Below are 112193 nucleotides of genomic sequence, written 5' to 3' on the forward strand. Positions count from 1 at the left end.
AGGTCCGGTGGATCGCCTCGACCTGATCGGGCGTCGCGAGTTCCAGCGGCGCGTAGGGGTTCTGGACGGCGCGCCAGGGCAGCTGCGAGATCGCCCCTCCGCCGCGGTTCGTCCTGGATCTGCGTCCGCCGCCGCGCCGTTCTTCGCTCATGGTTGCCATTCCTTCAGTAGCCCCGTTCGGGGTCGACGATGTTGTGAAGCGCCGCGCCGCGCCGGTAGCGGTCGAGGTTCTCGGCGAACATCGCGACGGATTTCTCGGCCCAGCCGTCGTAGACCGAGGAACAATGCGGCGTCAGGATCACGTTTTCCATCGCCCAGAGCGGATGGTCGGCGGGCAGTGGCTCGGTCTCGAAGACGTCGAGCGCCGCACCCTTGAGCGGGCCGTCCTGCAGGGCGGCGATCAGGGCCGGCTCGTCGCAGACCCCGCCGCGCGAGACGTCGATCAGGACCGCGCCGGGCTTCATGGCAGCGAAGGCATCGGCTCCGACCAGCCCCCGGGTCGAGGGCAGGAGCGGCACCGAGACCAGCACGAAATCGGCGCGGGGCCAAAGCGCCGGCAGCGCCTCCATCCCGTGTACCTCGTCCACATGGTTCGTGGGCTGCGGCCGTGCGCGCACCCCGAGTACCGTCATTCCCATCGCCCTGGCGCGCCGCGCAGCGGCCTGTCCGGTCTGGCCGAGGCCGAGGATCAGGAGCGTGCGCCCCTCGATCGGCGTCACCCGCCCCGCGGTCCAGCGCCGCTCGGCCTGGGCCCTCGCGAAGCCGCGCAGGTCGAGCGAGAAGGCAAGCATCGCGCCGAGCGCGTATTCCGCCATCATGTCGGCCGCGGCACCGGCGGCATTCGTGACGGTCACCCGTTCCGGATCCCAGGGCGCGAGGTGGTCGGTGCCCGAACCGCCGACCGAGATCCAGCGCAGGGTGCCGCTGTCGAGGAGTGCTGCGCGCGGGAAGCCGGGTGTGCCGACGAAGCGGACCGAGTAGACTACCTCTGCGCCGGTTTCGGTGAGCATCGCGGGCAGGTCCGCGTAGCTGTCGCAGGTATCGACCGTCAGGTCCGGATGCGCGCCGGCGACGATCGCCCGTGCGGCCTCGGGCGCGTCGGTGTGCAAAAGGACAATGGGTGATCGGATGGTCACGGGTGGCCTCCTCCATGCCGGATCGTGCGCAATACCGCAGCGCTCGCCGCGATGTCGAAGAAGACTTCCGCCGCGCCGCCACGCCGGATAACCACCGCATCGACTTGGGCGAAGCGGGTCTGCGCGATCGCTTCCGGGACGAAGCGCCCGGGCCGAAGATCGACGGCGCAGAGCCGGGCGAGCGCATCCTCGAGCGCCCGCCCGTCGAGATGCAGCCAGGCCCAGGCCTCCTCGCGCCAGCTCGAATAGCCCTTCGGACCCGGGGCGGCCTCCCAGCGGGCGCAGAGCGCCGCAAGTGCCTCCGGCGCGGCGGGATCGCCGAGCAGGGTGATGTCATTGGGCCCAAGCCGCAGGATTGTGAAACCGGACGACAAGCTAAGGCGGTTCGCTGCGGGAAGCGCCACGCCTGCGTCGGCCAGCCAGTCGGCGCTGCCCGACCCCTTCAGGCCGAACCGCGGCCAATGGCTGCGGTCGCTCACGGAAAGGTCGTCACGTTGGCCCAGAAGGGGCGCGACATCCTCGGCCGCGCCGCCTGGGGAAAAGGGACAAGTCTGGGTCGCCTGCATCGTCAGATCTCCTGCCGGCGGTTCTCGGGATCGACGAAGGCATGCCCGGCGACCCGGCCCGTCACGAGCTTGCCGCTGCGCGCGCGGATCGTGACCTCGGTTCCCGGCGCAGCATCCTCGACATGAGTATAGGCGAGAGCGATCACCCGGCCGAGCGTTGGCGAATGGGCGACCGAGGTTACATGGCCCACCGGTTCGCCGCCGCGCAGGACAAGGCAGCTTTCGCCGGGCGCCTCGGTGCCGGGCTCGAAGGTCAGGCCGACAAGGCGGCGGCTTTCGCCAAGGCGGCGGCGCATCTCCAGCGCGCGCTTGCCGACGAAGAACGCCTTCGTCTTCGATACCGCCCAGCCGAAACCGAGCTCGTCGGGCGAGGTCAGCGCGTCGGTATCCTGGCCGATCAGGATGTGGCTCTTCTCGAGCCGCAGGATCCGGCTCGCCTCGAGCCCGTAAGGCCGAAGCCCGAGAGGTGCGCCGGCCGCCATCACCGCGTCCCAGAGCGCGGGCGCATGGCTCGACGGGCAGTGCAGTTCGTAGCTTAGCTCGCCCGTGAAACCGATCCGCATGGCGCGCACCGGGATCCCGGCGACCACACCGATGCGGCCCTCGAGATAGGGAAAACCCGCAGGCGAGAAGTCGATTTCGGAGCTGAGCGCCTGGAGCACGTCACGCGCCTTCGGGCCGGTGACGTTGACGCCGGAAAAGGCCGCGGTCAGGTTCGCGACATCGACGCGCATCCGCCACTGGGCGTTCCAAAGCGCCATGTCGGCGTAGACCCGCGCCACCGCCCCAGTCGTTGCGGTCACGTAGAAGACGTCGTCTGCCATGCGGAAGGCGACGCCGTCGTCGATCACGGCCGCCATCTCGTTCAGCATCAGGCAGTAGCGGACCTTGCCGACGGGCTGATTTGCATGCGCCATCGTGTAGAGCCGGTCGAGGAAGGCGCCGGCATCGGGGCCGCGCACCTCAAGCTTGCCGAGCGTCGAGACGTCGAGCAGTCCCGCGCCTTCGCGCACCGCGCGCACCTCTTCGGTGATCCGCGCCACCCGGTCGCCCCGGCCGTAGAGATAGGGCCGCCACCAGGCGCCGACGGGGCGCATCTCGGCCCCGGCCTCAAGGTGGCGGGCATGGAGCGCGGTGCGGCGCTCCTCGACATGCCCGTGCCCGGCGAGCGCGCCGAGCGTCTCGGGTCCGACCGGCGGCCGCGCCGTGGTGACACCGGTCTCGGCGACGCTTCGCCCGGTCGCGGCGGCGACGATCCGTGCCGTGGCGAGAGCCGAGTGGCGACCCTGGCTCGGCCCCATGCCGACGGTCGAGAACCGCTTCACCAACTCAAGCTCGCGGTACCCTTCCCTGACCGCGCTCACGATGTCCTTGACCTGCAGGTCCTCGTCGAAATCGACGAAGTCGCGGCCCTTGGGGTGGGGGATGAGCGGCAGTGCGCAATGGGCAAAGGCAAGCTCTACATCCTGGCAGGGCGAGACGTCCTCGGCGTCGATATCCAGCGCGTGGAGCGCCGCTACTGCGGCGCGTCGGCCATCGGCGGTCACCGCGGCGGTGCCGGCATGGCCTGCGACCGAGCCGGCAAGGTGCAGGCCGTCGCGCGCGAGGTCGAGCGAAAAGCGGCAGGTCGCGTCATCGTAACCGAGCCGGGCACCGGCCTGGCAGGGAAGTTGCCAGGAAGGCGCATGCCCGACCGAGACCGCGACGAGGTCGCAGTCGATCCAGCGCCCGCCCACTTGCACTGCCTCCACGTGGGTGCCGCCGCGTGCCGCCTCGATCCGTCCGGTCAGGATCTCGGCCCCGGCCGAACGCAGGCGCCCGATCCGCTCGGCATGGCCGGGCAGGTCGCGCGGCAGGACCAACGCAGCAATCCGGGTGCCGGCATCAAGCAGGTCCTCGGCGGCGCCAAGGCCGTCGGGCGTTCCGGCGAGGATCACCGAGCGGGTGCCGGGGCGCACCCCATAGTGGCGGATCAGGCGGCGCACAGCGCCGCCGGTCAGGATGCCGGGCAGGTCGTTGCCGCGAAACACCGCCGGCTGTTCGATTCCGCCGGTCGCGAGGATCACCTCGCGCGCCCGGCACCGATGCAGCGCCTTGCCGCGGATGAGCGGCAGCCAGTTGTCCTCGAACCAGCCGTTGCAGACGGTACCGGTCATGATCCGGAGCGCGGGCAGCGCCTCTGCCCGCGCGACGAGGGCCGTGAGATCGACCTCCGCCTCGGGCGCGTAAGTCAGGCGCCCGCCAAGGTCCGGGCTCTCATCGCAGAGGATCACGTCGGCACCGGCCTCGGCCGCCTCGATCGCGGCGGCAAGCCCGGCGGGGCCGGCGCCGACGACGAGGATGTCGCAGTGCAGGTGGGACTTGTCGAAGCCATCGGGCCGGGCGGCGAGGTCGACCACGCCGAGCCCGGCCTTGGCGCGGATCAGCGGCTCCCACCATTTCAGCCAAGCCTTGCGTGTCGGCCCCATGAAGGTGCGGTAGTAGAAACCCACCGGCATGAAGCGGCCGAGCCGGTCCATCACCGCATCACGGTCGCGCGCGAGGCTGCCGTTGACGTTCTGGGCGCTTACCACCATGCCCTCGGCAAGCGGCGTCAGATCGGCGGCGAGGTTCGGCTCGGACCCGACCTGGACCAGCGTGTTGGCTTCCGCACCCGCCATCGAGAAGGCGCCGCGCGGGCGGTGATACTTGAACGAGCGCGACAGCATCCACTGGCCGGAGGCGGCCAGCGCGCTGGCGATGGTGTCGCCTTCGTAGCCGGTGAAGCGCTGACCCTCGAAGCTGAAGGAGATGGGCCGGGACCGGTCGATCCGGCTGCCGAAGGGGGCGTCGAGCCGGGTCATGCGCCGGGCTCCAGTTCCGAAGGATCGAAGGTGCGGATCACGGCGTTGGTGACGGTATGGCGCTCGGCGAGGAAGACGTAGTTCGACGGCCGGTGGCGCCACCATTCGAGCATCGCGCCGGGCCGGTTCTCGGCCCGGAAGAGGTGCCGCGCCCAGTCGGCATCGGAAAGCGCATCCGGATCGGGGCGCTCGCGCAGCGGGCCGAGATACTGGAACTCTTCGATGTTGCGGGGTCCGTTCAGGGGACAGGAAAGCAGTTTCATCTCAGTGACTCGCCGCGGTGGCGCCCATTTCGTTCAAGAGCGCGAACCGCTCGAATCGCTCAAGCGCGAAGGGTTGAAGGATCTCCGGCACGCGGCCGGTGGCTATGCATTCGGCCATGCGCTTGCCCGCGACCGGCGTCGCCTTGAAGCCCCAGGTGCCCCAGCCGCAATCGAGCCAGAGCCCGTCCACCGGACTTTCGCCCATGATCGGGCTGTAATCCGGCGTCATGTCGGTGATCCCGGCCCATTGCCGGAGGAGCCGCAGGTTCTTCAGGAACGGGAAGAGATGCACCGCGCCCTCGGCCAGATGCTCCTTCATGTCGAGCGTCGAGCGGGTGGAATAGAGCTGGTACGGATCCGAGCCGCCGCCGATCACCATCTCACCGCGCGAGGATTGCACGAGATAGGTGTGCAGGCTAACCGAGGAGACGAGCGTGTGGAGCCAGGGCTTGACCGGCTGGGTCACCATCGCCTGCAGCGGATAGCAGCGGATCGGCAGTTCGACACCGGCCTTGAGCGCCATGTCGTAGTTCATGCCGCCGCAGGCGATCATCACCTGCCCTGCGGCGATGCGGCCGCGGTTGGTCACCACCGCCTGCACTCGGCCGCCCGCGACCTCGATCGCGGTCACCTCGGTGCGTTGGTGTATCTCCACCCCGCGCCGCGCAGCCTGCGCCGCGTAACCCCAGGCCACCGCGTCATGGCGTGCCGTGCCGCCGTCGGGATGCCAGAGCCCGCCAAGCACCTCTAGCGCGCCGCCGTAATCCATGTTGAGATGCGGGCAGAGCGCCTCTACGCCCTTCTGGTCGACGACCTCGATGCCGATCCCCATGTGACGGCCGGTCTCGGCGCGCAGGTGGAAGGATCGCAGCGTAGCCTCGCTATGGGCGAGTGTGAGCTGGCCGCGCTGCGAGAACATGACGTTGAAGTCGAGTTCCTCCGACATCGCCTCGTAAAGCGTCACGCCCTCCTTGTAGAAGGCGATGCCCTGGGGCGTGATGTAGTTCGAGCGGATCGTCGTGGTGTTGCGCGCGGTATTGCCGCCGGCAAGCCAGCCCTTGTCGAGCACCGCGACGTCGTGGATGCCGTGGTATTTCGACAGGTAATGGGCGCAGGCCAGACCGTGGCCGCCGGCGCCGATGATCACCACGTCATAGGCGGGCTTCAGGGCGGGCGTGACGGGAATGTCGCCGGTCACCGGATAGTCACTGCGGAGCCAGTATTTGAGAAGGCGGAGAACCATGACGGATCAGAGCGGATCGTAGAGATGGCGGGCGACCGCGTCGAAGCGGCTGCCGGCTTCGGTCAGCGCCAGCACGGCATCGCAGAGACCCTGCGCCCGCGCCTCGCCGAGCGCCGGCACGGCGAAGCTCTTGTACTTCGCGACCACCTCGTCGCGGCCGAAGGGACGTTCCGGCCCGCCGCGGGCATGGGTGTCGCCCGAGGCGAGCACGCGGCCATCGGCGAGCGTGATCTCGACATCGGCCCAGCGTCCGGCCGGGAACCGCGCCTGGTGGCGCTCGGAGGCTTCCATGACGGTGCGGCCGACCAGCGCGGCCACCTTCGGGTCCGCAAGGCCCTCACCCGAGATGTGGTCGAGCCCGATATGGCCTTGAACCAGCATGGTCGCCACGGCGAACGGCAGTGAATACTGTGCCTTCGATGTGGTGTCCGGCATGGTTGGGAAGAGCTGGACCGCGTAGTCGAAGCTGCGGATGCGGATCTTTTCGATGTGGTCGGCCGCGAAGGCATGGCCCAGTGCAAGCTCGCGCGCAGCGTCGATCGCTGCGTGGGCCCAGCGGCAGACCGGATAGGGCTTCACGTACTGATGCTCGATCTGCCAGAACCGGCCGAGATCGGCCCAGTGCGGCGCGACATTGGCGGCTTCGACGGTGATCGCCGGAGAGCCAGTGAATCCGTTCTCGGCGAGGATCGCCGCCGACATGCCGACGAGCGCGCCCCAGCCCGAGCCGTCATGCAGCATCGTTGGCGTTGCGATCTCACGCATCATCTGGCTGCGGGGGCCGTGATATTCGGCGATGCCGAGCGCCTCGCGCAACATCGCGGGCGTCTGGCGTCGGAGCCGCGCCGCCATCGCGGCGACGCCGAGCGCGTTCCAGGCGCCGGAGGTATGGTAGTCGCTGACTGTCGCGTGCAGCGCGATGCCGGCGCGCCCGGCAACCTCGTAGCCGACGATAAGCGCGGCGAGCACCTCTGGGCCGGAGAGGTCCGGCAGTTGCTCGGCCAGAACCGCCAACGCCGGCACCGCGACGACGCCGATGTGACCCTTGGTCGGGTTGTAGCCGTCGTGGCCGTCGAGATTGTCGGTCTGGGTCGCCGCCGCATAGGCCGCACCAGCCAAGCTGACGCTGCGGCCGTCGAACAGCATCCGCGCCGAATGGCCGGGATCGGACGAGGCATGAAGCAATAGCGCCGCCCGCCGACCGAGCACACCCGCCTCCATCGGTGCTGCCGCCGCACAGATCCCAAGCGTATCGAGCAGCATCAGCGCCGCCCGCTCGCGCGCGGATGCGGGAATCGCTTCGGGCGAGAGTTCGAGAGTGAAATCCGCGAGGGTTGCGAACGTATCGGCATTGGCATCATGTGCGACAGCTTTGCTGCTCATTTTTCAAGCCCATCGTTGCATTCGACCACGGACAATAGTGGTCTCGTCCCGGCGAACACGCGAAATATTCGGCGTCTATACATCCGTTTTTTTTATTCCTATTGGTGACGGACGGCAGGTATTGGCAAGCAATGATGACAGGTTCGGACGCATGGATAGACCGCCACCTCCGCTGAACTACATTCGCTCGTTCGAATGCGCCGCGCGCCATCTGAGCTTCACCAAGGCCGCAGAGGAACTGGGGTATACTCAGGCTGCGATCAGCACCCACATCCGGGCGCTGGAAAAATACGTCGGCCGTGACCTCTTCGTGCGCGGAACACGCAGCATTGCATTGACGGAGATTGGCGAGGCGTTCCTGCCGACGCTGCGCCAGGCCCTGCACCAGATCGACACTGCGACCGATGCGATCGCGACGACGTCCCGGGATCGCTCGGTGATCGTTGCCTGTCCGATGAGCCTGGCCGAGAACTGGCTTCCGGCGTGCCTTGCCGGATTTCGATCGCGCAATCCCGAGGTGGAGATCGTGGTCAATGCAACAATCTGGGATCACCCGGATGATGTCATTGCCGACATTTCGATCTCGGTGAACCGCAACGACGAGGTTCCTCCAGGCGCGAGCCTGCTATGGGATGAAACCCTGTCTCTGGTTTGCAGCCCTTATGCCGGCGAAGACATCGCCGATGGAATGAGTGTCGAGTCGCAAGCTAAGATCGTGGTCGCGGGACGGCAGGAATACTGGGGTCTGTTCGGTTATACTCTCGGCAACCCGGACATGGATCTCGACGGCGCGATCCGAACGAATGCAACGAACGTGGCCCTCGAGCTGTCGGCCAACGGGCTGGGCGCCACAATCGCGCTGACATCGCTGTGCGGGACGTATATCGAGCGTGGCCTGCTAATGGAGCCGTTGCAGGTCCGTCCGAAAAGCCCTTGGTCTTACTACATCAAGATGCCTCAGGGGCGGCGCAGCAATGTCGCAAAGAGACTGTTCGACTACATCTCGGAATACGCCGGAGAGGAAGGCTTGTAGGCGTTCAGTCCCGGAATCTGGTGGCGCATTTGACACCGGCAAATGCCATAACGCCTTCGCCGCCCGCGGCGCAGCCGCGATCATCCCGCCCCGCAGGAACGCCAGACCTCGGAAGGCGGACACCGCTGGCGCGATTGCGCGCAACGAGGCATTGCGGGCATCGAACCGCTTCGGCCGGACGATTTGGCGACGATCGAGCGGCAACCACCGCCGAAGCCGTGCAGAGACCAAGATGCACCGTGTGAAACGGCTGGGCCAGCGCCTCTCAGCCCGGGACTTCGACGGTCAGGTCGCGGAGTTCCAGGTCCGTGTCGCGGTCCTGAACGGCTTCACCGCGCTCGGCACACCTGTCACAGAGGTTGCGGGATAAGTCTGTCCTGGGAAAGGGGAAGCCTGACCGTCACTCGATTTGTACAACAGTGCCCGTGAACGGCAGTAATGCGAAAGCTGCACTGAGGCGTCGAAGATCTTGCCGGACGGCAGCTCCGGGCCTTCCTTCCTGTTTCGATCGCGAGGGAAAGCCAAGGATTGAAGGTCTCTAGCGGCAGTTACAGCGGACCGTCAACCATCAGCGGCGCCAGCGCCTTCTGCAGGGCGGCATCCTGTGCGGCCGTCAGCCTCTGGAGGGGGCGGCGCACATTCCCGGTGCCAAAGCCTCGCAGTTCTGCCGCCCGTAATACGGCGGGCACATAGGGGTTGCGCCAGATGAACAAGAGCGAGGGGAGCATCTTCTGCCAAAGGACCAGTGCTGCTTCGAGGTCGCGGGCGGTGATCAGGCCATAAAGCTTGGCCGCTTCATGCGGCATGTAGTTTGCGGCACCCCAGATGACGCCCTTGGTACCCGCCATCAGCGCCGCGAAGGTTGTGGTGTCGCAACCGTTCAAAACGTCTATGCCGGTCTGGAGATATTCCTGATGGGTGGTGAAATCGCCTGCGCTGTCCTTGATCCAGCGATAGTTCCGCAGCTCCTTCAGCCTTAGGAGCAACGGAATCGAGACCGCAATCCCGGTCGACTGGGGAATGTTGTAGCCGACAATGTCAATTCCCACCGCCGCGTCGACCTCGCGGTAGAAGGCGAAGAGCCCGTCCTCGTCGTCTGGCCCTTCCAGATAGGGCGGCAGGATCATCAGCGCATTCGCTCCCGAGTTCTCGGCATGCCGTGATCGCCGGATCACATCGTCCATATTCAAGGCAGAGGTCTGGCAGATCACGTTGACCCGCCCGGCAATCTGCTTGATTCCGGCTTCGTACAGCCGGTTGCACTCGTCTTCCGTAAGGTAGGGATGCTGACCAGTGCCGGCGCCAAGGACCAGCCCTTGCACGCCCGCCGCGATATAGTCCTCGATCAAACGCTCGAAGACCGCAAAGTCGATCGCACCGTCCGCGTTGAACGGCGTCTGCATTGCAAGATTGATACCTTCTAAATTGGACATGGTCTTTCCTCGGTTTCATCTGCGACCGACACGAGATCGGCCGGTTCATGCCAGATTGGGCGAAATCTCTTGCTCCCTTCGGGCGACGAACGCATCCAGTTCCTCGCGCTTCGATGGGTCAAGTGCGGGCGGGGCGTAGCGGGCCAGCAAGTCTTCTGCCTTTTCGCGCGCGCGGCTTGGCATGTCCTTGCCGCCGGCGGCCTTCCATTGCTCAAAGGCCTCGTAGTTGAGGATCTCGGGCGCGATGAAGGCACTCCTGAAGTGCTTCAGTGTAAAGGGATCGCCGAGGTAGTGGCCGCCGGGGCCAACGCGACGCACAGCGTCCAGCGCCTCGTCCAGAAGATCAAAGCTCACGCCTTGGGCGTATTTGGCCATCAGCAGGTTCTGTTCGCCGTCCACCACCAGTTTGTTCAGGCAATGCACCATGCCGGCTTCGTCCCAGCCGCCGGCATGCAGCAGGAAATTGGCCCTGGCATTGACCGCAGCCATGTAGGCGGTGGCGGATTCATAGCCCGACTGCGCATCGAACAGCTTCGACGATGCCTGCGAGGCCGTGGTTCGCCACGGAATATTATAGCGGCGGGCTAGCTGGCCAACGATCCCGTTCAACAGGCTGATCTCGGGCATGCCCGAGATCGGCGCGCCCGACTTCATCGACACCGAAACCGAATACTGGCCGTAGATCGTCTTTGTGCCGGGCTTCACGAGCTGGGCATAGGCAACGCCGGCCAGCGCCTCGGCATTCAATTGCGCGACCGTGGCCACCACGTCGGCGGGCGTATTGGCCGCGCCAAGCACGAAGGGCGCAATCAATACGACCTGGTTGGCAAGGGCGAAGACCCGCAGCCCTTCCAGCATCGTCGCATCCCAGACAAGCGGCGAGTTGCCTGAGATCATGCCCCAAAGCACCGCGTTTTCGTCCATGAATGCCCTGCCATAGACGATCCGCGCCATCGCGATACAGTCTTCGGCGCGCGCAGTTCCCGTCGTCAGGCCGTTCGTGGCCAGGTCAAGATCGACAAGGTTCGTGTGCATGATGTGAAGGTGCCGCCAAGGCACGGCGATATCGGTGGGCTCACAGGCAAATCCGGTTCCGATCTGGAAGCCGGGGCTCATCTGGATCAGCCTGTTGATCTTGCGCAGATCGGCAATCGTAGAGGCGCGGCGCGTTCCGTCCAGATCCCGGATGTTGGGCGCGCCCTGCATCGCGCAAAACGTCAGCGTGTCGACGCCGATCTCAACATCCGTGTCCGCGCCACGGCCGGTCATCGCGAACCGCTCGGGGGCCATCGCGACAAGCGACTCGACAAGGTCACCGTCAAGATGCACCCGTTGGCCGCGGACATCAGCTCCCGCCGCCTTCCACTGCGCCAAAGCCACCTCATCGCGAAAGTCGATGCCGACTTCCTGCAGGATCTTCAGGGAGGCGCAGTGGATGCGGTCAAGCTCGTCGGCACTCACGACCTCCACCGGCTTCACGCGGTAGCGGACCGTGGAAAGGCGCGGCGTGACTTCCGCCTCGCGCGCGGCGCGCCGAGTGGCGCGGCCAAGACGCTTCGTTTCCGAGGCGCTTTCGACCATGTGCGGGCTCCTGAGACTTGTCATACTTCCTTGCCAGCCTGCCTGAACCGCCAACCGGTCACTAGGCGCACCCCGGTTGAGGTGATGAGGTCGGGATAGGCCCGCGAAGGCGGGACGCGGCGCTTCAGGATGTCTATGACAGGCGAGGACCGGCCCAGGGCCAGTTCCGCGACGGCCTTGCCAAAGGCGGCTCCGCGCGAGACGCCGGTGCCGTTGCAGAAGGCGGCACCATAGACGTTGGCGGCAAGTTCGCCGAACACCATTCCGCCGTTTTGTGCCAGCGTCAGCAGACCGCCCCAGCTGATCTCAAAACCCATCGGGGCAAGATCTGGCCAACGGCGCTCGAACGCGATCTTCTGCTGTTCGCGCGCGCGTTCGACGTCGCGCAACGTGGTTTTGAACTTTGGGGCGTAGGAATAGACATTCCGCAGGATGAGGCGGTTGTCGGCGGTGCGTCGGACAGTCGTGCCGAAGCTGTTAGCCGGGATGAGACCGTAGGCCGCCTGATTGCCCGCCTTCGCAAGTTCGTTCTCGGTCAGCGGCCGGGTCATGCTGGCAAAGGTATAAAGCGGGATCGCGGTCTGGCCATGAAATCCAAAGCGCGTCAGATAGCCCGCGGCGCAGATGATCACCCGTTTCGCGCGGATCACTCCCGATTGGGTTTCGAACACGTGCCCTTGGGCCCCGAAGCGTGCGGTGCTGATCACGGTGTTTTCGTGAACCGTCACGTTCTTCGTCAAGACGCGAGTCAGGTTCTTCAGGTACTTGGCCGGCTGGATCAGAATGGTTCCGGGATGATGCAGCGCCTTGATATAGTGCTTGCTGCCGGTCATCGCCTGCATCTCATCGCGCCCGACCCAGCGGTATGTCTGGCCCATCGCGTCCAGCGCCTTCGAAAAGCTGACCAGATCCGCCACGCCATGGTCGGTGGCCGCACTGTGATACTTGCCCTGCGGATCCCAGTCGCAGTCGACGCCAAGCTCCTCGACCGCCGATCGCAGATAGGCGTTGCCGTCAAGGTTGGTAAGGAGCTCATCTTTGTTTCCCTGGATGTCCTCGACAAAGTCATGCTTGCGCGGATTGTGGGCCAGATCGATGGCGAAGCCCATGCAGCGGCCCGATGCGTTGTTCCCGATCCGACCGGCGTCGACCAGCACCACCGATTGGTCGGGTGCAAGTTCGGAATAGCGCCGCGCGGCGTGCAGACCCATCCAGCCCGCGCCGATCACCAGACAATCGCAACGCGTTTCTCCGCGCTGCGTCGCGAGCGGCAAATCGGGACCTGAAGTCACATACCACCCCGAGTCAGTCGGCTCCTGCACCGGCGGATCGACCATGATACGGCCTTGGGGAGCAGGGTTCCGCTTTCTTGCCATCGTAGTTGTTCCACCCCTCGGCTGCGGCCGGGCCTGTTGCGAGCCAATCACGCGACCCAGACAACCACAGTTCGGGCCATCTCTGTAGACGGGAAAGAAATCGTCTGATATAAATTCAGTTTATGTCTGAGTTACGATCCCTGATCCCGTCCCCGCATTCGCTCTTCGTCTTCGAGGCGGCGGCGCGGCATCTGAATTTCAAGAATGCGGCGGCGGAACTGAACGTGACACAGCCCAGCGTGTCGCAATCAATAAGGGCGCTGGAGCGCCACTGCGGCACGCAACTCTTCATTCGTGAAAATCGCGGCGTACAACTGACCGAGGCTGGACGGCTGCTTTACGACAGCGTGCGTTTTGGGTTTCACCGCATCGAGGACAGCCTCAGGACGTTGTCCTCGACAGAAACCCGATACCTGACCTTCGCCGCCTCGACCTCGGTTGCCGCGCATTGGCTGATGCCGCAGCTCTATAAATTGCAGCAGGATTATCCGAACCTGCGGATCAAGGTTGTCACGACCGATCGCGACATCGAACCCGACTCTGAAATCGACCTGACAATCTGGATCCGCGACCGTGACTTCCGGCGCCCGAACAGCTGGTATCTGTGCGACGAAGTCGTCTTTCCGATCTGCGCGCCGAAGTATCTGGCCGACCATCCCCGCATTGGCACAGTGTCCGATCTGACGAACCATCGACGGTTGCACGCCTTCGACCGGTTCCGCAAACGCATGGGCTGGGCAGAATGGCTTGCCCGCGTCGGCGTGGAAACGGATGAAACCCAGCCCGACATGGTGTTCAACGACTACCAGCTGACGCTTCAGGCCGCCTTGGCCGGAGAAGGGCTTGCCCTCGGCTGGAGCCTGACTTCTGCGCTGCTGCTCCACAATACCCAGCTGGTGCGCCCATTGCCGACTGAGATCAACACTGGAAACGCCTTCTTCCTGATCGCCGCACCGGGAGCGAAGTTGACCGGTGAACTGGACGCCCTGATCGCCTGGATCAGGGCGCAAACGGCGGACCTGAGCAAAGGTCAAGGCCGGTAGCCGTTGAGTAATTGTTCGCGAAGCCGCAGTTGTAGCGCAATGCCCAAAAGGCAGGAGTGTGAACGCTGCGCCGCTGCCCCAGCGGCGTTGTTTCAGAACTCGGCGCCGGAAGGATTCACGTCGCGAATCCGGTAGTTTAAGACGCTCGGCATGAACAAGCCCGAACCTGCCCGCTACCGCACGACGAACTGGAAGTCCTGCAATGAAGCGCTGAAAGGGGGCATCACGCCCAGACCGCGACTTTTGCAAAAACGCCCGCCGGATATTTCTCGTGGTATTACTCTCACTGAAGCATTCTCCGTGGCCGCTTGCCTGGAATGCCTCTTTAATAAAAAGGGGGTGTCCGCAAGTCTTGTTGGTCCGCCGCGCCAACATTTCTGGCATTCAGCGCCGACCTTGCCGATCCCGCGCTCCACAGGTTGTAGGCCTTTCACGGAACTCGGATTTGGTGATCGCATAGATCAGACATTTGGTCTTGCGGTCTCTGTCTCCCAACTCGGCAACATGGTTCAGCTTCATGTTCAAGCGCCTCATGACCGATATTGACCGCAGATTCGGCGCGTCACTTATCGAGATGACGCGCTCGATACCGAGTGTTAAGAAGGCGTGATGAAGCCACGCAAGTGCTGCTTCGGTTGCATAGCCAAAGCCCCAATGCTGACGCTGAAAACGCCAGCCGATTTCAAGATCGTCTGGATACCAATCCTCAAACGATAGTCCGCACATGCCCAAAAATACACCGTCCGAAAGGCGCTCGACTGCAACCTTTCCATTTGAAAAATTGGCGAGCGTCGCGTTGTTATACTCCATCTCGGCAATCGACTGTGCATTATCGCTTGGTCCGCCAAGCCAGCGCATGATTTCGCTATCACTATTCATTTTCACATATTCGCGCTGATCTCCAAGTGTGTAGGCGCGAACCCGCAATCGTTCGGTAAGGATCTCCATTCTCAGCCCGGCATCCGGGTAATCGCCTGCACAACCCGGTCCGGAGAAAAGTCGGCGCGGATCTGCTGTGCGACGAGCCGCTGCAGGGACCAAAGGTAGGAATCGTGGATGCCGAGCGCTGCAAGCTGTGAGATCGTGTTGTGCAGGTATTCTGCCGTACTGCCCAAGAATCCGACCGCTCTCGCCAGCATCTGCGCCTGGTCTTCAATCGGCAGGTTGGCGTAGTCCGGATCATCCCTCGGCATCAGCCAGAAGGTTAGCGCCCTGACCACCCTACCGTACTCCGTTCGCACATTCAGAAAGCGAATGGACCGAAAGTCGCCGTCATAGGCCGCTTCGCGATAGAGCAGGCGGAGCATCTGCGCATAAGGATCTTCGCCGGTTAGTCGGTAAACAACACCATTGCACGAGCCGCCCCGGTCCAGCGCCAACATGAAGCCGGGCTGCTCCTGAGAGCCGCGCCACCGATAGTCACGCAGGCAAAAGCTGCGACGCCAGCCATGGATGCGACCACGGACCGACTCGACATGTTCGAAGTCCGGCCGCCAGATAAGCGAACCATATGCGAATAGCCAGATCGGGCCATCGCCGATTTCGGCGAGGAGTTGGGCAGCGAAACTGTCGAACTCCTCGTCCGTGAGGTCCCGAAATCGTCCGTCTGGCCCGGGGTCAGGCACATCACGATGGACCAGTGCCACGAGGTCCGCCGTCAACTCGAGCTGACGCATCTGTCACCTTTTCAACAGCAACACGGGCGAGTCGCCGCCTTTCAATCGAAGATATCATTGGATGACAGCGCAATGATCGGAAATCGCCGGTGACGTGTAAGGCTTCCGGACGAACGTCGAGTATGGCTCGCGAAGCGGACGGACTTAGCCAGCAGCCGTCCGCCCGGGTGACGGTGTCATGATGCCCGAATGACGTGCGCGGGCTGAAGTCCGGCCAACCGCACTTCCAACCAGCGGATTTAGCCATCGAGGTTCTTCGTGGCAGGGCCGCAGAATGGCTTGATGAACTTGTCGTAGCGGGCGTGCAACGAGTTCGCATTCTGGATGTGATAGCAGCCGGCGGCGACCCGCGTGCCGGGCTTGCTGCCGACGACGAAATGCTCGACCCCAGTGTTCGCCGCCAGCGTAGCATAACCGTTGGCGCCGTCCTGTCGCTGCCCTCGATGATGCAGCAACGCTATGCGCCGACGCTTGCCGCAGGTGTCGTGGCCGCCTCGGGCACGCTCGGCATCCTGATCCCGCCTTCGATCATGCTTGTCATCATGGCCGACCAGATGGCGCTGTCGGTTGGCGACCTCTTCATGGGCGCGGTCTTCCCCGGCGTCATCATCGGCGCGCTCTACCTGATCTACATCTTCGTCCTCGCGCTCGTGAAGCGCGAAGCGGCCCCGGTGCCGGACGGCGCGACGGCGCCCTACTGGCGGGCGGTCAAGGGCGTGTTGATCGCCGTCCTGCCGACGCTCGGCCTGATCCTCGCGGTGCTTGGTTCGATCTTCATGGGCATCACGACGCCGACCGAGGCATCCGGCGTCGGCGCACTCGGGGCCACGCTTCTCGCGCTCGGCTACCGCAAGCTGACCTTCGCCAAGCTCAAGGCCGTGCTCGTCTCGACCTTCAACACGACGGCCTGTATCTTCGCGATCTTCCTCGGCGCGACGGTCTTTTCCTACGTGCTGAGGGAACTCGGCGGCGACGAACTGATCGAAAGCGTCGTGGCAGGAACCGGCTTCGGCCCGAACGGAACCGTGATATTCATCCTGTTCATCGTGTTCCTTCTGGGCTTCGTCCTCGGCTGGATCGAGATCACGCTGATCGTGCTGCCGCTGATGCGGCCGATCGTGAACAGCCTCGGCATCGACATCCCGGGCTACGGCGTGATCGACGAACCCTCGCTCGTCTGGTTCGTGATCCTCGTCGCGGTGACGCTCCAGACCTCGTTCCTGACGCCGCCCGTGGGCTTCGCGCTCTTCTACCTCAAGGGCGTCTGCCCGCCGGAGATCGGCCTGATGCACATCTATCGCGGCATCGTGCCCTTCGTCCTGCTGCAGCTCGCCGGCCTCGCGCTCGTCTTCTTCTGGCCCGCGCTGGCGACCTGGTTGCCCTCGGTCGCCTATTGAGGACGGGAAGATGGAAGACGCAACCCTCATCAATGCCCTTCGCGGGATCGTCGGGCGCAGGCATGTCCTGACGGGCCGGCGCGAGACGGAGCGGTTCCGGCGCGGCTTCCGCTCCGGCTCGGGCGAGGCGCTGGCAGTGGTGCGCCCCGGCTCGCTCGTTCAACAGTGGCGGGTGCTGGAAGCCTGCGTGGCGGCGGACAAGATCGTCATCATGCAGGCGGCCAATACCGGGCTGACCGAAGGCTCGACGCCGAGCGGCAGCTACGACCGAGGCGTGGTGTTGATCAACACCCGCCGACTGGACAAGATCCACACGATCGACGGCGGAAAGCAGGTTGTCGCCCAGCCCGGCGCTACACTGTTCGCATTGGAGAAGCTTCTGGCGCCGCTGAAACGCGAACCGCATTCGGTGATCGGATCGTCCTGCATAGGCGCGTCGGTGATCGGCGGCGTTTGCGACAATTCGGGCGGTTCGCTGGTGGAGCGCGGTCCGTCCTACACGGAACTCGCGCTTTTTGCCCGGCTCGGTGCCGATGGCCGCCTGTCGCTAGTGAACAATCTTGGGATTGAACTCGGCGACACCTCGGAGGAGATGCTCGGACGGCTGGACGCCGGCGACTTCGACCGGACGCCGCCAAAGACCAATCGCAAGGCCTCCGCCACCGACTACGCCGCCCAGGTGCGCGACGTCGACGCGGAAACCTCGGCGCGGTTCAATGCCGACAAGCGGCGCCTATTCGAGGCGTCGGGCTGCGCTGGAAAGCTCGGCGTCTTCGCCGTGCGGCTCGACACCTATCCCAAACCGGAGGCCGAGAAGACCTTCTATATCGGCACCAACTCCGTCGACGATCTGACCGAACTGCGCCGTCATATCCTGAGCAGGTTTGAAACGCTGCCCGTCTCGGCCGAATACATGGAGCGGGAAGTGTTCGACATCACCGCGAAATACGGCAAGGACACCGTGATGATGATCGACTGGTTCGGCACCGACCGGCTGCCAGCCTTCTTCGCGCTGAAGGGCGGAGTCGATGCGCGGCTAAGAAACGTGCCGGGCCTCGCGAACCTCACTGACCGCTTCATGCAGTTGGTCTCGCGTGTCGCGCCGCGCGTGCTGCCGCGCCGGATGACCGCGTTCCGCGACCGCTACCGTCATCACCTGATCCTGAAGATGCGCGATGGCGGCATCGACGAGGCGGCCGGCCACCTAGAGGATTTCTTCGCCGGTCGCGAGGGCGACTATTTCGAATGCAGCGACCGCGAGGCCAGGATCGCCGGCCTCCACCGCTTCGCCGCAGCCGGTGCCGCCGTGCGCTACATGGCGATCCATTCTGGAGAGGTGGCCGACATCATACCCCTCGACATCGCACTCCGCCGCAACGACAGGGAGTGGTACGAGACCCTGCCGCCAGATATCGACGGCGCGATGGTCCACAAGCTCTATTACGGCCACTTCCTGTGCCACGTGCTGCATCAGGATTACATCGTGAAGAAAGGCGTCGACCCCAAGGCGCTCAAGGAACGGATGCTCACGCTCCTCGACAGGCGCGGCGCCGAATACCCCGCCGAGCACAATGTCGGCCACCTTTACGAAGCCAAGCCCGATCTTGCGGCCTTCTATGAAGCCTGCGACCCGACAAACAGTTTCAACCCGGGCATCGGAAAGATGTCCAGGGCGCGCAATTACGCCGAGTAACAGGCCGCTTTGCGGAAGATGCGTAATCTTTCATGGCTCGACAGAGCCACACCTGGTCCAGGTGTTCAGACACGGATGATCGCGCGGGCCGACCTCGTCACGGTCTCCGACGAGGATCTGGCGTGGATACACCCGGTTCCGGCGCCGCTGGGCGCCAAGGCCGCGCGCCTCCGAGAGACCGGGCCGGCGCTCGTCTTCGTGACGCACGTCGGCAAAGCGCGAAGATGCTCTCCTCGCCGTGCAGACCCGCCAGGACGATCCGGATCTTCGCTTCCGCGGACTAGTGGTTGCGGGTATTCCGCTTGATCCCACGGACAAGCCTGTCGGCCGTGTCCTTCGATGTTCCGGACGTCTTGTCCATTTTCGTTCCCTGATGGCTTCGATGAACCGGAACTCCGCGTTTCTCGGCCCGTCAAATCCGTCCGGAGAGTGCTCACGCCGGACAAACATGACCTAGCCGAGACTGCGCAGCAACGCCAATGAAGGCTCGCCCGTTGCGCTGAGGCCGCGGCTTGACTGGTAATCACTTATGGCGCGGCGTGTGTTGGGACCGATCACACCATCGGTGCCGCCAGTATCGAAGCCCATCGCGGTCAGGCGCTCCTGCAAAGCCTTGCGATCCGCCTTGGTCATGCCGTTTGCATCAGGCGGAAAACTTGTGCGCAGCGGACCGGCCCCGCCGATACGGTCGGCGAGGTGGCCAACCCCAATCGCATAGGCATCCGAGTTGTTGTATCGCTTGATCGCACGGTAATTGCCCGTGACCGCAAAGCGCGGTCCGCCAGGCTGGGGTTGGATGATGCTGCCGGCATTCGCACCGTCACCGACCTCGCTGCCCCAGCGCACGCCGCGGGTCCAGCCGCTGCGCTGAAGATAGGCGGCGGTGGACGCCAGCGCGTCGCTCGGGTCTTCGGACCAGATGTCTCGGCGCCCGTCACCTGTGAAATCGACTGCGAAAGCCAGGTAGGAGGTTGGAATGAACTGCGTGTGCCCCATGGCGCCGGCCCAGCTGCCGGTCATGCGAGCCACACCGATATCGCCGTTTTGCAGGATCTTGAGAGCGGCAATGAGCTGCTTCTCAAAGAAGGCGCCGCGCCGCCCGTCATAGGCGAGCGTCGATGTGGCAGATATGACCGGCACATCGCCCCGGCGCTCGCCGTAAAAGCTCTCCAGCCCCCAGATTGCCGCGATGATTTTCCCGTCAACGCCGAATCTGTCTTCCAGCGCCTGGAGAGTGTTCCGGTGGCGGGCGAACGCGGCGCGGCCTTTGCTCACGCGTTCGTCAGAGGCGGCAATGGAAAGGTAATCCTCCAGACTGCGCGTGAATTCGGTCTGATTGCGGTCACGCGTGACGACACCGGGAAGATAGCCGGCATCCCGAAACCCCGACGCAAGGGTCGTCTCTGACAGGCCGTAGCCGGGAGCGCGGCTGCGGAACGCGGACACCCATGTGTCGTAGCCCGGATTTGGAACGGGCCGAACATCCGAGGCCAATCCTGCATCTCCGCCGCCGGCAACGGCCAGCGGTGCAGTCCCACTACACGCGGCAAGGCCACAGGCAGCGATACCCAACCCGAAGTGACGTCTTGTGATGCTCATGTCTTTGCCTGCAATGGGCTCGTTTGAACGGCCATCGTAACGGATCGGGGCCGGCGCGCAATGCGGAGCCACCTCTGGCAATGTAAGACATTGGCAATGCCGGCATGCAGAAGACCGGCCGCTGGTTGTGCAATCGGTCGGAGAATTCAGACCTGCCATTCCGACGACGAGAGCAAGCCATGAAACGCTTGCAGCGAATGCGAACCTTGCAGATGGCCGGCGCCGTCCACGCCTCGGTCTTCGATCATTCAAACTTGAAGCGCGGTCTCACCCCCCGAGCCAGTTTCTTCCGGAACCGCGCGCTGTTCTCGCCGAGGGGCACCAGCCGGGCGCGGCACAAGGTCTTGCCCCCATTGCAAGCGCGCTCTGCTCCGATACCTCGGCCTTCTTGCGCAGAGAAACTCGCGGATCCAGTAAGTCAGAAGCCTCCACCAGTCCGGAAGCCGCCGCCCGAGGACCGGCGTCCGCCGCCGAACCCTCCCGAACGACGAGACGGACTCCCGCCGCCAAACACGATTGGACCTCGCGGTCGCATGTCAGGACCGGGAGCGGGTCGACGTCTGCTGTGCTGACGATTGAGCTCTCCCCAGAACGTATCCCTTGCGAGCGAGCCTTCCAGGAGATCGCGCAGCATCATCGAGATCAGGACGCCATCCCGAAACCGGGAATCAGACTGCGCATACCTGCGTCTCTTGAATTCGCTCGCTACGGAGCCAAGCTCGTTCAGGCGTTGAATTCGCCGATCCAGGGCCTCTTTAAGTTGCACTCGGCTTGCGTCGATCTGCTGCTGTTCTCGCCGCCGGGCAACAAGGTTACTGACGATCCGGTCATCCTCGGTACGAAGTGTTTCTTGCGCGTCCCTCAACAATTTGGCGAGGTCTGCCTGCCGAAACTCTTCGGCCAGGAGGTCGATCGCCGCCTTGCTGTTTTGATCCTCGCCAGCGGCAAAACTGGCGCGTTCCTCGAGCAGTGCATTCTGCCTCGCCGTTGCCGCGTCGATGGCGGCATCTATTTCTTCAAGCTCGCCTTCGGCGGCCTCCTTCTTGGCATCCAGCGCGCCGATCCCGTCCGCCTGACGAGCCTTCTGCCACAAGTCCATGAGCCTCTGGTCTTCGGCATCCGCCTCCGAATCGAGCCTGTCGGCATGTTCGCGCAACCGTTTAGGGATTTCCCTTAGTCTGGAGAAATTGGCGCGGGCGTCATCGTATCCGATGAGGCGTGCCACACGCCCGTCAAGCCAGCGAAAGAGCGGAAATGCCGAATACTCGGCTGTGCGATACTTGCGGTTCCAGAGGTACATGAAAAGCGCGTTGCTCTCGTAGGCCGCCCCCTTTGCGGACAGCTCGCCTTCACTCTGGCTTGCCTTTTCTTCGGCATTGGCCGCCTGGATATCGAGTTTGCGCGCCGCCTCCGCCTGGGCCGAGTACTCGCGGTCCTGCTCAAGACGAGTGCGCGTCGCGTCTTCGGCCCGGCCGATTTCCGCTTCCAGGCCGTCAATGGAATCGGATTTCGCATCACGCTGCGCCTTCAGGGAAGTCAGTTCCCGTTCGATGCCCGCAAGCTCCTCATCGACTTTCGCCTTGGCCTGATCGCGCTCCGCAAGAAGCGTGACTGCCTGGCGTTCGACCCGCTCGATTTCGCCGAAGACCCGGCCTTCCAGCAGTTCGTCAAGCCGCAGTTTCGCCAGCCTGCGGAAATCTTCCAGATCCTCCTTTCGTAGACCCTCTTCGTCGCCGAGAAGGCCCCGAAGTCGGGCTTCCATCTGGTCAATTTCTGCCCGTTCGCTGGCAAGCGAACTCTCGATTGATCCCAGGGCCTGTCTTCCGGTGATCATGTTTTCTCACCTACCATGCGGTAATGGCGCCGCCGGACGTCGGAATCGTGTATTCCGGTTCAAGCGCTCCCCGTGGCTTTTCGCCGACGATGTTGTTCTGGATGATGCCGTCATCCAGCTTGTCGTCGGCAACTGACTCGAAAGTGTTCTGATCGACGCGCAATCCCCAGGTCGAGACCGTCTGCGTATTACCGGTCTCCTCGTTCCGGACAGGGATTGCGACCACGCGGCCTGAACGGTCGACGGCCTCGACGATGAGGTAATAGTTGCGTGAGTTCGTGTTTACGTCCGGCACCCGCCATACACCGCTGAGCTCGTCGGGACGGTTCACGATTTGCAGTGAGTATTGCACATTCAGAAGTGCGCGCAGTGCTTCGAGAGAGTTAAGCGCCTCTCGAGCAGCGTCCGCATCTCCGCGCGAGAGCGCATCGCGTCCGTCCTGCATGATCGCTCCCGCCCCGGAAAGCGCTTCCTCCGAGGTCGTTATTTCCTGGATGTCCTCGTAGACCGCCGTGAGATCGCTGCCTATCCGGCTATTGGGCTGCGTAACCGTGAAGTAATTCACCGCGACGAAGACAGCGGCAATGGCGAGGCCGGCGAGAAGCCATTTTCCCCACCTGCCACGCGAAACGTACAGGTTCGCCATCCTCACGGAGAGGCTGTCCTGCGGCGGATCAAAAACGAAACGATCCTCAGCGAGCGCCGCGACACCTTCCTCAAGAATCCGGTCCGGAACCTCGATGCCCTGTGCTTCGTAGATCTCTCTCAGACGGTCCTTCAATTGCGCCCGGCGGTTGGCGTCACTCAATTCCGTCTCTACCAGCCTTTCACGCCGCCTGAGCGTGTCGACGACATCCATTGCCATCATGACTTCGTCGAGGGGCTGGCGGGAGTTCGCGGCCCCCACATCCCCTTCGGTCATAGCGCCTCGAGCCCCTTGCCCTGGTCGGCGAGCCGGGCAAGTCGCTGCTTGCCGTCCTCGACGGCTTCGCGGATTTCAGCCGCGTTCGCAGTGCTCTGCCGTCGCATTTCCTCGATGATTTCGTGTGACCGCTCCTGCCAACTGACGACGGAGTCGACGAGCTTTGTCACCGCGTCCGCGCGAACCGTCGGGCCGTATCCGGTTTCGAGTGCCGCTTCCTGAACTTTCCCGCCGATATCGGCCAGGTCCTCCAGCGAACGGCTGACACCTTCCTTCATCGCTTCAACGGTCTGGGTGCTCTCGTGAAGCCCGAACAGCCCCGTGAACGAAGCGGTCAGTGCCGTCAGAACAACTTCGTTCGTCGAGAAGAAACTGATTGCCTGCGAATAGACGCGCTCTTTTGCATTTGTCGTTTGCAGGAGGCGGGCCATCACAACCTCGGACGTATTGTAGCTGATCGTCAGGTTGTCCGAGAGATCCTTCGCAATCTGGTAGCGTTTTTCCTCGGCCTGCAAGGCGCGGACTTTCTCGTCGCGCTGCATCTCCAGCCGCGCGCGATCCGCCATGACATCGCCCTGATAGGCTTCGACCGCCGCCATCGCCTCGCTCACGGCCGACTTGGCCTTGTCGAGTTCCGCCGCCGCCTTTTCCAGCACCTCGAAAGCAAGGACTTCCGCCTCTTTCAGAGCGCCTCGGAAATCCTGATACGCACCAAGGATCTTCTGCTCGCGCTCGATTTGATCCTGCGTCGCGGCCGATACGTCGAGATAGGTGGACTTGATCTTGTCAAACCGTGTCGCGATATCGCCGCGGGTCACCTTCATCCAGATATTGCCGAGGCGTTCGAACGTATCGACCCGCCCATCTTCCACCTGGTCAACCATGGACCGGGCGTCCTCCCGGATGCTATCGAACGCGTCGGTGATCTCGTTGTACCGTTCGCCCACATCCATGGCCTGGACTTGCTGACGAACCACGTCGTTGAATACGGCCGCCTGGCTTAGCGTACGCGCGATCGACGTGACTTTAGCTTCATCCAGATCCGAAATCTGATTCAGCAGCGAGATTATCGGCTCTTCACTTGTCGCCACACCCGCCTCGGGAAGAAGACCAAGGTCGTGGAGTTGGTTCATCGCACGGTCAAGATATTGCATTGGTGAAAGGTCAGTAGTCATCAAAGATCCCCCCAGTTCCGTATGGTGGTTCCAAATCGGAAAAGTTCCGGCAAAGCCGCGATGGCGGGTAAACAGCCCGCGAAATATCATACGGATTGCACTCGGGATTGGAAGAACCTGTTTCGGTTACGGAAACAAGCTCTCGCCTGGCGGTCTGGTCGCCGGGAATCCTCAGCGGAACGGTTCGGTGAGGGTGTCGGCTTCTGTCTCCGCGCGCTCGGTGATCCAGTCGAGAAACCGCTCGATCCGCTCATCCCGCTGGCGACGCACGACGGCGTGGAGGCCATCTTGCAGGACGATCGGGGCGTCGAGAACCTTCACCAGCAGACGTTGCCTCAGGAAATCGGACGCAGTTCCGATCCAGCCAAGCGCCACTCCCCTGCCACTCAGAGCGGCCTGCATCATCAGGAGATGGTTGTCGAATGCCGGTCCGGGCAGCGCCCCTGCGGTCGCAACGCCGAAATGGGCGAACCACTGCTGCCAGTCGTACCAGGACTTTTCTACGGAAAGCGCGTGCAGCAACACATGGTCAAGAAGATCGACCGGCTGCCGCACCGGCGCGTTCCGCTCCACGTAGTCCGGTGAGGCGACCGGAACGATGCGCTCGTGAAACAGCAGCCGTGACGTGCATCCCGGCCAGTCGCCGCGTCCGAAGCGGATGGCGACATCGATGCCGTCATCCAGCGAGGCCAGCCCCTGGTAGGTCGTGACCATGTTCACCTGGAGATCAGGATGCGCCGCGTGGAAGCCCTTGAGCCGCGGCAACAGCCAGTAGTTGCCATAGGCGAGGTTACAGGAAATCGTCAGGACGTTCTTGACCTTCCGCCGTCGCAGCGTGTCGGTCTCGGCCGCGAGCTGCGTGAAAAAACTGGCCAGCGTGGCGACGTAGGCCTTTCCTTCGGGGGTCAGGCTGATCGGCCGGCTCGTCCGGTCGATCAGCTTTGTCCCCAGAAAGGCTTCGGCCGTCGAGACGGCATGGCTGACCGCCGACTGGCTCACGTTCAGCTCCTCAGCGGCGCGCGAGAAGCTCGCGTGGCGCGCGGCCGCTTCGAGCGCGAAGAGCGATTTCAGCGGCGGGATCTGCCTCCAATAGCGCATCATGAATTTCCTTCATGATAGGATGAACCGTTTCCCGCTTTTCTTTGGCTGGGAGCCACGGAGAAATCAACGATTATTCGCGAGATGCGACGGACGCCTCGCTGCACATCATGAGGGTATCTGGATGAACGTCATGTCGGACCGGGTGCAGGTGACGGTCAGCGGTCATGTGATGGAAGTCGCGATGAACCGGCCGCCGGTCAACGCGATCGACCTGTCGCTGAGCCGGGCGATGTATGCCGCCTTCAAGGAGTTGAACGACAATCCCGACCTCAGGGTCGCGATCCTGTCGAGCGCGGGCAATGCCAAGAACATCTTTTCTGCTGGCTGGGACCTGAAGGCCTTCGCCGCAGGCGAAAGCGTGGATGCCGAACAGGGCTTCGACCTCGGCCCCGGCGGGCTCGGCGGGCTGCCGGAGTTCTTCAGCCTTTACAAGCCGGTGATCGTCGCGCTGGCTGGCGGCGCCATCGGCGGCGGCTTCGAGCTGGCGCTGGGCGGCGATGTCATCGTCTGCGCCGAGGATGCCTATTTCTGGCTGCCGGAGATGCAGCGCGGCTTCCTGCCCGACGCCGGCGCGATCCAGAAGCTGCACCATCGCATTCCCTACAACGTGGCGATGGAGCTGATCCTGACCGGGCGCAAGATGTATGCCGACGAGGCGAAGCACTGGGGCCTCGTGCGCGACGTGGTGCCCGCCGACCGGCTCATGGACCATGCACGCGAGGTTGCGGCGACGATCGCGCAAGGAGCCCCCCTCGTGGCTGGGGCGCTGAAGGAGTTCATGCGCAAGTACGCCTACGGCTCGCCCGAGGCCGCCCACGCCGCCGTGCGCCGCGCCTGGGTCGGCAAGAGCGACATGCCGCTCTACGAGCAGATGATCCGGTCGGACGATTTCACCGAAGGCTCCGTCGCCTTCGCGGAAAAACGTGACCCCAATTTCAAGGGCTGAAGCCATGGCGCACAGATTGAACGCGATGTTCGAGGGCCGCTCTATGGCCGTGGTCGGCGCCTCGGCGCGGCCCGGCTCTTTCGGCGCGCGGCTTGCCGGCGCGGTGTTGAGCGGGGGGTTCCAGGGCCGGATCGACTTCGTCAACCCGCGCGGCGGCGAGATCCTCGGCCGCCCCGCTCTCGGCCATATCTCCGAGCTTGACCATGCCCCCGACATCGCCGTTCTCGGGATCGGCGGGCCCAATCTCGAACGCGCGCTCATCGACGCCATCGACAAGGGCGCGCGTTCGGCGGTGATCTTCGATTCCTGCCACGGCGAAACGGCGGACGGTACGCCGATCCTGCACCGACTGAAGGACATCGCCCGCGAGGCGGACCTGCCGGTCTGCGGCGGCTCCGGCATGGGGTTCATCAACACCCGCTCCGGCGCCGTGGCGAGCTTCTATCCGGCCGATCACCTGACGCCCGGCGGCATCTCCCTGATCGCCCATTCCGGCAGTGTGTTCACCGTGCTCGGCATGAACGACCCGCGCTACCGGTTCGACCTGATGGTCTCGCCGGGGCAGGAGATCGGCGCGACCATCGACGAGTACATCGCCTATGCCGCGAGCCGCCAGAGCACGCGGGCGATCGCGGTCTTCATGGAAACCGCGCGCAATCCGCAAGGGCTGATCGAGAGCCTCAAGGCGGCCCGCGACCGCGGCGTCCCGGTGGTGATCTGCAAGGTTGGACGCACCGAGGAAAGCGCCCGCCTCGCGCGGTCGCATACCGGTGCGCTGGCCGGATCGAACGCGGCCTATGCGGCGGTCTTCGAGGAATGCGGGGCGATCGCGGTCGGTTCAGTGGATGAGCTCATGAACACCGCGCTTTTGTGCGCGACGGGCCGAATTCCGGGGCCAGGCGGGGTGGGCCTTGTCACTGACAGCGGCGGATTGCGGGAACTGCAGGTCGATCTCGCGGCCGAAACCGGCACGCCGCTGGCCGAGCTCGGCGCGACCACTCGGGAAGCCTTGCGCGCGGCCCTTCCGCCGGAGCTTGAGCCCTCGAACCCGCTCGACTGCGCTGCGGACCTCACCGACGAATTTCCCAAGGTCTTCGAGCGCGGCCTGCGCATGCTGGCCGCCGCCCCCGAAGTCTCGATGCTCGGCCTCGAGGCCGACATGCGCGACGACTACGTCTACGAGGAAGGCGTGTTCGCGCAGGCCAGGGCGCTGGCCTCGATCACCGACAAGCCCTGCTTCTTCTACTCCAGCTTCGGCCAGACCCATAACCGCGCCCTTGGCGACGAGTTGGCGAGGTTGGGTGTGCCCTGCCTGAACGGGGCGGAAAACATGATGGCGGCGGTGCGCAACTTCCAGACCTGGGCCGATCGCCGCCGTGCAGCTATGGTGGACGCCGCCAAGGACGCGGATGCCGACCGGGTCTTGCACTGGCGCGCGCGGCTCGCCGCGCCGATGGACGAACATGGCAGCCTCGCGCTCCTGGCCGATTTCGGCGTGCCTGTGGTACAAAGCGTGATCTGCCACTCTGCCGACACGCTCCGAGAGGCGGCAGAGACCCTCGGATTTCCGCTCGTGCTGAAGACTGCAGAAGCTGGCATCGACCACAAGAGCGACCTCGGCGGCGTGATCCTCGATCTCAAGAGCCACGGGGCGCTGCAAGCGGCCTATGCCGATCTCGCCAACCGTCTCGGACCGCGCGTGATCGTGCAGAAGATGGTTGGGAAGGGCATCGAACTGGCCTTCGGCTGCGTTATCGACCCCGATTTCGGCCCGTTGGTCATGGTTTCGCCCGGCGGTACGCTCGTCGAACACTTCAATGAGCGCCAGTTCGCTCGGGCACCCTTCGGGCCCGAAAGGGCCAGCGCGATGATCCGCCGGCTGAAGGTTGCCCGGCTGATCGACGGCGTGCGCGGGGAAGCACCGCGCGACCTCGGCGCCGCGGCGCGGGCGCTGGCCGACTTCTCCACCGCCTGCGCGGCATTGGCGGGGCATGTCGTCGAGGCTGATGTCAATCCGGTCGTGGTCACCGAAACGGGCGCCGTGGCAGTCGATGCGCTGATCGTAGCGGTCTGCAAAGCACAGCGGGACGTCGCCTGAAACGAAGGTCGCAATCCTCGGCCGCGGCAAAATCGGAGGCGGCCGGGTCTTGCCGAGCTTGTCGGCCGCGTTCTTGACGCTGCGGGTCTTCATCAGGACCACGAAATCCACAACAAGGCTCAGGTCCAACTGGCCAAGATCGATTTCCCTAAAGAAACCTGAAATCGTTTCGTTGGATTTTTTTGCGTTCCGGGCGCAGGATTTCCCATCAAGGCTGATTTTTCGAGGCTCATCGCCAATTTCGTCAAATACGGAAGGACGCGCTCATGGCACTCAAGATCATCGGTGCGGGTTTCGGCCGCACGGGCACCTATTCCTTGAAGCTCGCGCTCGAACGGCTCGGCTTCGAACCCTGCCACCACATGGCCGAGGTGATCGGCAATCCGGAGCAGGTCGCGCTCTGGACCGAGGTGGTGAACGGACGGCCGGATTTCGGCGCGATCTTTGCGGAGTTCGGCGCCGCCGTCGATTTCCCCGCCGCCGCCTACTGGCGCGAGATCCACGAGGCGTTCCCGGAGGCGAAGGTCGTGCTCTCGGCGCGCGATCCCGAGCGCTGGTACGAGAGCTTCTCGCAGACGATCCTGCCGGTCGTGACCGACCGGTCCGCCTGGCCCGATCACGCGAAGCCCTGGTTCGAGATGGTCGAGGCGGTGGTGGTCGGCAAGGCGCTTGGGGGCCGGACCGACCGCGACGGCATCCTCGCGGCCTATCGCGAGAACGTGGAGGCGGTGCGCCGGCTGGAGAAGGAGGGCCGTGCGTTGAGTTTCGCCGCGTCCGAGGGCTGGGCGCCGCTCTGCGGCTATCTCGGCGCCGAGGTTCCGGCCGAGCCCTATCCGCGCACCAACGCAAGGGAGGAGTTCTTCAGCGCCCTGAAGGCGGGTCTCGAGGCCGAGGCGTAAGACCGGGGCGGCGTAGAAACGGCAGCAGGCGGGCCGATCCGGTTCCGCGATCTCAGGAAAGGGAGGATCGAGAATGTCCAGTGAAAGCGATGTCCGTGCCGCATCGGAGCGGTTCTACGCGGCGCTGAACGCGATGGCCAATGGCGACAATGGTCCGATGGCCGAGGTCTGGTCGGCGAGCGCGGGCGCGACCGCGCAGCATCCGATCGGCGGCCGCAATCTCGGCCAGGCCGATGTCGTGGCCTCCTTCGGTGCGGTTGCGAAAGCGGCGACCGGCGGCGAGATCGCGCTCCTCGAACAGAAGATCGAGCTCGGCGGCGACATGGCGGTCGAGACCGGGGTGGAGAAGGGCAGGGTGACGCTTGCCGGCCATGCGGCGGAGGTCGAGCACCGGGTGACGAATGTCTACCGCCGCGAGGCCGGGGGATGGAAGATCGTCCATCACCACACCGATCTCTCGCCGGCACTCCTCGACGTGCTGGCGAAGCTGAACGCCGGGGGCTGAGACAGCGACGGGCGGCCGGGGTATTTCGGCAATGAAGAAGCCGGGGGCGGTCGTCCGGAGGATGGGATGTCGTTTTCCGGCTAGCCGGGGGCGGGCCGGGTGCGCTAGAAGGCGGGCGAGCCGTGGCGATGGCGTCGCCACAGGGGCATCTGCCCCGCCGCTTGCGGAGCGATCCGCCGCAGTCCTGTACGCCGGGACCTTTCGGGGTTCCGTTGCCTGAGGTCCGGACCCCATCAAGTGAGGTCTGTAAAAATGACGGAACGTCCCAGAGCATACCGCTTCCACCAGGGTGAGAAGACCCTGCCTTTCGCCGCGTCGGAATACGACGCGCGTCTCGGCGGGCTCCGCGCGATCATGGATGCGCAAGGCGTCGATGCGGTCGTGCTCACCTCGATGCACAACATCGCCTATTATTCGGGCTTTCTCTATTGCTCGTTCGGGCGGCCCTACGCGCTCGTCGTCACCGCGACCGAGGACGTGACGATCTCGGCCGGGATCGACGCGGCGCAGCCGTGGCGGCGCTCTCACGGCGACAACATCACCTATACCGACTGGCAGCGTGACAACTACTGGCGCGCGATCCTGTCGGTGACGGGGCCGGGCAAGGCTATCGGCTACGAGGGCGATCACCTGACGCTCCTACAGTCCGAGAAGCTGAAGGCGTTCCTCGCGCCCGCGAAACTCGTCGATATCGCGCCGGCGACTATGAAGCAGCGGATGCACAAGTCCGCCGCCGAGATCGCGTTGATCAAGCATGGCGCCAATGTCGCCGACGTCGGCGGCTTCGCCATCCGCGAGGCGGTCAAGGCCGGGGCGCGCGAGATCGACGTGGCGATGGCGGGTCGCGACGCGATGGAACTGGAAATCGCCAGGCGCTTTCCAGAGGCCGAGTACCGCGACACCTGGGTCTGGTTCCAGTCGGGGATCAATACCGATGGCGCGCATAACCCGGTCACCGCGCGCGAGCTGCAGGTCGGCGACATCCTCAGCCTCAACACCTTCCCGATGATCTCAGGCTATTACACCGCGCTCGAGCGCACGATGTTCGTGCGCGAGGTGGACCCGGCCTCGCTGAAGATCTGGGAGGCCAACGTCGCCGCCCACGAATACGGGATGAGCCTTCTGAAGCCGGGCGTCTCCTGCGCCGAGGTCACCGCGAAGATCAACGACTTCTTCGAGGAGCGCCAGCTTCTCCAGTACCGCACCTTCGGCTACGGCCACTCGTTCGGCGTGCTCTCGCACTACTACGGCCGCGAGGCGGGGCTGGAGCTGCGCGAGGACATCGACACGGTGCTGGAACCCGGCATGGTGATCTCGATGGAGCCGATGCTGACGATCGGCGAGGGCCAGCCCGGTGCCGGCGGCTACCGCGAGCACGACATCCTAGTCATCACCGAGGACGGCAACGAGGATATCACCAAGTATCCCTACGGGCCGGAGTTCAACGTCGTCGGCTGAGCCGCTTGACGGCGTGACGCGACGGGTTAAGGTGGAAGGTGGCGGCCGGCGACGGCGCGCCACCTTTTCCTTTCATCACGACGCTCTGCCGCGCCGCACCTGCGGTGCGATGGCGGCTTGCGTCGACCACAGGAGGCAGTCTTGCCCGATCTTGTTACCCATGCCGAAACCTTCGCCCGGCAGGCCCATGCGGGCCAGACCCGCAAGGGCGCCGCGTCCGAGCCCTATGTCACCCATCTCGAGGAGGTCGCGGGCTTCGTTCTGCGCCATGGCGGCGACGAGATCGCGGTCGCCGCGGCCTGGCTGCACGATTCCGTCGAGGATTGCGAGGGCGTGACGGCACCGGACATCGCCCGGGCCTTCGGTGCGGCGGTGGCAGCGGTCGTCGCCGAGCTGACCGATGACAAGGCGCTGCCGAAGGCCGAGCGCAAGCGGTTGCAGATCGTCCATGCCGGCTCGAAGTCGCCGCGCGCGGCGCTGGTGAAGCTCGGCGACAAGACCTCGAACGTGCGCTCCGTCGCGGCCTCGCGGCCGCTGGGCTGGGGCGGCGACCGCTGCCGCGCCTATGTCGACTGGGCCGAGGCCGTCGTGGCGGCGCTGCCGGAATTGCCCGAAGCCGCGCGTGCCGACTTCCTTGCGGCCGTCGCGGCGGCGCGCCGGTCCCTCGGCCCGGGCGCGTAGTCAGCGCGCCCTTCCCGCCCGCGCGGTGGCCCCTGGGGCCACGGTAGAGCGGCCGGCCTATCAACGTGCTTTTGCAAAAGCTGTTTTCGATGTTAGGGTTAGTTCAAGAAACGCGATATTGGATACATGATGCGAGATTATTTTTCGACCCGGCGCTCGTTCCTGGCGTTTGCGGGTAGCGCCATCCTCTCGTCTTGCACCAACACCTCGGGAGAGGTCTTCACGGAGACGTCGGGCGACGGCAGCCGGAACTACGGCTTCACCCCGGTCGAGGGTTACGAGGCCCTGCAGGACAACGACTACCTGCTGCCGCCGGTGCCGCCGCGCTATCTCGAGTGGCCCAACCGCAGGCAGCTCGTCTATTACGAGGGACGCGAGGCTCCGGGAACGATCGAGATCGATCCCCATGCCAAGTTTCTCTACTACATCCTGAGCGACGGCACCGCCTGGCGCTATCCGATCGCGGTCGGCCGCGCCGGGCTCAGCATGAGCGGAACGACGGTCGTCCGTCAGAAGAAGGAATGGCCGGGCTGGCAGCCCACGGCCAACATGCTGCGGACCCAGCCCGAGGTCTATGGCGCATTCAGCAGCGGCGTGCCGGGCGGCCTCGCAAGCCCGCTCGGGGCGCGGGCGCTCTACCTCTACCGCGGCAAGCGTGACACCTACTTCCGGATCCACGGCACGAACGACCTCGGCTCGATCGGCAATTCCGGTTCGGCGGGCTGCATCCGGCTCTTCAACCAGGATATCATCGACCTCTACGACCGGGTCTCGGTCCCGACCACGGTGAACGTGCGGACCTACGAGGAATCGCTCCGGCTCGTCGGCCCCGGCTACAGCCCGCGCGGGCGCGAGCTGCCGCCGACGATCGTCTCGCCCGAGACGATCTATGGCGCGACCGCGGTGCTGCCGGTCGGGATCGACATCGGATCCTGAGACCGGCCGCGCGCCGTCAGGACAGGATGACGTATTCCTTGCGGAGCGTCTCCAGCACTTCCCAAGTGCCGGAGAAGCCCGGACGCAGGACGAAGCTGTCGCCCGCCGCAAGATGGTGCTCGGTCCCGTCATCGGCGGTGATCACCGAGCGGCCCTCGAGAACGTGGACATATTCCCATTCCTCGTAGGAGATGCGCCATTTGCCCGGCGTCGACTGCCAGATGCCGCAATAGAGCCCGTTGCGGTCCTCGACGTTCCAGGTGGTGAACTGCGGATCGCCCGAGATCAGCTTGTCGGCGGGCGGGGCGTCGTATTCGGGTTCGGCGGCCGAGGCGGTGAGGCGGAGGAAATTGGGCATCGGAGCATCCTGTCGCTGTTGGAAACCTGTGGACTTCTCTCCGGCTCCACCTGCATTTGTCAAACGGCTTCTGCCGCGGACCGGTCAACGGCAGCCGGCGGGCGCGCCGCTCATTCAGCCCAGCGCACCGCCGTGAGGTCGTTGGCCTGGGTGGGCGAGTTCTCCCAAAGCCCCTCGATCCGCGCATCCGCGACGCCGGTCTTGGCGAGCTGGAAGAGATAGCCGTTGACGTAGTCGGCCGCGATCATCTCCTGCGCCTCCTTCAGGATCGCGGACCGCGCCGCCGGGTCGGTGGTCGCCGTGAGACGGTCCATCAGCGCGACGAAGTCTGGCCTTGCGTACTGGAAATAGTAATCCGGCCGCGCGTAGATGTTGATGTCGGCGGGCTCTGTATGGCTGACGATGGTGAGGTCGAAATCCTTGCCCTTGAAGACCTGCTCCAGCCACTGCGCCCATTCGACATTGGTGATCTCGGTCTGGATCCCCACCGCGGCGAGCTGGGCCGCGACGATCTCGCCGCCGCGCCGCGCATAGGTCGGCGGCGGCAGGGCGAGGCGGAGCCTGAGGTCCGCGACACCGGCCTCGGCAAGAAGCGCCTTCGACTTCTCCGGGTCGTAGCCCGAGAGCGATGTCAGGTCGACGTAATCGGGATTGTGCGGCGCGAAATGGGTGCCGATCGGCGTGCCGTAGCCGAACATGGCGCCGTCGATGATGTCCTGCCGCTTGATCGCGTGGGCGATCGCCTCGCGCACGCGCACGTCGTCCAGGGGCGGCTGCCTGTTGTTCATGGCGAGGATCGTCTCGCCCTCGGTGGAGCCGACGATGACCTTGAAGCGCGGATCGGCGGCGAGCTGGGCCAGCGTCTCCGGCGCGGGGAAGTTCGGGAAGGCGTCGAGGTCGCCCGCCATCATCGCGGCGAAAGCCGCCGTCGGGTCGGAGATGAAGCGGAACGTCGCCTTCGAAAGCGCCACCGGTTCGCCCCAGTAGTCGGGGTTGCGCTCGATCTCCACCCGGTCGCCCTGGGTCCAGCCCGCGAAGCGGAAGGGGCCGGTGCCAACGGGACGGGTCGCGGCGTCGGCGATCGTTTCCGGCGCGACGATCACCGCGTCGCCCCAGGCCATGTTGAAGGGGAAGTTGCCGTCCGGCGCGGTCAGCGTGACCTTCACGGTCGCAGGGTCCACGACCTCGACGCTCTCGATCCCGGCGAAGAGCGCCTTCTGCGCATTGGCGCTGTCCTCGGCGCGGGCGCGGTCGAGCGAGAACTTCACGTCCTCGCCGTCCATCGCCGTGCCGTCGTGGAAGGTCACGCCGGTCCGCAGGTGGAAGGTGTAGACCTTGCCATCGTCGGCCACGTCCCAGCTTTCGGCCAGGGCGGGGCGTACCGAGCCGTCCGGACCGAAGCGGGTGAGCCCCTCGAACACATTGGCATAGACCACCTCGTCGATCGCCGCGGCGGCGCCTGCCGTCGGGTCGAGCCCGGGCGGTTCCAGCACCATGCCGATCGTGATCGTGTCCTCTGCCGCGAGTGCGGCACCGCTCAGCAGCGCAAGCGCGGCGGCGCTTCTCATCAGCCGGTCGAGCATCTTCTCTCCTCCCGTGTGATCCGCATGGCGCGGCCGGATTTTTGGCAGTATCTTTGGCCGGTTTCCGATGCCGATCAAGCCGGACGGTCGGTTGAAGAGAAAGCTGGAAACGATGCTGCGGTGCAGCTAGAAAGAACGGGCGGCAGGAGGGGAGGACGGACGGATGAGCGCCACGACCGAGATACGGCGGCCGGTTCCGCCCGATATCCGCGCCCGCAAGGGCGGCACGCCGCTGGTCGTGCTGACCGCCTACACGACCCCGGTGGCGCGGCTCGTCGACCCGCATTGCGACATCGTCCTCGTCGGCGACAGCGTCGGCATGGTGCTGCACGGCCTGCCCTCGACGCTTCATGTGACGATGGAGATGATGGTGCTCCACGGCCAGGCGGTGGCGCGGGGGCTTTCCCGCGCGATGATGGTCATCGACATGCCGTTCGGATCCTACGAGGAGGGCCCGGACCAGGCGTTCCGCAATGCCGCGCGGCTCATGTCCGAGACCGGCGCGGCGGCGGTAAAGCTCGAGGGCGGCGAGCACATGGCCGGGACCATCGCGTTCCTGACCCGGCGCGGCATCCCGGTCATGGGCCATGTCGGGCTGACGCCGCAGGCGGTGAACACGCTCGGCGGCTACCGGGTGCAGGGCCGGGGCGAGGACGCCGACCGCATCCGCCGCGACGCGGCCGCGGTGGTCGAGGCCGGGGCCTTCTCGGTGGTGCTGGAAAAGGTGCCGGACGCGCTCGCGCGCGAGATCACGGCGGGGATCGCGGTGCCGACGATCGGCATCGGCGCCTCGGCCGATTGTGACGGCCAGGTGCTGGTGGTCGACGACATGCTTGGCCTCTTCACCGACTTCCGGCCGAAATTCGTCAAGCGCTATGCCGAGCTCGGCCAGGAGGGCGACCGCGCCATCGCCGCCTATGCCGCCGAGGTCCGGGCGCGCACCTTCCCGGCGCCCGAACACGTCTTCGGCGAGGAGCCGGTGCGCAAATGAGAACCGTGCGTGACGTCAAGGGCCTGCGCAGCGTTGTCGCGGGCTGGAAGCGGGCGGGTCAGAGCGTCGGCGTGGTGCCGACGATGGGGGCGCTGCACGAGGGGCACCTGAGCCTCGTCGCCGCCGCGAAGGCGGGCACCGACCGGGTGATCGCGACGGTCTTCGTCAATCCGATGCAGTTCAACAATGCCGAGGACCTGGCCAGGTATCCCCGCACCGAGGACCGCGACGCGGCGATGCTGATGGAGGCGGGCGTGGACCTCCTGTTCGCCCCCGCGCCCGAAGTGGTCTATCCCGATGGCTTCGCCACCACGGTCGGCGTGTCGGGCCTCAGCACCGATCTGGAGGGCACCTTCCGACCCGGCCATTTCGACGGCGTGGCGACGGTGGTGACCAAGCTCCTGATGATGACCGGGGCCGACCGGGCCTATTTCGGCGAGAAGGACTGGCAGCAGCTGCAGATCGTGCGCCGTCTCGTGCGCGACCTCGACATCCCGGCCACGATCACGGGCTGCGCGACACGGCGCGAGGCGGACGGGCTTGCGATGTCGTCGCGCAATCTGCGTCTTTCTGCCCAGGAACGCGCGGTCGCGCCGGCGCTGCACCGAGCGATGGCGGCGGCGGCGGCGGCGATCAAGGACGGCGCGCCGGTTCCCGCCGCGCTCGCGAGCGCACGGGACGCGGTCGTGGCGGCCGGTTTTGCCGAGGTCGAATACCTCGAGCTGCGCGAGGCCGAGGGGCTCGCGCCGCTTGACCGTCTCGACCGGCCGGCGCGGCTTCTGGCGGCGGCATGGCTCGGGCCGGTGCGGCTCATCGACAATATTGCCGTCGCACCCTGAGACGGGTTTCCGGGGCTGACGCCCCGGACCCGGGCGGGGGCGCTGCCCCGTCGTCCATTGGTTCTCGAACCAATGGCGCACCAATGGACGACCCCCGGGGTATTTCCCGCAATGAAGAATTGAGGGGCGCGCGCTCAGGGAGCGAGGAGCTCGGCGAGAACCAGCGCCATGACCTTGGCACTGTCCTCCATGTCGGCGATGCCGATCCATTCGTCGGGCTGGTGCGCGAGGTCGAGGACGCCCGGGCCGTAGGCGATGCAGTTCTTCAGCCGGCCGATCCGGTCGATGTGCTTCTGGTCATAGGTGCCCGGCGACACGACGAAAGCCGCCTCTCGGCCGAGCACCTTCTCGATCGCGGCGGCGGTGGTACGGACGATCGGCGCCTCCTTGTCGGTCATCGTCGGGCGCACGTCGAAGAGATCGCGGATCTCGTACTCGAAGGAGGGCCGCGCCGTCTTGATCCGCTCGAGCATCTGGGTGACCTCGCGCTTCACCTCCGAAATATCCTCCTCGATCAGGTAGCGCCGGTCGATGGTGATGCTGCATCGGTCGGGGACGCAGGGCGCCGGCAGGCCAGTATAATCCTCGTCGGGTTCCGCCGCGCCGCCGTGGATCGCGTTGATGTTGAGCGTCGACTGTTTCGCGCCCTCGGGGATCACCGGCATTTCGGTGCGCTTGGTGGCGAGGAGCGGAAAGAGCGTCGCCTCCATCTCGGCGAGGACCGCGCCCATGTGGCGCACCGCGCAGTCGCCGAGGAAGGGCATCGAGCCGTGGGCGATGCGGCCCTTCGTCTCGATCTCGGCCCACCAGACACCCCTGTGGCCGAGGCAGATGCGGTCCTTGTGCAGGGGCTCGGGGATGATGACGTGCTGGACGCGCTCGGGATCGAAGCGGCCCTGTTCGGCGAGGTAGGCGACGCCGCCGAAGCCGCCCGATTCCTCGTCCGCCGTGGCGCTGATCTCGATCGCGCCGGCGAAATCGGGGCAGGCGGCGAGGAAGGCCTCGGCGGCGATCACGCTGGCGGCGAGGCCGCCCTTCATGTCGCAGGCGCCGCGGCCGTAGATGCGGTCGCCCTCGATCTCGGCTCCGAACGGGTCTCGGGTCCAGCCGTGACCGACCTCGACCACGTCGTGGTGCGAGTTGAAATGCACGCAGTCGCCGGGCTGCGCGCCCTCGGTCCGCGCAACGAGGTTCCAGCGCGGATGGGCGTCGCTGTCGCCGAGCGCGCCCTCGGCGCGGATCAGCTCGACCGTGAAGCCCGCGGCTTCGAGACGCGCGGCGAGGTAATCGCAGATCGCGCGGTAGTTCCGCCCCGGCGGGTTGAGCGTCGGGATCCGGATCAGGTCCTGCGTGAGGGCGATCAGCGCCTCGCGGCGGGCGGCGATCTCGGCGGCGATACGGGTCTCGAGGGGGTTGGTCATGGGCCGAAGGCTAATCACCCCCGCCCCCGGGTCGCAACGGCAAAAACGTCCGCGTCAAAAGCGGGATGACGGGGGCGGCGGTTTTTGCGATAAGATTTCCACGGCCGGGGGATGACAACCGCATGGCGCATCCCCATCATTGTAAAAGAGATTAACATCGAGGAACGCCCATGTCCGATTTCGATGCCCAGATTCAGGAGAGCCAGAAGCAGGTCTCCGAGGCGCAGGCCAAGATTTCCGAGCTCACGAGCCGGATCGAGACCGCGCGGTCGAAGCTGAAGGCGGGGGACGATGTCTCGATCGACATCGAGAACGCGACGCTCGACGACGTCCACAAGCATGCCGAGGTGATGAACGCCAATATCGCCGAGCTGATCATGGGTCTCGACGACGTCACAGCGGGGTTCTCGCGGGATTTCGACGAGATGCGCTCGAAGACCGGCTGGGAGAGTTTCGTCGGCATCTTCGCCGCCGGCAAGTCCGAGGCGATGCGGCAGGAGCGGCTGCGCGGCGCCTCGATCGACGACAAGCTGCAGGATCTGATCGGCAAGTCCGACGTGATCGTGAAGCTTCTGGAGGGCCAGCTCGGCGTGCTGAACCAGCACAAGGACAAGGTCGAGGCGAACCTGACAGAGACGCTGACGGACCGCGAGGTGACGGTGGGCGAGCTGGAGGCCCTGCGCGCCGATATCCAGAAGCTCGATCCCGAGATCATCAAGATCGAGAACGCGATCAGCGTCGAGCAGGACGCTGCGGCGCGCACCAAGCTTGAAAGCCAGCTCGCGGAGCTCAACAAGCGCTACAACGCGATGGTGCAGGACGAGCAGGTGAAGCTCGCGAAATCGCAGACGCTGGAACGATATATCGAGAAGGGCAAGTCCTGGGTGGACAGCCTGCAGAACCAGGCGGCGACGCAGATGGTTCTGATCAACAAGCTGCAGACCGACACCAAGCAGCGGGTCGTGCTCTACGACGCGCTGACGAAATCGCTGAAGACCGCCCAGCAGCAGGACGTGGCCCACAAGATCAACGAGATCGGGGTGAAGACCGACCAGGAGGCGCAGGCGGCGATGGCCGGGATCGGCGTCGCGACGAACACGCGGATGGCCGAGATGCTGGAAAAGCATGAAGACCAGATGGTGTTCGCCCGCAAGGTGCTGGAGCAGAAGGCCAAGGCCGACGAACGCTTCGCCCGGCGCTTCGCGGCGATCGTCGAGAAGCACGACAAGAACCTCTATGGTGGCTAAGTGCCCGATCTTGACCTGACCACCGACCACAAGGCGCTCGACGACGACCTCGCCGCGCGGCGCTACTTCGCGAAGTTCGAGCGCATAACCCGGCTTCTCGGCGGCGTCGCCGAGGCGATGGAGAAGGAGCGCGGCTTCTCGGCGATGGACGGCGACGTGCTCGAGGGGTATGTCCGCGCCATCGCGGCCACGTTCAAGGCCTTGAGCCTCAAGTATCTCGTCTCGGGCCGGCTCGACGGGATCGGCCAGAAGCACCTGATCATCGACCTCCACGAAAGCGGCTTTCCGATCTACCAGGAGCTGGTGACGATGGCCAACGATGCGGCGCAGGCGGCGCGGCATCTGGAGGGCATGGCCGATGCGGACCGGCTCAAGGACGAGATGGTGCGCCAGATCGTCGGCGAGCGGGTGGTGCCGACGCGGCTGCAATATGCGCTGTCGCAGCGGCTCTACTACGAGGCGCTGCAGCGGGGCGGGCTCTACTTCGCGCAGATGCATCCCAAGGCGGAGTGGATCGCCGATGTCACGGGCGGGCGGCGCGGGTATCTGGTCCATTGGGGCACCTATGACAGCCAGCTCAACGTGCCGGTCGTCTACCTGATGGAGGTGGTGGATTCGGGCCGCAAGGCGCTGCCACTCGACGAGCGGCGCTGGCCTTCGGTACAGGCGCATCTGATGGCGCAGTCGGTGGGGGGCTTGAAGCTCCTGACCATCGCCAAGGGGTTCGACACCGATTTCGACGACCTGCATCCGAAGCGGTTGCGGCGGCTTCATCTCGGGCCGATGTATTCGAGCGCCTTCACGCTCCAGACCGGGCCGATCCGCGAGGTGCTGGAGGAGGCGAAGTCGCCCAAGGGCGAGGACTGGGCGCTCGCCTGGACCGTCGAGGAGCTGGAAAGCGAGCGGGTCGAGGTCGAGAAGGGCTGGTTTTCGGAGGTCGAGCGCGAGGTATTCCGGCTCGACCCCTTCACCGGGCGCGGGGTGGATACCGGGGCGACGCGGGTGACGCGGTCGCTGATCCTGCCGCAACGGCCGTTCCAGGTCCTGGCCGAGAAGGATCCGGCGGGGTTCCGCGACGTGCGGAAGTTCGTCGTCGGCAAGGAGGGCAGGGTGCTCGTCTATGGATGAGCCGCCGAGCGGGGGCGCCGCCCCCGCACCCCTGGGGGTATTTGGGCAATGAAGAAGGACAAGGGGTTTCGATGAGCGCGCCGCGGAACGAGATGGAGCTGAAGGAAGAAGAGATCCGGGCGCATTATCCGGCGGCGGCCTCGATGCTTTCGGGGTTCGATCACGCGCCGCGGCTGGCGAGGGCCGAGGTCGTGGAGGCGCCGGCGGAGCGGTCGCCCGGGACGGGCGCGCGGCCGCGGTTCCGTTCGACCACGCCGGGGCTGGTGACGCGGTCGGCGGCGCGGCCCGAGGGGGTGCGGCTCATCGAGCGGATCGAGGCGATCGGCGGCGACGATCCGATCGTTGCGCCCATCGAGGCGGTGGTGCTGCAGGCGCTGAGGCGGGCGTTGGCGGTCGCGCTCGCCGTGGGCGAGGCGTTTTCGGGCCAGACCGGGCTTGCCGAACTGAAGAAGGCCAATCTGGAGAACCGTCTGCCGGCGGGCCGCAAGAACGAGTTTTCCGAGTTGCTGTCGGCCGAGGCGCTGGCGGTGCTGTCGGTCTTCGCCAACGCGACGGCCTTCCTCCTCGCCGCGCATGCGACCGAGGAGACCGTGGAGGTCGGCGCGGTCGAGGAGGTCCTGACCGACAATGCCCAATTGGCGCTCCACGGCGCGCTCTGGGAGCTCGACCAGGACATCGCGCTTTTCGCCGCCGAGGAGCCGAAGCTGGTGGCGGTGGTGCTGGCCTATGCCGAGCAACTGATGGAGAAGGTGAAGCTGCGGGCCGGGTCGGCGCCGCGGCTCGAGGCCTTCACGGGCGCGAACTACCGGGTCGAGGCGGACGATTTCCCGATCGCGGGTTTCGAGCCGGCGCGCAAGGCCCGCGGCTCGACGCTGGTGATGACCTTCAAGAAGCCGAACGAGGTCGTCGGCAACCACATCGCCAAGTACCAGGCGATGCGGCTCGCCAAGATGCTCATGGCCTATGATTTCGAGCGAAAGCTCAACCCCTTCGCCGAGATGGGCGGCTTCATCTTCACCTTCATGGGCGACGGCAAGCCGGGGACCGGCAAGACGACGCTGATCCAGATGATGGCGGGGCTCTTGAACGACTACTGCAAGGTGGCGGGCTATCCCTTCCGCTACCAGAACCTGTCGATCGACAACGTGGATTCCTACCAGGGCAAGTCGGGGCAGAACGCCAAGGCCTTCATCCAGAACGTGATGGACCCGGCCGTGATCGGCTTCGGCACGGTGGACGACATCGACCAGGTCGCGGGCAAGCGCGGCGACCGGCAATCCTCGGCGGGCCAGCAGGAGATCACGGCGGTCCTGATGGAAGCCTTCGCCGGGGCGAACACCGTCGTGCGCGGCAACTGCACCTTCGGGATGTTCTCGAACTACCCCGAGAATGTCGACGACGCCCTGCGCCAGCGGGCGGGCGCGCGGTTCCTCGTCGATGGCCCCCAGACGCGGGAGGACTACATCGACATCCTCGCGCTGCTTCTCGGCAAGAACCACGCGATCCCGCTCGGGGACCACGAGCTTTACGCGGCACAGGAGATCAAGCGGGCGGTCGCGGCCTCGTTCGAGGGCCATTCGCTGCCGCATGAGGAGGGGCTGAAGGCGGTCTGGGCCGAGGTCGAGGGGCGGATCGGCAAGCTCGACACCATCGCCAAGCTCGGCGCCTATCTCAAGGCGATCCAGGAGGCGGACGAGCGCTTCACCGGCCGCGCGATCAAGAACATCACCGACGCGGTGAAGGTCCGGGCGATGGATTTCGAACTGCCGGACGAATGGATGGAGGCGCCGGAGCTGTTCCTCTTCAAGTCCTACGACGAGAAGAAGGCGATGATCTCGGAGCTCAGGAAACCGATCACGGTCGAGATGGTGGTGCAGGAGATCAACCGCTACGCGGATTCGGAATTCCGCTATGCCGACAAGTCGGACGAGATCGCCATCGAGGGGGCCGTTCGGGACATGCGGCGAATGGAAGAGGCCAAGCGGCGGTATCTGGAGGGGAAGGGGTGAGCGGTTTCTGGGCCATCATTGTGCTCGTCGCTACCGGAGAAATTGCTTGGGTGGCGGTCCTCGTTTCCTTGCGCCCAAACGCCTCGTCGAGATCAACGGCCGTGTTCAACGGTCTAGCGGTTTTGGCTCTGGGGCTTCTGGTGGAGAGTCTCGCCATTGTGGCAAGCGCTTGCGGGCCGTCGGCATTGCTTGGCTCATTTCGGGCAATCCAATGCGATATGAAATTCTCGGCCTTGGACATTTTCCTGCTTTATGGAAGTGCGACAGCACTGACCGGCGGAGCTTTATACTTGATCATGCCTCTGGCCGAGACCTTGCGGAGAAGGAAGGGGGCATGATCGGGGCTGCAATCACGCTCACAATCACGGCGTTGCGAATAGTGCCTGACAGAGTCGGCTGGGAGAGATGCCGATGAGACGCCTCATCGAAAAGGGCCTGATGTTCGGGAACCTGATCCCGGTCGAGAGCCCCGCGCTCATCGAGCGCTACAACCGCGCGCTGAAGGCGTTGACGGGCAAGCAGACGCAGCTTTCCGATTTCCACATCGACATCTCCGGCTATTCGCCCGAGATCGGAGACGAGCTTTCCGATCACCTCTATCTCAACGCCAACGGCTGCAACCGGCAGTTCATCCTGCTCACCACCGACCAGAAGACCGCCCCCCTGCTCAACGCCCAGTTCTCCACCTCGCGCGGCATCCTCACCCGCTTCATCGAGGAGAACGAGGCGCAGCTTTTCACCCTCACCGCGCGCGACGCCGTGGCGGGGGAGCTGGAAAACACCGTCTACGACCTTGAAAGCCCGGCCCGGCTTTTCGACATCCGCCGCATCACCGTCGTTGCTGACACGGCCGGCAACCATGTGGCCGAGGGCGCGAGGCTCTCGGGCCTCATCGACCGCTTCCGCACCGAGGAGGACGGCTGGTGGGATGACGTGCTGATCGCCGAGATGATCGAGCTTGCGGAAAAGACCGGCGACGTGACGCGCAATCCGGTCGCGCTCAAGTCCACCACTTTCGACCAGCGCAATTTCTGGACCGCGCATTTCGGCGGCCTCTACATCTTCCGCGACGTCGAGCATCCGGCGGCGATCGCGGTCGGAAAGAAAGAGGCGCTGGGCGCGCTGCCGATCAAGTATGTCTTCGACCTCGGCGACCGCAACCAGATCGCGAAATTCCTCGAGATCAACGACCTCGTGGAGCCGATCGTCAACGCCCGCGGCGCCGATGCCGCGGCGATCCTGCGCCAGAAGATGGACTTCATCGTCGTCGCCGCCGCCGCGAGCCTCGGGCTCGAGATCGGCCACGGCGCCCGGCGCGAGCTGAGGCAGGCCGCCACGGCCATCGGCGCGCGGCTGCCCGAGGAGTTCCACGGGCTTGCGGCCCTTCTCAGATGGATCGAGACGGGCGGTTCCTGGCCGCGCATCACCTCGGCGCATCCGGCCTACTTCTACACGCTCCGGGCCCGCCCCCATGCCGACCGCGACCTCGTCAACATGCTGCTCGCCGAACTTTCTCCGCTCGACGTGCGCCAGCTCTTCATCTGCCACAAAGAGCTGTTCTACGACCTCTACCGCTCCTGGCCCGAGGCGAAGAAGGCCTATGTCGCCGACTATCTTCAACGCGAATACCAGATCGACAAGGCCGGCGCGCGCGAGGCTCTGTTCGGCCCCGAGCCCGGCATGCACGAGCCGGGGCCCTGGACCCGCTCCGGTGCGCCTCGGACACGTGAACCCGACATACTCGACATCGTCGGCCCCTGGGGCGCGGTGAGAAAGGAGCGCCGATGATCGCCTTCCTCCGCCTTGCCGTCTTCGGCTTCATCGCGATGACGGTGATGTATGTGCTCTTGTCGATCTATTCCCGCTCGGTCGAGCGCGAGCGGCTGGAAAAGGAATGGGACGGCGAGCACGACGGGGGTGAATCCCCGGCCCGAGACGCCTATATCGAGGCGGGCATGAAGGAGTACGAGAAGAGCCTCAGGCGCAAGCTGATCTGGCTCGTCTACGTCATCCCGACGCTCGCTGTGGTGTTGCTGATCTACCTGACCAACCATTGAGGCGAAGATGAAATACGCGAAATGGACCGTGCTGACGCTGATTGCGCTCATCGTCTTCGGCTTCTTCCACTACACGCTTCCGCAGCATGACATCGTGCGGGTGGTCAACACCTACCAGGAGCGGCAGGACCTCAACGACTGGACCCGGATATTCTGGGCGAAGCCCGACGACCAGTCGACCGGGCTCATCAACCGCGACGTGCAGTTCATCCAGACGGTGAAGGCCAACGGCAAGCCGATGGTCTACCGCAACGAGGATACCGGCTGGTCCTGGCCGCCCTATTTCAAGTTCGATACCGCGAACCTGCAGACCGAGGCGGAGGATGCGAAATCCACCTCCGCGGCGCCGGAGTGGGTCTTGCTCACCCATTACGGCTGGCGGATCGAATACCTATCCTCTTTCCCGAACGCGATCGCGATCAAGCCGGTCGAGGGGCCGGACGCGACGATCATCCCCTGGTTCAACATCTTCTTCTTCGTCTTCCTCGGCGTCGTGCTCCTGATGCTGCGCCGGATGTGGCTGCAGTTCCGCGAACGCTCCATCGACCCGATGCTCGCCGATGTCGAAGAGGCCTGGGACAGCGTCGACCAGCGCGCCGATGAGGCGGCGGACCGGGCGCGCGGCCTCTGGGGCCGGTTCCGCGGCTGGCTCGGCACCTGGAAGGGCAAGCCGCGGCGGTGAGCGCGGGGAATTTGACCCTGTGGTCAAAATCGGATTGCCGAGACCGGAGACAGGCGTTAGCGTCCCGCGCTATGATCGGTTGACGCCGCCAGCCAGGACAGTCCGATGCCAGAGGTTCATGCCCTTCCCAACGCCGCGCGAAATCCGGGCGTTCCCCTGCAGCTCGACTGGTTCGACCAGATAGCGGTGAACACACCCGCGGCCGAGCGCCGGGCCGCGACGCTGACCACGCGGCGCACGGTCAAGAAGGAATGGCAGGCGGCCTGGCTCGTCAACGCGATCCGCTGCATGGACCTCACCACGCTCGCCGGCGACGACACGCCCGAGCGGGTGCGCAGGCTCTGCGCCAAGGCGCGGAACCCCTTGGCCGATCACATCCTCGACGGGCTCGGGCTCGCCGGGCTGACGACCGGCGCGGTCTGCGTCTATCCGACGCTGGTCTCGACCGCGGTCAAGGCGCTCGACGGCACCGGCGTCCCCGTCGCCTCGGTCGCCACCGGCTTCCCGGCGGGCCTCATGCCCCTCAACCTCCGCCTCGCCGAGATCCTCTACGCCGTCGATCACGGCGCGGACGAGATCGACATCGTCATCACCCGCGCCCATGTCCTCGACGGCAACTGGTCCGCGCTCTACGACGAGGTCGCCGAGATGCGCGAGGCCTGCGGCGCCGCGCATCTCAAGGCGATCCTCGCGACGGGCGACCTCAGGACGCTGCGCAACGTCTACAAGGCCTCGATGGTGGCGATGCAGGCGGGCGCGGATTTCATTAAGACCTCGACCGGCAAGGAGGGCGTGAACGCGACGCTGCCCGTGAGCCTCGTGATGGCCCGCGCACTCCGGGATTACGGCGCGCGCACCGGCCAGAAGATCGGCTTCAAGCCGGCGGGGGGCATGAAGACCGCCAAGGACGCGATCGCCTGGCAGATCCTGATGAAGGAGGAGCTTGGCGACGACTGGCTGAAGCCCGACCTCTTCCGGCTCGGCGCCTCCTCGATGCTTGCCGATATCGAGCGCCAGCTCGAACACCACGTCACCGGACGCTATGCCGCGTCCTCGCGCCACGCGATTGCCTGAGGGACCGATGCCGACAGTGACCGAGATACTGGAGACGATGGACTACGGCCCGGCGCCCGAGGCCTCGGGCGAGGTCATGGGCTGGCTGAAGGCAAGGGGGACGTTCGGCCATTTTATCGACGGCGCCTTCACCAAGCCCGGCAAGACCTTCCCGACCGCCGATCCCGCGACCGGCGCCGAGCTTGCGAAGGTGGCGCAGGGCTCGGCGAAGGACGTAGCTACGGCGGTGAAGGCCGCCCGCGCCGCCCTTCCCGGCTGGTCGAAGCTGCCCGGCCACGAACGCGCGAAATGGCTCTACGCCATCGCCCGCCACGTCCAGAAACGCGAACGCTTCCTTTCCGTTCTGGAGACGCTCGACAACGGCAAGCCGATCCGCGAGAGCCGCGACATCGACATCCCCCTCGTCGCGCGCCACTTCTACCACCATGCCGGCTGGGCCGAGATGCTGGAGGAGGAGTTTCCCGGCGCCGTGCCCGTCGGCGTCTGCGGCCAGATCATCCCGTGGAACTTTCCCCTCCTGATGCTCGCCTGGAAGATCGCGCCGGCGCTCGCCGCCGGCAACACGGTGGTCCTGAAACCCGCCGAATACACGCCGCTGACCGCGCTCGCTTTCGCCGAGATCTGCGCCGAGATCGGCCTGCCGAAGGGCGTCGTGAACATCGTCACCGGCGACGGCGAGACCGGCGCCGCGCTGGTCGCCGCCGAGGTCGACAAGATCGCCTTCACCGGCTCGACCGAGGTCGGCCGCGCGATCCGCAAGGCGACCTCTGGAACGGGCAAGAAACTGACGCTGGAACTGGGCGGCAAGTCGCCCTTCGTGGTCTTCGCCGATGCCGATCTCGACGGCGCGGTCGAGGGCGTCGTCGACGCGATCTGGTTCAACCAGGGCCAGGTCTGCTGCGCGGGGAGCCGCATCCTCGTGCAGGAGGGCATCGCGGAGACCTTCGTGACACGCCTCCGCGCCCGGCTCGCCAAGCTCCGCACCGGCGACCCCCTCGACAAGTCCACCGACATCGGCGCCATCGTCGATCCGGTCCAGCTCGCCCGCATCCGCGACCTCGTCGCGAAGGGCGAGGCCGAGGGCGCCGTGCTGCACCAGGCCGAGGGCCAGCTTCCGGCGACCGGCTGCTTCTTCGCGCCCGGCTTCATGACCAATGTCGCCCCCGCCAACATCGTCTCCGAGGTGGAGATCTTCGGCCCCGTGGCCACGCTCACCACCTTCCGCACCCCCGACGAGGCGGTGGAACTGGCCAACAACACCCGCTACGGGCTCGCCGCCTCGATCTGGTCGGAGAACATCAACCTCGCGCTCGACATCGCCGCGAAGGTCAAGGCCGGCGTCGTCTGGGTGAACGCGACCAATATCTTCGACGCCGGGGCGGGCTTCGGCGGCTACCGCGAGAGCGGCTTCGGCCGCGAGGGCGGCCGCGAGGGCATGCGCGAATACGTCTCGGGTCCGGCCCCTCGGGCGAAGCCCGAGACGGCACCGGCGCGGCTCGATGCCGCGCCGGTGCCGGGCGCGCCATCCACGGGCACGGCCCCGATCGACCGCACCGCGAAACTCTATGTCGGCGGCGCCCAGAAACGCCCCGACGGCGGCTATTCCTACACCGTCACCGGCAAGTCGGGCGCGATCGGCCTCGCCGGTCTCGGCAACCGCAAGGACATCCGGAACGCCGTCGAGGCCGCGCACAAGGCGGGTGGATGGGGCAGGGCGACCGGCCACAACCGCGCCCAGGTGCTCTACTACCTCGCCGAGAACCTCGCCGCCCGCGAGGCCGAGTTCACCCGGCGCCTCAAGTCCGCCGGCACCCCGAAACCGACCGAGGAGGTGGCGACGGCGATCCGCCGCGCCTTCTACTACGCCGCCCAGGCCGACAAGTTCGACGGCGCGGTGCATGCGACGAAATCCGCCCATGTCACGCTCGCGATGCCCGAACCCTTCGGCGTGATCGGCATCGCCTGTCCGAACGACGCGCCGCTCCTCGGCTTTCTCAGCCTCGTCCTGCCGGCGATCGCGATGGGCAACCGCGTCGTCGCGATCCCGGCGCAGGCGATGCCCTTGGCCGCGACCGACCTCTATCAGGTCTTCGACACTTCCGACCTCCCCGGCGGGGTGGTCAACATCGTCACCGGCGCCCGCGACGAACTGGCGAAGACCCTCGCCGGACACGACGACGTCGCCGCGATGTGGTATTGCGGCTCGGAGGACGGCGCGGCGATGGTCGAGGCCGAAAGTGCGGGCAACCTCAAGCTCACCTGGTGCCCGCCGAACCGCGACTGGTCCGGGCCCGGCGGCCAGGGCCGCGACTTCCTGCTCCGCGCGACGCAGGTGAAGAACATCTGGGTCCCTTACGGCGAATGACCAGGCTCGTGTTTCCAACCCCCGACCCCGTCACCGTGCCCCTGCACGGCGAGGACGCCGCCTTTCCGGTCACCCGGATCTTCTGCGTCGGGCGCAACTACGCCGACCACGCGAAGGAGATGGGCGCCGAGGTCGACCGCGAGGCGCCGTTCTACTTCACCAAGGCGCCGGCGCATCTGACCCTCTCCGGCGCCACCATCCCCTATCCGCCCGGCACCGCCGATTTCCACCACGAGATGGAATTCGTCGTCGCCCTCGGCGCTTCCGCCTTCCGGATCCCGAAGGGCAAGGCGCTCGATGCGGTCTTCGGCTATGCCGCCGGGCTCGACATGACCCGGCGCGACCTGCAGGCGGCGGCCAAGGACAAGCGCCGGCCCTGGGACACGAGCAAGGACTTCGAGAATGCCGCCGTGATCGGCCCGATCACCCGCGCCGGGGACTTCGGCCAGCCCGGGCCACAGAGCCTGTCGCTTCTCCTGAACGGCAAGCTGGTCCAGCGCGCCCGTCTCGCCGACATGGTCTGGTCGGTGGCCGGTATCATCGCCCATCTCTCGACGCTCTACCACCTGGGCCCCGGCGACATCATCTTCACCGGCACCCCGGCCGGCGTGGGGCCGGTGCGCCCCGGCGATGTCCTGCACGGAGAAATCGAGGGGCTTGCCCCGGTGGATCTGACGATCGCGCCCCGGCGGGCGTGACGTCGCGGCGCCTCAGCGCATCCGCTCGCGGCTCTCGCGCGCCTTGAACTGGCAGGGATTGTGCCGGTTCTGCGCATCGAGATGGTTTTTCCGGTGACAGGATGGGCACAGCGCGATCGGGACCAGCAAACGCTCGCCGCTCTCGATGTCGGAGCCGAACTCCTCGGCGCAGACTTCGAGATGCGCGCCCCGCTCCAGCAGAACCCGTGCCGAAACCCGGCAATGGTGACATTCCGTCTCCGACAGCGCCGCCGTCAGCTCACGCGCAGTTACCCTGCGTTGATAGTTGCAGTTCATGCCTGACATGATTTTCGCCCCACCACTCGAGCCAACGCACTCCACAAGATCCCACCTCAACCATGTTAGCGTACACCAAAAGGGCTGCAACAACCAGCCGCAGATCGGCCGTGGGGGCCTGGACCTTGCGTCACGCGCGCCCAGACGCGCCCACGCGAGACCCGGATCCCGCCTGAACCGACCCGCGTCATTGCCGGGCCGCCCCGATTGCGGCATGGTGCCTCGGGACCAGAGAGGAGCACCGCCTTGGCCACCTTCCGCCTGCGCAAGCTGAGCCTCGTCACCGACGAGATCCACCACGACGGCGGCGCCGATGCCGCGACCCCGCGCGCCCGCGCGGCGGTGCTCGCGGTGGTCTCGAACCCCTTCGCCGGGCGCTACGAGCCCGACCTGCAACCGGCGATGGAGGACCTCAAGCCGCTCGCCCTCATGATGGGCGAACGGCTGATCGCCGCGCTCGGCGGGGCCGCGGGGATCGACGCCTACGGCAAGGGCGCGCTCGTCGGCCTGAACGGCGAGCTGGAACACGGCGCGCTCTGGCATGCGCCCGGCGGCTACGGCATGCGCGCGCTCCTTGGCGAGACCAGGGCCATCGTGCCCTCGGCCAAGAAGGTCGGCGCGGCGGGCACGACGCTCGACCTGCCGCTCGCCCATGTCAACGCCGCCTATGTGCGCAGCCATTTCGACACGCTGACCGTGATGGTCCCCGACGGGCCGAAACCCGACGAGATCGTCTTCGCGCTCTGCATGGCCAGGGGACCGCGCATCCATTCCCGCATGGGCGGGCTCGAGGCGCACCAGATAAAAGGCGAGGACGGCCTGCGCTGATGCGCGGCCTCGCGGTCCTGCTGGCGCTCCTGCCGGGTCCGGCCCTCGCGCATGCCTCCGAGCGCATGGTGATCCTCACCCTGCCGACCGGCTGGTACATGGTTGGCGCAGGGGTTGCTGTCCTGCTGACCGCGCTTGTCGGGCTCGATGCGCGCCTTCTGCCCCGGTTCGCGGCGCACCAGATCTTCGAGCGGCCGCGCCTCGTGCCGCGCGCCCTCGCCGGGTGGCTCTCCGCGGCGGCGTTCTTGGGGCTTGTCGCGGTCGGCCTCTTCGGCACCCGCGACCCGCTGGAGAACCTGCTGCCGCTCACGGTCTGGACCCTGCTCTGGGTCGGCCTCACCCTCGCGTGCGTCCTCTTCGGCAACCTCTGGCGCGACATCGAGCCGTGGTCGGCCCCGGCCCGCGCGCTCCGCCGCCTTTTCGGCATCAACCGCGGCATCGGCCTTTCCCGGCTCGGCCACTGGCCGGCGGTCGCGGGCTATCTCGGCTTTGCCTGGTTCGAGATCGTCTCGCTCGCGCCCGCCGATCCGGCCGTCCTCGCCCGCGTGGCGGCGGGCTACTACTTCGTCATCGTCGCCCTCGCCGTGGCCGAGGGTGAGGACTGGCTCGACCGGGGCGAGTTCCTGACCGTCTATTTCGGCTTCGTCGCGAAGATCGCGCCCCTCTGGGCCGAACCCGCGGGCGACAGGCTGCGGATCTTCGCCGGTCTGCCCGGCGCGCAGGTGCTGCGCCTCGCACCGCTCTCTCTCTCGGCGGGGGCCTTCGTCACCCTCGTCCTCGCCTCCGTCAGCTTCGACGGCCTGACCGAAACCTTCTGGTGGCTCGCGCGCCTTGGCATCAACCCCCTCGAGTTCCCCGGCCGCTCGGCGGTGCTTGGCGTCAACAGCCTTGCGCTGCCCCTCTTCTGGCTGCTCAGCGCCGCGCTCATCCTCGGCGCGATCCGTGCCGGCCTGCCCGCCGGGCGGTTCCGCGACGCGGCGGGACCGATGATGCTCGCCTTCCTGCCGATCGCGGCGGGCTACCACGTCGCGCATTACCTTATCGCGCTCCTGACGAACGGCCAGTATGCGGTCGCGGCGCTGAACGACCCCTTCGGGCGGGGCTGGCAGCTTCTCGGCCTCTCAGAGCACTGGGTCTCCTTCGGCTTCCTCGCGACCCGCGCCGGGGTCCGCATGATCTGGATCGCGCAGTTCGCGACGATCCTCGGCGCGCATCTCCTCGCCGTCCTCATCGGCATGAAACTCTCCGAGCGGATCGCCGGCGGGCACTCGCTTCGCGCCCATCTGCCGATGACGGCGCTGATGGTCGGCTACACCGTCTTCGGCCTCTGGCTCCTGTCCACCCCGGCGGTCGGATGAGAAATCCTTGCATTCGGGGCACTTCCCGTGTTCCGATTTCGCACGAGAACCGGGCGCGCGGCCAGAACGCGCCAGATCCAACAGCGGAGATGTTCCATGACCGGAAGACCGTTCACCACGACCCCGACCCGCCGCACGATCCTCAAGGGCATGGCCGGCGCCGGCGCGCTCGCCGCCGTCCCGCGCTTCGTCCAGGCGCAGTCCTCCGAGCCGATCCGCATCGGCTTCCAGCTCCACCGCACCGGCATCGGCGCCTCCTACGGCCGCTGGTACGAGCGCACCGCCTCGGCCGCGCTGAAGGTGCTGAACGAGGCCGGCGGCATCAATGGCCGCCCGGTCGAGATCCTCTTCGAGGATGACGGCACCGATCCCAAGCGCGGCGCCGAGGTGGTGGAGAAGCTCACCACCCAGTCCAACTGCGACCTGGTGATGGGCACGCTCTTTTCCCATGTCGTGATCGGTTCGGCCCCCCGCGCGGGCGAGCTGAAGGTGCCCTATCTCGTCTGCTCCGAGGGCCATCATGTGGCGAGCGGGATGCTCAACCGCTGGACGCTCCAGCCCGGCATCACCGACGTGAAGAGCCAGGTCCAGGGCATGGCGCCCTTCGTCTCATCGAACCTCGGCAAGAAGGTCACGATGATCTTCCCCGACTTCGCCTTCGGCCACGATCACCGCGACTTCTTCACCGCAGCGATGGCCGCGCAGGGCGGCGAGGTGATCCAGCAGATCGCGATCCCGCCGACCGAGACCTCGTTCACCCGCTACTTCCCGCAGATCCCCTCGGACACCGAGGTGATCTATCACGTCATGGTCGGCCCCGCCGTCCTCACCTTCGTGAAGGAACTGGGCGAGTTCTACGGCTCGGGCGCGCGGCCGCAGCTTTTCGGCTTCATCGACTCGCTTGAAGCCGTCGACATCAACTCCCCCGGCCTCGAGTTTCTCGACGGCTCGCATTTCTGGGAAGGCCATCCGCGCTACAAGCAGGCCGACGCCTCCGAGCACGAGACCTTCTACCGCGACGCGGTGGGCGTCGACGACAACGGCGCCTCGGTCTCCGACCCCGCCGATATCGCCACCTACGCCCACATGTTCTCGACCTGGGAGACCTTGTTCGTCATCAAGCATGCGATGGAGGCGGCGGGCTACACCGGCCCCGCCGACCGGCAGAAGATCGTGGAAGCCATCGAGGCGATGACCGGGTTCGAGGAAGGACAGGCGCATCCGCAGGGGCCGAAGGTCTTCAACGGCAAGACCCACCAGGCCTTCGGGCTCCAGTCCATCACAAAGGTCGAGGGCGGCAAGCTCGTGCGCGTCCACCAGACCTCGATGGAGGACGGGTTCTATCCCGACGAGGTCGACTACACGACGATGAGCTTCTGATACCGGGACGGGCGGGGCGTAATCCCCGCCCGATTTGTGCGTGGATTTCGGACCGTTCCTGCTTCTCGCCCTGATGGAGGGCCTCGTCACCGCCGCGGTCCTCGCGCTGACGGCCTCCGGGCTGTCATTGGTGTTCGGCATCATGCGGGTGGTGAACGTCGCCCACGGCGCCTTCTTCATGCTGGGCGCGGTGCTCGCGTGGTTCGTGTCGCAATGGGTGCCGGGTCCGGCGGCTCTGTCCTTCGCTGTGGCGATCGTCCTCTGCCCGCTCATCGTCGGCGCCATCGCGGCGGCCGCCGATACCGCCGTCCTGAAACGGCTGAACTACGAGCCCGAGGCGACCATCGTCGCGACGATCGGGCTTCTCTACATACTCGAACAGGCGGCCCTGAGCGTCTTCGGCCCCGACGCGCGCCCGGTGCCGGCACCGCTTAACTTCCGCATCCAGCTGCCGTGGTTCGGCTATTCCGGCTACAAGCTCGCCGTGGTGGTCGCGGCGGCCCTTGTGCTCCTCGCGGTCTGGCTGATCCTCAGGCACACGCGCGCCGGGCTGATCATGCGGGCGACCCAGATCGACCGCGACACCGCGAGGGCCTTCGGGATCAATGTCGACAAGGTCTATGCCGGGGTCTTCGCGATGGGGGCGGGGCTTGCCGCCATCGCCGCCGTCCTCATCGTGCCGATCCAGCAGGCGCATTACCTGATGGGCGGCGATCCCCTGCTCCTGTCCTTCATCGTCGTCATCATCGGCGGCTTGGGCAGCTTGCGCGGCACGCTGGTCGCGGCTCTCGTCATCGGGCTCTCGGACGGCGTCATCTCCACCTTCTTCGCGCCGACGCTCGCCAAGATCGTGGCCACGCTCGCCGTCGCGCTGATCCTCGTCCTCAGGCCTCAGGGCCTCTTCGGAAAGCGCGCGGCATGAAGCTCGACCGGGCGCTTCTCCTCCACCTCGGCCTCCTCGCGGCACTTCTCGCGTTCCATGTCGCGGCGCCCGCCTATCACCACACCAATATCGCCCGGATCATGGTGCTCGCGATCTACGCGATGGGCTACAACATCGCCTTCGGCTACACCGGCCTCCTGAGCCTCGGCCACGCGCTTTTCTTCGGCGCCGGGCTCTATGCCGCCGGGCTTCTCGCCTATCACGCGGACGGGACGGCGGCGACCGGCCTGATCGCCGGGCTCGCCGCCGGGGGGCTCGTCGCCTTCGCGCTCGGCCTCTTCGCGCTCCGCACCGCCGGGGTCGCTTTCATGATCGTGACGCTGATGTTCGCGCAGGCGGGCTACCTGACGGTGCTCTACTTCGGCAGTTACACCCGCGGCGACGAGGGGATCGTGATCCCTAAGGCCGGCCGCATGCTCGGAAGCCTCGACCTCTCCGACGACAACACCCGCTACCTCGTGGCCTTCGCGCTCTTCGCGGTGGCCCTTCTCGTCAACCTCTGGCTCGCCCGCTCGCCGCGCGGCCGGATCATGGTGGCGATGCGCGAGAACGAGGAGCGAAGCCGCATGCTCGGCTACAACCCGTTCACGGTGAAGCTCGCGGCGCTGACGATCTCCGGCCTCTATTCCGGCCTCTCCGGCGCGGCCTACGCGCTGATGTTCGGCTATGCCGGGGCGAGCCTCGCCTCGGTCCAATACTCGATCCTGCCGCTTCTCTACGTCCTTCTCGGCGGCGCGGGCACGGTGATCGGCCCGTTCCTCGGCGCGCTCCTGATGTTCTACCTCATCGACTACGCGTCCTCGGTGACCGATGCCCACCAGTTCGTCACCGGCGCAGCCCTCGTCCTCCTCATCCTCTTCGCGCCGAAGGGCATCCTCGGCACGCTCCGCGAACGGGGGCTCAGATGGCTGCCGTGACGCTTCTGGAGGCGCGCGGGCTCACCCGCCATTTCGACGGGCTGAAGGCCGTCGACGGGGTGGATTTCGACCTTGAGGAGGGCGAGATCCACGCCCTCATCGGCCCGAACGGCGCCGGCAAGACCACCTTCGTGAGCCTCCTTTCGGGCCGCATCCCGGTCCAGTCCGGCACGATCCGCTTTGCCGGGCGCGACATTACCCGGACCCCCGCCCATGCCCGCGTCCGGGCGGGCATTGCCTATACGTTCCAGATCACCCAAGTCTACGGCGCGCTCACCGTCTTCGACAACGTCGCCCTCGCGGTCCAGAGCCGCCATTCCCGTCGCCTCGCCGGGGACACGACCGAGGCGCTGACCCGCGTCGGGCTCGAGGCGCGCGCCGACCAGATCGCGGGAACCCTCAGCTACGGCCACCAGCGGCTTCTCGAAGTGGCGATGGGCCTCGCGCTGAAGCCGAAGCTCCTGATCCTCGACGAGCCGACGCAGGGCCTCGCGCAAGGCGAGATCGAGACCTTCAAGGACATCGTGCGCGGCGTGGTGCCGGAGGCGACGGTGCTTCTCATCGAGCACAACATGGACGTGGTCATGGACCTCGCCCACCGCATCACGGTGCTGAACTTCGGCGAGGTCCTGGCGACCGGCACGCCGGAGGCGATCCGCGCCGACAGGGCGGTGCAGGCGGCCTATCTCGGGGATCCGCATGCTGCGGCTTGAGGGGATCGAGGCGGGCTACGGCGCCGTCCAGGTGCTGCGCGGGCTCTCCCTTTCCGTCGCGGCAGGCGAGGTCCTGTGTCTCATGGGCCGCAACGGGGCCGGCAAATCCACCACGCTCAAGACCATCATCGGCCAGGTCCGCGCCGGCGCCGGGACGATCGAGCTTGACGGCGCCCGGCTCGAAACCCTGCCCGCGCACGAGGTGCCGCGCCAGGGCGTCGGCTATGTGCCGCAGGGGCGGCGGCTCTTCGGCGACCTGACCGTGGCCGAGAACATCGAGATCGGCCTGATGACCCGCCACCGCGACGCCCGCACCCGCGACCGGGTGCTCCAGCTCTTTCCCCGGCTCCGAGAACGGATGGGGCAGGTCTCGCGCACGCTTTCGGGCGGCGAGCAGCAGATGCTCGCCATTGCCCGCGCGCTCTGCCTCGAGCCCAAGGTCCTGCTTCTCGACGAGCCGACCGAGGGGCTGCAACCCTCGATGATCGCGCTGATCCGCGACACCGTGGTGGCGCTGAAGAAAACCGGCGTCGCGACGATCCTCGTCGAGCAGCGCGTCGATGCGGCCCTGTCGGTCGCCGACCGCATCGCCTTCATGACGGGCGGCAGCGTCGCCGAAACCGTCCCGGCGGCCGGCCTTCGCGCCGATGCGCCGCAATTCGCCGCCTATGTCGGCGTCTGAGCGGGCAGGCCGGTCGCGGCCCGGAATGCGCGGCCCAAGACCGGCATTCCCTTTTGCTCTGGCGGGTTTAGAATTTTCTTGCGCGAATCTGAAAAAACTTTACCAATTGATAAAAATTTTCGCGAGGGAGTGCAACAAACCGACAGGGGGTTGAACATGACTGGAAGGATCAAGCCGGCCGGGCTGAGCCGTCGGCATCTCATGGCGAGCGCGGGCGCCATTGCCGCGACCGGGGTCGTCGGACTGCCGAAGCGGCTTCTCGCCGCCGACCCGATCAAGGTCGCGGGCATCTACACCGTGCCGGTCGAACAGCAATGGGTGAGCCGCATCCATGTCGCCGCCGAAGCCGCCGTCGCGGCCGGTGGCGCCAACTACACCTTCACCGAGAACGTCACCAACACCGACTATCCCCGCGTCATGCGCGAATATGCCGAGCAGGGCGCAAAGCTCATCGTCGGCGAGATCTTCGGCGTCGAGCAGGAGGCGCGCGAGGTCGTCGACGAATATCCCGAGACGGCGTTTCTCCTCGGCTCGTCGTTCCTCCATGACGAGGCGCATCCGAACCTCGCGGTCTTCGACAACTACATTCAGGATGCGTCCTATCTCTCCGGCATCATCGCCGGCGCGATGACGCAGTCGGGAAATATCGGCGTCGTCGGCGGCTTCCCGATCCCCGAGGTGAACCGGCTGATCCATGCCTTCATCGCCGGCGTGCGCGAGACGAAGCCCGACGCCACCTTCCAGGTGAGCTTCATCGGCTCGTGGTTCGACCCGCCGAAGGCCAAGGAGACCGCCTTCGCCATGATCGATAACGGCGCGGACCTCATGTATGCCGAACGCTTCGGCGTCTCGGACGCGGCCCAGGAACGCGGCATCCTCGCCGTCGGCAACGTGATCGACACGCAAGCGGATTACCCCGAGACCGTCGTCGCCTCCGCGCTCTGGCATTTCGAACCGACGCTGAACGCCGCCCTCGCCGCCGTCGCCGGCGGCAGCTTCAAGGCCGACAACTACGGCACCTATTCCTTCCTGAAGGAAGGCGGCTGCTCGCTCGCCCCCCTCGGCACGTTCGAGGGCAAGGTGCCCGCCGAGGCAATGGCGCTGGTGGCCGAGCGCGAGGCCGCGATCAAGGACGGCAGCTTCACCGTCGAGATCAACGACGAAGAGCCGAAGTCGTCCTGATGGCTGGGGGCGAGGGGGCGGAGGTCGTCCTCCGCCTCGACGGCATCACCAAAAGGTTCGGGGCGCTTCTCGCCAACGACGCGATCTCGTTCGAGCTGCGGAAGGGCGAGGTCGTCGCCCTTCTCGGCGAGAACGGCGCCGGCAAGACGACGCTTATGAACATCCTCTTCGGCCATTACACCGCCGATGCGGGAACCGTCGAGGTGTTCGGGCGGCGTTTGCCGCCCGGCCATCCCCGCGCCGCCCTCGCGGCGGGGGTGGGCATGGTGCACCAGCACTTCACGCTCGCCGACAACATGACGGTCCTGGAGAACATCCTCCTCGGCACCGGCTCGCTCCTCTCGCCGCGGCTCGATACCGGGGCGGCGCGGGCGAAGGTCGCCAAGCTCTCCGCCGATTTCGGCCTCGCGGTCCACCCCGACGCCCGCGTCGGCGCGCTCTCGGTCGGCGAACGCCAGCGGGTGGAGATCCTCAAGGCGCTCTACCGCGACGCCCGCATCCTGATCCTCGACGAGCCGACCGCCGTCCTGACCCCGCAGGAGACGTCCGCGCTTTTCGAGACGCTGAGGAAGGCCGTGGCGCTCGGCCTCTCGGTCATCTTCATCTCGCACAAGCTGAACGAGGTGATGGCGATTTCCTCGCGCGTCCTCGTGCTGCGCCACGGCCGCCTCGCGGGCGAGGTCGCGACCGCCGACACCGACCGCCACAGGCTGGCCGAGATGATGGTCGGCGCCGAGATCACCGCGCCGAAACTCGCGGAACGAGACCCGGGCGCCCCGCTCCTGACCTTGAGGCGGGTGACGACGACCCCGCGCGGAAATGCGCCCGGTCTCGCGGGCATCGACCTGACGCTCCGCGCGGGCCAGATCACCGGCCTCGCCGGCGTCTCCGGCAACGGCCAGTCGGCCCTTGCCGACCTCATCGGCGGGCTCGACAGGCCTGCGGCGGGCACGATGGACCTGACCCCGCCGCATCAGGGCGACTGGTCGCCGCGCGCGGCCCTTGCCGCCGGCATCGCCCGCATCCCCGAGGACCGCCACCGGACCGGCACCGTCGCCGATTTCTCGCTGACCGAGAACGCGGTGCTGGAAAGCTACGAGAGCGCCCCCTACAGCCGGAAGGGCTGGATGGACTGGGCCGCCGCCGAGGGCTTCGCGCGGAAGATCATCGACACCTACGACGTCCGCTGCCCCGGCCCGCAGGCCGCGATCCGGCTTCTTTCCGGCGGCAACATGCAAAAGCTGATCCTCGGCCGCGCGCTTGAAGCCGGTCCGAAGATCATCCTCGCCAACCAGCCGGTGCGCGGCCTCGACATCGGCGCCGTCACCTTCGTCCACGGCCAGCTCATCGCCGCCCGCGACCGGGGGGCGGCGGTCCTCCTCATCTCCGAGGACCTCGACGAGATCATGGCGCTCTCCGACACCATCCATGTGATCTACGAGGGCCGGCTCTCGCCCGCCTTCCCGCGCGGCACCAGGACCCCGGCCGAGCTTGGCATCTGGATGGCGGGACAGGGCTTCGACGGAGGCGCCGATGCGGCTTGAGCCGATCGCCAATCCCACGGCTGTGCGCCGCTTCGGCCTGCCCGCAACGGCGCTCGCACTCACCGTGCTGGTCGCCTCGCTCCTCGCGCTCCTTGCCGGCGCTAACCCTTTTGCAACATTGGGGCTGATCCTGAAGGGCGCTGCGGGGTCGAAATTTGCACTTCTCGAAACTTTGAACCGCGCGACGCCTCTCATCTTCACCGGCCTCGCCGTCGCCGTTGCGTTCCGGGCGAAGCTCTGGAACATCGGCGCCGAGGCGCAGCTCTACGCGGGCGCCATCGTCACCGTGCTCCTCGGCACCGGGGCGCTGCCGCTCCCGTCGGCGCTGCTCCTCCCCGTCATCGCCCTCGCCGCGATGCTCGCAGGCGCGCTCGCCCTCCTCGGCCCGGTGCTCCTCAAGACCCGGCTCGGCGTCGACGAGGTCGTGACCACGCTTCTGTTCAACTTCATCATGCTCCTCTTCGTCTCCTACCTCCTCGAAGGGCCGATGAAGGACCCGATGGGCATGGGCTGGCCGAAATCCCCCGCGCTCGAAAAGGCCGCCCGCCTGCCGCGCATCGTCGACGGGCTGCGCCTGCACTGGGGTTTCGCGCTGGCGATCCTCGCGGCCATCGCGGTCTGGGTGATCCAGACCCGCACCACGCTCGGCTACGAGATCCGCGCCGTCGGCCTCAACGCCGAGGCCGCGCGCTTCGCCGGCATCCCGGTCGGCCGCGTCATGGTCAAGACCGCGCTTCTTTCCGGCGGGCTGGCGGCGCTTGCGGGCTTCTCCGAGGTCGCGGGGCTGAAGGGCAACCTCACCTTGGACCTCTCGCCGGGCTTCGGCTACACCGGCATCATCGTCGCGATGCTGGCGCTCCTCAATCCGCTCGGGGTGGTGCTCTCCGCGCTCTTCGTCGCCGGCGTCTTCGTCGGCGCCGACAGCATGAGCCGCGCCGCCGGCGTACCGACCTACATCGCCGACATCCTGACCGCGACCGCGCTCCTGACGATGGTGCTGGCGCTCCGCCTCACCCGCGCCCGGATCAGGTGGCGCTGATGGAGATATTCGACATCCTCCTCACCGCGAGCTTCTGGGCCGCCGCCGTCCGCATCGCCTCGCCCTTGATCTTCGCCACTTTGGGCGAACTCATCTGCGAGCGCGCCGGGGTGCTCAACCTCGGCATCGAGGGGATCATGGTGATCGGCGCCTTCGCCGGCTGGATGGCGGTCTATCTCGGCGCGGGGCTCTGGGCGGGCGTCCTCGTCGCGATGCTGGCGGGCATGCTCTTCGGCCTCCTCCACGCGACGCTCACCGTGCCCTTCGGCCTTTCCCAGCATGTCGTCGGCCTCGGCGTCACGCTTCTGGCCACCGCGAGCGCGAGCTTCGCCTACCGGATATCGCTTCCCGAAGTCACCTCGCCGCCGAAGATCGCGCCCTTCCAGCCCTTCGCGATCCCCTACCTTTCGGAGATCCCGCTCATCGGCCCCGCCTTCTTCGCCCAGACCGCGCTCACCTACCTCGCCTTCGCGCTCATCGCCGTCGTCGCCTTCACCCTCTACCGCACGCCGCTCGGCCTCGCCCTGCGCGCCGCGGGCGAGAACCCGGCCTCGGTCGAGGCGCAGGGCCTCTCCGTCACCGCGATCCGCATGGGCGCGGTGATCGTCGGCTCCGGCCTGATGGCGGTGGGCGGCGCGTTCCTCACCATGTCGGCCTTCTCGTCCTTCTTCTTCGAGATGGTGAACGGCCGCGGCTGGATCTGCATCGCGCTCGTCGTCTTCGGCGCCTGGCGGCCCGGCAAGGCAGCCCTTGGCGCGCTCCTCTTCGCCGCCTTCGACGCGCTGCAGGTCAGGCTCCAGCAGACGCCGATGGGCGCGGTCGTGCCCTACCAGGTCTTCCTGATGGTGCCTTACGTCCTCTCGATCCTCGCCCTCATCCTCATGTCGCGCCGCGCCGAGGTGCCGGCCGCGCTGATGGTCCCATTCAACAAGGGGGAACGCTAGATGTTCGACCTTCTGATCAAGGGGGGGACGCTCCCCGATGGCACGGTCTCCGACATCGCCATCACCGGCGACCGCATCGCCGCCACCGGCCGGGTTGAGGCCGAGGCGAAGGAGGTGATCGACGCCACCGGCGACCTCGTCTCGCCGCCCTTCGTCGATCCGCATTTTCACATGGACGCGACCCTCTCCTATGGCATCCCGCGGGTGAACGCCTCCGGCACGCTCCTCGAAGGCATCGCGCTCTGGGGCGAGCTCCGCGCGATCGCGACGGTGGAGGAGATGGTCTCCCGCGCACTCACCTATTGCGACTGGGCGGCCTCGATGGGGCTTCTCGCGATCCGCTCCCATGTCGACACCACGCCCGACCACCTGCGCGGCGTCGAGGCGCTTCTGGAGGTGAAGAAGAAAGTCGCCCCCTATATCGACCTCCAGCTCGTCGCCTTTCCCCAGGACGGGCTCCACCGCACCAGGACCGGCCGCGAGAACCTGATCCGCGCGCTCGGCCGCGGCGTCGATGTCGTCGGCGGCATCCCGCATTTCGAGCGCACGATGGAGGAGGGCCGCGAGAGCGTCGCCGACCTCGCCCGCATCGCCGCCGAACGCGGGCTGATGCTCGACCTCCACTGCGACGAGACCGACGACCCGATGAGCCGCCATGTCGAGACACTGGCGCGCGAGGTCACGCGCCACGGGCTGAAGGGCAGGGCGGCCGGCTCGCATCTCACCTCGATGCATTCGATGGACAATTACTACGTCTCGAAGCTCCTGCCCCTGATGGCCGAAAGCGGCATGGCGGCGATCCCCAACCCGCTCATCAACATCACCCTTCAGGGCCGCCACGACACCTATCCGAAGCGCCGGGGGCTCACGCGGGTGAAGGAGATGCAGGCCCACGGCATCACCGTCGGCTGGGGCCAGGACTGCGTCATGGACCCCTGGTATTCCTTGGGCACCGCCGACATGCTCGACGTCGCCTTCATGGGGCTCCACGTCGCGCAGATGACCCATCCGGATGAGATGGCGCGCTGCTTCGACATGGTGACCAATGCCAACGCCCGGATCATGGGGCTTCAGGGCTACGGGCTGAAGAAGGGCGACATGGCCTCGCTCGTCATCCTCGACGCCGCCAGCCCGACCGAGGCGCTGAGGCTCCGCGCCGCCCGCCTCGCGGTGATCGCCAAGGGCAAGGTGATCGCCCGGAGCGCGCGCGGCGACGCCCGTCTGTCACTTCCCGGCCGCCCGGAAACCCTGCGCCGCCGCCACTGAGGCCAGCGGGGCGCCGACCGCGACAGTCAGTGCCCGCGCGATCGGCAGGATCGCTTTCCCCCGGGCTCCGCGAACGGAACACCCCGTCAGGGCGCGATGTTCTGGTTGATCCGGAACAGGTTGTCGGGATCGTAGCGGCGCTTGATCTGGACAAGGCGCTCGTAGTTGCCGCCGTAGTTGTCCTGCACCCGCCCGCTGTCGTCGTCGTCCATGAAGTTGATATAGCCGCCGGGCTCGGAATGCGGCGCTACGGCATCCGAGTAATCCCGCACCCACTTGGTATGCGCGGCATCATGCGCCGGATCGTCCGAGGCAGCGATGATGACCATGGAGAAGTTGGCGTCGCGGTGGCCGAAGGCCGTGGCATCCGCCGCCACATCCTGGCAGGCGCCGTCGATCGGGTAGAGATGCATGGTCGAGCTGACGGTCGGCGCGTTCGGCCCGTGCTTCACATGGGCGGCGATCGCCTCGTCGGTCAGTTCCTTGACAAAGTTGCCCTTCCAGTACTGGCGGATGCCGGTCGGGAACAACCCGTCGAAGGCGCCATTGATCGCCGGGTAGGGCAGCGGGCCGACCATCTCGGCCTTGACCTCGGCGACTTCGTGGAACGCCTTGAACTGGCGCTCGCCCTCCGCCGGGTCGCCCGACCAGCAGGCCACGATGGCGGCGAACATGTCGCCGTGCCGGTTCTCCGGGATGAAGGGCAGCGGCGGCGCGATCTGGAACGCCGGGAAGCAGCCCATCTCGCGCGGGGCCGTCTTGATGTAGTCACGGTAGAACTTGAAGATGTTCTCGGTCTCCTCGATCTCGTAGAACATCGGCCCCCAGTAGACGTTCTGGACCGGCTGCAGCTTGTATTCCAGCGAGGTGCAGACCCCGAAGTTTCCGCCGCCGCCGCGCAGCGCCCAGAAGAGGTCGGCATTCTCGTTCTCGCTCGCGATCACCATCCTGCCATCTGCGGTCACCACGTCGGCCGAGATCAGGTTATCGAGCGACAGCCCGTGCCCGCGTGACAGATAGCCGATGCCGCCCCCGAGCGTCAGCCCGGCGATGCCGGTGGTCGAGATCACGCCGCCGGTCGTGGCCAGCCCGAAGGCATGCGTCGCCGCGTTGAAGTCGCCCCAGGTCGTGCCGCCCTCCGCCCGGACGGTCCGGGCGACCGGATCGACCCGGACCCCGCGCATCCGGGAAAAGTCCAGCACGACCCCGCCGTCATTGGTGCCGAACCCCGGTCCGCTGTGCCCGCCGCCGCGGACCGACAGGTCCAGGCGATTGTCGCGGGCAAAGTTGACGGTGGTCATCGCGTCGCCGGCATTCGCCACGCGCACGACGACCGCCGGACGCTTGTCGATCATGCCATTGTGAACCTTGCGTGCCGCTTCGAACTCCGCGTCGTCCGGAACGATTACGTCGCCCCGAATGAGTTCGCGCAACTCACTCGCTGTCTTAGCGGTCATGATATCCCCCTGAGAACGAATTCTCTTTTTTGAGCGCCGGAACCATCCCGGCGCGTTTTTTCATTTTATCAGAAAAACTTGGGTGAATGTGGACCGTCGACTCAACCCCAAGGCAGCCGGGCCGGATGCGATGGCGCGTTCCAGGAGGCGCTGGCGTGACCATACCCGGAGCCGCGCGCCCGCCGGCTCTCGAAAGGCCGCCTCAGCTGCCGCGGTAGGTCCCGTACCCGAAGGGCGAGAGCAACAAGGGCACATGGTAATGCGCCTCCGGGTCCGAGATCCCGAACCGGATCGGGATCTCGTCGAGAAAGCGCGGCGCCTCCGGCGCGGCCCCCGTCGCATCGAGATAGGCCCCGGCGCGGAAGACAAGCTCATAGACCCCGGCCGCGAAGGCGCCCCCGGGCAGGATCGGGCTGTCGGTGCGCCCGTCCGCATTCGTCACCATCCGCGCGAGCGACCGCCGGCCTTCGCCCTCGAGTGCGAAAAGCTCGATCTCCAGCCCCGCCGCCGGCACCCCCCGCGCGGTATCGAGCACATGCGTCGTCAGGTAGCCCTCGGCCATCATCGCCCTCCTCTTGCCGTCGCTCGCATCATGGCGCCGGACGGGACGAAAGGCGACCACCCCCGCACCCATCAACTCTTTCAGTTTTTTATTGATAATCTTGCAGCGCGGCAGGGGCTAAGACTGAAACCGGAGCAGTGGCAAAGGCGCCGACGATGAACCGTTACCCCCGCGACATGTCCGGCTACGGACCGAACCCGCCCGACGCCGCCTGGCCCGGCGGCGCGAAGATCGCGGTGAGCCTCGTCCTCAACTACGAGGAGGGCGGCGAGAACTCGATCCTGCACGGCGACGCCGCCTCCGAGGCCTTCCTCTCCGACATTCCCGGCGCCCAGCCCTGGCCCGGCCAGCGCCACTGGAACATGGAATCGCTCTACGACTACGGCGCCCGCGCCGGCTTCTGGCGGCTCCACCGGCTCTTCACCTCGCTCGATATCCCGGTGACCGTCTACGGCGTCGCCACCGCGCTCGCCCGCAACCCCGAACAGGTCGCCGCGATGACATCGGCCGGCTGGGAGATCGCGAGCCACGGGTTGAAATGGGTCGAGCACCGCGACATGCCCGAGGCCGAGGAGCGCGCCCAGATCGCCGAGGCGATCCGGCTCCATACCGAGGTCACTGGAACCCGCCCGACCGGCTGGTACACCGGGCGCTGCTCGGTCAACACGGTGCGGCTCACGGCCGAACAGGGGTTCGACTGGATCTCCGACACCTATGACGACGACCTGCCCTACTGGATCGAGGCGGGCGAGCGCGACCAGCTCGTGATCCCCTACACGCTCGAGGCCAACGACATGCGCTTCGCCACCGCGCCGGGCTATATCGAGGGCGAACAGTTCTTCACCTATCTCAAGGACGCCTTCGACACGCTCTACGCCGAAGGCGCTGCGGGTGCCGCCAGGATGATGAGCGTCGGGCTCCACTGCCGCCTGATCGGCCGGCCCGGCAAGATCGCCGGGCTGAAACGCTTCCTCGACTACGCGAGGGGCCACGACGGCGTCTGGTTCCCGCGCCGCCGCGACATCGCCCGCCACTGGGCCGAAACCCATCCGCCCAGGCGCTTCGACCGGCCGAGCCGGATGGACAGGGCCGCCTTCACCGCCCGCTTCGGCGGCGTCTTCGAGCATTCCCCCTGGATCGCCGAACGCGCCTGGGAGCTTGAACTCGGCCCCGCCCACGACACGGCGGCCGGGCTCCATAACGCGCTCTCCCGGATCTTCCGCTCCGCCTCCCGCGCCGAGCGGCTCGGCGTCCTGACCGCCCATCCCGACCTCGCCGGCAAGCTTGCCCAGGCGAAGCGGCTGACCGCCTCTTCGACCGCCGAACAGGCCGGCGCCGGGCTCGACGCGCTGACCGACGCCGAACGCACCACCTTCACCGAGCTCAACGCGGCCTACATGAACCGCCACGGCTTTCCCTTCATCATCGCCGTGCGCGACCACGACAAGGCCTCGATCCTCGCCGCCTTCCAGCGCCGCCTCGACAACGACAGCGACACCGAGTTTGCCGAGGCCTGCCAGCAGGTCGAACGCATCGCCGGTTTCCGCCTCAAGGACATGCTGCCCCGATGACCCCCTACCATGCCCCCCCGGGCGGCCTGCCGCCGCAGACGAGCCTGATGACCGGCCGCGCCGTCTTCACCGAGGCCTACTGCGTCATCCCGAAGGGCTGCTTCTCCGACATCGTGACGAGCGCGCTTCCCGGCTGGAGCAACACCCGGCTCTGGATGATCGCCCGGCCGATGTCGGGCTTCGCCGAGACCTTCAGCCAGTACGTCATGGAGGTCGGCCCCGGCGGCGGCTCCGACCTGCCCGAACCCGACCCCGTCGCCGAGGGTGTGATCTTCGTCACTAAAGGCGAGATCTGGCTCTCGCTCGACGGCGAGGAGCACGACCTCGGCCCCGGCGGCTATGCCTATATCCCGCCCGGCACCGACTGGAAGATCCGCAACGGCACCGGCCACACCGCGCATTTCCACTGGATCCGCAAGCTCTACGAATACGCCCCCGGCCTCGCCGCGCCGAAGGCCTTCGTCACCTCGGACCGCGAGATCAAACCCGTCGCCATGCCCGACACCGGCGGCCGCTGGGCCACGACCCGCTTCGCCGATCCCGACGACCTCGCCCATGACATGCATGTCAACATCGTCACCTTCCAGCCCGGCGGGGTCATTCCCTTCGAGGAAACCCATGTCATGGAACACGGGCTCTACGTGCTCGAGGGCAAGGCGGTCTACAAGCTCAACCAGGACTGGGTCGAGGTCGAGGCCGGCGACTTCATGTGGCTCCGCGCCTATTGCCCGCAGGCCTGCTACGCCGCCGGCCCCGGCCCGTTCCGCTACCTTCTCTACAAGGACGTCAACCGCCACGCGAAACTCAGGGGCCCCGGAGCCTTCGGGCGATGAACCCGGCTCGCCGCTTCTTCATTGCCAAAATACCCCACGGGGGTCCGGGGGTGTGAAACCCCCGGCCGCGACGCAAGGGACGACGATGACGGCACCGATCCGAACCGAACCCCTCAGCGGGGAAAGCTTCGCCCCCTTCGGCGACGTGCTCGACGCGGCCGGCGCGCCCGACCGGCTCATCAACCAGGGCCTCTGCTGCCGCTACCACGACCGCGCCCGGCTCGACTTCGGCCCCGGCGGCCGGGCCGGGATCTCGATCTTCAAGGCCGAGTCCCGCGCGCTGCCCTATGCGCTCGACATGGTCGAACGCCACCCCGAGGGCAGCCAGGCCTTCATCCCGATGTCCCTCGACCCGTTCCTCGTGATCGTCGCCCCCGACGAGGGGGGCACCCCCGGCCGCCCGCGCGCCTTCCTCGCCGCGCCGGGGCAGGGGATCAACCTGCTCAGGAACACCTGGCACGGCGTCCTCACGCCGCTCCACGCCCCCGGCCTCTTCGCCGTGATCGACCGCATCGGCGCAACCCCCAATCTCGAGGAACACTGGTTCCCGACGCCCCTTGTCGTGGCGTCCAACAGCTGACGAAGGCCGGTCAACGGCCCCGGAACGCGCGACAGCGAGGGAGAGACCCATGGCCGATGTTTCCATCGGGACGCCGGAAGAACTCCGCGATCCCGACTACACGCCGCCCCTGGCCAAGGCCGTGCCGCTCGGCATCCAGCATGTGCTGGCGATGTTCGTCTCGAACGTCACACCCGCGATCATCGTCGCCGGGGCGGCGGGCGTCGGCTTCGGCTCGGACGATCTCGCGCCGATGCTCTACATGATCCAGATGTCGATGCTCTTCGCGGGGATCGCGACGCTTTTCCAGACCATCGGCATCGGCCCGGTCGGCGCTCGGCTGCCGATCGTGCAGGGGACGAGCTTCGCCTTCGTGCCGATCATGATCCCGGCGGTCGCCGGGCTCGGCACCGCGGGGCTTGCCGGTCTTATGACCGGCGTCGTCATCGGCGGCTGCTTCCACTTCTGCCTCGGCTTCGTCATCGGCCGCATCCGCTACGCGCTGCCGCCCCTGGTGACCGGGCTCATCGTCCTGATGATCGGGCTCGCGCTCATCAAGGTCGGCATCCAGTACGCGGCGGGTGGCGTGCCGCTCGTCGGCAAGCCGGAATACGGATCGCTCGCGATGTGGTTCCCGGCCCTCGTGGTCATCGCGGTGACGCTGGCGCTGAAATTCTTCACCCGCGGCTTCCTCGCCGTGGCGGCGGTCCTCATCGGCATCGTCGTGGGCTACGTCGTGGCGCTGGCGATGGGACAGGTGGATTTCGGCCGCGTCGCGGGGGCCGCCCTCTTCGCGCCGCCGCTGCCTTTCGCATGGGGCTTCGGGTTCAATGGCGCGATCGTCATCGGCATGTGCCTGATGGCGGTCGTCTCGGCGATCGAGACCGTGGGCGACACCTCCGGCATAACCAAGGGCGGCGCGGGGCGTGAGGCGACCGACACGGAGATCGCCGGCGCGACCTTCGCCGACGGGCTCGGCACCGCCGTGGCCGGCATCTTCGGCGGCCTCCCGAACACCTCCTTCAGCCAGAACGTCGGCCTCATTGCCATGACCGGCGTGATGAGCCGCCACGTCGTCACCATCGGCGCCCTGTTCCTGATCGTCTGCGGGCTCATTCCGAAGATCGGCGCGGTGATCCAGACCGTGCCGATCAATGTCCTCGGCGGCGGGGTGATCGTGATGTTCGGCATGGTCGCCGCAGCCGGGGTCAACATGCTTTCGGACGTCACCTGGAACCGCCGCAACATGGTGATCTTCGCCATCGCGCTGTCGGTCGGTTTCGGGCTGCAACTGGAGCCCGGCGCGCTGCAGCACCTGCCCAAGACCGCGCAGATCCTCATGACCTCGGGCCTGCTGCCGACCGCGATCATCGCCGTGGTGCTGAACCTGGTCCTGCCCGACACGATCGACGACTGATCCGGCGGAGCGTCCGTTCCGGACGCAAGTCATGCGCTGTGGCCCGTGCTTGCGCACCGGCCACAGCCTGAGATGGCGTCACGCGGGGCGTGACGCCATCAACCGCGCCGCATCGAGCATGCGGTTGGAAAAGCCCCATTCGTTGTCGTACCAGCCGAAGACCCGGATCAGCCCGCCCGCGGTCACATGGGTCTCGGGCAGCGCCATCACGATGCTCTCGGGCCGCGCCCTGAGGTCGGAGGAGACGAGCGGCCTCTCGGTGGAGCCGATCACCCCGCCCGCGGCCTTCAGCGCGGCGTTGACCGCCTCGCGCCCCGGCTTCGCCCGTGTCATCACCGCCAGATCGACGGCGGAGACCGAGGCCACCGGCACCCGCACCGCCGCGCCCTCGATCCGCCCCGCGATCTCGGGCAGGACGATGTCGAGAAGCCTCTGCGCCGAGGTCGTCGTCGGCACCATCGACAGCGCCGCGGCACGGCTCCGCGCATATTCCTTGCCCGGCGCGTCGACCGTGGGCTGGCTGCCGGTATAGCAGTGGATCGTCGTCATCCAGCCGGTCTCCACCCCCCAGTCCCGCTCGATCAGCCGCACCAGCGGCGCCAGCGCGTTGGTGGTGCAGGAGGCGTTCGAGACGATCCGGTGCCCGGGTTCCAGCCGCTCCTCGTTGGCGCCGAGGACAAGCGTGAAATCGGCGGTCTTCGAGGGGCCCGAGACCAGCACCCGGCCCGCGCCCGCGCGGAGCCCCGCCTCCGCGAAGGAGCGCTCGCCGCCGAGCCCGGTGCATTCCATCACCACGTCGATGCCGGAGAGGTCGAGCGCCGAGAGATCGCGTGCCCCGGTCAGCCGGATCCGCCGCCCGTCGATCACGAGCGCTGCCTCCTCCAGCCGCACCTCGCCCTTCCAGGGGCCAAAGGTCGAATCGTATTCGAAGAGATAGGCCGCCATCTCGGGCGTCGCGATGTCGTTGACCGCGACGATCTCGATGCCCTTGCCGCCCGCGCCCGAAAGCGCCGCGCGCAGCACCGACCGCCCGATCCGGCCGAACCCGTTGATGGCGACGCGAATGGTCATGGTGCACTCCGTTCTGGGCAGCTTCCCATCTCAAACCACGAAGCGCGGTCCCTCGCAATGGGCGTGGCGACCCGCTTGCGCAGGGCCGGTCCCGCGCGGCGACCCGACAGCCTTCTCACGCGCCGGCGCCGTGCCTATACTCGACGATGCGACCGTAACACCCCGGCGTGGAAGCAAGCGAAGGCAGGGGGACATGACCAGCATCACCGTGGAATTGCGGAACATGGCAGGTACCGAGGCCGCGATGGGATGGGCCGGAAGCCATACGCTGGTCGCTGACCGCCCAGCCGACACGGCCGGGGGCCGCGGGCTCGGCTTCAACGGCGCGCAGCTGCTCGCGCTGGCGATCGGTGGCTGCTTTTGCAACGATTTGCGGTATGTCTCGCACCGCCTCGGCATTGCGCTCGACACCATTGCCGTCAGCGTGACGCTTCATCTCGAAGGCGATCCGATCATGGCGACCTCGGCCGACATGACCGTTGCCTGCACGACCCGCGATGGCTCCGACCCGGCACCCATCGTCGATGAGGCCAGGTCGAGCTGCATGGTCAGCAATTCGATCACGCGGGGCGTTCCGGTGACGATCTCGATGGCCGGCCAGCCCTGAGCCACGGGAAAGGCGCCCCGCCGGATCGCGCCCTATATCGTAACCGACACAGCCACGCCCTTCTCGGCCGCGAGCCGCACCGCCGCGCCCGCCACCGCGAGGTCCTGGAGCCCGACGCCGGTGCCGTCGAAAAGCGTGATCTCGTCCCCGGATTGCCGCCCCGTCGCCAGCCCGGCGATGACCGCGCCGATCGGCGTGATGTCGGCCTCGGCGATCAGCCCGGCGGCGATCGCGTGCTGCGCCTCGCCGATGGTGACGGATTGCGCCACCTCGTCGGTGAAGACCCTTGCGCGGGCGAGGAGCGCGGGCTCGACCTCCTGCTTGCCCTTGGTGTCGGTGCCCATGCAGGCGAGATGCGTGCCGGGCGCCACATGCGCCGCCATCAGCGAGGCGGCGGGCGAGGAGGTGACGGTGACGATCGCGTCGGCCTCGGTCATCCGCTCCAGCGGCACCGCCTCGAAGGGAAGGCCGAGCTCGGCCGCGGCCGCGCCGAGCTTCGGCAGCATCTCGGGATGGTAGTTCCAGGCGATGACCCGCTCGAAGTCCCGCACGCGCGCCGCGGCGCGCAGCTGGAACTGCGCCTGATGCCCGGCCCCGACCATGCCCAGGACCTTCGCATCCTTCCGCGCCAGCCGGTCGACCGAGATCGCCGCCGCCGCCGCCGTGCGGAGCGCGGTCAGGAGATTGCCGCCCACCACCGCCGTCGGCCGCCCGCTCTCGGGATCGAAGAGGAACACCGTCGACTGGTGGTTCGGGATGCCGCGCCCGGCATTGCCGGGGAAGTAGCCGCCCGACTTCACCCCCATTACCGCGCCCTTGCGGTCGAGACCGGATTTGAACCCGTATTGCCGCCCCTCGCCGAGCGCCTCGCGGATCACCGGGAAGTTCACGGCCTCGCCGCGCGCCATCGCGGCGAAGACCTCCTCGACGGCGGCGAAGGCGGCCTCGGGCGAGACCAGCGCGGCGATTTCGGATTCGGGAACGATGAGCATGGACGGAACCTCGGGTATGCGGGTGTCGGTACGCTATGTGTACGCGTGCAGCACGTCCGCTGCACGCGTTCCGGACGCCGGTCTCAGTAGGCCTTGCCGCGGGCCGAGACCGGCCAGACCGTCTCGACCTTGCCGCCCCTGACGCCGACATACCAGTCATGGACATTCGCGGTCGGGTCGCAGTGGCCCGGCACGAGCCGTAGCTTGTCGCCCACCTTGAGCACACCCTTCGGGTCCTCGATGACGCCATGCTCGTCCGAGCACTTGATGTATTTCACATCGCTCCGACCGTGGATCACCGGCAGGCCGCTGTCGACCGACTGCGCCTTGAGACCCGCATCGCAGATCGCCTTGTCGGGCTTGGTGTGGCTCATCACCTGGGTCAGGATGAAGAAGGCGTTCTCCCACTCGCCCGCGTCGATCCGCTTGCCCTCCTTGTCGAGGATGCGGCCGTAATCGGCATCCATGAAGGCGTAGGAGCCACACTGTAGCTCGTTGTAAACCCCTGAATTGCTTTCGAAATAGTAAGACCCGGTGCCGCCGCCCGAGACCAGTTCCGGCGCGAGCCCCACGGCCTTCAGCCCCTCGACCGCGTCCTTGACCATGGCGATGGCCACGTCGAGCTTGGCCTTGCGGTCCTCGTACCTGTCCATGTGCTGCATCGCGCCCTGGTAGGCCTGGATGCCGGTGAACCTGAGGTTCGGGGCCGCGTCCACGGCCTTGGCGATGGCGACGACGTCCTCGGTTCTGGTCACCCCGCAGCGCCCGGCGCCGCAGTCGATCTCGACGAAGACCTCAAGCTCGGTGCCATGCTTCACCGCGGCCTGCGACAGCTCCGCCACATTGGCGATGTCGTCGACGCAGACGATGATGCGGGAGCCGAGTTTCGGCAGTTGCGCCAGCCGGTCGATCTTCGCCGGATCGCGCACCTGGTTGGAGACGAGCACATCCCTGATGCCGCCCCGGACGAACACTTCCGCCTCGCTAACCTTTTGACAACACACGCCAATCGCGCCGCCGAGCTTCTCCTGCAGCTTCGCCACGTCGACCGACTTGTGCATCTTGCCGTGGACCCGGTGGCGCATCCCGTGCGCCTTGGCATAGTCACCCATCTTCCGGATGTTGCGCTCCAGCGCGTCGAGGTCGAGCACCAGGCAGGGGGTCTGGATGTCCTTTTCGTCCATGCCGGGCTTGGCCGGGATGTCGAAGCCGACCTCGAGCCTGTCGATATTCACGGGTGCGTTCATCTTGTCCTCCTCAGCCCTTCATCCAGGGCAGTCTGTCCAGATCGACATTGCCGCCGGTGATGATCACACCGACACGCTTGCCTTTGAATACATTCGGGTTTTTCAGGATCGTGGCGAGCGGAACCGCCGAGGATGGCTCCATCACCACGCGCAGGTGCTTCCAGGTGAGCTTCATCGCGTCGACGATTTCGGGGTCGGACGCGGTAAGGATGTCGCTGACATGGGTCTTCACGAAGTGCCAGGTCAGGTCCTTCAGCGGCACGAGGAGCCCGTCGGCGACGGTCTTCGGCGCATCGTCGGCGATGATGTGGCCGGCCTTGAAACTCCGGTAGGCGTCGTCGGCCTGTTCCGGCTCGGCGGCGATGACCTTGGTCTCCGGCGCCAGCGTCGCAAGCGTCAGGCAGGTGCCCGAGATCATGCCGCCGCCGCCGATCGGCGCGATCACCATGTCGAGACCGTCGGTCTGCTCGATCAGCTCCTTCGCGCAGGTTCCCTGACCGGCGATGACCCGGGGATCGTTGTAGGGATGGACGAAATCGCCGCCGGTTTCGGCCTGCACCTTGGCGAAGGTGGCCTCGCGCGACGAGGTCGAGGGCTCGCACTCGGTGATGTTGCCGCCGTAGCGGCGCACGGTGTCCTTCTTGGCCTGCGGCGCGGTGTGGGGCATGACCACGTTGCAGGGAATGCCCCTGAGCATCGCCGCATAGGAAAGGCACGAGGCATGGTTGCCCGAGGAATGCGTCGCCACGCCTTTCGCCGCCTGGGCCTCGTCCAGCCCGAACACCGCGTTGGCGGCGCCCCGCACCTTGAAGGCGCCGGGCTCCTGGAAGTTCTCGCACTTGAAGAAAAGCTCGGCGCCGGTCAGCTCGTTGAGATAGTCCGAGGTCCGAACCGGCGTGCGGCGGATATGGGGCTTGATGCGCTCATGCGCGTCCAGCATGTCCTGATAGGTCGGGATATACATTGTCACCTCGTTGGCAATCCGGTGCCGGCCGGCGGCTCCCTCCCCCCTCGTGGGGAAGGGATGGGGTGGGGGGCTCAGGCGGCAGCCTGTTTCGCGGGCGCCCCGTGGCGGTAATAGTCCTGCGCCGCCGCGACGCCCGAGCCGAGCGTGACGGGCAGGCCGAGATCCACCATGACCATTTCGGCCGCGGCGATGCCGGAGAGCGCCATGACATCGGTCAGGCTGCCCAGATGGCCGATCCGGAACACCTTGCCCGCGACCTCGCCGAGGCCGGTGCCGAAGGCCACACCATACTCCTTCGCAGCGCGGCTGACGATATCGGTGGCGTTGAATCCTTCGGGCGTACGGATCGCGCTGACCGTGTCGGAGTACAGCTCCGGTCCGACCGCGCAGAGCTTCAGCCCCCAGGCGCCGACCGCGCGGCGGACGCCTTCGGCGATGCGGTGATGGCGGGCAAAGACATTGTCGAGCCCCTCGGCCAGAAGCATGTCGGTCGCGAGCTTCAGCCCGTTCAGGAGGCCGACGGCCGGGGTGTAGGGATAGCCGTTCGCGGCATAGCTCTTCTCCATGTCGCGGATGTCGAAGAAGGTCCGGGGCAGAGTCGCCGCCTCGCCCGCCTTCATCGCCTTCCCCGAAAAGCCGAGGATCGCGAGGCCGGCGGGCAGCATGAAGCCCTTCTGGCTGCCGGTCACGGCGATGTCGACGCCCCAGTCGTCCATGCGGAAGTCCATCGAGCCGATCGAGGACACGCCGTCGACGAACAGAAGCGCGGGATGCTTCGCCGCATCCATCGCGCGGCGCACCGCCGCGATGCCCGACCGTACGCCGGTCGCGGTCTCGTTATGGGTCGCAAGGACCGCCTTGATGGCGTGGCCCTTGTCGGCCGTGAGGATCGCCTCGAAGCGGTCGGCGGGGATGCCCTCGCCCCAGGCGGTCTCGACCACCTCGACCTCGAGCCCGTGGCGCCGGCACATGTCGATCCAGCGATGCGAGAACATGCCGTTCCGAGCCGCCAGGACCTTGTCGCCGGGCGAAAGCGTGTTGGTCAGCGCGGTCTCCCAGCCGCCGGTGCCGGTCGAGGGGAAGAAGAAGATCTCCGCCGACTGAGAGCGCAGGACCTCCCGCACATTGGCGCGCGCGGGGTGGAGGATCTCGCCGAAGATCGGCGAGCGGTGGTCGATCGTCGGCATGTCGACGGCCTTGCGGATCGCCTCGGGGATATTGGTCGGGCCGGGGATGAAGACCGGGTTTTGGAAGGACATCGGCGCCTCGCTCTGTTCGGGTTGCCTGAGAGGTTACGGACCCGTCGCTTGGTGTGCAATTTTTTCGAAATTGTTTTTCATAATACGAAAAATGCGTATTTGCCATTGAAATTACGAAATATTATGTTTTTCATCAGCCGAAATGTGATTTCACAAAAGCCCGAAGGAGAGCCCCTATGGCCGAATCCCGCCCCCGTGGCCGCCCGAAGAGCTTCCACGACAAGACTGCCGAGAACACGATCCAGTCGCTCGACCGGGCGCTGATGATACTCAAGGTGGTGAGCGAGGCGGGGGGACTCACGCTGTCGGAGCTGGCCGCAAGGACCGGGCAGTCCGCGCCCACGGTTTACCGGGTACTGACCACGCTTCAGACCCATGGCTTCGTCGAGATGGAAGAGCCCGGCCAGCTCTGGCATGTCGGCGGCGGCGCCTACCGCGTCGGCTCGCAGTTCCTGCGCCGGACCAAGGTCGTTGAGCGGGCACGCCAGCCGATGGACAGGCTGATGCGCGAAACCGGCGAGACCGCCAATCTCGGCGTGGAGATGCGCGACCAGGTGCTGTTTCTCGCCCAGGTCGAGACCCACGAGACGATCCGCGCCTTCTTCGCCCCGGGCACGCTGAGCCCGATGCATGCCTCGGGCATCGGGAAAGCGCTCCTGGCCTGGTACCCCGAAGCGCGGGCGCAGGCCATCGCCGCCCGGGGCCTCGCGCGCTTCACCGCGCGGTCGCTCGCCGAGGAGCCGGCGCTCCTGGCCGACCTCGCCCTCATCCGGGCGCGCGGCTATTCCATCGACGACGAGGAGCGGACCGAGGGTATGCGCTGCGTCGCCGCGCCGATCTTCAATGCCCACGGCGAGCCGGTGGCGGGGCTGTCCGTCTCGGGGCCGACCTTCCGCCTGACCGCAGACCGCGCGGCGGGAATCGGTGCCGAGGTGCGCCGGGCGGCCGACGAGGTGACGCTCGCGACCGGCGGGCGGATGCCCTAGAGGTCACGCATTTGCGGACGCAGAACCGGTGTCCACTTCTGCTGGAAATGCTTTAGCGCACCGCCTCCATCAGCGCGTCCGGCATCCGGCAGTCGCGCGCCGCGTCGGCGCCGCAGGGCCGGAAGCCGAGATCGCGCGTCAGGCAGATCCGGGCCTCCTGAATCCGCCCGGCCTTGCAGGTGATGGTGATCATCGGCGCCGCGAGCCCGGGATTGGCCTCGGTGAAGGCCTCCTCGACGACATGCGCCGGCAGGCGCAGGTCGCGGTCGAGCCGGGCGAGCGCGTCGGGGATCTTGACCCGCCCGTAGGCTTGCCGCGCCGCGTCGAAATAGGCCTTCGGGGCGAGGCCCGAGCAGCGGCCATGCTTCTTCCATTGATGCCAGGCGAGCCCGGCCGAGCCCATGATGTCGGCCATCGCCCGCGTCTGGCCGCGCGACGGGTCGCGCTCCGGCGTGCGGCACCAGCTTGGCCAGCCGCTCTCGAACTGCGGCCAGAGCCCGTGCAGGGTGAAGCTGTAGGCCCGAGCCGGATCGCATTGGCTGTCGCCGCGCTTATCGCCTTCCAGCGCGCAATAGGTCGGCGACCAGGAAAGCGACAGGATGTAGTAGTCGAAATCGCCCGCCGGCTCGCCCTCGGCGAGGGCTGGTGCGGCAGTCAGGGCAAGGACGGCAAGCCAGCGCATTTTCTCTTTCCTCCTTGGCCCGGAAGGACTATATAGCCGCTGAACTTCCCCGAAAACGAGGAAAGGCGGCCCGAGGGTCGCGGCCGTTTTCCCGGCGCGGGAGAGATTTGTAAAGGAGACGCCTATGACCAAACCGCTCATGGCCAAGGCCACGGCCGTCTGGCTGGTGGACAACACGACGCTGAGCTTCAAGCAGATCGCCGATTTCTGCGGCCTGCACGAGCTCGAGGTGCAGGGCATCGCCGATGGCGACGTGGCCGCGGGCGTCAAGGGCTTCGATCCGATCGCCAACAGCCAGCTCGACGCGTCCGAGATCGAGAAGGGCGAGAAGAACCCGCTGCACAAGCTGAAGCTCAAGTTCAACCCCGCCTCGGTGGGCGAGGAGAAGCGCCGGGGTCCGCGCTACACGCCCTTGTCGAAGCGCCAGGACCGTCCGGCGGCGATCCTGTGGCTGGTGAAGTTCCACCCCGAGCTCGCGGACGCGCAGATCGGCAAGCTCGTCGGCACCACCAAGCCGACCATCGCCTCGATCCGCGACCGGACGCACTGGAACATCAACCACATCACGCCGATCGACCCGGTGGCACTCGGCCTCTGCCGCCAGTCGGAGCTGGACGCCGCCGTCCAGAAGGCCGCGAAGAAGCGCGCCGCCGAGGGTTCGGTGATGACCGACGACGAGCGCCGCAAGCTGGTGTCGACCGAGCAGTCGCTCGGCATGTCGACCGAGCCGAAGATCCCCTCGTCGATCGCGGGGCTCGAGAACTTCTCGCTGTCGAAGTCCGAGGAGGACGAGGAGAAGAACCCGGCCGATTACTCCAACGCCGACAGCTTCTTCAACCTGCCGCATGGCGATGACGACGACGAAGACGACGACAACTGATCCGCTGAAAACCCCGGCCTCGCGCCGGGGTTTTTCTTTGTCAGGTGGCGGCCGCTTTGGTCAGCCAGCGGGACAGGGCGGACGTCTGTTTCAGATTTCCAATCTGGCTGAATGAGCGTCGCCCGAAATTAACGGGCAGTACCTAATCGCTGTCGGCCGGGTCGCCATCGACAGGTAGGACGACGAAACTCGGGAGACTGCCTCCGTGGTAGTCATTGCTGAACATCCCGTTTCGCAGTGTTCCGACATACTCGGATTGTGGGTCTCGTTGTTCGACGCGAACCGGGCCACCCTCACGCGTCGCGACACCTGCATGCACCGCGGCAACGCATATGTTGCTCCACCACGCGTATGGACCATCGCCTTGTACATTTGCCGGCCTGATCTTGCGAAGCTCGGGCGTGCACATGCACTCAATCGGAAGATCGACGTCCCCGATATGACCGGGGCAATCCGCGAGGTCGGTATTGGCGAGAGCGAACGTTGGGCTGCCGAGGAGCAACAACAGCGCGAGAGCTTCAATACGGTGCGTCGAAGACAACTGGGCAGGATACGCCATGCGGAAACTTATCACGAACCGGCAGTCGGCCCAAACCTGAATGCTCGGACGATGCAACATGCATCATCGGCATCCTGCCGCGAGAGTTCCGCGCTGGGGCCAAAGCCGATCAACGTAAAGTTCTGAAAGAGCAAATCACTCCGGTCGCCTCAGTCCGCGTCGAGGCAGTCGGCGATGGCGGTGCCGAGGTTTTGCAGCAGCGCCGGGTAGAGTTCCGCTCCGGTCGCCTCGCCGCGCCCTTCGGGGTCAAGCGGTGCGCCGATCCGGACCGGCGTGCCCTCGGCGAGCGTCTCGACCGGGGTCGGGTCGCGTCCGACCTCGGGGAAGATGCAATCCGCCTCGCCGGCTTCCAGGAGGCTGCGCACCTCGGAGAGGTGCGCGGCGCCCGGCTCGTGTGCGTCGCCGGATGCGAGGCTCGCGGTGACCGTCAGCCCGTAGTGTTCGGTGAAGTAGCCGTAGGCGTCATGGGTGACCACGAAGCCCACATCGCCATGAGGGGCGAGGCGCTTGGCGAGCGCCTGGTCGATGGTCTTGATCCGCATCAGCGCCAGCGACGCATTGGCTCGGTACGCGACGGAATTGCCGGGATCGCGGGCCACGAGCGCGTCGGTGATCAGGCCGATCCAGAGTGCGGCGTTGTCAGGGTCGAGCCAGGCATGGGGATCGGTTCCCTCGGCGCCGTGCGCGTCTTCGCCGTGCGTCGATTCATGATCCGCATGCGATACCTCGGTGGTCGGCTCCTCGCCGTAATGGTGCAGATGCGTGGCCTTGTCGTGCAGGAGCGAGAGCGTCGTGACCTCGGGTGCCGCGGCGAGCGCCCGATCGAGCCAGGGGGTCATCTCGGGTCCGATCCAGATTACGAGTTCGGCGCTTTGCAAGGCCCTGACCTGCGAGGGGCGGAGTTGGAAGTCATGTGGATCGGCCCCGGCCTCCAGGAGCAGTGCCGGTGTGCCGAGGTCGCCCATCACCAGCGCGGCGAGCGACTGCACGACCGGGATATCGGTCACGACCGCGAGCGGGTCGGCCTTGAGCGGCGTGGCCGCGAAAGTCAGGGCGGCGAGGAGGGACACGGTCAGGCGCATCGGGGATCCATCGGGGATTGCGGCTTGGATGGGCGTCTTGTATGTTATAGCATAACATGTCAACCGGAAAGTCCCTCAGATGACCGATCCGCGCAGATCCTCCGACCCGGGTCTCGCCTTCGAGGCCCACGATCATGCCGATTGTGCTGGCGATGTCCTGCGCCGCGCCGAAGCGGTGAGCGCGGACCGCGGCGCCCGGTTGACGCCGGTCCGGCGGCGGGCGCTCGAGATTCTTCTCGAATCGCACCGCGCGATGGGGGCCTACGAGGTGCTGGAGCGGCTCGCCGAGGACGGGTTCGGCAACCAGCCGCCGGTGGCCTACCGGGCGCTCGATTTTCTCGTCGACCAGGGGCTCGCGCACCGGATCCGGCGGCTCAATGCCTTCGCCGCCTGCATGCATCCGGGCGAGGCGCACAGTCCGGCCTTCTTCATATGCCGCTCCTGCAGCGCGGTCGCGGAGGCCCCGGCCGAGGCGGTGCGGGCGGCGATGGACAGCGCCGCCGCGACGATCGGCTTTTCGGTCGAGCGGATGAACATCGAGGCGCTCGGCCTCTGCCCGGCCTGCGGGGAGACGGCGGCATGACCCTGATCGAGGCGCGCGGCCTCGCGGTCCGCCACGGGGCGCTCTCGGTGCTGCGCGATGTCGACATCGCGGTCGAGGCAGGCGAGATCGTGACCATCCTCGGGCCGAACGGCTCGGGCAAGTCGACGCTGGTCAGGGCGCTGATCGGGCTCGAGCCGGCGGCGGCGGGCGCGGTCGTGCGGCGGCCGGGGCTCAGGATCGGCTATGTGCCGCAGCGGCTGCAGATCGACCCGGTGCTGCCCTTGACCGTGCGCCGCTTCCTGTCGCTGCCGCGCCGCGTCGGCGATGCCGAGGCCGCGGCGGCGCTGGAGCGGACCGGCGTGGGCGGGCTCGGGGCGCGGCAGATGTCGGTCCTGTCGGGCGGTCAGCAGCAGCGGGTGCTGCTGGCGCGGGCGCTGCTTGGCCGGCCCGAGATCCTGATCCTCGACGAGCCGACCCAGGGCCTCGACCAGATCGGCGAGGCCGCCTTCTACCGGCTCCTCGAGGAGGTGCGGCAGGAGAGCGGCGCGGCGGTGCTGATGGTCAGCCACGATCTTCATGTGGTGATGAGCACCTCGGACCGGGTGATCTGTCTCAATGGCCATGTCTGCTGCGAGGGCACGCCGAAGGTCGTCTCGGCGGCGCCGGAATACCGGGCCCTCTTCGGTCACGGCACCGGCGGGGCGCTGGCACTCTATCGCCATGAGCATGACCACGACCACGATCACGGCGAAGGGCCGCACCACCACCATCACCACCACGATCACGCGCATGAGGTCGAGGATGCCTGACGACTTCCTGATCCGGGCGGCCCTTGCCGGGATCGGCCTGATGCTGGCCGCGGGGCCCCTGGGAGCCTTCGTCGTCTGGCGGCGGATGGCCTATATGGGGGACGCGACCGCCCATGCCGCGGTGCTCGGCGTCGCGCTGGCGCTGGCGACCGAGCTGCCGGTGGCCTTCGGCACCGGCGTCGTGGCACTTGCCATGGCACTCGCCGTCGCGGGGCTGAGCGGGCGGGGCCGGACCGCCGATACCGCGCTCGGCGTGCTTGCGCATTCGGCGCTCGCGCTTGGGCTGGTCGCGGTCTCGTTCCTCAAGGGGGTGCGGGTCGACCTCTCGGCCTATCTCTTCGGCGACGTCCTGTCGGTGACGCGCGGCGATCTTGTCTGGATCTGGGGCGGCGCGGCGACGGTTCTGGCGCTTCTGGCCTGGCGCTGGAACCGGCTTCTGACGGCGACGGTGAACGAGGAACTGGCGCAGGCTGCCGGGCTCGATCCGCGGCGCGAGAAGCTGGTGCTGACGCTGGCGCTGGCGCTGGTCGTGGCGGTGGCGATCAAGATCGTCGGCGCGCTTCTCGTCGCGGCGATGTTGATCATCCCGGCAGCGAGCGCACGCGCCTTCGCGCGGACGCCCGAGGCGATGGCGGCCTGGGCGGTCGGGCTCGGCATCGTCGCGGTGCTGGGGGGGCTCTGGGCCTCGCTCGGCTTCGACACGCCGGCCGGGCCGTCGATCGTCGCCGCGGCCGCCGCGATCTTCTGTCTCAGCCTGATCCCGGGGCGGTCGGCGCGCTAGATTCTTGCCTCCGGCGAGGATATTTGGAGCAAAATGAAGATGCGGGGGCGGGCGATGGGCAATCATCTCTACGATGCGCTGTTCGGGCGGCATGAGGGCAGCGGGGCGGATTTCCTGATCCTGCCGGACGGAGGGCGGGTCAGCCACGCGGCTTTCGCCGCGCGCGCGGCGCGGTTCGCCGGCGCGCTGGCCGCGGCGGGGCTCGCGCCCGGCGACCGGGTGGCGCTGCAGCTGGAGAAAAGCCCCGACATGCTCGCCGTCATTGCCGGGGCGGTCCGGGCGGGTGTGGTGTTCCTGCCGCTGAATCCGGCCTATACCGCGGCGGAGGTTTCGTATTTCGTCACCGATGCGGGGGCGAAGCTTCTTCTCTGCGGCGGAGCGTCCGAGGCGGCTCTGGCGCCGGTCGCAGACGCGGCGGGGGCGGCGCTCGCGGTACTGAACGCCGACGGCACCGGAAGTTTCGCCGAGACCGCGATCCGCGCCGAGCCCTTGCCGGTGGTCCCGCGCGAGGCGGGCGACCTCGCGGCGCTTCTTTACACCTCCGGCACGACCGGGCGGTCGAAGGGCGCGATGATGAGCCACGAGAACCTCCTGTCGAATGCAGAGGTCCTCGTCGAGTATTGGCGCTTCACCGCCGATGACGTGCTGCTCCACGCGCTGCCGATCTTCCATACCCACGGTCTTTTCGTCGCGACCAACGTGGCGCTTCTGGCGGGCGCGCGCATGATCTTCCTGCCGAAGTTCGACGCAAGCGAGGTGATCCGCCACCTGCCGCAGGCGACGGCCATGATGGGGGTGCCGACCTTCTACACAAGGCTTCTCGACGATCCGCGCCTGACGCGCGATCTGGTCGCGGGGATGCGGCTCTTCATCTCCGGCTCGGCGCCCCTCCTGGCAGAGACCCACCGGCAATGGCAGGCGCGAACCGGGCACCGCATCCTCGAACGCTACGGCATGACCGAGACCAACATGAACACCTCGAACCCCTACGAGGGTGAGCGCCGCGCCGGCACCGTGGGCTTTCCGCTGCCGGGGGTGGAACTCAGGGTCTGCGACGGGACGGGGGCGGAGCTGCCGCAAGGCGAGATCGGCACGATCGAGATCCGGGGGGCGAACGTCTTCCAGGGCTACTGGAACATGCCGGAAAAGACGGCCGAGGAGCTGCGACCCGACGGGTTCTTCATCACCGGCGATCTCGGTCATGTCGATAAGGGCGGCTATGTGACCATCGTCGGGCGCGGCAAGGACCTGATCATCTCCGGCGGTTTCAACGTCTACCCGAAGGAGGTGGAACTGGCGCTCGACGCGCTGCCGGGGGTTCTGGAAAGCGCGGTGATCGGCGCGCCGCATCCGGATTTTGGCGAGGGCGTCGTGGCCGTGGTAGTGCCGGAGGCCGGGGCGGAGCTGGCGTCCGATACGCTCAGGGCGGCGCTCGGCGGGAGCCTCGCGAAGTTCAAGCAGCCGAAGCATATCGCGATCCGCGACGGCCTGCCGCGCAACACGATGGGCAAGGTACAGAAGGCGCTGCTCAGGGAGGAATTCCGCGGCACGTTCGCGGACGGTCGTTGAAATGGGCGGGCGGCGTCAGCGGGTCGGGAGAACTCGCCTCAACGTCGCGGTGAAGTGCGCGATGCGTTCTGGAGTCGCCTCGGCGAAGCCGGTGATGAGCCCTTCCTGCGGCCGGCCGAGGCAGTAGTCCGACAGCGCCGCCGTGCCGAAGCCCGCGGAGTGGAGCGCGGTCAGGGCCGCGGCCTCGCGGCTCTCCGGCAGGCGAAAGCCGATCTGCACCCCGCCCGAGGGGTCCGCGACATCGATCCCCGGAAGGGACCGCAGGGCCGCCGCGAGCGCCCGGCCACGTTCTCCATAGACCTTGGCGATGCGGCGCAGATGGGCGCGGTAGCGGCCTGTCTCCATGAACTCCGCCAGCGCCGCCTGCGCATGGACATTGGCGGCGAGCCCGAGATTGCGCTGGGCGGCGCGGAGCGGGCCGGCGAGGCCGGACGGGGCGACGATCCAGCCGATGCGGAGCGCCGGCATCAGCGCCTTGGCGGCGGTGCCGAGCGCGATCACCCGCTCGGGGGCCATGCCCTGAAGGGCGGCGATCTCGCGCCCGTGCCAGTGGAACTCGCTGTCGTAATCGTCCTCGACGAGAAACCCATCCGAGGCGCGGGCATGGTCGAGCGCCTCGGCGCGGCGGCGGAGCGAGAGGCGGTGCCCCATCGGGTACTGGTTCGCGGGCGTGAGATAGGTGAGCCTCGCGCGGGCGGCGGCGCTGACATCGGCGCCCTCGGCATCGACAGTAAGGGGCAGGGTGGTCAGGCCCGCGCCGCGAAACGCCGCTCGCGCGCCGGGATAGCCCGGCTCCTCGATCAGCGCCGTGTCGCCGGGATCGGCGAGCGTCAGCGCGATGAGCGCAAGCGAGGCCTGGCTGCCCGGCGTGATCAGGATCTGGTCTGGCGTTACCTGCATGCCGCGATCCGCCGCGAGGCGACGGGCCAGCACCTCGCGCAAGGCCGGCAGGCCGGAATACTCCCCATAGGCGAAGGCCCTGCCGAGCCGGCGGCGGGCGGCGCGGCGCAGATGCATCGCCCAATCGTCGCGCGGAAAGAGCGCCTCGTCGGGATGGCCCGGTGCCATGATCCCGCCGCCGCTCCGGCTGCGCCCGGCGGCCCAGGCCTGACCGCGCCGGCCGGGGCCGGGGCTCGCCTCGACCTCTGTCGGCGCAGGCGCTGCCGCTGCCGGTGGCAGGATCTCCGGCGCCGCGCCGGGTCGGATCGCCACCGCGCCCTCGGCGCGCAGCAACTCGTAGGCCGCGTTCACCGTGTTGCGGGAGAGTCCGAGTGCTGCGGCCGCCACGCGCGAGGAGGGGAGGCGCCCGCGCGCCCGACCGCTGCGGATGGCCTCCAGGAGGTCGCGGTAGAGCTGCACCGCCAGCGGCGTTTCGGCGTTGCGGTCGGGCTTGGACAGCGCGGAGAGTACAAGTGGTTCCATCAAATTGTCGGAATCTGGCTCTTTGAGAGAACCATAGGCAGCGCTATCCCGGACCGCAAGACAGGAGAGCCCATGACCCGCCCCCCCGCCTATGCCCGCATCCGCAATCCCAACCGCAAGGTCGAGGACGAGGCCGTCGCCCATGCGATCCTCGACCAGGGCCTTGTCGCCCATGTCGGCTTCATCGCCGAGGACCGGCCGATGGTCATTCCCATGGCCTATGCCCGCGACGGCGACCGGATCTATATCCACGGCGCCTCGAAGACGCGGGCGGTGGCCCGGACCGGCGGCATGCCGATGTGCCTCACTGTGACGCTTCTCGACGGGATCGTCGCGGCCCGCTCGGCCTTCCATCACTCGGTCAACTACCGCTCCGTCGTCGTCCACGGCATGGCGCGCAAGGTGACCGGGCACGAGGAGTTCGCCCGGGCGCTCAGGCTCATCACCGAGCATCTCCTCCCAGGTCGCTACGAGGAGATCCGGGCCAACACCGCGCAGGAGGAGAAGGCGACGGGCGTGCTCGCGCTCGACATCGAGGTGATGACCGTGAAGGTCCGTTCCGGCCCGCCGGTGGATGACGAGGCCGACCACGCGCTCGACCTCTGGAGCGGCGTCCTGCCGGTGACGACGGCGATCGGGCGCGGAATGCCGGACGGGCTCACCCGCGCGGACCGGCCAGAGCCGGCGAGCTTCGCCGAGGCCCGGACGAAGTTCCTGACCTGAACCGGCGCCTCAGCGCCCGACGCCGGAATAGGCCACGAACCCGGCCGCCTCGGCGTCCTTCGGCGAATAGATGTTGCGCAGGTCGGCCATGCGCGCCGTCGCCATGGCGCCGGCGAGCCGCGTGAGGTCGAGCGCGCGGAACTCGTTCCACTCGGTCAGGAGCACCACGACATCGGCCCCCTTTGCCGCGGCATAGGCGTCGTCCATCCAGCTCACGCCCGGCAGGAGGTGTTCACCCTCGGACCGCCCCTGCGGGTCGACGACTCGGACCTTCGCGCCGCCGCCCACCAGCGCCGGCACGATCGTCAGCGCGGGCGCGTCGCGCATGTCATCGGTATTGGGCTTGAAGGTCACGCCGAGCACCGCCACGGTCTTGCCGTTCACCGAGCCGTCGCAGAGGTCCATGATCTTCTCGACCATGCGCCGCTTGACCTCCTCGTTGACCTTGATGACGGTCTCGACGATCTGCATGGGGGCGGCAAACTCCTGCCCGATCCGGGCAAGCGCCGAGGTATCCTTTGGAAAGCACGAGCCGCCATAGCCCGGCCCGGCATGGAGGAACTTGTTGCCGATCCGCTCGTCAAGTCCGATTCCCTTCGAGACCTGCTTCACGTCGGCGCCGACCTTCTCGCAGAGCCGCGCCACCTCGTTGATGAAGGTGATCTTGGTGGCGAGGAAGGCGTTGGCCGCGTATTTGATCATCTCGGCGGTCTCGAGATCGGTGTAGAGGATCGGGAAGTCGCGCAGGAAGAGCGGCCGGTAGATCTCGCCCATCACCTTTTTCGCCCGCTCCGAGGTGACGCCGACCACGACCCGGTCGGGGCGCATGAAGTCGTCGATCGCAGCCCCCTCGCGCAGGAACTCGGGGTTGGAGGCGACGTCGAAATCGGCCTCGGGCGCGGTTGCCTGGATGGCGGCGCGGACGGCGGCATTGGTGCCGACCGGCACGGTCGACTTGGTGACGATGACGGCATAGCCGGTGAGCGCCCGGCCGATCTCCTCGGCCGCCGCCATCACATAGGTGAGGTCGGCATGGCCGTCGCCGCGCCGCGTCGGCGTGCCGACGGCGATGAAGACCGCCTCGGCGCCGTCGACGGCGGCCTTGAGGTCGCCGGTGAAAGTCAGGCGGCTGGCCGCGACATTCCGGGCCATGAGCGCCTGGAGCCCGGGCTCGTAGATCGGCACCTCGCCGTTCCTCAGCATCTCGACCTTGCGCGGATCCTTGTCGACGCAGGTGACCTCATGGCCGAAATCCGAGAAACAGACGCCCGAGACGAGGCCCACGTAACCAGTGCCGATCATCGCGATTTTCATCTGGTTTTCCCTGACAGAGCCTTTTCGCCGACATGAAACCAACCGCCCTCAACTGTCAACGTCGGCGCCGGGAATGGTCGCTGACTGCGGGGGGTATTGGTTCCAATTCGGCGACGGTCCGCGCGGTTTTTGCGCTTTCCGGACGCACACACAACATGCGTACCGCGGCCACGGTTCGCCTTTGATCCTGCCGAAAATATCCCCGCCGGAGGCTTGTTCGGCCCCCGGCCGGACGATCTCACATGCAGGCGTCGTAAAGCGCGCGGGTATTCTCACGCGTCATCCCGACCGGGTTGCCGCCGCAGGACGGATCCTCGAGCGCCATCTCGGTCAGCTCGTCGAGCCGCGCGGCCTCGACACCCATGGCGGAGAGATTCGCCGGGATGCCGAGTTCGGCGCGCAGATCCATAACCTTTGCCCGGAACCCATCGAAACCGCCCTCGATGCCGAGATAGGCGGCGGCCTTTACAATCCGGTCCTCGATGGCGGCGCGGTTGAAGTCGAGAACCATCGGCATCACCACCGCATTCGTGGTGCCGTGGTGGGTGCCATAGACCGCGCCAACGGGATGCGAGAGGGAATGGATCGCGCCGAGACCCTTCTGGAAAGCGACCGCCCCCATCGCGGCGGCGCTCATCATGTGGGCGCGGGCCTCAAGGTCGTTGGGGTTGGCATAGACCTTGGGCAGGTTCTCGAGGACGAGCCGCATGCCTTCCAGCGCGATGCCCTGGCTCATCGGATGGTAGAACGGGCTGCAATAGGCCTCGAGGCAATGCGCGAGCGCGTCCATACCGGTGCCGGCGGTGATGAACTTCGGCATGCCCACGGTCAGTTCCGGGTCGCAGATCGTCACAGCGGGCAGGAGCTTCGGGTGGAAGATGATCTTCTTCTTGTGGGTAGCCGAGTTCGTGAGCACCCCGGCGCGGCCGACCTCCGACCCGGTGCCGGCGGTCGTCGGCACCGCGACGATCGGGGCAATGGTCGCGGGGTTCGCGCGGGTCCACCAGTCGCCGATATCCTCAAGCTCCCAGACGCTGATCTTCTGGTCGACCATCAGCGCGATCATCTTGCCGAGGTCCAGGGCCGAGCCGCCGCCGAAGCAGACCACGCCGTCATGACCGCCGGCGCGGTAGACCTTGAGCCCCGCCTCCATGTTGGCCTCGTTGGGATTCGGGTCGACCTCGGAAAAGACCGCGCGACCGAGGCCGGCGGCATCAAGGATATCGAGCGCCTGGCCCGTGATCGGCAGCGAGGCGAGCGCCTTGTCGGTGACAAGGAGGGGCTTCTTCATGCCGACGGCCTTGCAGTGGTCGGCGAGCTCCTTGATGCGGCCAGGGCCGAACTTGACGGCGGTAGGATAGGACCAGTTGGCGGTGGGGGCGGTCATTTCGTCACTTTCTTCAGGTGGAAGGATTTCGGCCGCGTGACCGAGTGGAAGCCGAGGGGCGAGAGCGCGGCGCCGCGCCCGGTATCCTTGCAGCCGGTCCAGCAGAGCGCGGGGTCGAGATAGTCGCAGCGGTTCTGGAACACCGTTCCGGTCTCCAGCCGCCGACCGATTCGCGCGGCGCGGGCGCTGTCGGCGGTCCAGAGCGAGGCCGTGAGGCCATAGTCGCAATCGTTCATCATCGCGATGGCGTGGTCGTCGTCCTTCACCGGCATGATGCCGACGACGGGGCCGAAGCTTTCCTCGCGCATCACCCGCATCTCGTGATTGACGCCGACGAGGATCTGCGGCGCGAGATAGGCGCCGCCGTCGTCCTCGGGGAAGAGCGCGGGGTCGATGAGCGCGGTGGCGCCGTCCGTCACGGCATCGGCGATCTGGCTGCGCACGGTGTCGGCAAAACGTCGGTTTGCCATCGGCCCGAGCGTCGTCGTCTCCTCGAACGGATTGCCGAGCTTGAGGTTCTTCACCCAGGCCACCGCCTTCTCGACGAAGGCGTCGTAGAGGCTCTCGTGGACATAGATCCGCTCGATCCCGCAGCAGCACTGGCCGGCATTGTACATCGCCCCGTCCATCAGGCTGTCGACGGCGGCGTCGAGATCGGCGTCGTCCATGACGTAGCCCGGATCCTTGCCGCCAAGCTCCAGCCCGAGCGCGGTGAAGGTGCCGGCGGCGGCCTTCTCCATCGCCGCACCGCCGCCGACAGAGCCTGTGAAGTTGACGAAGCCGAAGGCGCGGCTGCCGATCAGTTCCTCGGTGACATGGTGATCGAGGACGACGTTCTGGAACACGTCCTGGGGCACGCCGGCTTCGTGGAAGGCCTCGGCCAGCCGCTCGCCCACCAGAAGCGTTTGGGTCGCGTGCTTCAGGATCACCGCGTTGCCGGCGATGAGCGCGGGCGCCAGCGTGTTGATCGTGGTGAGGTAGGGGTAGTTCCACGGCGCCACGATGAAGACGAGTCCGTGCGGCTCGCGCTCGATCCGGCGCTCGAAGAGGTTGGAGTTCTCCACCACCATCGGCGAAAGCGTCTCGGCCGCGATTTCCGACATGTAGTTGGTGCGGTCGTTGACACCGCCGAATTCGCCGCCATAGCGGGTCGGGCGGCCCATCTGCCAGGCCAGCTCCTCGACCACCTGCGGCTTCATCTCGTTGAGCCGCGCGACGCCCGCCTTGACGAGCGCGATGCGCTCCTCGAGCGGCCGCGCCGCCCATTCGGGCTGGGCGGCCTTGGCGCGCGCAACGGCGGCCTCGGCCTCGGCCAGCGTCAGGGCCGGACGCTCGGCATAGAGCCGCCCGTTCACGGGCGAGATGCACTGGATCATCTTTGTCATGTTGTCCTCACTTGGCGCATGTCGCCGGTTGCAGCTTCAGAGCCGCTCGAAACCCCGTTTCACTTCCCAATCCGTCACCACGCGGTTCTGCTCCTCGATCTCCCATTGAGCGGCGCGGGTGTAGTGGTCCACCACGTCGTCGCCGAAGGCCGCGCGCAGCATCTTCGACTTCTGCAGCAGGGCCGCCGCCTCGCCGAGCGTATGCGGGATCTCGCGGACACGCCTTGCATGGTAGATGTCGCCGGTGATCGCCGGTTCAAGCTCCAGCGTCTGTTCGATTCCGGCGAGCCCCGCCGCCAGCAGCCCGGCGCAGGCCATGTAGGGGTTGAGGTCGGCCCCGCCGATCCGGCATTCGACGCGGATCGCCTTGGTGCTCTCGCCGCAGACGCGGAACCCGGCGGTGCGGTTGTCGAAGGACCAGACCGCCTTCGTCGGTGCGAACATTCCGACGACGAAGCGCTTGTAGGAGTTGATGTAGGGCGCGAGAAGTGCGGTGATCTCGCGCGCATAGGTAAGTTGCCCCGCGACGTAGTGGCGCATCAGGTCGGACATGCCGTGGGGGTCTTTCTCATCCCTGAAGGCGGGCTTGCCGCCCTTCCACAGCGACTGGTGGACATGGCTCGACGAGCCCGCGCGTTCGTGGCTGTATTTCGCCATGAAGGTCGCGGCGCGGCCCTGTTGATGGGCGATCTCCTTCACGCCGTTCTTGATGATCGCATGCATGTCGCAGGTGTCGAGGGCATCGGAGTATTTCGCGTTGATCTCTTCCTGCCCGACCTCGGCCTCGCCCTTCGAGTTCTCGATCGGGATACCGGCGCCCCAGAGCCCGTTGCGGATCGCCCGCATCACGCTTTCTTCCTTCGTGGTGCCGAAGATCGAATAGTCGATGTTGTGGCGGCCGAGCGGCTGGAGGTTCTGGTAGTTGCGGTCATTGAGGTCGTCGTAGCTGTCCTGGAACAGGAAGAACTCCAGTTCCGTCGCCATCATCGCGTCGAAGCCCATCGCCTTGGCGCGGGCGATCTGGCGCTTGAGGATCGCGCGGGGGCTGACGGCGACCTCCTCATGCGTGTGGTGGTCGAGAAGGTCGCAGAGCACCATCGCGGTGCCGTCTAGCCAGGGAACGCGGCGGAGCGTCGAAAGGTCAGGCTTCAGGATGTAGTCGCCGTAGCCCTTCTCCCAGCTTGCCGACTTGTAGCCGGGCACCGTGTACATCTCGACATCGACGGCGAGGAGGTAGTTGCAGCAATGCGTCTCCTCCCAGGCGCTTTCGACGAAATGCTGCGCGACGAAGCGCTTGCCCATCAGCCGGCCCTGCATGTCCGGAAAGCAGGCGAGGACGGTGTCGATCTCACCGGCGGCGACAGCCTTCTTCAGCGCGTCGAATGTCAGATTTGCGGGCATTCAGGCCCCTCCCTTTCTTGGTCCCTGTCTTTCGGACTCGATGTCCGCATTGCCCTCGCTCTTAACATTTGATCAAAAAAATGAATAGCGACATTCAGTAGGTTCATGCTTTTTGATATGAAGTATGGGGCGGCGGATATGCCGCCGCCCTATGTGTTTGATCATGTGTAGCGATAGGGCCGCCCGGCCTTGTCCATCGCCTCGTTGTAGGCCTTGAAGATATTCACGATCTTGGCCTTGGTTTCGCTTTCTGCCGCGATCTCTTCCCAGAAGGCGCGGGCGGCGGCCTCGACCTGGCCCCATTCCTCGTCGGGGATCGAGGTCAGCTGCATCTTCGTGCCCTCGACACGGAGACGCGCCTCGCCGGCCCAGTACCAGTGCTGGCGGTAGTAGTGGCTGGCGTCGAAGCAGACACGGACGAGTTCCTGCAGATGCGGCGGCAGTTCGTTCCAGCGGTCCATGTTGGCGAAGAAATGGCCAATCCAGGCGCCGGAAATGTTGTTGGTGAGGAAGTAGTTGGTCACATCGGCCCAGCCGACCGTGTAGTCCTCGGTAATGCCCGACCAGGCGACCCCGTCAAGCTCGCCGGTCTGCACCGCGACCTCGATATCCTCCCAAGGCAGCGTCACAGGTACGACGCCGAACTGCGCGAGGAACCGGCCGGCCGTCGGGAAGGTGAAGACCCGCTTGCCCTGAAGGTCGGCGAGCGAGTTGATCGGATCCTTTGTGGCGAAGTTGCACGGATCCCAGGAGCCGGCGGAGATGTGCTTGACCCCGACCTTGGAATATTCCTCGTCCCAGATCTCGTTCAGGCCCCAATTGTGGAACAGGGCCGGCACGTCGAGCGAGTAGCGCGAGGCGAAGGGGAAGTAGCCGCCGAACACCGTGACCTCGGTCGGCGAGACCATGCTGTCGTCGTCCGACTGCACCGCGTCGATCGTGCCGCGCTGCATCGCCTGGAAAAGCTCGCCGGTCGGCACCAGCTGGTCGGCGAAGTAGAGCTCGATCTCCATCTGGCCTTCGGCGATCTTGTTGAAGCTGTCGATCGCCGGTTTCACCACATGTTCGCCGAGCGCCGCGCCGGCATAGGTCTGAAGCCGCCACTTGATCGGCGATTGCCCATGGACGGCGGGCGCGGCCAGCGTCGCGGCACCGGCGGCGGCGCCGGCCGTGAGAAACTTGCGTCTCGTTGTCATCGGTCTTTCCTCCTTGTTGCGGTTCGGTCTCGGGCGGTTGACCCGCCTCATTGTTTGTAGAGCTGCTCAGGCAGCCAGAGCGCGATCTGAGGGAACGTGATGACGAGCGCGAGGGCGAGGATCATCACGGCCACGAAGGGTACGATCGAGCGGTAGATGTCGGCGAGCGAGATCTCCGGCGGCGCCATAGCGCGCATCAGGAACAGGTTGTAGCCGAAGGGCGGCGTCATGTAGGCGACCTGCGTGGTGATCGTGTACAGCACACCATACCAGATCAGGTCGAAGCCGAGCGCGTCGACCAGCGGCACATAGAGCGGGGCGACGATCACGAGCATCGCGGTGTCGTCGAGGAAGGTGCCCATCAGCAGGAACGTGAGCTGCATGATGATCAGCACGGTCCAGCGGTTGAGGTGCAGATCCTCGAGGAAGAGGCCCTTGAGCGCTTCGACCGCCCTAAGCCCGTCGAAGATCGCGCCGAAGGCCAGCGCGGCGAGGATGATCCAGAGGAACATGCAGGAGATGGCGAGCGTGTGGCGGGCGGAGGTCTCGAACACGGCCCAGCTCATGCGGCCCTTGACGATCGCGGCGAGCACGGCGGCAAGCGCGCCGATGACCGAGCTTTCCACGAGCCGGACATAGCCCGTCACGAAGGGCACCATCATCGCGAGGAAGATGCCGAACGGCAGGAGCCCGGCGCTGAGCAGGCGGATCTTCTCGGCCCGCGTGACCTCGGCGCGTTCCTTTGCGGACAGGACCGGTCCGAGCGACGGCGTGATCTTGCAGCGGATCCAGATGTAGATGATGAACATCGCCGCCATCATCAGCCCCGGCAGGACGCCGGCTAGCCAGAGCTTGCCGACTGGCTGGCGCGCGATCATCGCGTAGAGGACGAGCACGACCGAGGGCGGGATCAGGATGCCCAAGCTGGAGCCCGCCTGGATCACGCCCGTCACCATCAGCTTGTCGTAGTTGCGCCTGAGAAGCTCGGGCAGCGCGATGGTGGCGCCGATCGCCATGCCGGCGACGGAAAGCCCGTTCATCGCAGAGATCAGCACCATGAGGAAGATCGTGCCGATGGCCAGGCCCCCGGGCACAGGGCCGAACCAGACATGGAACATCCGGTAAAGGTCGTCGGCAAGCCGGCTTTCGCTGAGCACGTAACCCATGAAGATGAACATCGGCAGCGTCATCAGGGGGAACCAGCCCATCAGCTTGATCGACTGCGCGAAGGCGATGTCGTAGCCGCCGCGGTCGCCCCAGAGCCAGAGCGCGGCCACGACGGCGACGAAGCCGATCATGCCGAACATGCGCTGGCCGGAGAACAGGAGCACCAACATCGCGCCGAACATCGACATGGCGATCAGGTTCGGGGTCATGAAAGGTCCTCACCGCGGAGTTTCGCCAGGTCTTTGATGAAGATCGAGGTGCATTGCAGGATCATCATCACGATGCCGATGCACATGACGGTCTTGACCGGCCACATGTAGGGGCGCCAGAGGCCGCGCCGGGTCTCGCCGGTCTCGATCGCGTAGGCGGTGCTCTCGACCGCGCCGTACAGCAGGACCCCGAGATAGAAGATCAGCCCGAGGATGGTGACGGCATCGACGATCGCCTTGGTGCGGTCGCGCCAGCGGCTGTAAAAAAGATCCATTCGCACGGCGCTGTCGAGTTGCAGCGAATAGGCCCCGCCGAGCATGAAATAGCCCAGAAGCAGGAACTGCCCCATCTCGTCGGTCCAGATCGCGGGCGTCAGCGCCGAGCGGGCGAAGGACGACCAGAGCATCACGCCCATCAGGACGAACAAGAGGTACATCGCGAAGCGCCCGACGCGGTAGTTGAAGGCGTCGACATGGCGCACGAAGGTTCGGGTCCAGTTCGGCATGTCAGATCGCCGCCTTCCTGTTCGTTTCGGTGCCGATCCGCGCCAGAGCCGCCGTAAGGACCGGGGCGAGGCCGTCGGTCATGGCGGAAATGGCGAGGTCATCGGCCAGAAGATCATTGCGGATTTCGAGCATGACGTGGTGCAATCCGTAAGGGGTGGCCTGAAGCCGCAGCGTATGGGTCACGCCATCGGCGGCGGAATAGGGTTCGTTCAGGCGGCAATCGAGGCCAGTGCGTGCCTTCGCCTCGATCAGAACCGCCCGGGCGAAGGTCGGGTCGGCGTCGTGGATGAGCCCAAGCTCGACCTTGCGGTTCTTGCCGAAATAGACCGGCGTGAAGCTGTGGACGGTAACGATGACCGGCGGTCGGCCGCTGGCGAGCCGCCGGGCGATCTCGGCGTGAAGGGCGGCGTGGAAGGGCAGGTAGATGGCTTCCGTGCGCCGCAGCCTCTCGGCCTCGGCGAGGTTCGCGTTGCCAGGAATATCAAAGACCTCGCTCCGTTCCGTCATCGCGCCCGGCGCGTGGGGCGGGCGGTTCAGGTCGTAGACGAGCCGCGAGATTCCGGCCGAAACCAGGGGCGCATCGAGCGCCTTAGAGAGCCCCCGCGCGAGGCCGAGCGCGCCGGGATCCCAAGCTATATGCGCCGCACGCGCCTCGGGCATGAGGCCAAGCGTCCCGAACGCGGCCGGAAAGTGGTTCGAGGCATGTTCGCAGACCACGAGAAACGGCCCGCGCGCGCTGCGGTTCTCGGTCGTCACGACCGGAAGGGTCTTTGTCGTCGTCCCCGTCATCGCCCCGGAATCCTCCCCGACTCCCCTTTCAAGGCTCATCCGGCGACCGCATTTTTGTCAAGATATTTTCTTGACTGTAATCTCTGTTAAGATCTTTACTTGTTTCGCCGGCAAGCGCCCGGCGCTGAGGAGGGAGAACCGACGATGCCCGGCGCCGCAAAGACCATCGAACAGCAGATCAGGGCGCATTTCGACGGGCTCACGCGGGCAGAGAGGCAACTCGCCTCGCACATCACGCGGCACTATCCGGTCTCGGTGCTGGGGTCGATCACGGCGCTCGCCAAGGGGGCGGAGGTCTCGACGCCGACGGTGGTCCGGTTGGTGCAGAAGCTCGGCTACAAGGGCTATCCGGATTTCCAGACGGTTGTGCGGGCCGAGGTGGAGGAGCGGCTGATCTCGCCCATCGCCAAGCATGACCGCTGGGCAGGCGGCGTGCCGGAAACCCATATCCTCAACCGCTTCGCCGATGCCGTTGTGGGCAATCTGCAGGCGACGCTCGGCCAGATCGACCATGCGGATTTCGACGCGATCGCGGGACTGATGGCCGACAGGAACCGCAAGATCTTCGCGATGGGCGGGCGCATCACCCATGCGATGGCGGACTACTTCGTGACCCACATGAAGGTCATCCGCCGCGACGTGACGCTGATTTCCGACATGTCCAACGCGTGGCCGCCCGCCCTGATCGACATGGGGCCGGGTGACGTGCTCCTCGCCTTCGACATAAGGCGCTATGAGAACAATGTGCTCAGCCTTGTCGAGATGGCCGCTGATCAGGGCGCCGAGGTGGTGCTGATCACTGACCAGTGGGTCTCGCCCGCCGCCGAGCGGGCGCGCTACCGGCTCTCGGCCCATATCGAGGCGCCCTCGGCCTGGGATTCGACCGTGGCGATCCAGGTGCTCGTCGAGACGCTGATGGCGGCGATCCAGAGTCTGACCTGGGAGGAGACGCAGGCGCGGATGAAGCGGCTGGAGGAGCTTTACGCTCGCGCCCGGTTCTTCCGCCGCTCGAAGTGAGGGTGCCGCCGCGAACGTCCGGGCGTCGGTGGATCGCCCCGGTCTGGTTCACTGCCCCGCCGTTGATCCGCCGTCGATCTGGAACGCGGCACCCGTCACGAAACGCGCGTCGTCCGACGCCATGTAGAGGATCGAGGTGGCGATTTCGCCGGGTGCCGCGATGCGCTTCAACGGCGCGTAGTCGATGAGCGCCCGCTCGGCCGCCAGCGGGTCAGCGGCCCGGTCGATGCCATCACGGCGCACCATGTCGGTGTCGACGTAACCAGGGCAGACACAGTTCACCCGGACATCGGGCGCGAGTTCAAGCGCCATGGCGCGGGTCATGTTCACGACGCCGCCCTTCGACGCGCAATAGACGGTGCCACTCCCGACATCGCCCATGAGGCCGGCGTCCGAGGCGACATTGACGATATTGCCCTTGCTTTCGCGCAGCGCCCCGAGCGCCCAGCGGATGCAGAAGAACGTGCCCTTGAGGTTCACCGCGAGCATCTCGTCCCAAAAGGCCTCGTCGATCTCTTCGATGGGGCCTGCATCGCCGACACCCGCGCTGTTGACCAGGATGTCGAGCCCGCCCAGCCCCTCGATGGCCGCACCGACGATCGCCTTGCATCCCGCGGCCGTTGCCACGTCGCCAGGAGCGGAGACGAGCCTCGCCCCGCTTCCCAATGCGGCAATCGCCGAGGACGTGGAGGCGGGCGTTCGGCCATTGACGGCAACCCTCGCGCCAGCTTCGAGGAACGCCTCGGCGGTCGCGCGGCCGATGCCACGCGTTCCCCCGGTGACCAGCACGCGCTTGTCCGTGAAATCAAACCGCATCGCCGCCATCCCTATCTGAGGACCGGATGAGATTTTGTGACACGGCACGCCGCTCGCGGCAACGCTGGAGCCGTGAGGCGGGGACGTATCTCGACGCTTGCAAGTGTCGCGAAACGGCCAGCCGCGCCCAGATCCCGTCTCTCAGGTCGTCAGTGCGGGCGGGCGGTGGCGCATTCCGGTCGCGGCGTTGAAGGCGATGGCGGCGAGAAGGACGGCGCCGCCGATGAAGGTGCCAGAACTCGCGCTTTCGCCGAGGACGAGCCAGACCCAGACCGGCGCCAGCATCACCTCGGCCATCGTGAGAAGTCCGAGCTCGGCCGCCTCCACGACCCGGCTGCCGGTGGTGTAGATCGCGAGCCCGAAGCCGAGCAGCGCCGCCCCCATCAGCATCGCGATGGCGATGGAGCGGGGGGGCAGGGCGAAGCTCTCGCCGCGCAGCGCGATGACCGCGCCCGCGACGATCACCGACAGCACCCCGCCGATCAGCACCGAGGGCAGCATGTTGGCGACGCGGCCCCAGCGGAGCGCGATGGTGAAGGCGGAAAACCCCGCCGCCGAGAAGAGCGCCGCGACATTGCCCCAGCCGGCGCCGATGGCAAGCCCCTCGCGGACCATCACGAACATGCCGATCCCGGCGAGCGCGATGGCACCCCAGGTCGCGCGGCGGACCGGCTCCTTCAGGATCAGCCAGGCCATGACCGCGGTGAAGAGCGGCGCCGCGGCGAAGAGGAAGACGGCATTGGCGACCGTTGTCGACTGGATGGCGTAGATCGCGCCGGCGAAGGCGAAGACGAGACCGAAGCCGCCGATGAATCCGGGCCATCCCGCGGCGCGGATGCGCTGGAACGGGCGCCCGCCGGAGCGGTAGGCGACGGTCAGAAAGAGCACCGGCGCCATGCCGAGCGAGCGGTAGAACAGCACCTGCCATGTCCCCGCATCGCCGAGCGAGCGGATCGCGAGCCCCATGAGCGACCACAGGACCGCCGCGAAGAGCACCAGCCCCACGCCCTTGCGATAGCTTACGACATGATCCATGTGCGCCTCCGTTTCCCCAAGTAAAGTGGGGAACGGCGGTGGCCATCGTCTGTTCCGATGCCGACGTACGGCGGCGTCGGTTTTCGCCCGTCAGGCCGCGCGCAGCCAGCCGGCGGAGAAGCGTACCTCCTGGCAGCCGGTGAAGCGGCCGAGCCGGGCGAGTTCGGCCTCTAGCCGGGCCAGCCGGCCCGCGCCCATCGCGATGCCCGCCTCGGGCCAGAAGGCGGTGACGGCGAGCGCGCCCTCGGCGCGCAGGCATTTCGCGTCGATCCGGCCGATCAGCCGGTCGCGCTCCATCACCGGGAAGACATAGTAGCCAAAGCGGCGTTGCGGCTCCGGCACGAATACCTCGATCCGGTAGTGAAAGCCGAAGAGCCGCTCGGCCCGTTTGCGGTCGCGCAGCGCGGGGTCGAAGGGCGAGAGGATGCGGACGCGGTTCGCCGGGGCGGGCAGCGCGGCGGCGGCATCGGCGAGGCCCGGCCATGCGAGGCAGCGGCGCAGGCTGCCGTCGTGGTTCTCGATCCGGACCTCGGTGACCGCGCCACGCGCCAGCGCGCGGTCGCACCAGTCCTTCGCCTCCTGCGGCGTCACCAGATCCCAGAACGCCGCGATCTCGCCCGAGGTGGCGAAGCCCAGCCGGTCGAGCGCGGCATCGCAGGCCCAGTCCACGGTCGCGGCCTCGGCTGGTTCCGGCAGCCGGTGGGCCTCGGGCAGGACGCGTTCGGCGAGGTCGTAGACCTTGGCGAAGTTGCGGCGGTGGCAGACGCAGAGCGCACCCGTCCGCCACAGGTATTCCAGAGCGGTCTTCGAGGGATGCCATTCCCACCAGCCGCCCTTGCCGCGCTGCTCGTCGGTTCCGACCTCGCCCGAGCCGCAGGGGCCGCCCGCGCGGATATGGGCCAGCACGTCCTCCACCTTGTCGTGGAACTCGGGCCCCTGCCACGCGGTCCAGCGGGCAAGCATGCGCTCGGCGTCGCGGCGGAAGCGAAGCCGCCAGTAGGGAAAGAACTCCGCCGGAATGACGGAGGCATCGTGGGTCCAGTGCTCGAAGAGCGCCCGGTCGCGTTCCAGAAGGCGCTTAAGATCCGCCGGCCGGTAGCTCTGGCGGCGCGACCAGAGGATCATGTGATGGGCGCGTTCGACCGTGTTGATGCTGTCCACCTGGACGAAGCCGAGCCGGTGGATCAGCGCCATCAGCGCGTCGCCCCGTGCCGGCCCGGAGGGCGGCTCCAGCAGCGCGTGGCGGTCGAGAAAGAGCCGCCGGGCGCGCTCGTTGTCGAGGACCGGCGCGGTCATCGACCCCAGGTCCGGTCGAGCACCGCCAGCCAGTTCTCATGCGCCAGCTTGCGGATCAGCGCCTCGCCGTAGCCATGTGCCGCGAGCGCGTCGAGGAGCCGCGGCAGGCCGCACGCGTCGCCGATCGCCTCCGGCACCATCGCGCCGTCGAAATCCGATCCGAAGCCGACGTGGTCTTCGCCCAGATGCTCGATCAGGTGGTCGAGATGGCGCAGGACCGGCTCCCAGCCGTCGAAGGACGCGCGGCGGCCGTCATGACGCAGGAACACGGTTGCGAAGTTGAGCCCGACCATGCCGCCGGAGGCACGGATCGCGGCGAGCTGGCGGTCGGTGAGGTTGCGGGTCGAGGGGGTGACCGCATGGGCGTTGGAATGGGTGGCGACGAGTGGCGCACCGGAAAGCGCCGCGACATCGTCGAAGCCCTTCTCGTTCAGGTGGCTGAGGTCGATCAGGATGTGGAGCCGGTCGCATTCCGCGACGAGGCGCTTTCCGGCCTCCGTGAGGCCGGGGCCGGTGTCGGGCTCGCCGGGGAAGCGGAACGGGACGCCGTGGCCGAAGGCGGTGGGGCGCGACCAGACCGGGCCGAGCGATCTGAGCCCGGCGGCGTGCCAGAGGTGCAGCGTGTCGAGATCCTCGCCGATCGGCTCGGCGCCCTCGAAATGCAGGATGGCGGCGATCCTTCCCGCCGCCATCGCGGCGCGGATCTCGGCGACCGATCGGCAGATCGAAAGCGTTCCGGTGCGCTCCATCCACATCAGGTGCCCGATCATCGCGGCGGCAACGGGCTGTGCGGTGTTCGCGCCGACGGGTCCGGGCAGGGGCAGGTCGTAGGGCGGCGCGTCCATCAGCGCGTCGAGGTCGATCGAGGCGTCGGCGTCGGGCGAGGGGATATAGACCGCGAAGAAGCCGCCGGCGAGGCCGCCGGCTCTCATGCGCGGCAGGTCGAGATGGCCCTTGCCCTCTCCCTTGAGCCAGATCTTCTCGCGCTCGGCCGGCTTGCGCAGGAGCCTGAGCAGGAAATCGTTGTGACCGTCGAAAACCGGAATCATGCTGCCTCGGCGCTGGGGTCGTTCCGGCCGTTCCGGGACCAGGCCCCGAGCCTCGCGCGAAGCGCGGCGGAGCGCAAGGGAGGCCGATCCGGACTTGACCGTGAGGTACGCCCCGGTCAGCCTGCGCCGAAACAGGGGGGCTCGCATGAAACTGGTGCGCTACGGGGCGAAGGGGGCGGAAAAGCCCGGTCTGATCGACGGCGAGGGACGGGTGCGCGATCTCTCCGGGGTGATCGGCGATCTTGCGGGGGAGGCGCTTCTGCCCGAGAGCCTCGCGCGGCTCGCGGCCCTTGATCCAGCGGCGCTGGCTTTGGTCGAGGGTGTGCCGCAGGCGGGGCTTCGGCTCGGCCCCTGTGTCGGCAGCACCGGCAAGTTCGTCGCCATCGGGCTCAACTATGCCGACCATGCCGCAGAGGCCGGGATGAAGGTGCCGGAGGAACCCGTCATCTTCAACAAGTGGACCTCGTGCATCAACGGGCCGGATGACGACGTGATCCTGCCGCGCGGCTCTGAGAAGACCGACTGGGAGGTCGAGCTTGGCGTCGTGATCGGCAAGGGCGGCGTCTATATCCAGGAGGCCCAAGCGCTTTCGCATGTCGCGGGCTATTGCGTCGTCAACGACGTCAGCGAGCGCGAGTACCAGATCGAGCGCGGCGGCACTTGGGACAAGGGCAAGGGCTGCGACACGTTCGGGCCGATCGGGCCCTGGCTGGTGACGCCGGACGAGGCGGGCGATGTCGGCAATCTGAGGATGTGGCTGGAGATCGACGGGCGGCGCTGCCAGGACGGCGCGACCGCGACGATGGTGTTCAAGGTGCCCTTCCTCGTCGCCTATGTCAGCCGCTTCATGTCGCTCCAGCCCGGCGACGTGATCGCGACCGGGACGCCGCCGGGTGTCGGCATGGGCCGCAAGCCGCCCGCCTACCTGAAGGGCGGCGAGGTGATGCGGCTGTCGGTCGAGGGGCTCGGCGTGCAGACCCAGAGGGTGGTGCGGGGCTGAGGCCGCGGCCCTGCCGCGATCCCGGTAGATGGACCCGCGGGCCTCTCCCGGCTTATAGTGTTGCGGCCCGGCCGGGTGTTGAACGCTACGGCCGGAGGAGCACCGGGGGGCGGTGATGCCGAAAGCCGCGGATGGATGGATGCCCGCACGGGCCGTGCTTTGCGCGGTCGCCCTCTGGGGTCTGGCCTCTGCCGCCCCTGCGCAGGAGTTCTTCACGCTGAAGGGTCACGGCGGCCCGGTCATGGGCATCGCGACCGGCCCGGACGGGGCGATCCTGACCGCGAGTTTCGACAATTCCGTGGGGCTCTGGCGCGACGGCCGGCCGCTCTGGCTGGAAGGGCACAGGGCGGCCGTCAATTCGGTCGCAGATCTCGGCGGCGGGCGCGTCGCCTCAGCGGGCGACGATTTCACGGTCCGGGTCTGGGATGAAGAGACCGGGGCCGGGCGTGAGCTTGGCCAGCACGCGGGCAAGGTCGTGCGGCTCGCGGTGGCGCCGGACGGGCGGCGGATCGCCTCGGCAAGCTGGGACGGCACCGCGCGGATCTGGGATGTCTCGGGCGCGAGCGATCCCGTCGTGATCGACGGGCACCGAAGCAGCGTCACCGATATCGCCTTCTCGCCCGATGGCACGCGGCTCTACACCGCCTCGGCGGACGGCACGCTGCGGCTCTGGGACGCGGCGAGCGGCACGGCGCTCGGCCAGCTCGTTGCGCACGGCTTCGGCATCAACACACTCGTGGTGAACGAGGATGAGACCTGGCTCGCCTATGGCGCGGTCGATGGCGGCACCCGCATCCTGAAGCTGCCCGGCGGCGAGGAGTTGGCGGACTTCACGCTCGACCGGCGGCCAATCCTCGCGATGGCCTATCATGCAGGCTCGCAGCGGCTCGCCGTGGGCGATGCGCAGGGCTACATCATGGTCGTCGATACCGCCGCGTGGCGCATCGCCGACGATTTCCGCGCGACGCTGAAAGGTCCGGTCTGGGCGCTGGCCTTCGCGCCGGACGGCTCCAATATCCATGCCGGCGGGCTCGACAGCGCGATGTACAGCTGGCCGGTCGACGATCTCGACGGGGCGCGGATCGCGGGGGCCGGACAGAGCTTTCTCACCCCGCCCGAGGAAATGCCGAACGGCGAGCGCCAGTTCCAGCGCAAGTGCTCGATCTGCCATGCGCTCGGCCCCGAGGGCGGGCGCCGCGCCGGGCCGACGCTGCACGGCCTATTCGGCCGGCCCGCCGGAACGGTCGCGGGCTACGGCTATTCCGTGGCGCTTGAAGACTCCGACATCGTCTGGAGCGATGCCACGATCGACCGGCTTTTCGACCTCGGGCCCGATCACTTCATCCCCGGATCGAAGATGCCGATGCAGCGGATCGCGGCCCCGGAGGACCGCGCCGACCTGATCGCGTTCCTTAAAGAGGCGACGGCGCGCGACTAGGCGCGCCGCGCGCAGGTGTCAGGCCGGTTCCACCGCCCTGCGCGCGCCGATGAGCGGGCCGGGGAAGTGGCAGGCCACCCCGTGGTCGCCGCGCGTCAGTTCCGGCACCTGATCCGCGCAGCGGGCCTCTGCGCGCGGGCAGCGGGTGCGGAAGACGCAGCCCGAGGGCGGCGAGAGCGGCGAGGGCAGGTCGCCTTCGAGCGGGATCATCACCTTAGCCCGCTCGGCCACCGGATCGGGGATCGGCACGGCCGAGAGAAGCGCTTGCGTATAGGGGTGCTGCGGCTCGGCATAGAGATCGCGGCTTGTCGCCACCTCCATCTCGCGGCCGAGATAGAGCACCATGACCCGGTCGGAGATATGCTTCACCACCGAAAGGTCATGCGCGATGAAGATCATCGCGAGGCCGAGGTCGCGTTGCAGTTCCGCGAGAAGGTTGATCACCTGCGCCTGGATCGAGACGTCGAGGGCCGAGACCGGCTCGTCGCAGATGAGCAGCTTCGGCTCGACGATCAGCGCGCGGGCGATGCCGATCCGCTGGCACTGGCCGCCCGAGAATTCGTGCGGGTAGCGGTTGATCTGGTTCGGGAGAAGCCCCACCCGGTCCATCATCTTCTTGACGCGGGTCTTGACCTCCTCGCGGTCGAGGTCGGGTTTGTGGACCTTGAGCGGCTCGGCGATGATCTGGCCGACGGTCATCCGGGGGTTGAGGCTGGCGAGCGGGTCCTGGAACACCATCTGGATGTCGGCGCGGTATTTCAGCATCTCGCGCTTCGAGAGCGCCAGGAGATCGGTCTTGCCCTGCCAGAGCGCCTTGCCGGTCGCCGGCACCATCTGGATCAGCGCGCGGGCGAGCGTGGACTTGCCGCAACCGCTCTCGCCGACGACGCCGAGGGTCTCGCCGGGGAAAAGCTCGAAATTCACGCCCGAAACGGCATGGAGAAGCCGGGGCTTCGTCCAGGGCATGTCGCCCGCGCGCTTCAGTACGAAGGTGACGCGCAGGTCTTCGACGCGAAGCAGCGGTTCGGTCATGCAAGCTCCTCCAGCGTGCGGTTGCAGGCGCGCCAGCGGTCGGGCGCGAACTCGGCGAGGGCGGCGAGATGGTCGCGGCAGTCGTCACCCGCGAAGTCGCAGCGCGGCGCGAAGGGGCAGCCCTTGGGCGCGTTCGTCATGTTGGGCGGGCTGCCGGGGATCGAGTCGAGATCCTCGCCCTCGTGGTCGACCCGTGGGATCGCCCGGAGGAGGCCGCGCGTATAGGGGTGGGTCGGGGTCTGGAACAGGGGATCGACAGGGCTTTGCTCCATCACCTGGCCGCCATAGAGCACCAGCACGTCCTCGCAGAACCCGGCCACCACGCCGAGATCGTGGGTGATGAGGATCGTCGCCATGCCGAAATCGCGCTGGAGATCGGCGAGGAGCGTCATGATCTGCGCCTGCACGGTCACGTCGAGCGCGGTCGTCGGCTCGTCCGCGATCAGAAGCTCCGGCCGGCAGAGAAGCGACATCGCGATCATCACCCGCTGCCGCATCCCGCCCGAAAACTCGTGCGGGTAAAGGTCGACGCGGCCCTTCGCGTCGGGAATCTTCACCGCATCGAGCATGCGCACGGCTTCCCGGACCGCCTCGGACTTGCCCATGCCCTTGTGGTGGATGAGCACCTCGGCCATCTGGTCGGCGACCCGCATGTAGGGGTTGAGCGAGGTCATCGGGTCCTGGAAGACCATCGCGATCTTGTTGGCGCGGATCGGGTTGATGACATGGGGCGGGGCGTTCAGGATTTCCCGCCCGTCGAACATCACCGATCCCGTCGCCCTGCCGTTCTTCGCGAGCAGCCCCATGATCGCGAACGAGAGCTGGCTTTTTCCGGAGCCGCTTTCGCCGACGATGCCGAGCGTCTCGCCCTTGGCGAGGGTGAAGTTCACCCCGTTCACCGCGTTCACGGTGCCATCGGGCGTCGCGAAACTGACACCGAGGTCGCGGACTTCGAGTAGTGCCATGTCAGCGATCCTTCGGGTCTAGCGCGTCGCGCAGGCCGTCGCCGACGAAGAAGAAGGCGAAGAGCGTGATGATGAAGAAGAAGAGCGGGAAGGCGAGCTGCCAGAGCGTGCCGTAGTTGATCGTGCCCGCGCCCTCGGAGATCAGGGCACCCCAGCTTGTCAGCGGTTCCTGCACGCCGAGGCCGAGGAAGGAGATGAAGCTCTCGGTCAGGATCATCAGCGGCACCAGCAGCGTCGCGTAGACCGCAACGACGCCAAGGAGGTTCGGCACGATGTGGCGCCAGATGATGGTGAAGCTCGGAACGCCAGTCGCCTGCGCGGCCTCGATGAATTCCTTGTGCTTTAGACTCAGGGTCTGGCCGCGGACGATCCGGCTCATGTCGAGCCAGGAGATGAGGCCGATGCCGATGAAGATCATGGCGATCGAGCGGCCGAACATCACCAGAAGCAGGATCAGCACGAACATGTAGGGCACCGACATCAGGATATCGACGGTGCGCATCATGATGTTGTCCACGCGGCCGCCGATATAGCCCGCCGTGGCGCCGTAGAGCGTGCCGACGACGACCGCGATCAGCGAGCCGACGATGCCCACCATGAGCGAGATGCGCGTGCCCTGCACCGTGCGCGCGAAAAGATCGCGGCCAAGGTCGTCGGTGCCGAAATAGTGGCCGTTCGAGAGCGAAGGCCCGCCGAGCTCGGCGATCTGACCCATGACCGTGAAGTCCAGTTCCTCGTTCGACCAGGCGGCGATGTAATTGCCGAAGATCGCGAAGAGGCCGATCAGCAACAGGATGACCAGCCCGGCGACGGCGGCCTTGTTGCGCAGGAACCGGTGGCGGGCATCGGCCCAGAGCGAGCGGCCCTTGACCTCTTCGGCCGCGAGCCGGTCGCTCAGGCTCTTCATCTTTATCGTGTCTACGACCATGGGCTCAGTACCGGATCTTCGGGTCGATCCAGGCGTAGAGGATATCGACCACGAGGTTGAAGAGGATGGTGAGCGCGCCGACGAGGATCGTGACCCCCATCATCACCGCGTAGTCGCGGTTGAGCGCGCTGTCGACGAAGGCCTTCCCGATGCCGCCGGTGGAGAAATAGATGTCCACGACGACCGAACCGGTGATCATCGTCACGAAGGCCGGCCCGAGATAGGAGATCACCGGCAGCATCGCCGGCTTCAGCGCGTGGCGCAGGATCACCTTGCGCTCCGGCAATCCCTTGGCGCGGGCGGTGCGGATGTGGTTGGAGTTCAGGACCTCCAGCATCGACGACCGGGTGATCCGCGCGATCGAGGCCATGAACGAGGTCGAGAGCGCGACGACGGGCATGATGATATATTGCCACTCGCCGCCTTCCCAACCGCCGCCGGGCAGCCAGCGCAGCCAGAGGGTGAAGATCAGGACGAGGATCGGCGCCATGACGAAGTTCGGCAGCACCTGCGCGCCGATCGAGACGCCGACGGCGAGGTAGTCGAGCCAGGTATTGTGGCGGATCGCGGCGGTAACGCCGAGCGCCACGCCGACGAGGACCGCGACGGCGAAGGAGATCGAACCATAGGTCAGCGTGACCGGGAAACCCTGGGCGATGATCTCGTTCACGGTGCGGTCCTTGTAGATGAAGGACGGGCCGAAATCGAAATGCGCGACGATGCCCCAGACATAACTGGCCATCTGCCGCCATAGCGGCTGGTCGAGACCGTATTTCGCCTCGAGATTGGCCAGCACCTGCGGCGGCAGGCCGCGTTCCTGCGTGAACGGGCCGCCCGGGGCGGCATGCATCAAGAGGAACGAGACGATGATGAGCAAGAGGAGCGTCGGAACGGCGATGGCCAGACGCTTGGCAATATAGGAGAGCATGTGTTCAGACCCGACCGCGAGGAAGAGGGGCGCGCCGTTTCGGGCGCGCCCCCAGTATCGCTCAGTTGGCGACGCGGTACATATCCTTGAGGTACCAGTTCTGCATCAGGTTCGTCAGACCCGCGCCCTTGATGTCGGGCTTGATCATCTCGACCTTGGTGTACTGGTAGATCGGCGCGAAGGGCATCTCGTTGGCGAGGATCTGCTCCGCCTCCTTGTAGAGCGGCGCCGGGTTCTCGGCCGTCTTCGACTCCTTCATCAGGTTGTCGTACTCCTCCGAGAAGAACTTGCCGTTGTTGTGGCCCGAGTAGGAAGTGAAGAGGTCGAGATAGGTCGAAGCCTCGTTGTAGTCGCCACACCAGGCGTAGCGGGCGATCTCGAAGTCCTGGTTCTGCATCTTGTCGGTGTGAACCTTCCACTCCATGTTGTTGAGCGTGAGGTTGACGCCGACGGCTTTCCAGAACTGCTGGACCGCGATCGCGATCTTCTTGTGCGCTTCCGAGGTGTTGTAGTTCAGGGTGAGGTTGAGCGGGTTGTCCGGGCCATAGCCGGCCTCGGCGAGCAGCTCCACGGCCTTCGCGGTGCGGTCCGCCTGGCTCCAGGACGCGTAGTCGATCTCGGGCATCTCGAAGCCCTCGGTCGCGGCGTGGGTCCAGTTGTAGGACGGCGCCTGGCCACCCTGCAGGATGTTGTTGACGACGATGTCGCGGTCGATGGCGTAGGAGAGCGCCTTGCGCACGCGGATATCTTGCAGCGCCTCGGGGCCCTTCTCCTTGTCCAGGTTGAACATGTAGATGTAGGAGCAGGACTGCGGGACCGAGATCGCCTCGGCCGGATATTCGGCCGAGAGCCGCGGATACTGACCGGCCGGCACGTCGGTCCGGTCAAGTTCACCGGCAAGGTAGCGCGTGAGCGCCGCGTTCTCGTCGTTGATCGTCAGCGCGGTCGCTTTGGTGATCACGGTGTTCGCGTCGTCCCAGTACATGGGATTGCGCTCCATCACGACCTTCTCGCCGAGAATATGCTCCTTCAGCACATAGGCGCCGTTGCCGACGAGGTTGCCCGGCTCGGTCCACTTGTCGCCGCCGGCCTCGATCACCTTCTGGTTGACCGGAAAGACGGAGGCGTGGGTCAGCATCTTCGGAAAATACGGCAAGGGCGCAGTGATCTTCACTTCGAGCGTGTGATCGTCGACCGCCGTCACGCCGAGCTCATCGACCGGCTTCTCTCCCGCCACGACTTCCGAGGCATTCACGATCTGCATCAGCTCGATGTACCAGGCGTATTCCGAGGCGGTCGCGGGATCGGCGAGGCGCTTCCAGGCATAGACGAAATCCGCCGCGGTGACCGGGTCGCCGTTCGACCACTTGGCGTTGTCGCGCAGATGGAAGGTGTAGGTCGTCTTGTCGTCCGAAAGTTCGTAGCTGGTCGCCACGCCCGGCACCAGGACGCCCTCCTGGTCCTCGTTGTAAAGCCCCTCGAAGAGCGAGCGCATGATGCCCGAGCCCTCGACGTCGGTGTTGATCTGGGGGTCCATCGACTTGATCGCGTCGAGCAGACGGTAGCTGTATTCCTGGTTCTCGGCGAGCGTTTCGCCGGCTTGCGGGGTCGCGGCGATCGCCGGAAGGGCGAGGCCGAAGCTTAGGGCCGTGGTGAGAAGCAGCTTGTTCATCTTTTGAACGCCTCCTGCTGTTGGATGTTTTTTGTTCATGCGCACTGCGCGCAATGTGGGCAAAGCCTAGTCCCGGCATTTTACCGCACAAGATCAATGCGTCGGTACGAAACGGGTACGTCGCGTCAACCTGACGAGCGTTTGCGACATATCGCCGGAAGCGCCATGCATCCAGCCGGGGAGAGCCTGCGAATTGCCGGGGCGCCCGGCAAAATAATGACGCCGGACCGGCTCTGCGGCAAACAATCTTGCGTCCGCCAGCCTGCGCGAATCGGCGCCGGGGTGCTTGACCGGGCCGCACGGCGCGACCAGTCTCGGCGCGACAGGAGGATCCCGATGAAGCTTCAGCGCCCAGAAACAGAGGCCCCCGGCGATGCCGAAAGCCGCCGCGGCATTCGTCCGGTGATCTGCTATCCGCCGGACACCTTGCCCGCCCCTGACATGGCGCGCTACCGCGCGTTGCGTTCTGGGCTCACGCCCGTCGGAGAGGTTCTGGTCCCGCCGCGCGAGGCCGCCTGTTTCCGGGTGCCGGCGGGCCATGTCTTCCGCATCCACTCGGTTGAGGGGCCGCAGGTCGGCGACCTCAACCTGTGGAACGCGGGCGACCTCTCGGAGCGCTTCTACTCCGGCAAGACACGGGCGCTCCACGGCACACACCTGTCCACCGGCGACCGCATGTGGACCTCTTTCCCGCATCTGAGGCCGATGGCGACGATCACCCACGACACGCTCGACTGGTACGGCTTCGACGACTTCGGCGGCGCGGTTCATGACGTGATCGGCACGCGCTGCGATCCCTACACGCACAACCTCCTGAGCCACGGCGGCCAGTACCACCATTGCTGCCATTCGAACCTCACCCGCGCGCTCGCGGCCGAGACCGGCCTGCCGCTCCGCGAGGCCGAGGCGCATGTCCACGACGTCCTCAATGTCTTCATGTGCACCGGCTTCACCCGCGACACCGGGCAGTACTTCATGAAGGCCTCGCCCGTGCGCCCTGGCGACTACATCGAGTTCTTCGCCGAGATCGACCTTCTCGGCGCCCTCTCTGCCTGTCCGGGCGGCGACTGCTCGGCCCAGCATTCCTCCGACAGCGCCGCCTGCCACCCGCTCCGGGTGGAGATCCTACGCCCCGATCCCGCGGCGCTGGACGGATGGGCCGGGCCAGAACCCAATGGCTACGACCGCAGCCACGGCCTCTGACTTCATCTTGCGAAACACATCCCGGGGCCCGGGGCAGCGCCCCGGTCCTTACGTCCTCACATAGTGCAGCCCCGTGAAGCCGCGCCGCAACGCCGCCACCTCGCCCGCGAGCGCCGCCGGATCATTCGCCCGAAGCCCCGCCGCGATCAGCCGCGCAAGCTCGCCCGCATCGGCCTCGGTCACGCCGCGGCGCACGAGTTCCGGCGTGCCGATCCGGAGCCCGTTCAGGTCGCCCGGCACGTCGGCGAGCGGCAGGCCGATGCCGCAAGCGAGGAACCCGGCCTTCCGCAACAGTTTCGACGCCGCCTGGCCTCCGCCGAAGGCGGCCGCCTCGACCGCGAACTGGTGCGAGGCGGTGTGGCCGCGCGCCGCGGCGAAAACCGGCAGCCCCTCCGCGGCAAGAGCCTCGGCCAGCGCCCGCGCGACGGCGATCATCTTCGCCGCATAGGCGGCGCCGAACTCGCGCCAGTCGAGCAGCGCCAGCGCCAGCGCCGCCACCCTCCCGGCGTCGAAATTCGCGGTCATCCCTGGAAACGCGATCGCGTCGAGCCGCTCGGCAATCTCCGCATCGTTCGTCACGATCAGCCCTCCGGCCTGGCCGCCGAGGCTCTTGTAGGTCGACATCGTCATCAGATGCGCGCCCTCGGCGAGCGGGTTTCTCCAGGCCCGGCCTGCGATGATCCCGCATTGATGCGCGGCATCGAACATGACCTTCGCGCCGACCTCGTCGGCGATGGCGCGGACCTCGGCCACGGGATGCTCGAAGAGATTGAGCGAGCCGCCCACCGTGATCAGCTTCGGTTTCACCTTCCGCGCCAGCGCCCGCAGCCCGTCGAGATCGAGCGTGTAGCCGTCTGCGTCGACCGGTGCGGCATGGGTAACGAGCCCGTAGAGCCCGGCGCAGCCGGCGCCGTGATGGGTGACATGGCCGCCGACGGACGCGGGCGGCGCGATGATCGCGTCGCCGGGCTTCGTCAGCGCCATGAACCCGTAGAGGTTGGCCATCGCGCCCGAGAACACCCGGATCTCGGCGTAGCGCGCCCCGAAGATCTCGGCGGTCAGCTCGGCGCAGATGACCTCGATCTCCTCGATCGCCTCGAGCCCCATCTCGTACTTGTCGCCCGGATAGCCGAGCGAGGGGCGGGTGCCGAGCCCCCGCGCCAGCACCGCCTCGGCGGCCGGATTCATGACATTGGTCGCGGGGTTGAGGTTGAAGCAGTCGCGGTCGTGGATCTCGGCGTTGCGCGCGATCAGCCCGTCGATCCGGGCCGCGACCTCGGCCGACGGCGCGGCGGTGGCCTCGGCATGGCGCTGGATCAGCGCCTCGCAGGCGGCGGGAACCCAGGGTCGATGGGCGAGATGGGCCATGATGTGTCTCCTTGTGACTGGAGCCAGTCGAGCAGAGCGGCCTTGCCCGCGCAAACCAGATTTGCGAAAACTTAGGCGTAGAAAAAGTGAGCCTCAGATGCCCGTCGCCCCGCCCCGCCCGAAAGCCCCGCCGCTCAACGCGCTTCGCGCCTTCGAGGCGGCGGCGCGGCTCGGTGGCTTCGCGGCGGCGGCCGAGGAACTGGGCGTCACGCCGGGTGCGGTCGCGGCGCATGTGAAGGCGCTGGAGGACGGGCTTGGCGCGGCGCTCTTCGAACGCCACGCAAAGGGCGTGCGGCTCTCGGCACTTGGGTACCGGGTGCTGCCGGATTTCACCGAGGCTTTCGACCGGCTCGGCCTCGCGGTACAGGCACTCCGGGCCGAGGCGTCGCCAGACACCGTCCATATCGCGACCCTGCCGGCGATCGCGCAGCTCTGGCTCTCGCCCCGGCTGCCGGCGCTCCGCGCCGCGGCGCCCGAGATCACCATCTCCATCACCGCGATGGAGGAGCCGCCGGACCTGAAGCGCGCGCCCTTCGACCTCAACCTCTTCTACCGGCCCGAGGGCGAGGGCAGGGCGCTTGCGCCCGACGAGATCTTCCCGGTCTGCGCCCCGTCGCTGGCCGCGCGGCTCGCCCGGCCGGAAGACCTCGCCGATGTGCCGTGCCTCACCGACAGCGTATGGGCGGAGGACTGGCGCATCTGGGCCGAGGCCACCTTGCCCGGGGCGGGTTTCGCGCCGGAGGGGCCGATCTTCTCGCTCTATGCGCTGGCGATCGAGGAGGCCGTGAACGGCGCGGGCGTTCTCATGGGGCACGGCGCGCTGGTGGCGCGGCATCTGGAAAGCGGGGCCCTCGTCGCTCCGTTCGGGCCGCGGCTGCGGCTCGGGCGCGACCTCGCGCTCTGGTCGGCCCGGCCGCACCGCCCCGGCAGCCCGGCGGCGCGAGTGGCCGACTGGCTGGCGCGGCCCGGCGGCTGACGACCTGCTGCCGGTTCAGCCGAAGGCCGCCCCGAGCGCGATCTCGACCATGTCGCCGAAGCTGCGTTCCCGGTCTTCGGAAGGCAGAGCCTCATGGGTGAGGAGGTGGTCCGACACCGTGAGCACCGCGAGCGCGCGGGCGCCGTGCCGCGCGGCGACGGTATAGAGCTCGGCCGCCTCCATCTCGACGGCGAGCACGCCGTGGCGGGCCAGAATCTCGGTCAGGTCGGGGCGTTCGTCGTAGAAGACGTCGGCCGAATAGATGCCGCCGACATGGATGCGCGTCCCCTTCGCCCGCGCCGCCGCGACGGCGCGTTCGAGAAGGCCGAAATCGGCCGCTGGCGCGAACTGCATCTCCTTGAAGAAGCCGCGCGAGGGGGTGGAGATGGTCGAGGCGGTCATCGCGATCACGACGTCGCGCAGCTTCACCGCGTCGAGCATTGCCCCGGCCGAGCCGATCCGGATCAGGGTCTTCGCGCCATATTCCCTAATGAGTTCATTGGCATAGATCGACAGCGACGGCATCCCCATGCCGGAGCCCTGGATCGTCACCCGGTGGCCGTTCCAGGTGCCGGTGAAGCCGAGCATGCCGCGCACCTGGTTGACGCAGACGGCGTCCTTGAGGAACGTCTCGGCCGCCCATTTCGCCCGGTAGGGGTCGCCCGGCATCAGGACGGTTTCGGCGATCTCGCCGGGTTTCGCGCCGATATGGATGGTCATGGAGCCCTCGTCGGTTCGGTGTCCGCGAAGTATAGGCTCGGGTTGCGGGAAGGTTAATGGGGGGCGTGCCTTCGACTGCGGGGAGAGCGGCAAGAAGTTGGATTTGCTTGAAAATCCGCGTGTGCAATGCGTACCGCATCCGTCGGGTCCGCGTATGGCATCCGTCCCGACATCCGCGCTATCAGCTGAGGGATGAGGTGTCGGGTTTGGGGGATGAAGCTGCCGTTGTTCTCCTTTGCAGCCAGAGCACTAGATCCCTGCATAGATGAACGGCATCATACGGCTATTTCCCTTGTGCGTGTGCCGCGAGCGCCCGGACGTTGGTGACCTCAATCCTGTTGTAAGATGTGATGAGCCACCCTCGCTGCGCGTATTCGCCTAGCAAGCGATTTACGACTTTGCGGGAGACGTTGGACAAGTGCCCGAGTTCTGCTTGGGAAATGTTGAGGGA

The 112193-nt window shown here is 66.8% G+C and carries 104 protein-coding genes and 1 pseudogene (1 of these 105 running past the window's edge); 54 read left to right on the forward strand and 51 right to left on the reverse strand.

Annotation, left to right across the window (positions count from 1 at the left end):
• Positions 1–164 precede the first annotated feature (164 nt).
• From R5H32_RS16205 to R5H32_RS16230, 6 genes are read right to left on the reverse strand one after another with little or no spacing between them, the layout of a single operon-like run.
• The gene (locus R5H32_RS16205; RefSeq protein ID WP_318339737.1) at positions 165–1136 is read right to left on the reverse strand and encodes a D-2-hydroxyacid dehydrogenase; all 972 of its coding nucleotides are present in this window, start codon (positions 1134–1136) and stop codon (positions 165–167) included.
• Positions 1133–1702, reverse strand: coding sequence for a hypothetical protein (locus tag R5H32_RS16210; RefSeq protein ID WP_318339738.1), 570 nt, complete (start codon positions 1700–1702; stop codon positions 1133–1135). Before R5H32_RS16210 ends, R5H32_RS16205 begins: the two co-directional genes overlap by 4 nt.
• 2 nt (positions 1703–1704) lie before the next feature.
• Positions 1705–4545, reverse strand: coding sequence for a 2Fe-2S iron-sulfur cluster-binding protein (locus R5H32_RS16215; protein WP_318339739.1), 2841 nt, complete (start codon positions 4543–4545; stop codon positions 1705–1707).
• On the reverse strand, positions 4542–4808 hold the full coding sequence (locus R5H32_RS16220) for a sarcosine oxidase subunit delta (RefSeq protein ID WP_263340300.1): 267 nt from the start codon (positions 4806–4808) through the stop codon (positions 4542–4544). Before R5H32_RS16220 ends, R5H32_RS16215 begins: the two co-directional genes overlap by 4 nt.
• A 1-nt stretch (position 4809) precedes the next feature.
• Complete coding sequence (locus tag R5H32_RS16225) at positions 4810–6051, reverse strand: FAD-dependent oxidoreductase (RefSeq protein WP_318339740.1); 1242 nt, start codon at positions 6049–6051, stop codon at positions 4810–4812.
• Positions 6052–6057: 6 nt separating this feature from the next.
• Positions 6058–7434, reverse strand: a complete 1377-nt coding sequence (locus tag R5H32_RS16230; RefSeq protein WP_318339741.1) for an MmgE/PrpD family protein — start codon at positions 7432–7434, stop codon at positions 6058–6060.
• A 151-nt stretch (positions 7435–7585) separates the two neighbouring features.
• Between R5H32_RS16230 and R5H32_RS16235 the strand changes: the two genes are divergently transcribed.
• Positions 7586–8467 carry a LysR family transcriptional regulator gene (locus R5H32_RS16235; protein WP_318339742.1) on the forward strand — a complete coding sequence of 294 codons (882 nt, stop codon included), beginning with the start codon at positions 7586–7588 and terminating at the stop codon, positions 8465–8467.
• Between the two features lie 22 nt (positions 8468–8489).
• Positions 8490–8837 (forward strand): annotated as a pseudogene (locus tag R5H32_RS16240) (transposase); the annotation flags it as partial.
• A 178-nt stretch (positions 8838–9015) separates the two neighbouring features.
• Here R5H32_RS16240 and R5H32_RS16245 read toward each other — a convergent pair.
• Genes R5H32_RS16245 through R5H32_RS16255 form a run of 3 tightly spaced genes read right to left on the reverse strand, consistent with a single transcriptional unit; the run spans position 9016 to position 12818 of the window.
• The gene (locus R5H32_RS16245) at positions 9016–9900 is read right to left on the reverse strand and encodes a dihydrodipicolinate synthase family protein (RefSeq protein WP_318339743.1); all 885 of its coding nucleotides are present in this window, start codon (positions 9898–9900) and stop codon (positions 9016–9018) included.
• A 45-nt stretch (positions 9901–9945) separates the two neighbouring features.
• Complete coding sequence (locus R5H32_RS16250; protein ID WP_318339744.1) at positions 9946–11481, reverse strand: trimethylamine methyltransferase family protein; 1536 nt, start codon at positions 11479–11481, stop codon at positions 9946–9948.
• A 20-nt stretch (positions 11482–11501) separates the two neighbouring features.
• Positions 11502–12818: an FAD-binding oxidoreductase gene (locus R5H32_RS16255; RefSeq protein ID WP_318339745.1), complete on the reverse strand. Its 1317-nt coding sequence runs from the start codon at positions 12816–12818 to the stop codon at positions 11502–11504.
• A gap of 161 nt (positions 12819–12979) precedes the next feature.
• Between R5H32_RS16255 and R5H32_RS16260 the strand changes: the two genes are divergently transcribed.
• Positions 12980–13900: a LysR substrate-binding domain-containing protein gene (locus tag R5H32_RS16260; RefSeq protein ID WP_318339746.1), complete on the forward strand. Its 921-nt coding sequence runs from the start codon at positions 12980–12982 to the stop codon at positions 13898–13900.
• A gap of 384 nt (positions 13901–14284) precedes the next feature.
• On the opposite strand, the gene R5H32_RS16265 is transcribed toward R5H32_RS16260, so the two are convergent.
• Both R5H32_RS16265 and R5H32_RS16270 read right to left on the reverse strand, forming a co-directional pair.
• Positions 14285–14848, reverse strand: a complete 564-nt coding sequence (locus R5H32_RS16265) for a GNAT family N-acetyltransferase (protein WP_318339747.1) — start codon at positions 14846–14848, stop codon at positions 14285–14287.
• Between the two features lie 2 nt (positions 14849–14850).
• Entirely contained in the window at positions 14851–15576 is a 726-nt protein-coding gene (locus R5H32_RS16270) for a gamma-glutamylcyclotransferase (protein ID WP_318339748.1), read from the reverse strand.
• 377 nt (positions 15577–15953) lie between these two features.
• Here R5H32_RS16270 and R5H32_RS16275 point away from each other — a divergent pair, with 377 nt between their 5' ends.
• Positions 15954–16973, forward strand: a complete 1020-nt coding sequence (locus tag R5H32_RS16275; protein ID WP_318339749.1) for a TRAP transporter large permease — start codon at positions 15954–15956, stop codon at positions 16971–16973.
• 10 nt (positions 16974–16983) lie between these two features.
• The gene (gene dld / locus R5H32_RS16280; RefSeq protein WP_318339750.1) at positions 16984–18666 is read left to right on the forward strand and encodes a D-lactate dehydrogenase; all 1683 of its coding nucleotides are present in this window, start codon (positions 16984–16986) and stop codon (positions 18664–18666) included.
• Between the two features lie 453 nt (positions 18667–19119).
• Here the strand turns inward: dld and R5H32_RS16285 are convergent, their stop codons facing one another.
• From R5H32_RS16285 to R5H32_RS16305, 5 genes are all read right to left on the reverse strand, one after another.
• Complete coding sequence (locus tag R5H32_RS16285; RefSeq protein ID WP_318339751.1) at positions 19120–20265, reverse strand: lytic murein transglycosylase; 1146 nt, start codon at positions 20263–20265, stop codon at positions 19120–19122.
• 418 nt (positions 20266–20683) lie between these two features.
• Positions 20684–22099: a hypothetical protein gene (locus tag R5H32_RS16290; RefSeq protein WP_318339752.1), complete on the reverse strand. Its 1416-nt coding sequence runs from the start codon at positions 22097–22099 to the stop codon at positions 20684–20686.
• A 10-nt stretch (positions 22100–22109) separates the two neighbouring features.
• Positions 22110–23021: a DUF6384 family protein gene (locus tag R5H32_RS16295; RefSeq protein WP_318339753.1), complete on the reverse strand. Its 912-nt coding sequence runs from the start codon at positions 23019–23021 to the stop codon at positions 22110–22112.
• Entirely contained in the window at positions 23018–24196 is a 1179-nt protein-coding gene (locus R5H32_RS16300; RefSeq protein ID WP_318339754.1) for a cell surface protein, read from the reverse strand. Before R5H32_RS16300 ends, R5H32_RS16295 begins: the two co-directional genes overlap by 4 nt.
• A gap of 171 nt (positions 24197–24367) precedes the next feature.
• On the reverse strand, positions 24368–25294 hold the full coding sequence (locus R5H32_RS16305) for a LysR substrate-binding domain-containing protein (RefSeq protein ID WP_318339755.1): 927 nt from the start codon (positions 25292–25294) through the stop codon (positions 24368–24370).
• Between the two features lie 124 nt (positions 25295–25418).
• Between R5H32_RS16305 and R5H32_RS16310 the strand changes: the two genes are divergently transcribed.
• From R5H32_RS16310 to R5H32_RS16340, 7 genes are all read left to right on the forward strand, one after another.
• Positions 25419–26243: an enoyl-CoA hydratase-related protein gene (locus R5H32_RS16310; RefSeq protein WP_318339756.1), complete on the forward strand. Its 825-nt coding sequence runs from the start codon at positions 25419–25421 to the stop codon at positions 26241–26243.
• 4 nt (positions 26244–26247) lie between these two features.
• Positions 26248–28341, forward strand: a complete 2094-nt coding sequence (locus tag R5H32_RS16315) for an acetate--CoA ligase family protein (RefSeq protein WP_318339757.1) — start codon at positions 26248–26250, stop codon at positions 28339–28341.
• 266 nt (positions 28342–28607) lie between these two features.
• Positions 28608–29240 carry a sulfotransferase family protein gene (locus R5H32_RS16320; protein WP_318339758.1) on the forward strand — a complete coding sequence of 211 codons (633 nt, stop codon included), beginning with the start codon at positions 28608–28610 and terminating at the stop codon, positions 29238–29240.
• A gap of 73 nt (positions 29241–29313) precedes the next feature.
• A complete protein-coding gene (locus R5H32_RS16325; RefSeq protein ID WP_318339759.1) occupies positions 29314–29745 on the forward strand; it encodes a YybH family protein in 432 nt (143 codons plus the stop codon).
• Between the two features lie 252 nt (positions 29746–29997).
• Complete coding sequence (locus tag R5H32_RS16330; protein WP_318339760.1) at positions 29998–31203, forward strand: aminopeptidase P family protein; 1206 nt, start codon at positions 29998–30000, stop codon at positions 31201–31203.
• A 141-nt stretch (positions 31204–31344) separates the two neighbouring features.
• Positions 31345–31884 (forward strand): HD domain-containing protein, encoded by a 540-nt coding sequence (locus R5H32_RS16335; RefSeq protein ID WP_318339761.1) that lies wholly within the window; start codon positions 31345–31347, stop codon positions 31882–31884.
• A 129-nt stretch (positions 31885–32013) separates the two neighbouring features.
• On the forward strand, positions 32014–32820 hold the full coding sequence (locus R5H32_RS16340) for a L,D-transpeptidase (protein WP_318339762.1): 807 nt from the start codon (positions 32014–32016) through the stop codon (positions 32818–32820).
• Positions 32821–32836: 16 nt separating this feature from the next.
• On the opposite strand, the gene R5H32_RS16345 is transcribed toward R5H32_RS16340, so the two are convergent.
• Positions 32837–33178: a cupin domain-containing protein gene (locus R5H32_RS16345; protein WP_318339763.1), complete on the reverse strand. Its 342-nt coding sequence runs from the start codon at positions 33176–33178 to the stop codon at positions 32837–32839.
• A gap of 110 nt (positions 33179–33288) precedes the next feature.
• Entirely contained in the window at positions 33289–34761 is a 1473-nt protein-coding gene (locus R5H32_RS16350) for an ABC transporter substrate-binding protein (RefSeq protein ID WP_318339764.1), read from the reverse strand.
• A gap of 163 nt (positions 34762–34924) precedes the next feature.
• Between R5H32_RS16350 and panB the strand changes: the two genes are divergently transcribed.
• Both panB and panC read left to right on the forward strand, forming a co-directional pair.
• Positions 34925–35752: a 3-methyl-2-oxobutanoate hydroxymethyltransferase gene (gene panB, locus R5H32_RS16355; RefSeq protein WP_318339765.1), complete on the forward strand. Its 828-nt coding sequence runs from the start codon at positions 34925–34927 to the stop codon at positions 35750–35752.
• Positions 35749–36591, forward strand: a complete 843-nt coding sequence (panC, locus tag R5H32_RS16360) for a pantoate--beta-alanine ligase (protein ID WP_318339766.1) — start codon at positions 35749–35751, stop codon at positions 36589–36591. Before panB ends, panC begins: the two co-directional genes overlap by 4 nt.
• A 134-nt stretch (positions 36592–36725) precedes the next feature.
• Here panC and R5H32_RS16365 read toward each other — a convergent pair whose 3' ends face one another.
• Complete coding sequence (locus R5H32_RS16365) at positions 36726–38012, reverse strand: acetylornithine deacetylase/succinyl-diaminopimelate desuccinylase family protein (RefSeq protein WP_318339767.1); 1287 nt, start codon at positions 38010–38012, stop codon at positions 36726–36728.
• Positions 38013–38182: 170 nt separating this feature from the next.
• Here R5H32_RS16365 and R5H32_RS16370 point away from each other — a divergent pair, with 170 nt between their 5' ends.
• From R5H32_RS16370 to R5H32_RS16415, 10 genes are all read left to right on the forward strand, one after another.
• Positions 38183–39259: a hypothetical protein gene (locus R5H32_RS16370; protein ID WP_318339768.1), complete on the forward strand. Its 1077-nt coding sequence runs from the start codon at positions 38183–38185 to the stop codon at positions 39257–39259.
• Positions 39260–40387, forward strand: coding sequence for a hypothetical protein (locus R5H32_RS16375; RefSeq protein ID WP_318339769.1), 1128 nt, complete (start codon positions 39260–39262; stop codon positions 40385–40387). It abuts the gene before it with no gap.
• A 71-nt stretch (positions 40388–40458) separates the two neighbouring features.
• Entirely contained in the window at positions 40459–42396 is a 1938-nt protein-coding gene (locus R5H32_RS16380) for an ATP-binding protein (RefSeq protein ID WP_318339770.1), read from the forward strand.
• Entirely contained in the window at positions 42393–42734 is a 342-nt protein-coding gene (locus R5H32_RS16385; RefSeq protein ID WP_318339771.1) for a hypothetical protein, read from the forward strand. The genes R5H32_RS16380 and R5H32_RS16385 overlap by 4 nt, the downstream gene beginning before the upstream one ends.
• 73 nt (positions 42735–42807) lie before the next feature.
• Complete coding sequence (locus tag R5H32_RS16390) at positions 42808–44184, forward strand: DUF6638 family protein (protein ID WP_318339772.1); 1377 nt, start codon at positions 42808–42810, stop codon at positions 44182–44184.
• A complete protein-coding gene (locus R5H32_RS16395) occupies positions 44181–44453 on the forward strand; it encodes a hypothetical protein (RefSeq protein WP_318339773.1) in 273 nt (90 codons plus the stop codon). The genes R5H32_RS16390 and R5H32_RS16395 overlap by 4 nt, the downstream gene beginning before the upstream one ends.
• Positions 44454–44460: 7 nt before the next feature.
• On the forward strand, positions 44461–45135 hold the full coding sequence (locus R5H32_RS16400; protein WP_318339774.1) for a DUF1523 family protein: 675 nt from the start codon (positions 44461–44463) through the stop codon (positions 45133–45135).
• 105 nt (positions 45136–45240) lie between these two features.
• Entirely contained in the window at positions 45241–46209 is a 969-nt protein-coding gene (deoC, locus tag R5H32_RS16405; RefSeq protein ID WP_318339775.1) for a deoxyribose-phosphate aldolase, read from the forward strand.
• Positions 46210–46216: 7 nt separating this feature from the next.
• Complete coding sequence (locus R5H32_RS16410; protein WP_318339776.1) at positions 46217–48574, forward strand: aldehyde dehydrogenase family protein; 2358 nt, start codon at positions 46217–46219, stop codon at positions 48572–48574.
• On the forward strand, positions 48571–49272 hold the full coding sequence (locus R5H32_RS16415; RefSeq protein ID WP_318339777.1) for a fumarylacetoacetate hydrolase family protein: 702 nt from the start codon (positions 48571–48573) through the stop codon (positions 49270–49272). Before R5H32_RS16410 ends, R5H32_RS16415 begins: the two co-directional genes overlap by 4 nt.
• Positions 49273–49284: 12 nt before the next feature.
• On the opposite strand, the gene R5H32_RS16420 is transcribed toward R5H32_RS16415, so the two are convergent.
• A complete protein-coding gene (locus R5H32_RS16420; protein ID WP_318339778.1) occupies positions 49285–49578 on the reverse strand; it encodes a hypothetical protein in 294 nt (97 codons plus the stop codon).
• A gap of 237 nt (positions 49579–49815) precedes the next feature.
• Between R5H32_RS16420 and R5H32_RS16425 the strand changes: the two genes are divergently transcribed.
• The 12 genes from R5H32_RS16425 to R5H32_RS16480 all read left to right on the forward strand — a co-directional run bounded on the left by R5H32_RS16425 (position 49816) and on the right by R5H32_RS16480 (position 62365).
• Entirely contained in the window at positions 49816–50397 is a 582-nt protein-coding gene (locus tag R5H32_RS16425) for an amino acid synthesis family protein (protein ID WP_318339779.1), read from the forward strand.
• Positions 50397–51755, forward strand: coding sequence for a hypothetical protein (locus R5H32_RS16430; RefSeq protein WP_318339780.1), 1359 nt, complete (start codon positions 50397–50399; stop codon positions 51753–51755). Before R5H32_RS16425 ends, R5H32_RS16430 begins: the two co-directional genes overlap by 1 nt.
• A gap of 96 nt (positions 51756–51851) precedes the next feature.
• On the forward strand, positions 51852–53135 hold the full coding sequence (locus R5H32_RS16435) for an ABC transporter substrate-binding protein (RefSeq protein WP_318339781.1): 1284 nt from the start codon (positions 51852–51854) through the stop codon (positions 53133–53135).
• A 40-nt stretch (positions 53136–53175) separates the two neighbouring features.
• Complete coding sequence (locus R5H32_RS16440) at positions 53176–54057, forward strand: branched-chain amino acid ABC transporter permease (RefSeq protein WP_318339782.1); 882 nt, start codon at positions 53176–53178, stop codon at positions 54055–54057.
• The gene (locus tag R5H32_RS16445) at positions 54054–54995 is read left to right on the forward strand and encodes a branched-chain amino acid ABC transporter permease (protein WP_318339783.1); all 942 of its coding nucleotides are present in this window, start codon (positions 54054–54056) and stop codon (positions 54993–54995) included. Before R5H32_RS16440 ends, R5H32_RS16445 begins: the two co-directional genes overlap by 4 nt.
• The gene (locus tag R5H32_RS16450) at positions 54992–55708 is read left to right on the forward strand and encodes an ABC transporter ATP-binding protein (RefSeq protein ID WP_318339893.1); all 717 of its coding nucleotides are present in this window, start codon (positions 54992–54994) and stop codon (positions 55706–55708) included. The genes R5H32_RS16445 and R5H32_RS16450 overlap by 4 nt, the downstream gene beginning before the upstream one ends.
• Positions 55695–56390, forward strand: a complete 696-nt coding sequence (locus tag R5H32_RS16455; RefSeq protein WP_318339784.1) for an ABC transporter ATP-binding protein — start codon at positions 55695–55697, stop codon at positions 56388–56390. The genes R5H32_RS16450 and R5H32_RS16455 overlap by 14 nt, the downstream gene beginning before the upstream one ends.
• Positions 56391–56546: 156 nt before the next feature.
• Positions 56547–57572 (forward strand): BMP family protein, encoded by a 1026-nt coding sequence (locus R5H32_RS16460; RefSeq protein WP_318339785.1) that lies wholly within the window; start codon positions 56547–56549, stop codon positions 57570–57572.
• The gene (locus tag R5H32_RS16465; protein ID WP_318339786.1) at positions 57572–59116 is read left to right on the forward strand and encodes an ABC transporter ATP-binding protein; all 1545 of its coding nucleotides are present in this window, start codon (positions 57572–57574) and stop codon (positions 59114–59116) included. Before R5H32_RS16460 ends, R5H32_RS16465 begins: the two co-directional genes overlap by 1 nt.
• Positions 59106–60155, forward strand: coding sequence for an ABC transporter permease (locus R5H32_RS16470; protein ID WP_318339787.1), 1050 nt, complete (start codon positions 59106–59108; stop codon positions 60153–60155). Before R5H32_RS16465 ends, R5H32_RS16470 begins: the two co-directional genes overlap by 11 nt.
• The gene (locus R5H32_RS16475) at positions 60155–61099 is read left to right on the forward strand and encodes an ABC transporter permease (RefSeq protein WP_318339788.1); all 945 of its coding nucleotides are present in this window, start codon (positions 60155–60157) and stop codon (positions 61097–61099) included. The genes R5H32_RS16470 and R5H32_RS16475 overlap by 1 nt, the downstream gene beginning before the upstream one ends.
• A complete protein-coding gene (locus tag R5H32_RS16480; protein ID WP_318339789.1) occupies positions 61100–62365 on the forward strand; it encodes a cytosine deaminase in 1266 nt (421 codons plus the stop codon). It abuts the gene before it with no gap.
• A gap of 86 nt (positions 62366–62451) precedes the next feature.
• Here the strand turns inward: R5H32_RS16480 and R5H32_RS16485 are convergent, their stop codons facing one another.
• Both R5H32_RS16485 and uraH read right to left on the reverse strand, forming a co-directional pair.
• Positions 62452–63822, reverse strand: a complete 1371-nt coding sequence (locus R5H32_RS16485) for an FAD-binding oxidoreductase (protein ID WP_318339790.1) — start codon at positions 63820–63822, stop codon at positions 62452–62454.
• A 202-nt stretch (positions 63823–64024) separates the two neighbouring features.
• Entirely contained in the window at positions 64025–64384 is a 360-nt protein-coding gene (gene uraH / locus R5H32_RS16490) for a hydroxyisourate hydrolase (protein WP_318339791.1), read from the reverse strand.
• Between the two features lie 155 nt (positions 64385–64539).
• On the opposite strand from uraH, the gene puuE reads away from it, so the two are divergent.
• From puuE to R5H32_RS16510, 4 genes are all read left to right on the forward strand, one after another.
• Entirely contained in the window at positions 64540–65955 is a 1416-nt protein-coding gene (gene puuE / locus R5H32_RS16495) for an allantoinase PuuE (RefSeq protein WP_318339792.1), read from the forward strand.
• Positions 65952–66788 carry a bifunctional allantoicase/(S)-ureidoglycine aminohydrolase gene (locus R5H32_RS16500; protein ID WP_318339793.1) on the forward strand — a complete coding sequence of 279 codons (837 nt, stop codon included), beginning with the start codon at positions 65952–65954 and terminating at the stop codon, positions 66786–66788. The genes puuE and R5H32_RS16500 overlap by 4 nt, the downstream gene beginning before the upstream one ends.
• A gap of 85 nt (positions 66789–66873) precedes the next feature.
• Complete coding sequence (locus R5H32_RS16505; protein ID WP_318339794.1) at positions 66874–67368, forward strand: ureidoglycolate lyase; 495 nt, start codon at positions 66874–66876, stop codon at positions 67366–67368.
• A 49-nt stretch (positions 67369–67417) separates the two neighbouring features.
• Positions 67418–68764, forward strand: a complete 1347-nt coding sequence (locus R5H32_RS16510; protein ID WP_318339795.1) for a nucleobase:cation symporter-2 family protein — start codon at positions 67418–67420, stop codon at positions 68762–68764.
• Positions 68765–68842: 78 nt separating this feature from the next.
• On the opposite strand, the gene R5H32_RS16515 is transcribed toward R5H32_RS16510, so the two are convergent.
• Positions 68843–69835, reverse strand: a complete 993-nt coding sequence (locus R5H32_RS16515; protein WP_318339796.1) for a type I glyceraldehyde-3-phosphate dehydrogenase — start codon at positions 69833–69835, stop codon at positions 68843–68845.
• 193 nt (positions 69836–70028) lie between these two features.
• On the opposite strand from R5H32_RS16515, the gene R5H32_RS16520 reads away from it, so the two are divergent.
• Entirely contained in the window at positions 70029–70442 is a 414-nt protein-coding gene (locus R5H32_RS16520; protein ID WP_318339797.1) for an OsmC family protein, read from the forward strand.
• A gap of 32 nt (positions 70443–70474) precedes the next feature.
• Here the strand turns inward: R5H32_RS16520 and bhcD are convergent, their stop codons facing one another.
• The 4 genes from bhcD to bhcA all read right to left on the reverse strand — a co-directional run bounded on the left by bhcD (position 70475) and on the right by bhcA (position 74907).
• The gene (gene bhcD / locus R5H32_RS16525) at positions 70475–71434 is read right to left on the reverse strand and encodes an iminosuccinate reductase BhcD (RefSeq protein WP_318339798.1); all 960 of its coding nucleotides are present in this window, start codon (positions 71432–71434) and stop codon (positions 70475–70477) included.
• Between the two features lie 83 nt (positions 71435–71517).
• On the reverse strand, positions 71518–72681 hold the full coding sequence (gene bhcC / locus R5H32_RS16530) for a 3-hydroxy-D-aspartate aldolase BhcC (protein WP_318339799.1): 1164 nt from the start codon (positions 72679–72681) through the stop codon (positions 71518–71520).
• Positions 72682–72691: 10 nt separating this feature from the next.
• Entirely contained in the window at positions 72692–73645 is a 954-nt protein-coding gene (gene bhcB / locus R5H32_RS16535; protein ID WP_318339800.1) for a beta-hydroxyaspartate dehydratase BhcB, read from the reverse strand.
• A gap of 74 nt (positions 73646–73719) precedes the next feature.
• Entirely contained in the window at positions 73720–74907 is a 1188-nt protein-coding gene (gene bhcA, locus R5H32_RS16540; protein ID WP_318339801.1) for an L-aspartate--glyoxylate aminotransferase BhcA, read from the reverse strand.
• 176 nt (positions 74908–75083) lie between these two features.
• On the opposite strand from bhcA, the gene bhcR reads away from it, so the two are divergent.
• A complete protein-coding gene (gene bhcR, locus R5H32_RS16545; protein WP_318339802.1) occupies positions 75084–75893 on the forward strand; it encodes an HTH-type transcriptional regulator BhcR in 810 nt (269 codons plus the stop codon).
• Between the two features lie 52 nt (positions 75894–75945).
• On the opposite strand, the gene R5H32_RS16550 is transcribed toward bhcR, so the two are convergent.
• Complete coding sequence (locus R5H32_RS16550; RefSeq protein ID WP_318339803.1) at positions 75946–76575, reverse strand: ribonuclease T2; 630 nt, start codon at positions 76573–76575, stop codon at positions 75946–75948.
• A gap of 124 nt (positions 76576–76699) precedes the next feature.
• Between R5H32_RS16550 and R5H32_RS16555 the strand changes: the two genes are divergently transcribed.
• Positions 76700–77455 carry a DUF1013 domain-containing protein gene (locus tag R5H32_RS16555; RefSeq protein ID WP_318339804.1) on the forward strand — a complete coding sequence of 252 codons (756 nt, stop codon included), beginning with the start codon at positions 76700–76702 and terminating at the stop codon, positions 77453–77455.
• A complete protein-coding gene (locus tag R5H32_RS16560) occupies positions 77421–77570 on the forward strand; it encodes a hypothetical protein (protein WP_318339805.1) in 150 nt (49 codons plus the stop codon). The genes R5H32_RS16555 and R5H32_RS16560 overlap by 35 nt, the downstream gene beginning before the upstream one ends.
• A gap of 27 nt (positions 77571–77597) precedes the next feature.
• Here the strand turns inward: R5H32_RS16560 and R5H32_RS20990 are convergent, their stop codons facing one another.
• Positions 77598–78074, reverse strand: a complete 477-nt coding sequence (locus R5H32_RS20990) for an LCCL domain-containing protein (protein WP_412099032.1) — start codon at positions 78072–78074, stop codon at positions 77598–77600.
• Between the two features lie 89 nt (positions 78075–78163).
• The gene (locus R5H32_RS16570) at positions 78164–79096 is read right to left on the reverse strand and encodes a zinc ABC transporter substrate-binding protein (RefSeq protein WP_318339807.1); all 933 of its coding nucleotides are present in this window, start codon (positions 79094–79096) and stop codon (positions 78164–78166) included.
• 79 nt (positions 79097–79175) lie between these two features.
• Here R5H32_RS16570 and R5H32_RS16575 point away from each other — a divergent pair, with 79 nt between their 5' ends.
• Genes R5H32_RS16575 through R5H32_RS16590 form a run of 4 tightly spaced genes read left to right on the forward strand, consistent with a single transcriptional unit; the run spans position 79176 to position 82799 of the window.
• Positions 79176–79679: a transcriptional repressor gene (locus R5H32_RS16575; protein ID WP_318339808.1), complete on the forward strand. Its 504-nt coding sequence runs from the start codon at positions 79176–79178 to the stop codon at positions 79677–79679.
• A complete protein-coding gene (locus R5H32_RS16580; protein ID WP_318339809.1) occupies positions 79676–80449 on the forward strand; it encodes a metal ABC transporter ATP-binding protein in 774 nt (257 codons plus the stop codon). Before R5H32_RS16575 ends, R5H32_RS16580 begins: the two co-directional genes overlap by 4 nt.
• On the forward strand, positions 80442–81230 hold the full coding sequence (locus R5H32_RS16585) for a metal ABC transporter permease (RefSeq protein ID WP_318339894.1): 789 nt from the start codon (positions 80442–80444) through the stop codon (positions 81228–81230). The genes R5H32_RS16580 and R5H32_RS16585 overlap by 8 nt, the downstream gene beginning before the upstream one ends.
• A gap of 54 nt (positions 81231–81284) precedes the next feature.
• Complete coding sequence (locus tag R5H32_RS16590; RefSeq protein ID WP_318339895.1) at positions 81285–82799, forward strand: malonyl-CoA synthase; 1515 nt, start codon at positions 81285–81287, stop codon at positions 82797–82799.
• Positions 82800–82814: 15 nt separating this feature from the next.
• On the opposite strand, the gene R5H32_RS16595 is transcribed toward R5H32_RS16590, so the two are convergent.
• Positions 82815–84221 (reverse strand): PLP-dependent aminotransferase family protein, encoded by a 1407-nt coding sequence (locus R5H32_RS16595; RefSeq protein ID WP_318339810.1) that lies wholly within the window; start codon positions 84219–84221, stop codon positions 82815–82817.
• 72 nt (positions 84222–84293) lie between these two features.
• On the opposite strand from R5H32_RS16595, the gene R5H32_RS16600 reads away from it, so the two are divergent.
• Complete coding sequence (locus tag R5H32_RS16600; RefSeq protein ID WP_318339811.1) at positions 84294–84944, forward strand: pyridoxamine 5'-phosphate oxidase family protein; 651 nt, start codon at positions 84294–84296, stop codon at positions 84942–84944.
• 9 nt (positions 84945–84953) lie between these two features.
• Here R5H32_RS16600 and R5H32_RS16605 read toward each other — a convergent pair whose 3' ends face one another.
• The 8 genes from R5H32_RS16605 to R5H32_RS16640 form a co-directional block, all read right to left on the reverse strand.
• Entirely contained in the window at positions 84954–86258 is a 1305-nt protein-coding gene (locus R5H32_RS16605; RefSeq protein WP_318339812.1) for a UDP-glucose/GDP-mannose dehydrogenase family protein, read from the reverse strand.
• 238 nt (positions 86259–86496) lie between these two features.
• Positions 86497–87645 carry an iron-containing alcohol dehydrogenase gene (locus R5H32_RS16610; RefSeq protein WP_318339813.1) on the reverse strand — a complete coding sequence of 383 codons (1149 nt, stop codon included), beginning with the start codon at positions 87643–87645 and terminating at the stop codon, positions 86497–86499.
• The gene (locus tag R5H32_RS16615; RefSeq protein ID WP_318339814.1) at positions 87642–89030 is read right to left on the reverse strand and encodes an aldehyde dehydrogenase family protein; all 1389 of its coding nucleotides are present in this window, start codon (positions 89028–89030) and stop codon (positions 87642–87644) included. Before R5H32_RS16615 ends, R5H32_RS16610 begins: the two co-directional genes overlap by 4 nt.
• 36 nt (positions 89031–89066) lie before the next feature.
• Complete coding sequence (locus R5H32_RS16620) at positions 89067–90431, reverse strand: glutamine synthetase family protein (protein WP_318339815.1); 1365 nt, start codon at positions 90429–90431, stop codon at positions 89067–89069.
• Between the two features lie 161 nt (positions 90432–90592).
• Positions 90593–91627 (reverse strand): TRAP transporter substrate-binding protein, encoded by a 1035-nt coding sequence (locus tag R5H32_RS16625; protein ID WP_318339816.1) that lies wholly within the window; start codon positions 91625–91627, stop codon positions 90593–90595.
• Positions 91628–91674: 47 nt separating this feature from the next.
• Entirely contained in the window at positions 91675–93003 is a 1329-nt protein-coding gene (locus tag R5H32_RS16630; RefSeq protein ID WP_318339817.1) for a TRAP transporter large permease, read from the reverse strand.
• Entirely contained in the window at positions 93000–93509 is a 510-nt protein-coding gene (locus R5H32_RS16635) for a TRAP transporter small permease subunit (RefSeq protein WP_318339818.1), read from the reverse strand. Before R5H32_RS16635 ends, R5H32_RS16630 begins: the two co-directional genes overlap by 4 nt.
• Position 93510: 1 nt before the next feature.
• On the reverse strand, positions 93511–94299 hold the full coding sequence (locus R5H32_RS16640; RefSeq protein ID WP_318339819.1) for an N-formylglutamate amidohydrolase: 789 nt from the start codon (positions 94297–94299) through the stop codon (positions 93511–93513).
• Positions 94300–94443: 144 nt separating this feature from the next.
• Here R5H32_RS16640 and R5H32_RS16645 point away from each other — a divergent pair, with 144 nt between their 5' ends.
• Entirely contained in the window at positions 94444–95316 is an 873-nt protein-coding gene (locus R5H32_RS16645; RefSeq protein ID WP_318339820.1) for a MurR/RpiR family transcriptional regulator, read from the forward strand.
• A 48-nt stretch (positions 95317–95364) separates the two neighbouring features.
• Here the strand turns inward: R5H32_RS16645 and R5H32_RS16650 are convergent, their stop codons facing one another.
• The 4 genes from R5H32_RS16650 to R5H32_RS16665 all read right to left on the reverse strand — a co-directional run bounded on the left by R5H32_RS16650 (position 95365) and on the right by R5H32_RS16665 (position 99512).
• Positions 95365–96132 (reverse strand): SDR family oxidoreductase, encoded by a 768-nt coding sequence (locus tag R5H32_RS16650; protein WP_318339821.1) that lies wholly within the window; start codon positions 96130–96132, stop codon positions 95365–95367.
• A 141-nt stretch (positions 96133–96273) separates the two neighbouring features.
• Positions 96274–97167, reverse strand: coding sequence for a DMT family transporter (locus R5H32_RS16655; protein WP_263333899.1), 894 nt, complete (start codon positions 97165–97167; stop codon positions 96274–96276).
• Between the two features lie 90 nt (positions 97168–97257).
• Positions 97258–98463 (reverse strand): winged helix-turn-helix domain-containing protein, encoded by a 1206-nt coding sequence (locus R5H32_RS16660; protein ID WP_318339822.1) that lies wholly within the window; start codon positions 98461–98463, stop codon positions 97258–97260.
• Positions 98460–99512, reverse strand: coding sequence for a dipeptidase (locus tag R5H32_RS16665; RefSeq protein ID WP_318339823.1), 1053 nt, complete (start codon positions 99510–99512; stop codon positions 98460–98462). The genes R5H32_RS16660 and R5H32_RS16665 overlap by 4 nt, the downstream gene beginning before the upstream one ends.
• A gap of 145 nt (positions 99513–99657) precedes the next feature.
• On the opposite strand from R5H32_RS16665, the gene R5H32_RS16670 reads away from it, so the two are divergent.
• Together R5H32_RS16670 and R5H32_RS16675 are read left to right on the forward strand one after the other, a co-directional pair.
• Positions 99658–100512, forward strand: coding sequence for a fumarylacetoacetate hydrolase family protein (locus R5H32_RS16670; RefSeq protein WP_318339824.1), 855 nt, complete (start codon positions 99658–99660; stop codon positions 100510–100512).
• A 139-nt stretch (positions 100513–100651) separates the two neighbouring features.
• A complete protein-coding gene (locus R5H32_RS16675) occupies positions 100652–101950 on the forward strand; it encodes a c-type cytochrome (RefSeq protein WP_318339825.1) in 1299 nt (432 codons plus the stop codon).
• Positions 101951–101968: 18 nt separating this feature from the next.
• Here the strand turns inward: R5H32_RS16675 and R5H32_RS16680 are convergent, their stop codons facing one another.
• From R5H32_RS16680 to R5H32_RS16700, 5 genes are all read right to left on the reverse strand, one after another.
• Positions 101969–102982, reverse strand: coding sequence for an oligopeptide/dipeptide ABC transporter ATP-binding protein (locus R5H32_RS16680; protein ID WP_318339826.1), 1014 nt, complete (start codon positions 102980–102982; stop codon positions 101969–101971).
• Complete coding sequence (locus R5H32_RS16685) at positions 102979–103947, reverse strand: oligopeptide/dipeptide ABC transporter ATP-binding protein (protein ID WP_318339827.1); 969 nt, start codon at positions 103945–103947, stop codon at positions 102979–102981. Before R5H32_RS16685 ends, R5H32_RS16680 begins: the two co-directional genes overlap by 4 nt.
• Position 103948: 1 nt before the next feature.
• Positions 103949–104854: an ABC transporter permease subunit gene (locus R5H32_RS16690; protein WP_318339828.1), complete on the reverse strand. Its 906-nt coding sequence runs from the start codon at positions 104852–104854 to the stop codon at positions 103949–103951.
• A gap of 25 nt (positions 104855–104879) precedes the next feature.
• The gene (oppB, locus tag R5H32_RS16695) at positions 104880–105803 is read right to left on the reverse strand and encodes an oligopeptide ABC transporter permease OppB (RefSeq protein ID WP_318339829.1); all 924 of its coding nucleotides are present in this window, start codon (positions 105801–105803) and stop codon (positions 104880–104882) included.
• A 61-nt stretch (positions 105804–105864) separates the two neighbouring features.
• The gene (locus R5H32_RS16700; protein ID WP_318339830.1) at positions 105865–107475 is read right to left on the reverse strand and encodes a peptide ABC transporter substrate-binding protein; all 1611 of its coding nucleotides are present in this window, start codon (positions 107473–107475) and stop codon (positions 105865–105867) included.
• Positions 107476–107811: 336 nt separating this feature from the next.
• Here R5H32_RS16700 and R5H32_RS16705 point away from each other — a divergent pair, with 336 nt between their 5' ends.
• A complete protein-coding gene (locus R5H32_RS16705; protein WP_318339831.1) occupies positions 107812–108678 on the forward strand; it encodes an urea carboxylase-associated family protein in 867 nt (288 codons plus the stop codon).
• Between the two features lie 48 nt (positions 108679–108726).
• Here R5H32_RS16705 and glyA read toward each other — a convergent pair whose 3' ends face one another.
• The gene (glyA, locus tag R5H32_RS16710) at positions 108727–110046 is read right to left on the reverse strand and encodes a serine hydroxymethyltransferase (RefSeq protein WP_318339832.1); all 1320 of its coding nucleotides are present in this window, start codon (positions 110044–110046) and stop codon (positions 108727–108729) included.
• A gap of 97 nt (positions 110047–110143) precedes the next feature.
• Between glyA and R5H32_RS16715 the strand changes: the two genes are divergently transcribed.
• A complete protein-coding gene (locus R5H32_RS16715; protein ID WP_318339833.1) occupies positions 110144–111022 on the forward strand; it encodes a LysR family transcriptional regulator in 879 nt (292 codons plus the stop codon).
• A gap of 15 nt (positions 111023–111037) precedes the next feature.
• Here the strand turns inward: R5H32_RS16715 and deoD are convergent, their stop codons facing one another.
• Entirely contained in the window at positions 111038–111742 is a 705-nt protein-coding gene (gene deoD / locus R5H32_RS16720) for a purine-nucleoside phosphorylase (protein WP_318339834.1), read from the reverse strand.
• 283 nt (positions 111743–112025) lie between these two features.
• Positions 112026–112193 carry the 3' portion of a Crp/Fnr family transcriptional regulator gene (locus R5H32_RS16725; RefSeq protein ID WP_318339835.1) on the reverse strand. Its footprint extends 498 nt past the window's final position, so 168 of the gene's 666 nt are visible here — the last part of the coding sequence; the start codon falls outside the window, past its right edge; it ends in the stop codon at positions 112026–112028.

Origin of the sequence: Defluviimonas sp. D31 (assembly GCF_033436765.1) — a bacterium.
GTDB lineage: Bacteria > Pseudomonadota > Alphaproteobacteria > Rhodobacterales > Rhodobacteraceae > Albidovulum.

Excerpts from the sequence above, each read along its gene's own strand:
- bhcC (WP_318339799.1), bottom strand. The coding sequence starts at position 72,681 with ATGAACGCACCCGTGAATATCGACAGGCTCGAGGTCGGCTTCGACATC.
- deoC (WP_318339775.1), top strand. The coding sequence starts at position 45,241 with ATGCCAGAGGTTCATGCCCTTCCCAACGCCGCGCGAAATCCGGGCGTT.
- R5H32_RS16630 (WP_318339817.1), bottom strand. The coding sequence starts at position 93,003 with ATGACCCCGAACCTGATCGCCATGTCGATGTTCGGCGCGATGTTGGTG.
- R5H32_RS16485 (WP_318339790.1), bottom strand. The coding sequence starts at position 63,822 with ATGACCGCTAAGACAGCGAGTGAGTTGCGCGAACTCATTCGGGGCGAC.
- R5H32_RS16285 (WP_318339751.1), bottom strand. The coding sequence starts at position 20,265 with ATGAGCATCACAAGACGTCACTTCGGGTTGGGTATCGCTGCCTGTGGC.
- R5H32_RS16620 (WP_318339815.1), bottom strand. The coding sequence starts at position 90,431 with ATGCCCGCAAATCTGACATTCGACGCGCTGAAGAAGGCTGTCGCCGCC.
- R5H32_RS16365 (WP_318339767.1), bottom strand. The coding sequence starts at position 38,012 with ATGACCAACCCCCTCGAGACCCGTATCGCCGCCGAGATCGCCGCCCGC.
- R5H32_RS16210 (WP_318339738.1), bottom strand. The coding sequence starts at position 1,702 with ATGCAGGCGACCCAGACTTGTCCCTTTTCCCCAGGCGGCGCGGCCGAG.
- R5H32_RS16550 (WP_318339803.1), bottom strand. The coding sequence starts at position 76,575 with ATGCGCTGGCTTGCCGTCCTTGCCCTGACTGCCGCACCAGCCCTCGCC.
- R5H32_RS16325 (WP_318339759.1), top strand. The coding sequence starts at position 29,314 with ATGTCCAGTGAAAGCGATGTCCGTGCCGCATCGGAGCGGTTCTACGCG.
- bhcR (WP_318339802.1), top strand. The coding sequence starts at position 75,084 with ATGGCCGAATCCCGCCCCCGTGGCCGCCCGAAGAGCTTCCACGACAAG.
- R5H32_RS16655 (WP_263333899.1), bottom strand. The coding sequence starts at position 97,167 with ATGGATCATGTCGTAAGCTATCGCAAGGGCGTGGGGCTGGTGCTCTTC.
- oppB (WP_318339829.1), bottom strand. The coding sequence starts at position 105,803 with ATGCTCTCCTATATTGCCAAGCGTCTGGCCATCGCCGTTCCGACGCTC.
- R5H32_RS16475 (WP_318339788.1), top strand. The coding sequence starts at position 60,155 with ATGGAGATATTCGACATCCTCCTCACCGCGAGCTTCTGGGCCGCCGCC.
- R5H32_RS16265 (WP_318339747.1), bottom strand. The coding sequence starts at position 14,848 with ATGGAGATCCTTACCGAACGATTGCGGGTTCGCGCCTACACACTTGGA.
- R5H32_RS16295 (WP_318339753.1), bottom strand. The coding sequence starts at position 23,021 with ATGACCGAAGGGGATGTGGGGGCCGCGAACTCCCGCCAGCCCCTCGAC.
- R5H32_RS16585 (WP_318339894.1), top strand. The coding sequence starts at position 80,442 with ATGCCTGACGACTTCCTGATCCGGGCGGCCCTTGCCGGGATCGGCCTG.
- R5H32_RS16275 (WP_318339749.1), top strand. The coding sequence starts at position 15,954 with ATGCTCGACCCCAGTGTTCGCCGCCAGCGTAGCATAACCGTTGGCGCC.
- R5H32_RS16480 (WP_318339789.1), top strand. The coding sequence starts at position 61,100 with ATGTTCGACCTTCTGATCAAGGGGGGGACGCTCCCCGATGGCACGGTC.
- R5H32_RS16615 (WP_318339814.1), bottom strand. The coding sequence starts at position 89,030 with ATGACAAAGATGATCCAGTGCATCTCGCCCGTGAACGGGCGGCTCTAT.
- R5H32_RS16505 (WP_318339794.1), top strand. The coding sequence starts at position 66,874 with ATGACGGCACCGATCCGAACCGAACCCCTCAGCGGGGAAAGCTTCGCC.
- R5H32_RS16430 (WP_318339780.1), top strand. The coding sequence starts at position 50,397 with ATGCGCGGCCTCGCGGTCCTGCTGGCGCTCCTGCCGGGTCCGGCCCTC.
- R5H32_RS16520 (WP_318339797.1), top strand. The coding sequence starts at position 70,029 with ATGACCAGCATCACCGTGGAATTGCGGAACATGGCAGGTACCGAGGCC.
- R5H32_RS16515 (WP_318339796.1), bottom strand. The coding sequence starts at position 69,835 with ATGACCATTCGCGTCGCCATCAACGGGTTCGGCCGGATCGGGCGGTCG.
- R5H32_RS16290 (WP_318339752.1), bottom strand. The coding sequence starts at position 22,099 with ATGATCACCGGAAGACAGGCCCTGGGATCAATCGAGAGTTCGCTTGCC.
- R5H32_RS16215 (WP_318339739.1), bottom strand. The coding sequence starts at position 4,545 with ATGACCCGGCTCGACGCCCCCTTCGGCAGCCGGATCGACCGGTCCCGG.
- R5H32_RS16445 (WP_318339783.1), top strand. The coding sequence starts at position 54,054 with ATGAAGCTCGACCGGGCGCTTCTCCTCCACCTCGGCCTCCTCGCGGCA.
- R5H32_RS16600 (WP_318339811.1), top strand. The coding sequence starts at position 84,294 with ATGACCCGCCCCCCCGCCTATGCCCGCATCCGCAATCCCAACCGCAAG.
- R5H32_RS16590 (WP_318339895.1), top strand. The coding sequence starts at position 81,285 with ATGGGCAATCATCTCTACGATGCGCTGTTCGGGCGGCATGAGGGCAGC.
- R5H32_RS16380 (WP_318339770.1), top strand. The coding sequence starts at position 40,459 with ATGAGCGCGCCGCGGAACGAGATGGAGCTGAAGGAAGAAGAGATCCGG.
- R5H32_RS16255 (WP_318339745.1), bottom strand. The coding sequence starts at position 12,818 with ATGGTCGATCCGCCGGTGCAGGAGCCGACTGACTCGGGGTGGTATGTG.
- panC (WP_318339766.1), top strand. The coding sequence starts at position 35,749 with ATGAGAACCGTGCGTGACGTCAAGGGCCTGCGCAGCGTTGTCGCGGGC.
- R5H32_RS16250 (WP_318339744.1), bottom strand. The coding sequence starts at position 11,481 with ATGGTCGAAAGCGCCTCGGAAACGAAGCGTCTTGGCCGCGCCACTCGG.
- R5H32_RS16680 (WP_318339826.1), bottom strand. The coding sequence starts at position 102,982 with ATGACCGAACCGCTGCTTCGCGTCGAAGACCTGCGCGTCACCTTCGTA.
- R5H32_RS16330 (WP_318339760.1), top strand. The coding sequence starts at position 29,998 with ATGACGGAACGTCCCAGAGCATACCGCTTCCACCAGGGTGAGAAGACC.
- R5H32_RS16410 (WP_318339776.1), top strand. The coding sequence starts at position 46,217 with ATGCCGACAGTGACCGAGATACTGGAGACGATGGACTACGGCCCGGCG.
- R5H32_RS16685 (WP_318339827.1), bottom strand. The coding sequence starts at position 103,947 with ATGGCACTACTCGAAGTCCGCGACCTCGGTGTCAGTTTCGCGACGCCC.
- R5H32_RS16460 (WP_318339785.1), top strand. The coding sequence starts at position 56,547 with ATGACTGGAAGGATCAAGCCGGCCGGGCTGAGCCGTCGGCATCTCATG.
- R5H32_RS16435 (WP_318339781.1), top strand. The coding sequence starts at position 51,852 with ATGACCGGAAGACCGTTCACCACGACCCCGACCCGCCGCACGATCCTC.
- R5H32_RS16300 (WP_318339754.1), bottom strand. The coding sequence starts at position 24,196 with ATGACTACTGACCTTTCACCAATGCAATATCTTGACCGTGCGATGAAC.
- R5H32_RS16640 (WP_318339819.1), bottom strand. The coding sequence starts at position 94,299 with ATGACGGGGACGACGACAAAGACCCTTCCGGTCGTGACGACCGAGAAC.
- R5H32_RS16320 (WP_318339758.1), top strand. The coding sequence starts at position 28,608 with ATGGCACTCAAGATCATCGGTGCGGGTTTCGGCCGCACGGGCACCTAT.
- R5H32_RS16700 (WP_318339830.1), bottom strand. The coding sequence starts at position 107,475 with ATGAACAAGCTGCTTCTCACCACGGCCCTAAGCTTCGGCCTCGCCCTT.
- bhcA (WP_318339801.1), bottom strand. The coding sequence starts at position 74,907 with ATGTCCTTCCAAAACCCGGTCTTCATCCCCGGCCCGACCAATATCCCC.
- R5H32_RS16315 (WP_318339757.1), top strand. The coding sequence starts at position 26,248 with ATGGCGCACAGATTGAACGCGATGTTCGAGGGCCGCTCTATGGCCGTG.
- R5H32_RS16350 (WP_318339764.1), bottom strand. The coding sequence starts at position 34,761 with ATGCTCGACCGGCTGATGAGAAGCGCCGCCGCGCTTGCGCTGCTGAGC.
- R5H32_RS16595 (WP_318339810.1), bottom strand. The coding sequence starts at position 84,221 with ATGGAACCACTTGTACTCTCCGCGCTGTCCAAGCCCGACCGCAACGCC.
- R5H32_RS16510 (WP_318339795.1), top strand. The coding sequence starts at position 67,418 with ATGGCCGATGTTTCCATCGGGACGCCGGAAGAACTCCGCGATCCCGAC.
- R5H32_RS16395 (WP_318339773.1), top strand. The coding sequence starts at position 44,181 with ATGATCGCCTTCCTCCGCCTTGCCGTCTTCGGCTTCATCGCGATGACG.
- R5H32_RS16235 (WP_318339742.1), top strand. The coding sequence starts at position 7,586 with ATGGATAGACCGCCACCTCCGCTGAACTACATTCGCTCGTTCGAATGC.
- R5H32_RS16230 (WP_318339741.1), bottom strand. The coding sequence starts at position 7,434 with ATGAGCAGCAAAGCTGTCGCACATGATGCCAATGCCGATACGTTCGCA.
- R5H32_RS16650 (WP_318339821.1), bottom strand. The coding sequence starts at position 96,132 with ATGCGGTTTGATTTCACGGACAAGCGCGTGCTGGTCACCGGGGGAACG.
- puuE (WP_318339792.1), top strand. The coding sequence starts at position 64,540 with ATGAACCGTTACCCCCGCGACATGTCCGGCTACGGACCGAACCCGCCC.
- R5H32_RS16465 (WP_318339786.1), top strand. The coding sequence starts at position 57,572 with ATGGCTGGGGGCGAGGGGGCGGAGGTCGTCCTCCGCCTCGACGGCATC.
- glyA (WP_318339832.1), bottom strand. The coding sequence starts at position 110,046 with ATGGCCCATCTCGCCCATCGACCCTGGGTTCCCGCCGCCTGCGAGGCG.
- bhcD (WP_318339798.1), bottom strand. The coding sequence starts at position 71,434 with ATGCTCATCGTTCCCGAATCCGAAATCGCCGCGCTGGTCTCGCCCGAG.
- R5H32_RS16415 (WP_318339777.1), top strand. The coding sequence starts at position 48,571 with ATGACCAGGCTCGTGTTTCCAACCCCCGACCCCGTCACCGTGCCCCTG.
- deoD (WP_318339834.1), bottom strand. The coding sequence starts at position 111,742 with ATGACCATCCATATCGGCGCGAAACCCGGCGAGATCGCCGAAACCGTC.
- R5H32_RS16390 (WP_318339772.1), top strand. The coding sequence starts at position 42,808 with ATGAGACGCCTCATCGAAAAGGGCCTGATGTTCGGGAACCTGATCCCG.
- R5H32_RS20990 (WP_412099032.1), bottom strand. The coding sequence starts at position 78,074 with ATGTTGCATCGTCCGAGCATTCAGGTTTGGGCCGACTGCCGGTTCGTG.
- R5H32_RS16605 (WP_318339812.1), bottom strand. The coding sequence starts at position 86,258 with ATGAAAATCGCGATGATCGGCACTGGTTACGTGGGCCTCGTCTCGGGC.
- R5H32_RS16245 (WP_318339743.1), bottom strand. The coding sequence starts at position 9,900 with ATGTCCAATTTAGAAGGTATCAATCTTGCAATGCAGACGCCGTTCAAC.
- R5H32_RS16400 (WP_318339774.1), top strand. The coding sequence starts at position 44,461 with ATGAAATACGCGAAATGGACCGTGCTGACGCTGATTGCGCTCATCGTC.
- R5H32_RS16570 (WP_318339807.1), bottom strand. The coding sequence starts at position 79,096 with ATGCGCCTGACCGTGTCCCTCCTCGCCGCCCTGACTTTCGCGGCCACG.
- R5H32_RS16690 (WP_318339828.1), bottom strand. The coding sequence starts at position 104,854 with ATGAAGAGCCTGAGCGACCGGCTCGCGGCCGAAGAGGTCAAGGGCCGC.
- R5H32_RS16705 (WP_318339831.1), top strand. The coding sequence starts at position 107,812 with ATGAAGCTTCAGCGCCCAGAAACAGAGGCCCCCGGCGATGCCGAAAGC.
- R5H32_RS16370 (WP_318339768.1), top strand. The coding sequence starts at position 38,183 with ATGTCCGATTTCGATGCCCAGATTCAGGAGAGCCAGAAGCAGGTCTCC.
- R5H32_RS16580 (WP_318339809.1), top strand. The coding sequence starts at position 79,676 with ATGACCCTGATCGAGGCGCGCGGCCTCGCGGTCCGCCACGGGGCGCTC.
- R5H32_RS16310 (WP_318339756.1), top strand. The coding sequence starts at position 25,419 with ATGAACGTCATGTCGGACCGGGTGCAGGTGACGGTCAGCGGTCATGTG.
- dld (WP_318339750.1), top strand. The coding sequence starts at position 16,984 with ATGGAAGACGCAACCCTCATCAATGCCCTTCGCGGGATCGTCGGGCGC.
- R5H32_RS16645 (WP_318339820.1), top strand. The coding sequence starts at position 94,444 with ATGCCCGGCGCCGCAAAGACCATCGAACAGCAGATCAGGGCGCATTTC.
- R5H32_RS16455 (WP_318339784.1), top strand. The coding sequence starts at position 55,695 with ATGCTGCGGCTTGAGGGGATCGAGGCGGGCTACGGCGCCGTCCAGGTG.
- R5H32_RS16660 (WP_318339822.1), bottom strand. The coding sequence starts at position 98,463 with ATGACCGCGCCGGTCCTCGACAACGAGCGCGCCCGGCGGCTCTTTCTC.
- R5H32_RS16675 (WP_318339825.1), top strand. The coding sequence starts at position 100,652 with ATGCCCGCACGGGCCGTGCTTTGCGCGGTCGCCCTCTGGGGTCTGGCC.
- uraH (WP_318339791.1), bottom strand. The coding sequence starts at position 64,384 with ATGGCCGAGGGCTACCTGACGACGCATGTGCTCGATACCGCGCGGGGG.
- R5H32_RS16610 (WP_318339813.1), bottom strand. The coding sequence starts at position 87,645 with ATGACCGCCCCCACCGCCAACTGGTCCTATCCTACCGCCGTCAAGTTC.
- R5H32_RS16225 (WP_318339740.1), bottom strand. The coding sequence starts at position 6,051 with ATGGTTCTCCGCCTTCTCAAATACTGGCTCCGCAGTGACTATCCGGTG.
- bhcB (WP_318339800.1), bottom strand. The coding sequence starts at position 73,645 with ATGTATATCCCGACCTATCAGGACATGCTGGACGCGCATGAGCGCATC.
- R5H32_RS16220 (WP_263340300.1), bottom strand. The coding sequence starts at position 4,808 with ATGAAACTGCTTTCCTGTCCCCTGAACGGACCCCGCAACATCGAAGAG.
- R5H32_RS16715 (WP_318339833.1), top strand. The coding sequence starts at position 110,144 with ATGCCCGTCGCCCCGCCCCGCCCGAAAGCCCCGCCGCTCAACGCGCTT.
- R5H32_RS16575 (WP_318339808.1), top strand. The coding sequence starts at position 79,176 with ATGACCGATCCGCGCAGATCCTCCGACCCGGGTCTCGCCTTCGAGGCC.
- R5H32_RS16560 (WP_318339805.1), top strand. The coding sequence starts at position 77,421 with ATGGCGATGACGACGACGAAGACGACGACAACTGATCCGCTGAAAACC.
- R5H32_RS16500 (WP_318339793.1), top strand. The coding sequence starts at position 65,952 with ATGACCCCCTACCATGCCCCCCCGGGCGGCCTGCCGCCGCAGACGAGC.
- R5H32_RS16625 (WP_318339816.1), bottom strand. The coding sequence starts at position 91,627 with ATGACAACGAGACGCAAGTTTCTCACGGCCGGCGCCGCCGCCGGTGCC.
- R5H32_RS16305 (WP_318339755.1), bottom strand. The coding sequence starts at position 25,294 with ATGCGCTATTGGAGGCAGATCCCGCCGCTGAAATCGCTCTTCGCGCTC.
- R5H32_RS16270 (WP_318339748.1), bottom strand. The coding sequence starts at position 15,576 with ATGCGTCAGCTCGAGTTGACGGCGGACCTCGTGGCACTGGTCCATCGT.
- R5H32_RS16260 (WP_318339746.1), top strand. The coding sequence starts at position 12,980 with ATGTCTGAGTTACGATCCCTGATCCCGTCCCCGCATTCGCTCTTCGTC.
- R5H32_RS16340 (WP_318339762.1), top strand. The coding sequence starts at position 32,014 with ATGCGAGATTATTTTTCGACCCGGCGCTCGTTCCTGGCGTTTGCGGGT.
- R5H32_RS16420 (WP_318339778.1), bottom strand. The coding sequence starts at position 49,578 with ATGTCAGGCATGAACTGCAACTATCAACGCAGGGTAACTGCGCGTGAG.
- panB (WP_318339765.1), top strand. The coding sequence starts at position 34,925 with ATGAGCGCCACGACCGAGATACGGCGGCCGGTTCCGCCCGATATCCGC.
- R5H32_RS16665 (WP_318339823.1), bottom strand. The coding sequence starts at position 99,512 with ATGATTCCGGTTTTCGACGGTCACAACGATTTCCTGCTCAGGCTCCTG.
- R5H32_RS16345 (WP_318339763.1), bottom strand. The coding sequence starts at position 33,178 with ATGCCCAATTTCCTCCGCCTCACCGCCTCGGCCGCCGAACCCGAATAC.
- R5H32_RS16635 (WP_318339818.1), bottom strand. The coding sequence starts at position 93,509 with ATGCCGAACTGGACCCGAACCTTCGTGCGCCATGTCGACGCCTTCAAC.
- R5H32_RS16555 (WP_318339804.1), top strand. The coding sequence starts at position 76,700 with ATGACCAAACCGCTCATGGCCAAGGCCACGGCCGTCTGGCTGGTGGAC.
- R5H32_RS16470 (WP_318339787.1), top strand. The coding sequence starts at position 59,106 with ATGCGGCTTGAGCCGATCGCCAATCCCACGGCTGTGCGCCGCTTCGGC.
- R5H32_RS16670 (WP_318339824.1), top strand. The coding sequence starts at position 99,658 with ATGAAACTGGTGCGCTACGGGGCGAAGGGGGCGGAAAAGCCCGGTCTG.